Below are 105,348 nucleotides of genomic sequence, written 5' to 3' on the forward strand. Positions count from 1 at the left end.
GGCTCACCATAACCCTGTCGGCGGGTGCCCCATGGACGACAACGGAAGCTCCCCTCAGCTCCACCACTCCTTCCAACATATTGATCTGCATCAGAATTCGGCGACAGTTGCACCAGACTGTCGCACAACGGTGTCGCACATCGGCACGGACAAAGCGCGCGTAAGCGGTTGTAAAACCGTCGAAAACAGCCGCGCCGACTGTCGCGCAAATCTGCTGCACAATGGTGTCGCACATCGTCGAAAACAGCGTCCGACCGGAATATGGCTGCGGGGCGCGGTCTGGCAGTTTCGGATGAGAGTTCCGTCTAAGGTCGTGGCGAAGGTCGGGCGAGAGTGGCGTGTGGCGGGGTTAGGGTGGACTATTCGCGGATGTTTTGGGCGTAACTGGGCGAGGGGGGGCACAAAAAAATGACCAGCACGTAAGAACGCTTGTTGCCTTCCAATCGAGCGTCTGCAAGAGTGCATTCGGAAGCCACGAATGCACGGATCTGGCCGCAATGAGCGCAAAGGACAAAAATCTTATCCCCGCTGAAGAGCGTCAGCTCCTCTATATTGAGTATGGGGGATATGACGGCGTTGAAAACATATTGCGCGAATTATGTGAGCGGCTGTCGGACTACCTGTCGGCGATTGCGCAGCCGGAAGTTGTAAATCAGGCGCTTATCAGAATTCTGGCCCCTGATCACGACCGAAAAGGAACAGAAATCCTGCCGTCTGTAGATTGGAGAAAGGTCTTAGACGATACTTCTGGACTGTGGTTTACAGAGTTACCGATTGGAGGTGTCCTATTTCAGCTCGGAGCGTATGCGAACTATGGTATAGTGATGAGCAATACGGAGGGCCGCGTCGATGACGCGCATAAAAAACTCGAAGAGCTTATCGAGAGAGCTGAGACATTTTATAAGCTTTCGCCTTTGGATTTATGGGGAATCGAGCCAAACAATGACCTCCAGAAGCTTGTTCAGATAGCTTCCAATCGGTGGGCGCTCGATAACGGTCGTCCGGTCGAGCCAGTCGCTCTCGCCATTTTCGGCGGCGTCAGCGAAGGACGGATGCGCAACATGACGTCCGGTCAGAACAAGACGTTCTCGCTGGTGGACGGACGTATCCCGGCGCAGGAAGCTCTAGCGTGGCTCAGCACCAGAGACGAGTTCTGGAATTCGATCTGGCGTGAGGACGCCCAACCGCAATATGGCATGAGCCGCGAAGCGCCGATCAAGGAAGCAATTTTTCTTCCCGTCGCGCGCGATGGCAGCGTGTTTCACCCCGGCCTGTATCGCGGTTCCGGCTACACTATTGGACCCAAAGGCTCGGAAGATACGGTAGAGCATTTCGAAAATGCCCTGAAAACATTGCAAGAAATGCCCACCCCTTACTGGCGTCGCCCGAACGAGAAGGGAAACTGGGGCATTGTCGTGGGAATCGAGTGGGCACGGTTCGACGCATCCGAATTGGACGCAATCGCGCGGACGCCCGGCTATCGCGTTTCGGATCGTCGGAACGCCTGATCCCGTTGAGATCGCAGCTTCACGGTCGTTTTCGCGTCATCGTCTTTTCAGATGGAAGCAAGCTAATGTCCAACGAACTATTTTCCGAATTCAAGAACGCCGTTTCCGAGCTGGCCGAAGCGGAACTTCTCGCCGAAGTCGCTCGTCCGCAGAGGCTTTTGATCGCCAGTGACCACGTGGGTGCTCGCACACTCGACGTCGCCTACGCGCCCTTTGATCATGTTAACCTCGGCGCCGATATCGTGATTGTCGGGATCACGCCCGGTCGCCATCAGATGCAAAATGCCCTGCTTGAGGCGCGTAGATGCCTGAAGGCGGGCTTGAGTGATGAAGCGGCGAAGAGCGCCGCCAAAGTCTTCGCAAGCTTCTCGGGTCCGATGCGGACGAATCTTGTCTCGATGCTCGATAGCGTGGGCGTTAACCAAGCCCTTGGGCTGTCGTCTACCGCGACGCTTTGGGGTGCCGACGCCGCGCGCGTGCATTTCACCTCCGCCTTGCGATACCCGGTATTCATTGACAACGAGAATTACTCAGGCGCGCCTTCGATGCTCGCTACGCCTCTACTCAAAAAGCAACTGATGCAGTGGTTCGCGACCGAAATGGAGGCATTGCCGAACGCTGTGTTCGTTCCGCTCGGCCCCAAGGTTACTGAAGCGGTCGAGGTCGTCGCTTCCAAGCTCGGGATCGGTTCCGCGCGCATCCTTTCGGGCTTGCCCCATCCAAGTGGCGCGAACGCTGAGCGCATCGCCTTTTTTCTTGGGAGAAAAAAGCGCGCTGACGTTTCTGCCAAGGTGGATGCTGACCGTTTGTTGGCGTGCCGTGCCGAGTTGGAAACGAAAATCGGTTCTTGGCGGTAACCGCGAAACCAAACTCGCCGTCCGCGAGACGGAAAGGAATGCATCGATGGAAGTTCTTGAAAAAACAAAAACTCGGCCCGGCATGTCTCACGCCGACACCCTAATGGCACGCTACCTCACGAAACGAATAGACGAGTTGTCTAAAGTTAAGACCCAGCGCCAGATCGCGGCGGAAATCGGCTACGACAAGCCGAACATGATTTCCATGTTCAAGCGGGGCGAGTCAAAGGTTCCACTGGACAAGATTCCGGCTCTCGCCATGGCTCTGAATGTCGATCCTGCTCATTTGTTCCGGCTGGCTATGGAGCAGCAGTGGCCCGGCATGAAATCTACCGTGCACGAAATCTTCAAGAATATCGCCTCCGAAAACGAAGCGGAAATTTTGCTCAAGCCTTGGCGCGAATGGACGAAGGATCGCGACCCGTCTCCGACCGCGCGCGCGGCTGAAATCCTCGAACGTGCGTTCAAGGAAATCATGGGTGTCGCGCCTGAGGCGACAGGGCGCTGAAATAGGCGACGTCGTTTAGGCGCTGTAGGCGGTCGCGAAAATCCTCTCGTGTTGAGCGCACGAAGCTTGATCAAATAACACCTACCTCTGGCGGGCGCTTTTGCTCGGCACCTGAGCCAGATCGGACCGGGGATGCTGGTGACGGCGGGAGAGACCGCTTCTTCGTTGTGCAAACTTGCCCGGTGCCGCAAGGTGCCGGGCCTTTTCACGACGGGTCCAGCGACAGATGCCTGAAACTGCATCCTTGATAATCGACCTTCGCAATCGCCTCCCGGAGAATGTTCACGCTGAAACCGCGTCCGTAATTTTCGGCGGTGTCATCGCAGTCGCTATTCTCGTTCGCCCACCCCCCGAGAGCGTAGGCGATATCCTTTCGCACTTTGGCTTCGCGCAGAGCATCGCGAAAATTGTGCCGGAAGCTATGAAATGAGGTTCTTGGCGCCTTGGCCCCGGCCTTTTCAAGAAAATTCGCGAACCATTTGGAAAAATTGTCGCTGTAATAACCGGTCGAGGCGACCGAGAGATCAGAGAAAAGCTTCCCGCGACCTGACGCGCGGCGGCTGTTTACATATTGAAGTATGCCGATTTCAATCAAGGTTGGGTGGACTGGAACAAAACGTTCTGCGTTCTCGGTCTTCAGCTTCTTGTCAATTGCCCCAGACCCCGTCTCGCGGGTGATCACAAAGCATTCTACTTCATCGATCTTCTTGACGTCCGCGATCTCCAACTGACAGATTTCATTCAAGCGCATCCCGCTAAAGAGGCCGATCAACGGAACCCAAAACCGGCCTCGGCGGGGCTTGCATTTCCCCGGATGAGCATATCCCGCTTCGTCATCCACGCACCCTTTATAAAGCGGCGCGTTGAATATCCGGGTCAATTGCTCGTTGGTGAACGGCTGACGCTTGTCCTTCTTCCTGACCGGATCAACGACTCGCAAGCCGCGCGCCGGGTTTTTAAAGATATACCCTTCGTTTTCGGCCCAATTGAATAGGGCTGACAATTTGTTGAGGTAGCCGTTCACCGTCGTCGCGCTCATCGGGCGCCGACCCTCCGCTTTTGCGCGCTCCGCTGCTTCTCTGGCGCTTAGCTTTCCATACCGTTTAGTGGCGTTCGACGGCATAAACCGCAGCGTGTCGAGCACGTCACGGCAAACATCACGTGTGATCGATTCAATGGGGGTGTCTTCGCCAACGAGTTCGGCGAGGCGATTGAAGGTCGAGTTGTAGGCCAGCATCGTCTTGGCCGAGCGTTCGGCGGCGGGGTCGCCAATGTAACGTTCATACACCAACTTCAGGGTCAGCTTTGGCTTTAATGGCGCGGCAACCGTCTGGTGCTGCCTTTGCAGTTCGACCTGATGAATCGAAGTTGAAGGCGCTGGCACATGAACTGAAAAATGGTGCCCACTCCACTCGTTGTCGGCACGGATGGCATCGAACGATTGCTGAAACTCGCTCGCGACGATCCGCGCCTGTCGAATCGCTTCCCGATAATCGGACGTTCGAAGCGACCGATTCACGAACTCTCGCCCGACCTTCGCCACGACCTTAGACGGAACTCTCATCCGAAACTGCCAGACCGCGCCCCGCAGCCATATTCCGGTCGGACGCTGTTTTCGACGATGTGCGACACCATTGTGCAGCAGATTTGCGCGACAGTCGGCGCGGCTGTTTTCGACGGTTTTACAACCGCTTACGCGCGCTTTGTCCGTGCCGATGTGCGACACCGTTGTGCGACAGTCTGGTGCAACTGTCGCCGAATTCTGTTGTAGATCATTATGTTGGAAGGAGTGGTGGAGCTGAGGGGATTCGAACCCCTGACCTCTGCAGTGCGATTGCAGCGCTCTCCCATCTGAGCTACAGCCCCGCTCCGAGGCGGGTGTTTAGGGCCAGCGCGGCCTTCTGTCAATCGGCCTGTGAAAAAATCACGCGCTTGTTTGCCGAAGCTCCAGGCCTTAAATCAAAAACACGCATTTCTCCGGGGAGACCCCATGGCCGCCGCATTCATCATTCCGGTTTTCAAGGTCATCAATATGGCCCTCGACCTCTATTGGTGGGTCATCATCATCATGGCGGTCATGTCCTGGCTGCTGGCGTTCGACGTCATCAACATGCGCAACGATCTCGTCCGTTCGCTGTGGAACATGTCCAACGCCCTCACCGAGCCGGTTCTGCGGCCGATTCGCCGCTTCCTGCCGCCGCTCGGCGGCATGGACATTTCGCCCATCGTCCTGCTGCTGCTGCTGTCCTTCGTCCAAATGGAGCTGGGCGAACTGGCCGCCGCCCTGATGCGCGCCTCCTATTCATGACGCCTCCCTGGCGGGCGCGTTCCGATGGCCTCGAACTTTTCGTTCGCCTGACGCCCAAGAGCGCGCGCGACCGGCTTGAGGGCGTCGAAACGCTCGCCGACGGCCAGAACGTGCTGAAATGCCGTGTCCGCGCGGTTCCCGAGGACGGCAAGGCCAACGCCGCCCTGATCGCCCTGGTCGCCAAACAGCTGAAAACGCCGGCCTCGCGCATTCGCCTCGCCGCCGGCGCCACGTCCCGCGTCAAGACCCTGCATCTGACCGGGGAGGCTGGCTTGCTGGCCGAACGGCTGGAAAAGCTCGTCGCGGAAGCCTCCCCCTCATAGTCGCATTGCCAAACGCCCTGGTTTCGGGCAGATGCCCGTCAAAAGCGGAGGCGTTTATGAGCAAGACCAATTCAGGTAATTTTTTTGAGGATTTCAGGATCGGTCAGGTGATCGCCCATGCGACGCCGCGCACGGTCACAACGGGCGACATCGCGCTCTACACCGCGCTTTACGGCTCGCGTTTCGCCGTTCAGTCGTCCGACGCCTTCGCGCACCAGATCGGTTATTCGAAAAGCCCTGTCGACGATCTGCTGGTGTTCCATATCGTGTTCGGCAAGACGGTGCCCGACATTTCCCTCAATGCGGTGGCGAACCTCGGCTATGCCGATTGCCGTTTTCTCGCCCCGGTCTTTCCGGGCGACACCCTGTCGGCGACCTCTGAAGTCATCGGGCTCAAGGAAAATTCCAACGGCCAGACCGGCGTGGTCTATGTGCGCTCGCGCGGCTTCAATCAAAAAGGCGCGGTGGTTCTTGACTATGTGCGCTGGGTGATGGTGCGCAAGCGCGATCCGAAAAGCCCCGCGCCGGCGGAGGTTGTGCCGCAATTGCCGCGCGCTTTGGCGCCCGACCAACTCGGCGACGCGCTGCCGGTGATCGACGTGCGCAAGTACAATTTCGATCTGGCCGGCTCGAAGCACCGCTGGGGCGATTATCTGCCGGGCGAGCGCATCGACCATGTCGATGGCATGACGGTCGAGGAGGCCGAACACCAGCTCGCCACCCGACTCTACCAGAACACCGCCAAGGTGCATTTCAACCAGTTTTCCGAAGGGCACGGCCGGTTCGGCCGCCGCCTGATCTATGGCGGCCATGTCATCTCGCTCGCCCGCGCGCTCAGCTTCAACGGCCTGGGCAACGCCTTCCACATCGCGGCGATCAATGGCGGGCGCCATGTCAGCCCGCTGTTCGCGGGCCTGACCGTGTTCGCCTGGACGGAAGTGTTGGAGCGCGCCGAAATCGCCGGGCGCGAGGATGTCGGCGCGCTGCGCCTGCGCACCATCGCGACCAAGGACCAGCCTTGCGCGGCCTATCCGTTGAAGGAGGGCGACGCCTATCACCCCAGCGTCATCCTCGATCTCGACTATTGGGCGCTTATTCCGCGCTGACCTTCTCGGGCGTCGGGCAGGGCGTCCCGTCCGGCCGCGAGCAGGCGACGGTCGCGGACGGCTCCTTGTCGGGGCCGAGCAGCGCCTGAACCAGCGGCCGGTCGAACCCCGAACATTTGTGTCCGTCGGCCTCGATCAGGGGCCGGCGGATCAACAGCGGCGCCGCCGTCATCGTCTCCAGCGCGAGATCGGCGTCGAAGGCGCGGGGATTGATCGCGCCGGATTTCACTTGGGGCGCGTTGGGGTTGAACCAGGTGTCCACCGCCGTGTCGCCGAAGAAGCTGCGCAGCCGGTCCGCCGTCCAACTTTCCGCGAGCAGGTCGCGCGCGACGACCTTATGTCCGGCCTCCGCCAACAGCGCCTTCTGCTTGCGGTTGGTGGCGCAGCCCGGTTTTTCGTAAAAGACAATCTCGGTCATTTCTCACCTTCATGTAATGGAGAGCTGGATCAGCGGCGCGGCGCCGCCGCGTCCCAGCACGACATCCACTTTCTTGCGAACATTTTCGATGGTGAGCGGCTTGACCAGCGCGCCGGCGGCGCCCTTGCGCATCGCCTCGACCGCGAGGCCCTCGTCGGCCTTGTCGCAGACTGTCAGGATTCGCACACCCGGAAATTTTCCGACAATTTCCGTCACCAGATCAAGGCCGCGCGCTTTCAGGAACGAGGCGCCGAGCAGGATGAGGGCGGGCGTCAGCCACGCGTCTTTCTCATAGGCCTCTTCGGGACTGGCCAGTTCGTGCGTCTCGATTTCGTCGTGCAGCATGAATTGCAGCGCGGCGCGGGTGATCTCGTCTTCGTCTATGACAAAGACGCGGCGCTGGTCGGTGGCCTTTGAGGATTCGACGCCAATCTGCATGCGCGAGACTCCAGTTGAGGAAATTGCCTGAAGTTTTAGCAATTTCCGTTCCGAGACCGCCGCCGACACGACGGGCGCGCAAAAATCGCGACAATCATGTCTTGTTTGATCCAGCCGCGACTTGACTGTCGTTATGCCGCCCGTCCGACAACACGGAAGCGTGAACATAAAAACAATTTAAAAACAGCATCTTAAGAAGAAAGATCGGTCTGGCACACCGGTTGCAACATCCTCTGCGGAACGGCGAGTGAGGGCTGAACGCACGCAGACGCTAGACGAGCGATGCGTTCCTTCCCGTCAAAGCGGGTCCGTTTCTACGGAACAGGAACAGTCTCGCGCAGTCGCGCGAAGTTGAGAAGCCACACACGAGACTTTAACAAGGAGCAAAGCATGGCTAGCTTGAGACAGATCGCTTTCTACGGCAAGGGCGGCATCGGCAAGTCGACCACGTCGCAGAACACCCTGGCCGGTCTCACGGAAATGGGTCAGAAGATCCTGATCGTGGGCTGCGATCCCAAGGCCGACTCCACCCGTCTGATCCTGCACGCCAAGGCGCAGGACACCATCCTGTCGCTGGCCGCTGAAGCCGGTTCGGTGGAAGACCTCGAACTCGAAGACGTGCTGAAGGTCGGCTTCGGCGACATCAAGTGCGTTGAGTCCGGCGGTCCGGAGCCGGGCGTGGGCTGCGCCGGCCGCGGCGTCATCACCGCCATCAACTTCCTCGAAGAAAACGGCGCCTATGACGACGTGGACTATGTGTCCTACGACGTGCTCGGCGACGTGGTCTGCGGCGGCTTCGCCATGCCGATCCGCGAGAACAAGGCCCAGGAAATCTACATCGTCATGTCCGGCGAGATGATGGCCATGTATGCGGCCAACAACATCTCCAAGGGCATTCTGAAATACGCCAATTCCGGCGGCGTGCGCCTGGGTGGGCTGGTCTGCAACGAGCGCAAGACCGACAAGGAATATGATCTGGCCGAGTCCCTCGCCGGCAAGCTGGGCACCAAGCTGATCCATTTCGTGCCGCGTGACAATATCGTGCAGCACGCCGAACTGCGCCGCATGACGGTGGTGGAATACGCCCCCGAATCCAAGCAGGCCGGCGAATATCGCACCCTGGCCCACAAGGTGCACAACAACGCCGGCAACGGCACCATCCCGACCCCGATCACCATGGACGAGCTGGAAGACCTGCTGATGGAACACGGCATCATGCCGACCATCGACGAGACCCAGGTCGGCAAGAAGGCCGTGGAAGCCTGACACTGAAGGTCCGGCCGCTCATCGAGCGGCCGGACATCCAGGCAAACAGAGGGCATGCGCCGCTTTCCCTAGGCGCGCGATTTTAGAGGTGGCGACATGAGCGTTGCGAACGAAGAAACTGTTGACGTCAAGGCGCGCAACAAGGACCTGATCAAGGAAGTCCTTGCCGTCTATCCCGAAAAGACGGCCAAGCGCCGCGCCAAGCATCTGAACGTCCACGAGCAGGGCAAGTCCGACTGCGGCGTGAAGTCCAACATCAAGTCCATCCCCGGCGTGATGACCATCCGCGGTTGCGCCTACGCCGGCTCCAAGGGCGTGGTGTGGGGCCCGATCAAGGACATGGTCCATATCTCCCACGGCCCCGTCGGCTGCGGTCAGTATTCCTGGTCCTCGCGCCGCAACTATTTCATCGGCGTCACCGGCGTCGACTCGTTCGGCACGATGCAGTTCACCTCCGACTTCCAGGAGAAGGACATCGTGTTCGGCGGCGACAAGAAGCTCGCCAAGCTGATGGACGAAATCCAGGAGCTGTTCCCGCTCAACAAGGGCATCACGGTTCAGTCGGAATGCCCGATCGGCCTGATCGGCGACGACATCGAGGCAGTCTCCAAGGTCAAGTCGAAGGAATACGGCGGCAAGACCATCGTTCCCGTCCGCTGCGAAGGTTTCCGCGGCGTGTCCCAGTCGCTGGGCCACCACATCGCCAATGACGCGGTGCGCGACTACATCTTCGACAAGACCGACCCGTCCAAGCTCGCCGAGTTCGAGTCGACCCCTTACGACGTCGCGATCATCGGCGACTACAACATCGGCGGCGACGCCTGGGCCTCGCGCATCCTGCTCGAAGAGATGGGCCTGCGCGTGATCGCCCAGTGGTCGGGCGACGGCACCCTCGCGGAACTCGAAGCAACGCCGAAGGCGAAGCTGAACGTGCTGCACTGCTACCGTTCGATGAATTACATCTCCCGCCACATGGAAGAAAAGTTCGGCATTCCGTGGTGCGAATACAACTTCTTCGGCCCGACCAAGATCGTCGACAGCTTGCGCAAGATCGCCAGCTATTTCGACGACAAGATCAAGGAAGGCGCCGAGCGCGTCATCGCCAAGTACCAGCCTCTGATGGACGCGGTCATCGCCAAGTACCGCCCGCGCCTCGAAGGCAAGAAGGTGATGCTCTACGTCGGCGGCCTGCGTCCGCGCCACGTCATTGGCGCGTATGAAGATCTCGGCATGGAAGTGGTCGGCACCGGCTACGAATTCGCGCACAACGACGACTATCAGCGCACCGCCCAGCACTATGTGAAGGACGGCACCCTGATCTACGACGACGTCAACGGCTACGAATTCGAGAAGTTCGTCGAGAAGGTCCAGCCGGATCTCGTCGGTTCCGGCATCAAGGAAAAGTACGTGTTCCAGAAGATGGGCGTGCCGTTCCGCCAGATGCACAGCTGGGATTATTCCGGCCCGTATCACGGCTATGACGGCTTCGCCATCTTCGCCCGCGACATGGACATGGCGATCAACGCGCCGGTCTGGAAAATGGCCAAGGCCCCCTGGAAGACGGACGCCGCCGCCACCGCCGTCGCGGCTGAGTAATACGACGGCCGGCTCCGCTTCCCACCGGCGGAGCCGGCCCCTCCCACACACCGACAGCAGAGGGCATCCCCATGGCGCAGAACGCCGACAACGTACTTGACCACTTCGACCTGTTCCGTGGTCCCGAATACCAGGAAATGTTGGCCAACAAGAAGGCCAAGTTCGAGCATGGCCATGATCCGGCCGAAGTCGAGCGCGTCCGCGAATGGCTGAAGACCGAAGAGTACCAGGAAAAGAATTTCGCCCGCGAAGCCCTGACCGTCAATCCGGCCAAGGCCTGCCAGCCGCTCGGCGCGGTGTTCGTCGCGGTCGGCTTTAACGGCGCCATTCCCTTCGTCCACGGTTCGCAGGGCTGCGTCGCTTACTATCGCTCGCACTTCTCGCGTCACTTCAAGGAGCCGACCTCCTGCGTCTCCTCCTCGATGACCGAAGATGCGGCGGTGTTCGGCGGCCTCAACAACATGATTGACGGCCTGGCCAACACGTACAGCATGTACAAGCCGAAGATGATCGTCGTCTCCACCACCTGCATGGCGGAAGTCATCGGCGACGATTTGAACGCCTTCATCAAGACCGCGAAGGAAAAGGGCTCGGTCCCGGCTGACTTCGACGTTCCCTTCTCCCACACCCCGGCCTTCGTCGGCAGCCACATCACCGGCTACGACAACGCCATGAAGGGCGTGCTGGAGCATTTCTGGGACGGCAAGGCCGGCACGGCCGAGAAGTCCACGCCCGTCAAGAACGGCTCGATCAACTTCCTCGGCGGCTTCGACGGCTACACCGTCGGCAACCTGCGCGAAATCAAGCGTATCTTCAACGAGATGGGCGTGAAGTACACCATCGTCGGCGACAATTCGGACGTGTGGGACACCCCCACCGACGGCGAATTCCGCATGTATGACGGCGGCACCACGATCGAGGAAGTGACCAATGCGGTCCACGCTTCCGCGACCATTTCGATGCAGGAATATTGCACCGAAAAAACGCTGCCCTTCATCGCCGATCACGGCCAGGAAGTCGCCGCCTTCAATCACCCGATCTCGGTGAAGGCGACCGACAAGTTCCTGATGACTGTCGCCAAGCTCGCCGGCGTGGAAATCCCGGCTTCGCTCGAGAAGGAGCGCGGCCGCCTCGTGGACGCCATCGCCGACTCCAGCGCCCACATTCACGGCAAGAAGTTCGCCATCTACGGCGATCCCGACCTGTGCTACGGCCTTGCGGAATTCCTGCTTGAGCTGGGCGCCGAGCCGACCACCGTTCTCGCCACCAACGGCAACAAGCGTTGGGAAGAGAAGATGAAGGCCCTGTTCGCCTCCTCGCCGTTCGGCAAGGACTGCCAGGTCTATTCGCAGAAGGATCTGTGGCACCTTCGGTCGCTGCTGTTCACCCGCCCGGTGGACTTCCTGATCGGCAACACCTACGGCAAGTATCTGGAGCGCGACACCAACACCCCGTTGATCCGCATCGGCTTCCCGATCTTCGACCGTCACCACAAGCACCGCTATCCCGTGTGGGGCTACCAGGGCGGCCTGAACGTCCTCGTGACGATCCTCGACAAGATCTTCGACACGATCGACGCCAACACGATGATCGCCGGCAAGACCGACTACTCGTTCGACATCATCCGCTGATTTGTCGCGAAAGCGACATTGCAGCGAAACGCAGCCCGGGAGACGCAAGTCTCCCGGGTTTTTGCTTTTTCAAGCAAAAGAGTAGGGGCCGCCCTTCTCCAGCGCGCGTCGATAGGCGGGACGCCCGTGAATCGTTTGCAGCCATCCCTTGAGCTTTAAGCGGTCGCCGAGCCCCACGCGCTGGGCCGCCGCCTCCACCGGAAAACTCATCATCACGTCGGCGCCGGAAATTTCCGACCCGGCGAACCAGCCGCCGCGCGCGAGTTCGCTTTCCATCAGGTCGAGCTGGCGTTGAATTTGCGGCTCGAGATAGCTGGTCCGCACCGTGTTCGCGATGGCGCGGGCGATGGGCCGCACAAGCACTGGCGCGCGCTTGACGGTTTCGCCGAACAGCAGCGTCATGACCAGCGGCGGCATGGCGCTGCCTTCAGCGAAATGAAGCCAATAGGTGTAGCGCAGCCGGTCGATGGCGTCCGAGGGCGCAAGCCGGCCCTCGCCGTAGCGCGCCAGACTATATTCGACGATGGCGCCGGTCTCGGCCACGGTCACGCCGTCGTCGGTGATGACCGGCGATTTGCCGAGCGGATGGACGGCGAGCAGTTCGGGCGGCGCCAGCATGGTCCTGGCGTCGCGCTGGTAATGCTTGATCTCATAGGGAACGCCCAGCTCTTCGAGCAGCCACAGCACGCGCTGGGAGCGGGAATTGTTCAAGTGATGAACTGTCAGCATTGACGTTTTCCGGAAGGGTTGGCCGAAACCCGTCATACCACGCTTTTGGACTGCGCGGCGGGGCGGCACGGCGCTTGCTGCCTCTCTCACCAAAGCGCCTCAGGCGCGGCGGAAACCCGACAATTTTCGCGCGCCGAACACGACAGGAGGGCAGATGTCCGTTTCCTCGAAAATCCAGGACGTGTTCAACGAGCCCGGTTGCAGCAAGAACGCCAACAAATCCGCCAAGGACAAGAAGAAGGGCTGCACCAAGGCTTTGCAGCCCGGCGGCGCCGCCGGCGGCTGCGCCTTCGACGGCGCCAAGATTGCGCTGCAACCCTTCGCCGACGTCGCCCATCTCGTCCACGGCCCCATCGCCTGCGAGGGCAATAGCTGGGATAACCGGGGATCGGCCAGCTCCGGCCCGACGCTGTGGCGCACCTCCTTCACCACCGATATGACCGAACAGGACGTGGTGTTCGGCGGCGAGAAAAAACTGTTCAAAGCGTGCAAGGAGATCATCGAGAAATACGATCCCCCGGCGATCTTTGTGTATCAGACCTGCGTGCCCGCCATGATCGGCGACGACATTGGCGCGGTCTGCAAGGCGGCCTCGCAAAAGTTCGGCAAGCCGGTGATCCCGGTCAACGTGCCCGGCTTCGTCGGCCCGAAAAACCTCGGCAACAAGCTCGCGGGCGAAGCCTTGCTCGATTACGTGATCGGCACGGTCGAGCCGGAATACACCACGCCCTACGACATCAACATTATCGGCGAGTTCAATCTTGCGGGCGAGTTCTGGCAGGTCAAGCCGCTGCTCGACGAACTGGGCATCCGCATCCTCTCCTGCATTTCCGGCGACGGCCGCTACAATGAAGTGGCTTCCTCGCATCGCGCCCGCGCCACCATGATGGTCTGCTCCAAGGCCATGATCAATGTCGCGCGCAAAATGGAGGAGCGTTACGGCATCCCGTTCTTCGAAGGCTCGTTCTACGGGATCGAGGACACGTCGGATTCGCTCAAGGAACTCGCCCGCCTGTTGATCGAGCGCGGCGCCGATCCCGAACTGATGGACCGCGTCAACGCTCTGTGCGAGCGCGAGGAGAAGCGCGCCTACGCCGCCATCGCCAAGCTGAAACCCCGTGTGCAAGGCAAGAAGGTGCTGCTCATCACCGGCGGCGTCAAAAGCTGGTCGGTCGTCGCCGCCCTGATGGAGGCCGGCTTTGAAATGGTCGGCACGTCGGTGAAGAAATCGACGCGCGAGGACAAGGAGCGCATCAAGGAGCTGATGGGCCAGGACGCGCACTTGATCGAGGATATGAAGCCGCGCGACATGTACAAGATGCTTCGGGATGCCCGCGCCGACATCATGCTGTCGGGCGGCCGTTCGCAGTTCGTCGCGCTGAAGGCGACCATGCCCTGGCTCGACATCAACCAGGAGCGCCACCAGTGTTATATGGGCTATGTCGGCATGGTGAACCTGGTCAAGGAGATCGACCGCACCCTGTCGAACCCGGTGTGGAAGAAGGTGCGCAAGCCCGCGCCCTGGGCCAAGGTTGGCGACAGCTGGCAGGAAAGAGCCCTCGCCCAGATCGCGCAGGAGCAAGCGGAACTTGCCGCCGACCCCGCCAAGGCTGAGGAAGTTCGTCGCGCGAAAGCGGTGTGCATGTGCAAGGGCGTGACGCTCGGCGCCATCGAGGACGCCATTCGCGGCGGGGCCGCTACAACCGAGGCGGTGAAGGAGAAAACCGCGGCGTCTGGCGGCTGCGGCGCCTGCGCCGTCCGCATCCAGGAAATCCTTGATCAGGGCGCGATTGTCGGACAGCCGACACAACAGATCAATGTCGCGGCGGAGTAAGACAATGGCGATCGTCACCCATTCCCGAAAGAGCGCCGCCGTCAATCCGCTGAAGATGAGCCAGCCGATCGGCGCGGCGCTGGCGTTCATGGGCCTGCGCGGCTGCATGCCGCTGCTGCATGGCTCGCAGGGCTGCACCTCGTTCGGGCTGGTGCTGTTCGTCCGGCATTTCAAAGAAGCCATTCCGATGCAGACCACGGCCATGTCGGAAGTGGCGACCGTGCTCGGCGGCTTCGAGAATGTCGAACAGGCGGTGCTCAACATCGTCAATCGCACCAAGCCGGAAATCATCGGCATCGCTTCGACCGGCGTCACCGAGACCAAGGGCGACGATGTCGAGGGGTTTATTCGCCTGATCCGCCAGCGCCATCCCGAACTCAAGGATTTCCCGCTGGTCTATGTCTCCACCCCCGATTTCACCGGCGCCTTCCAGGACGGCTGGGAAAAGGCGGTGACCAATCTCGTTCGTGAACTCGTGCGCAAGCCCGAGAACGCCGCGCGAAAGGACATGAAGGCGGTGAACGTGCTGCCCGGCAGCCATCTCACCCCCGGCGACATCGAGGAGTTGCGCACCATCATCGAGGACTTCGGACTGGAGCCGACCTTTTTGCCCGACATCGGCCAATCGCTCGATGGTCACATTCCCGACGATTTCACCCCCACCACCATCGGCGGCGTCGGCGTGGAAGAAGTCGCCGCCATGGGCAATGCGGGCTGGACGATTGCGGTCGGCGCGCAAATGCGCGCGGCGGCCGAGGCGATGCAGGAGAAGACCGGCGTTCCCTATCGCCTGTTCGAGAAATTGTGCGGCCTCGAAGCCGGCGACGAGCTGATCGCCTTCCTGACCGAAATTTCGGGCCGTCCGGCGCCGACCAAATACCGCCGCCAGCGCGGCCAATTGATCGACGCCATGCTCGACGGCCATTTCCATATTGGCGGGCGCAAACTGGCCATCGGCGCCGAACCGGACATGCTCTACGACATTGGCTCGTTGCTGCACGACATGGGCGCGCAGATCGAGGCGGCGGTCACCACCACGCAATCGCCGGTGCTGGAAAAGCTCGAGACGCAAGAGGTCGTGATCGGCGATCTCGAAGATTTGGAGACGCTGGCGAAGGAACGGGCGTGCGACCTGCTGGTGACGCACGCGCACGGCCGGCAGGCGGCGGAGCGGTTGAAAATTCCGTTCCATCGCATGGGCATCCCCACCTTCGACCGCATTGGCGCGGCGCATGAGGTTTCCGTCGGCTATCGCGGCGCGCGCGACCTGATCTTCAAAATCGCCAACCTCATCATCGCCCACCGCGAGGCCAACGCCCACGTCACCCCGGACACCTGGCGCTATCCCTGGGGGGAACTTGCGGGCGCCGAAGAAAATGGCGCCGCGATTGCAACGCCTGTCACGCACTGAGATCGATCGAGAGGGCGAGTCATGAAAGTCGCTTTTGCTACACAAGACCTGAAAAGGGTGGACGCCCATTTCGGCTGGGCCAAGCAGATTTCCGTCTATGATCTGGACGAGAAAGGCTACAGCTTCGTCCAGACTTTCACTTTTGACGGCGATCTCCAGGAAGATGGCAACGAGGACAAGCTCGCCCCGAAGATCGAGGCGGTGAAGGACTGCGCCATTCTCTATGTTGCGGCCATCGGCGGTTCCGGCGCGGCGCGCGTCGTCGCCAACAACATTCATCCCATCAAGGTGCCGGAGCCCGAGGACATCGAGGCGCTGCTGAAGAAGCTGCAGGCCATGCTCAACGGCAATCCGCCGCCCTTCATCCGCAAGGCCTTGGCCAAGGGCAAGGAACGCGTTTTCGATTTCGAGGAGTGAGCATGACTGAAGCCGCTGTGATCGACGACGACGCCCTCGTCGCCTCCAACCCGTTCCTGAAAACGCTGGTCCAGGTCTGGCGCGCGCAGGACGCGCATGGGACCTGGGAGCGCAAGAGCGACGCCAAGCTGCTGTCCGAATATATCGTCACCAAGGAAGAGCGGAAGAAGATTCCGATCATCGCCGATCCCGATCCGGACACGATCTGGCGGCTGGAGCTGTTCTACAACGCCATCGGCCTGTCGATCGAAGCCGAGAGCAAGGTGATGATCTCGCCCATGCTGAAGATGAGCCACGAAGGTTTTGGGCGCATGGTGTTGATCGGCGGCCGCCTGATCGTCGTCAACAAGCAGTTGCGCGACATTCATCGCTTCGGCTTCGAGACTTTCGCCAAGCTCGCCGAGGAAGGCGAAAAGATGGTGAAGGCCGGCGTCGAGATGATCGAGAAATTCCCGGACGCCGCCCGGTATTGACGACAGTTTTCGCGCCCGAAAAAAGAGGCGATGCACGAGGAAAACATGAGCGACGTTGAAGCCCTGAAGGCGGAGATCAAAAAGCTCTCCGCCCGCGCCATGAACGCGAAAATGAACCTGCACGATCTCTCGGAGGAGCTTCCGATTGGCTGGGAGACCATCCTGGATATCGCGCAGAAAGCCCATGACGCCTTCGCCATTCTGGAGGCGAAGCGCGCCGAACTGAAAGCGGCGGAGGCCGCAGCCTGACAGGCGAGCCTGAGAGGCTAGCCTTAACGGGCCGAAATCTGGAGAGAGAGTAATGGCGCAGACACGTGACGGCCGCGATTGGAAGCCGGAATATCTCGTTGCGATCGACCCCGCCAAATGCATCGGCTGCGGCCGCTGCTACAAGGTGTGCGGCCGCGACGTCATGACGCTCAAGGGCATCAATGACGAAGGCGAATATATCGACGACGATGACGAGGACGCCGACGAAATCGAGAAGAAGGTGATGGTGATGGCGGATTCCGGCGCCTGCGTCGGCTGCGGCGCCTGCGCCCGCGTCTGCCCGTCGAGCTGTCAGAAGCACGAGGCGGCCGCCGCATGAGCCCCGACCGGACCTATCGCTGGTTGATCGAGGCCTCCGCGCCAAACGCCGGCGACGGGTTCGACGCGCATGTCTGCGCCTCCATGCTCGCGCTTGCCATCGCGCAGGCGCGGGAGGAGAACACGACTCTCGCCGCCACCAGCGGCCTCGACGCCGCCGCGCTGTCCGCGCTGGCGGCGCGGCTGTTCCCTGGCGCGGCCCGCCCGCTCGCCGCCATGGCCGGCGCCGCCGCGCCCGCGCCTTCGGCTGAAGAAGAATCGGCCCGCGATTTGTTGCTGATGTATGGCAATGGCGATTACGCCTTGCTGCGTCCGCTCGCCGTGATGATCGCGCGGCGCTGCCAGGAGCCGCATCATCTCTGGCAGGATCTCGGCCTGCGCAATCGCGGCGAATTGTCGGAGCTGATGACCCGCCATTTCACCCGGCTGAAGCAGAAAAACTCCGCCGACATGAAGTGGAAGAAATTCATCTCGCGCATGGTCTGCGCCTCCGAGGGGTTTTCCCTCTGCCCGGCGCCGGTGTGCAGCGATTGCGACGATTTCGCCTCCTGCTTCGGTTCGGAGGAGGGGATTTCGCGGCTCGCTCATATTTACGAGCAGCGGGCGTAATTTCGCTTCAGCACCGGTCAGGCCCCCAGCGCCACGTTTGCGTCACGCCCCAAGGGAACAGCGGCTTGGTCGTGTGTTCCCCGCACGGCCCGACCTCCGTTTCGACCTTGGCGAGAAACGACCAGATCACCAAAGCCAACGCCAAGCCCGCCAGCGGGAAATAGAGAATGTTGCGGATGAACACCCAGCTCATCCGCGCCTTTTCGCGGTCGCGCGGCGAGGTCATGGCGTGATCGTCCGGCTGACCTCGACAATATCCTGGGCCAGCGCCTCGACCTGCGCGGGATCGGCGTCCCACGCGAACATGAAGCGGGCGGCGGCGCCGATGAACGTATAGAAGAGCCAGCCTTTTTCGCGCAAGGCGTCGAGCATCGCCGGCGGCGCGCTGAGGAAGACGGCGTTGGCCTCGACCGGGAAGGTCAGCGACACGCCGGGCGACGCCTCGACCGCATCGGCCAGTTTGCGTGCGCAAAAATTGGCGTGGCGGGCGTTGCGCAGCCAGGCGCCGCTTTCGAGCAGGCCGAGCCAGGGCGCCGACAGAAAACGCATTTTCGACGCCAGTTGTCCCGCCTGCTTGCAGCGATATTCGAAATCCGCCGCCAGCGCCCGGTCGAAAAAGATCACGGCTTCGCCGAGGCCGAGGCCGTTCTTGGCGCCGCCGAAACACAGCACGTCGACGCCGGCCCGCCACGACAGATCGGCCGGCGCGCAATCGAGGCGGGCGCAGGCGTTGGCGAAACGCGCTCCATCCATGTGCAGTTTCAAGCCGAGATTGCGCGCGGCGAAGGAGATCGCGCGCACTTCGTCGATGGAATAGACCCGCCCGGTCTCCGTGGCCTGGGTGATCGAAACGACGCTGGGCTTGGGAAAATGAATGTCGCTGCGGCTGGTCGCCAGCGCGCGCAAAATTTCGGGGGTGAGCCGGCCGTCGGGACTCGCCGCGGTCAGCAGCTTGGCGCCGTTGGAGAAAAATTCCGGTGCGCCGCATTCGTCGGTTTCGACATGGGCGGCGGTCGAACAGATCACGGAATGAAAGCTTTGGCACAGAGCCGACAAAGCCAGCGCATTGGCCGCCGTGCCGTTGAAGACGAAGAAAATTTCGCAATCCGTCTCGAACAGGTCGCGGAAGGCGTCGCAGGCGCGTTTCGTCCAGACATCCTCGCCATAGGCGCTGGCCGAGCCGTCATTGGCGCGCGCCATCGCTTCGAAAGCTTCGGGACAGATGCCGGCGTAATTGTCGCTGGCGAATTGCTGCGGTCTGTGCGTCATGGCGAGCCGGCGAATCCATTCCTGAAAACCGATCTCGCCAGTAGAGTTCTATCGGGCGCGTCAGTCAAATCGGGCGAAGGCGACGACCAGTCCGCCGGCCACGATCAACGCGCCGCCGGTGAGCGTCGCGGCGTCGGGCCGCGCGCCAAAGACGAAGAAATTGACGATTTGCGCCACCACGAAGAACAGGCTGACGTAAACGCCGAGCAGTTTGCCGAAATCCCACGCCGGGGCGTTGACCGTCAGTCCGTAAGCGAACAGCACGGTCGCGCCGGCGAGGAAAAAGCCGATCCGCGCGCCAACGCCGCCGGCGATCAGGCCGTGGCGCACCAGAGCGTCGCCGCTGGCTTCGAGCGCGGCGGCGACCAGCAGCGCCAGATAGCCGGCGGCCGCGCCCATCAGTCCAGGCCGGGATCGCGCTGCCGCTTCCACGCGAGACGGCGGAACCTCTCCTCGATCAGCCGGGGATCGGTGAGATGGCGCGCCTCCGCCTCCTCCAGCGCCTTCAGCGCGATTTCGGCCTCAGTGGCGTTGAGCGGCACGCGTCCCGCCATATAGATCGCGTCGGGCGCGACTTCGAGGATTTTGGCGCGATTGGGGTGTTCGGCGACCGCGACGAGTTCGCGCGCCTCCAGCACGCCGCCGAGGGTGAGGCCCTGATCGAACACTTCCAGCTTGCGGCCGTCCAGCGTCGTTTTCACGAGAACCGACATGATTTCTCCTGTGCGACAATCAGAGGTGAAATTTCAAAACTCGTGCCAGCATTGCGCGCTTCTTGCTACAATCGTGAAGGATCAGATGGAGTTGCGCATGTCGGAAGAAGCCTATGTCATTTGCGCGCTGAGCGATATTCCCAGCCAGAAGGCCAGGGGATTTCATCTCGGAATCGTCAACGAGAAGGGCGAGCCGGAATCCTTTCCTCTCGTCGTCGTGCGCTGGGGCAAGAACGTTTTCGGCTATCGCAACAAATGCCCGCATCACGGCGTGCATCTCGACTGGGAGTCCGGCAGTTTCCTCGACGATTCCGGCCAAAGGCTCTTGTGCGGCAAGCACGGCTCGCTGTTCGAGATCGGCACGGGGCGCTGTTCCTCCGGCCCGTGCAAGGGCGAGCATCTGGAGAAGGTGCGGCTGGAAGTGATCGACGGCGACATTTGCGTGCTCGGGCTGACGCTGATCGAGGACGAGAACGCCTGAAACGAAAAACCCTTTCGCGGTCGCCCGCGAAAGGGTCAAGGCGCGACGATGACCTTGGCGTGTTGCGCATGTTTCGTTCCGAACCTCCGCGCATGATCCTGGCGATATGCGCGGAAAATTTCGGGACCATGCGCGAAAAAATCAGACCGGACGGTTCTCGTTGCGGTTGCGCACCGGCAGGGCCTTGGTCAGGAAGTCCTCGAAGCTGATCTTCTCATAGGTGTCCTTGGACTCGGCGGCCTTGTCGAGCATGAGCTGCACCTTGCCGCCGCCGTCGAGCTTCTTGAAATCGTTCTTGTCGAGGCCGGACAGGTCGGACAATTCCTTCCACACGGTGGATTCTTCCAGCGGGAACACGGTCAGGGTCGCGTCGCCGAAGGAGACGGTGTATTTGGCCAGGAAGTCGATATTGCCGGCGAAGATGATGTAGTTGCCGGTCGACGACAGCAGCGAGCCCATCACTTCCTTGAAAGTTTTGAGATTGTTGATGTCGTGGATGTAGCCGGCCAGCGCGTCAATGCTGGTTCCGCCGTCCTTGACGATGGCGAGGCCCTGTTCCAGGCAATATTCCGGCGGGCGCTTCTCGTCGGCCTTGGTTTCCTGGAATTTCAGGGCGAAGTCGCCGCGAAACGCCAGATAGCCGCTCTTGTCGCTGGGGCCCTTGTAGACGGCGTTGATCAGGCGGCCCGCGGTTTCAAGGCCGGCGAGGGCGGTCGTTTCAAAAGTCATTTTCTTCTCCGCTTCAGAAATCGTCGCGCGTCGTCGCGCCGCTGAAGCTCATGCAAATGGTTTGCCGAAATTTTCGCCACAAAATGTCTGGCCTGGTCCCTGCTTGTCGCAAAACCGGATTGAAACGGTGAACGGAAGGCGACATGAGCGTCAAGATTCACATCGGCAGGCCCTTCGTGGAGGCGCTGGCCCAGGATTTTCCCGAACTCGAATCCCTGAAGCAGCAATTGCTGTTCGGCGACAAGGTCGAGGTCTCCTTCCTCGACCTCTCCGCGCCCCAGGTCGATCGCCTGCATGCGCTCTATGACGAGGCGGGGCCGGCGCTGCAAAACCAGCAGGCGCAGATCGCCACCTTGCGCCGCGCCTTTTCCGGCGCCGGCGAGCGTTTCGCCGCCGACGATCTGGAGGCGGTGGTGCCCGCGCTGGGCCGCTTTCTGATCGAGGACGCCCAGCGCGGCTGGTTGTTCACCCTGAGCGCAAAGCGACGTCCGCTGCCCTGGGTGGTCGCGCGCATCGACTACACGCCGGCCAATAATGACGAGACCGGCCGCATCCTTCTTGAGTTGAAGGCCAATTCCAAAGGCGAGTTGGCCACGGCGCAATTGCGCATTTCCGCCGGCGATGTCGAGGGCAAGACGATCGCGGAAATCCTGGCGTCAAAAGGGTTTTTGCATGAGACGCCGGAACTGGTCGCCGCCTATGACGCCAATGCCGACAAATACTTCGAATGGCGCGCGCATTACGGCGCCCAGTTTTCCGGCGTCGGCCTCGGCTATTTCGCGGAGGATCCGGCCTCGACCCATCGCAACACCGATTGGGCGCGCAAGGACAGCGTCATCCTGTCGTCGGGCGGCGCCCCCGCGCGTCTCGTCAACGACGAAAGCCTGCTGGCCAATCGCGCGTTGACGCTCGAACTCACCGGCGATCTGCTCGGCGCCTATCTGCGCAAGGCCGCCAAGAGCAACAATTTCGCCGAGGAGGACGAGGTCGCCGCCGTCAACGAAACCAAGGGCCGCGATCTGTTTCGCAAGATCCCGGTGCATCCGTTCATCCTGATGTTCCACCTCGACCTGCACCATTATGTCTGGGCGCATGTCGAGGATCTCACGCCCTACGCCTACCAGCCCGATCTCAAGCAGAAACTGGTGCTGCCGGAGGAGCAGACCGACCTGATCGACATCCTCACCGCCGAAATGGACGTGCTGATGGACGACATTGTCGCGGGCAAGTCCGGCGGCACCACGGTTTTGTGCGCGGGACCGCCCGGCGTGGGAAAGACTTTGACCGCCGAAGTCTATTCGGAGATCGTGAAGCGCCCGCTCTACCGCGTCCATTCCGGCCAGCTCGGTCTCAATGTCGCGGCCATGGAGACCTCTTTGAAAGAGGCTCTGTTGCGCGCGCAACGCTGGGGCGCGGTGATGCTGATCGACGAGGCTGACGTCTATATCAAGCGCCGCCAGGACGACATGACCATGAACGCGGTCGTCGGCGTGTTCCTGCGCGTGCTCGAATATTTCAACGGCCTGCTGTTCCTCACCACCAACCGTATCGACGATATCGACGAGGCCATCGTCTCGCGCTGCATCGCGCTGATCCGCTTCCATGCGCCCGATGAGGACGCGCGGCGGCGCATCTGGGGCGTGATGGCCGAACAATTCGGCCTGAACCTGAGCGACGATCTGATCGGCCAACTGGTCACGCTTTATCCGCAGACCAGCGGGCGCGACATCAAGGGGCTGGCGAAACTGGTCGCGAAATATTGTCGCCATCGCGACACGCCCGCCGATCTCGACGTGTTCAAGCGTTGCGCCCTGTTCCGCGGCCTCGATCAAGGCGCCGCAGCGTAAGCGAGCGACCTGTCGCTTTGCCGACAGTCGCAACGCCGACACAATAAAAAATCAAGCGATAACAATGAGAAAACAAGGGTCGCGCCTTTGGCGCGGCTCTTGCTTCTTTGTTGGGCAAAAGCTTCTCTTGATTGGAGGACGGAATGATCCATCTCACCGACAGCGCGCTCGACGCCGTGCGCAACGCGATCAGCTCGGCGCCGGAGCCGGTGCAGGGCCTGCGGCTCAAGGTCGAGACCGGAGGCTGCGCCGGCAACAAATATCTGATGGGCCTGGTCCGCACGGCGGAAGAGGACGACGAGGTGGTCGAGCGCGACGGCGTCAAGGTGTTCCTCGAACATGACAGCCTGCCGCTGCTTTACGGCACGACCATCGATTTCGTCGTCGCCATCGAGGGCGCCGGCTTCACCTTCGACAATCCCAACGCCACGCACTCCTGCTCCTGCGGCAAGAGCTTCGGCTGATCTCATTTACCAGAGGGGTTCATCATGACCATGCACACCGGAGCCGTCGTCGCCGATACGCCCGTCGCCGTCGAGGATCGCCGCGAGCAGCTCGTGCGCGAGGCGATCGAGGAAATCCGCCCGGCTCTCAAGCGGGACGGCGGCGATTGCGAATTGCTGTCGATTGAAGGCAAGATCGTCAATGTCAAGCTGACGGGCGCCTGCATCTTCTGCAGCCTGGCCAGCGCCACGCTCGAAGGCATCCAGAGCCGCATCGTCGAAAAGCTCGGCGAACTCGTCCGCGTCGTTCCGGCCCCCACCGGCCTTCGGCGTTCGGGGCACTGAGACGGCCGTGACCGAGGGCGCGACCATGCCCGCCGCGCATGCGGAAAGGGAGCGCCCCGCAGGCCTCCTGCGCCTATGGCGCGACGACATCGCCTGCGTCAAGGCGCGCGATCCCGCCGCCCGCAACGCGTTTGAAATCCTGCTGACCTATCCCGGCGTCCACGCCATCATCTGGCACCGGCTGGCGCATCGGCTGTGGCGCAACGGCTTCAAATTCCCGGCGCGTTTCCTGTCCTGGGTCGCGCGTCTGCTCACCAATGTCGACATCCATCCCGGCGCCACCATCGGCCAGAAATTCTTCATCGACCATGGCGCCGGCGTGGTGATCGGCGAGACCGCCGAGGTTGGCGACGGCGTCACCCTCTATCACGGCGTGACGCTGGGCGGCGTGAGCTGGACTCCCGGCAAGCGCCATCCCACCCTCGAGGACGGCGTGCTGGTCGGCGCCGGCGCCAAAATTCTCGGGCCGATCAAGGTCGGCGCCGGCGCGCGCATCGGCGCCAATTCGGTGGTGGTGGAGGAGGTGCCTCCGGGCGTGACCGCAGTGGGCATCCCCGCCCGCATCGTTCGCGCGCTGAACAATCGCGGCGCCGTCGGATCGGGCCGGGTCAACCTCGACCATCACCTCATTCCCGATCCCGTCGGCGAGGTGCTGTCGATGCTGCTCGACCGCGTCGAATTTCTGGAGACCCGGCTCAACCACATGCAGGGCCGCGTCCGAAACCAACAAGACACCCAACAGGAACAAGAAAGGTTTGACGATGAGCGCGCTGGATGACCTGGGCCGTCTGTCTTCGGCGGAAGATTTCTTTTCCTATCTCGGCGTCGCGTTCGATCCGGCGGTGGTGCGGGTGTCGCGCCTGCACATCATGCGCCGCATGGGCCAATATCTGAAGGGGCTTGAACTCGACGGCGCCTTCGCGGGCAAGAGCGACGACGAGGTCAGGGCGCTGTGCGCCGAACATCTGGCGCTGGCCTATCAGGATTTCGTCGAGAGCTCGCCGATTCAGGAGCGCCTGTTCAAGGTGCACAAGGACGCGGTCGCGCCCAAGACTGAGGAGCCGAAGCCGAACAACGCCTTCGTGCCGCTGTCGTCGCTGACCGTGGTTTGACGCTGTCGGTTTCGCAACGCCGACGTTGCGAAACGCGCAAATTTCGCCGCCGGGGGCGCGCAAGATCAGGTGAAACCGCTGGCACAGGCCTTGCTCAACTCCAATGCGTTCAATGCTCGGCCCGGACAGGCCGATTGAGGAGAGAAGACCATGGCCTACAAAATCATCGCTTCGCAGTGCACGGGATGCTCGGCCTGCGAGTTCGAGTGCCCCAATGCGGCGATTTCGATGAAGGGCGACAGCTTTGTCATCGACCCCAAGAAGTGCACGGAGTGCGAAGGCCACTTCGACACCGCCAAATGCGACGAAGTCTGCCCGGTGCCGAATACCTGCGTGAAGGCCTGACTATATTCTGCGCCGGCGTTTCTCGCCGGCGCTTCTCCCCCGCCTTGAGGTTTCCATGAAAATCATGATCCGCAAGTCCGACGATTTCGGGCTCTCCATCTATGTGCCCAAGAAGGATCTGGAAGAGCCGATCGTCGAAAAGGAGCATGAGACGCTTTGGGGCGGGTGGATCAAGATCGCCAACGGCTGGACTCTCGACCTGCCGGACATGCCCGCCGACACCCGCCTGCCGATCACGGTCGAGGCCAAAAAGCGCGCGGAGGATTGATCATGGCGACAGCAGCCCTGCTTGCCGACGCGCTCGCTGACGAGGCGATTCTTTCTGGAGACGAAGCCGAAAAGGTTTTGGGCGAAGTGGCGGCGCGGCTGCGCGCCGGCGAAGTGGTTCCCTATCTCGGCGCGGCCGTGGTGGGCATGTCCCAACCCGACATCCCGCTCGGGCCAGAAGGCCTCGCCGAATTCTTCGGCAAGAAGGTGGCGCTGCCGCGTCGTGCGCGCGGAAACGCCTGGGCCTCCGCGCAATATATCGAAGGCTACAAGCTGCGCCCGACCGTGGTCGCCTTCATGACGGAAGCGTTTTCGGCGCCGATCAAGCCCGCGCCGCTGCAAAGCTGGCTGGCCTCGCTTGGCCTGCCGCTGATCGTCGACACCTGGTACGATGGCGCGATGCGCAAGGCTTTGTCCGACCAGGGCGACTGGGGCGAGGTTCAGGGCATTTCCCGCGCCGGCATCGGCGAGAACCGCTGGTTCCGCTTCTACGATTCCACGGGCGGCGAAGCCAAGGCCGCCGATGCGGCAGGCTGGAAAACGCTGCTTTACAAGCCGCACGGCGCGGCGGCGCCGGCGAAGAACTATCTCATCTCCGACGCGGATTATGTCGAGGTTTTGACCGAGATCGACATCCAGACGCCGATCCCCGACGCGGTGAAGGACCGTCGTGGCGGCCGCGCCTTTCTCTATCTCGGCTGCCGTTTCCACGACCAGATGCTGCGCACCTACGCCCGGCAGGTGTCCAAGCGCTCGGCGCCGCCGCATTATGCGGTGATCGAGCCGGACCAGGAATTGTCGCTGAACGAGAAGCGTTTCTACGCGGCGGAAAACATTGTTCCGCTGGCGATCCCGCTGGCGCGGGCCTGCGACATTCTCATGGGGTGAATCGCCGTTTTCGGTCAGCTTGCGGCGAGACTGGGGAGCCTTCGGGCTCCCCATTTTTTTGCGCCGGCGCGGGGAGCAGGGCTGCTCTTTTGTCAGCTTTGCAACAGGTCGAGAATCGCACTCGGCTCCCTGTTCCCTCTGCGACAATCGCGTCGATAAAAATCAACCATGCAATTGATCTTAAACAAGAAAGACCTGGCGTGGCCCGTGGCGCGACTCTTGCTGCCTATGCCGCAGGTTTGAATTGCTGAGAGGCACGGTCAATGGAATCTTTGACGAATCAAGAGTCGGCCACGCCCGAGGGCGCGGACATGGACGCCATCATGCAGCAGGTCGCCGAGCACAAGGGCTGTGGAACGTCCGGCGGCTCCGGCAAGTCGAGCTGCGGCTCCTCCGCCGGCTCCGGCGATCTTCCCCCCGATATCTGGGAGAAGGTGAAGAACCATCCCTGCTATTCCGAAGAGGCGCATCACCATTTCGCCCGCATGCATGTCGCCGTGGCGCCCGCGTGCAACATTCAGTGCAATTACTGCAACCGCAAATATGACTGCGCCAATGAGAGCCGCCCCGGCGTGGTGTCCGAGCGCCTGACGCCGGAACAGGCCGCCAAGAAAGTGGTGGCGGTGGCCTCGACCATCCCGCAAATGACCGTGCTCGGCATCGCCGGCCCCGGCGATCCGCTCGCCAATCCGGCCAAGACGTTCAAGACCTTCGAGCTGATCTCGAAAACGGCGCCGGACATCAAGCTCTGTCTGTCCACCAACGGCCTTGCGCTGCCGGAGCATATCGACACGATCGCCAAATATAACGTCGATCACGTCACCATCACCATCAACATGGTGGACCCGGAAGTCGGCGCGAAAATCTATCCGTGGATTTTCTACAACCACAAGCGCATCGAGGGCGTCGAGGCGGCGCGCATCCTGTCCGAGCACCAGCTGCGCGGCCTGGAAATGCTCACCGAGCGCGGCATCCTGTGCAAGGTCAATTCGGTGATGATCCCCGGGATCAACGACCAGCATCTGGTCGAGGTCAACAAGGCGGTGAAGTCGCGCGGCGCCTTCCTGCACAACATCATGCCGCTGATCTCCGCGCCCGAGCACGGCACGGTGTTCGGCCTCAACGGCCAGCGCGGCCCCTCCGCGCAGGAGCTGAAGGCGCTGCAGGACGCCTGCGAAGGCGAGATGAACATGATGCGGCATTGCCGCCAGTGCCGCGCCGACGCCGTCGGTCTGCTGGGCGAGGATCGCTCGGCGGAATTCACCACCGACAAGATCATGGACATGGAGGTGAACTACGACATCGAGGCGCGCCAGGCCTATCAGGCCGTGGTCGAGCAGGAGCGCCAGGCCAAGGTCGAGGCCAAGAAGGAGGAGTTGGCGTCGCTGGCTGAAGCGCAAAGCGACATCAAGGTGCTGGTCGCCGTCGCCACCAAGGGCTCGGGCCTGATCAACGAGCATTTCGGCCACGCCAAGGAGTTCCAGATCTACGAACTCTCCACCTCCGGCTCGAAATTCGTCGGTCATCGCCGCGTCGATCTGTACTGCCAGGGCGGCTTTGGCGACGAGGATTCGCTGGAGACGGTGATCCGCGCCATCAACGACTGTCATGCGGTGTTCGTCGCCAAGATCGGCGCCTGCCCGAAGGGCGATCTGATCAAGGCCGGCATCCAGCCGGTCGACGAATTCGCCCATGAGTTCATCGAGAAGTCGGCGATCTCCTGGTTCAAGGCCTATCTGGAGAAGGTGAGCTCCGGCGAGATCGAGCATGCCGCGCGCGGCGACGCCGAAATCCGCCAGGGCGCGTTGATCGCCGCCGAACCCGCGGAATAATCCGGCCGATGTGATGGACCGCGCCGGTCGCCGCAGGGCGCCCGGCGCCGCCTGAAGAAGGAAGTTTGACGATGGCTTACAAGATCGTCGGTTCGCAATGCACCAATTGCTCGGCCTGCGAAGCGGAATGTCCGAACCTCGCCATTTCGGAAAAGGGCGGAACCTTTGTCATCGACCCCGCCAAATGCACGGAGTGCATCGGGCATTTCGACACCGCGCAATGCGTAGCGGTTTGCCCGGTCGACAATACGTGCGTGATTGACACGAGCTACCCGCGCTACCAGCCGGCGTGACGGGATCGTCCCCTCTCCCCGTTCACGGGGAGAGGGTTAGGGTGAGGGGCCGGGGCGTTGGCCTCGACGTCATCAGGAAAGCCCCCTCCAAACTGCTTCCCTGACAGCTTTGTAGACAGCGCCCCGCCCCTCATCCGTCTCGCCGCCCGCCGGCGGCGATCCACCTTCTCCCGCAAGGGGAGAAGGAAGTCCCGGCCCCTTCCCGCAAATTGAAGGACTCCTCCATGACCGCTTTCACCGTCACCCCAAAAGCCCACCGCTTCATGCGCATGATGGTCATGAGCGACGGCGGCCCCGGCGCGGGCTTCCGCCTCGCCGTGACGCCGGGCGGATGCTCCGGCCTGTCCGCCGACATCGCCGTGCTCGCCGAGCCGCTGCCGGGCGACGCCACGGTCGTGCATGAAGGCGTCAAACTGTTCCTGCCAGCCGAAAGCCGGATGCTGTTGCAGGGCGTCACCATCGACTTCGCGGACACCCCGACCTCCAGCGGCCTCGTGTTCCACGACCCCAAGCAACAGGCTTGCTGCAGCTCGCATTGACATGATCGAGACCGCGTCGCGTCAGACCGAGGTTTTGATCGCCGAAGAGGGGGTGTTGTCGCACCCGCTCTTCGGCGGCGGTCTTTCAGGGGAAGCCGAACGCGCGCTGGCGCAGGCGGGGTCAAACTACGCGGACGCGCCGACCGCCGAAGCTTTTTTGCGCGAGGCCGAAGCGGCGGCGCCCGACCATTTCGCGGTGCTGATCGGCTGGTATCGCTATTATTTCTACAAGGGCCGGCTTGAGGAAGCCCTCGCCGTGGGCCAGCGCTGCCTGATCAAGGTCGCGCGCGAAAAGAATTTTGCGACGGACTGGCGCGAGGTGCGCGCCGACGACGCTGCCTTCGGCTCCTACGACGACGTAATGGCGCGGTTTTTCATGTTCTGTCTCAAGGGCTACGCCTATCTGCACATGCGCCTGGGCGATCTGGCGGAAGGCCGCGCCGCCGCCGAAAAACTCCTGACCCTCGATCCCACCGACCGCATCAACGCCCGGCTGCTGCTGGACGTGCTCCAGCGCGCGGAGAGCGACGATGAATGACGACATTGACGAAACCATCGACTGGCGCGGCCAACAGGTCGATTGTCGCGCGTGTCGGCATCAGGACATGCTCGCCGAGGGCAAATGTCGGCTTTCCCACGCCTGCGTCAACGACCGTTACGCCCGGCGCATCGACCGCTTCTTCAACTGGAATCCGCAGCTCGCCAACGACTATCTCCAGCACGAGCATTTCGAGGTGCGCGCCATCGCCACGAAGCACGCGGCGGTGTTCCTGCTGGTTCCGCTGCTCGACGATCCCGAGGAGACCGTGCGCTGGAACGCCGCGCGGCGCCTGCCGAAAAAGCACATTTTGAAGCTGCGTCACGACCCGCATCGCGAGGTGCGCATCCGCATCGTTTCGCTGCTGGAGGACGGCGATCTGGTCCCGATGTTGCAGGATGAAGATTACTATGTCCGTCAGGTGATTGCGCGGAAACTGGCGCCAAACCTGCTGGAGTGGCTTGTCGGCGATCCCGAGCCGGAAGTGCGCCGGGTGGTCGCGCAGCGCGCGGAGGAAAAACTGCTGCTGCGCATGATGATCGACCCGGAGGCGCGGGTGCGGATCGAGGTTTCCAAACGTCTGGCGCCGGAGTTTCTGGCGCGGATGCGGGGGGACGAGGACTGGCGCGTGCGCCACGAGGCGGCGAACCGGATCGATGTAAAACTGCTGGCGGAGCTGGCGGAGGACGAGGACGAAATGGTGCGCGAGACGGCGCGGGCGCGCCTCGCGCAGGACGGAACAAGGGAGCGCGCAAGTGAGCAACATCGTTCGTGACAGCGACGTCAATGAACTCGTTGGGTCGCCCTATTTCAATTACGGCGCGAAGGTGCGCGCCCGCCGCCTCGTCCGCAACGACGGCACTTACGCCGGCAAGGAAATCGGCGAGCTGCTCGTGAAAAAAGGCGAGGTCGGCTATGTCGTGAGCATCGGCACCTTCCTGCAGCAATTTTATATCTACGGCGTCGAATTTCTCGAAAGCGGCAACCGCGTCGGGATGAAGCGCCGCGAACTCGAACTGGCCGACGCGCTCGGCGACGACGAAGACCTTCCCCTGCCGCAGGAGCTGGACGCATGATTGATCCGCGTGAACCGAAATACCAGTGGGGCATGCGCGTGCGCTGCCTGATCGATCTGGTCAACGACGGCTCCTTCCCGGACGCCGAGGAGGACGCGGTGCTGGCGCCCGAAGGGACGCTGGGCGAGATCGTCCAGGTCGGCTCGCATGTCGAGAGCAGCACGCCGGTCTATATGGTCGAGTTCGAACAGAAATATGTGGTCGGCTGCCTCGAGGAAGAGATCGAGCCGGTTTGACGGGAGTTTTGTGATGGGCATTGACGAAGCCGTCCTGCAGGACGTTGAGGCGACCGTCGCGGCGGCGCAATCGCCGGCGGTGCTGGCCGAATTGCGGCAAAAATATCCGCGCATGGCCTGGCTGCGCTGCGACGCCCTCGACGTCGACGAGGCGCCGTGGAAGACGGTTGGGCTGTTCGACCTGCATCTGGTTGGCGGCGATCATTGCCCCGGAGTCGTGAAAAATCCGGCGCAGGCGACCGGCTTCATCCTGGCGCGGCGGGCCTGACCATGACCGAATACGATTACAGCGACGAAGGCGAAGGCCAGTATATCGAGATCCCCGACGAGCCGATCCCGATGTCGGATCCCGATCTGACGGCGGAGGAGTTGAAGGCGGTCGAGGCGGTGCTGCGTTCGCCCTTCCTCGGCGCCGGGCCGGTGGTCGATGAATTTGAAAAGGCGTTCGCCGCTTATCTGGGCCGCCGCTACGCCATAGCTGTCCCGAGCGGCGCGCTCGGCCTCGCGCTGATCCTGCTGGCGCAGGGCGTCGGCCCTGGCGACGAGGTGATCGCGCCGTCCTATTCGTTCCGCGAATGTGCGCAGGCCATCGCCGCCATCGGCGCGACGCCGGTTTTCGCCGACATCGACTATTGGTCGGGCTGCGTCACCGCGAAAAAGGTCGAAGCCAAGCTCACCGACAAGACCAAGGCCATCGTTGTCCTCAACGCCAACGGCCACCCCGCCGACTGGACTGTTCTGCGCGACCTCGCCGCCGCCAAAAGCCTGCCGCTGATCGAGGATTGCACGGAATCGCTCGGCTCCCGCTACAAGGGCGAACTGGTCGGCACGTTCGGCGACGCCAGCTTCTTCGACTTTTCGCAGCCGTGTCCGCTCACCTGCGGCGAGGGCGGCATGATCGTCACCGACAATGTCGATCTGGCCATGGCGGTCCGCCGCCGCCGTTCTCACGCTTTGGAGGAGCGCGGCTCCGTCGCCGTGACCAGCGCGCCGGCTTTGCAGGCCAAAATGAGCGACATCACCGCCGCGCTCGGCCTGGTGCAATTGTCGCGTCTCGGCGAAATCCTGGAGAAGCGCCGCGAGACCGAGGAAACCTACGCCAAATTCGTCCAGGCGTTCGAGGGCATCAAGCCGCCCTATGTCGGGCCTGACGTCACCGAACTGCACTGGTTCGTCTATGTCGTGCATCTCGGCACGCGCTACGACCGCAAGAGCCGGGACTCCATCGTCGAGGATTTGGCCACCGAACAGGTTGAGGCCGCGCCCTATAGCGCGCCGCTGCATTTGCAGCGTCATTATTTCGAGCGCGGCTGGCGTCGCGGCGATCTGCTCGTCACCGAAAAGGTGGCCGATCGCGCCGTCGCCCTGCCGTTTCACTGTCACCTCAGCGCGGAGCAGATCGAGTTCATCGTCGCGACCATGAAGGATTCCGTGGCGAATGTGGGCGCCGGCGCCGCCATCTATTGAGGCCGGGGCCGGAGCAAAAGGCGACCGCAAAAAGCGGCGTCAAAAAATAATGGAGTTGGGAAGAATGGCATCTGTGACTTTGGCGCCTTCCGGCCAGGTGGTCGAGGCGAATGAGGGCGAGTCCCTTCTGTCGGTGATCCTTAAGGCGATCCCCGGTTTCTCGCATAAATGCGACGGCAAGGCCCAATGCGGCTCCTGCCACATTTTCGTGCTCGAAGGCCGCAAGGGCCTGTCCAAAACCACGCGGGAAGAAAATTCCAAGCTCGACACGATCGTCGGCGTCAGCGCCAAGTCGCGGCTGGCCTGCCAGAGCAGCGTGCTCGGCACGGAAAACGTCAAGGTCGAAATTCTGAGCTTCGTCTGATCGTCTTTTCAAGGTCAGACGCAGAAACCTGCGCGGCGGGCGGCCGCGCGGGAAGGGAGTCGGCTTGCCTTTTTCGACAAGCCGGCGACGCGCGCGGAGGGACCGTCCCCGGCCTCCGCCTGTGCGCGAACGCCCAGGCCTTCTCCGGGATTCGGGCGAAGCGGGAGAAGGTTTGGGATCGGGGGCTTATTGTCAGGGAGTTCTCAAATGACGACGCAAGTTATCGTCCACGCCTGCTACTATCCCGACGGCACGATCAAGGAGATCGGCGAGCGTCCCGCCAGCATGACGGGTCAGCAATGGTTCAACTTCCTCTGCCAGAAGGTTCCGCACGCCGGCGCGGCGCTGTCGGGCGGCCGTCACATTTTCCGTCTGACGGCGGGCGACCTCGACGCGCTCAAGGCGGAGGCCGGCGCGTAAATCGGTTCAATCGGGCAAGCAAAACCCGCCGGAGGCGTCTCCGGCGGGTCTTTTTATCGGTGGAAATTTCAGGCGGCGGCGAGGGCGGCGGCGGCGTCGCGCTTGATGCGCTCGACCATGGAGCGCAGACCGTTGGAGCGCTGCGGCGTCAAATGCTGCTCGAAGCCGAGGCGCTTGAACAAGGCGGGGGCGTCGGCCGCGATGATTTCTTTCGCGGTATGGCCGGAGAAGAAGGCGAGCGTCAGCGCCACCAGCCCGCGCACGATATGGGCGTCGCTGTCGCCCAGAAAATTCAGAACGGGGACGCCGTCGGCGTTGCGCGCGATGCTGGTTTGCAGCCAGACCTGGCTGGCGCAGCCGCGCACCTTGTTTTCTTCGGTATGGGCCGCCTCGGGCAACGGGTCGAGGCTGCGGCCGAGTTCGATCAGATAGCGGTAGCGGTCGTCCCAATCGTCGAGGAACTCGAAGCTTTCGATGATTTCGTCCAGCGTCATGTCAAACCTTCTCGCTTGCGCGTGTCGCGCCGCCGATGCAAGAAACGCGCGACTCCTATTTCGCGCGTTGTCGCCTGTCAGACAAGCCCTCAGGCGCCTTTCGCCAGGGTTTCCGGCCTGTACCCTTCCTCGCGCAGCACCTGATTGACCGCCGGGCGCGCCAGCATGGCCCGGTAATGCCGCAAAAGATTGGCCGGCAGTTTCATCCCGACCTTGTCGGCCCAGAACGTCACATAGAACAGCACGGGATCGGCGGCGGAAAATTTGTCCGCGATCCAGTCGCGGCCTTCCAACTGCTTATCGACCAGAGCGAGGGCCTTTTGCGCCATCGCCAGGCCCTGCGCCTTGACGCTCTCATGCAGCGAAGAATCCGGGCAAAAATTGCCCGGCGCGAAATAGCGGGCGAAAGCCTGGCCGTGAATCGCCGAAGTGACGAAAATCATGGTTTCCAACGCCCGCGTCTCTTCCTCGGGGTCGGCGGGCCACAACTTGCCCTTGCGGCGGGTTTTGGCCAGCCAGAAGGCGATGGCCGCGACCTCCGTCAGCGCGGAGCCGTCCGGGCGCACCAAAGCGGGAATGTTGGCCTTGGGGTTGATGGCTAGAAATTCGGGTTTGAACTGGTCGCCGGCCGGCAGGTTGACGATATGGGCCTCGAAAACCTCCTCCAACTCCTCCAGCAGAATGTGGATGGCGGTCGAGCAGGACCCCGGCGTCATATAGAGTTTCATGGGCATTGGCGGATCTCCGACACTGGCGCGTTTCTTGCAATTTTTATGCGTTTCCAATTGCAGAGAGACCGCCATGAGCGTCAGCGCGGACAAGCCCCGCCCGGTGGAATATTTCGCCATTTGTGAAGTGGAGGAGATTCCGCGCGGCGGCGCTCGCGCCTTCGATCTCGCCGAACCGGACGGCGAGGGGCAGAAGCCATTTCGGATCGTCATCGCCCGCAACGCCCGCGGCGATCATTTCGCCTATCGCAACGCCTGTCCGCACCAGGGCGTGTGGCTGAATGTCGGCTCGGGGACGTTTTTCGACGACAGCGGCGCGTTGCGCTGCGGTCGTCACGGTTCGCGGTTCGATCTGGAAAGCGGAACCTGCGTCTCCGGTCCCTGCGAGGGCGCGCAGCTCGAAAAGATCGGCGTGGCCGTCGTCACCGGCGACGTGTGCATTCACGGCGTCAAACTGGTGGAGGAGCCGCGCAACTGGGACGACGACGAGACCATGGACATCACCATACCCCAAGGCTGAATGTGACCACCCGCTATTTCCTCGCCACCAATGGCGTCAAGCTGCCGCTCAAACTCGTCAACGAGATCGAACCGGAGGCGCTGACCAATCGCAACACGTTCATCCGCGCCGATTACGACGACGCCGGCCAATTGCTGCGGTTCGACAAGCTCGTCTATGGCGACGTCGAGCTGACCCATGTTTACGATTATCACGCCAGTGGCGCGCTGCGCCGGGCGGAGATCGTCATGCTCGACGAAGACCCGACCGTGCTGGACTTTCCCGCGTGAGCGAGGGCGTTTACCAGCGCATCGGCGGCGCCGCGACCATCGACCGGGTGGTCGAAAGCTTTTACGCCGCCATGGAGACCTTGCCGCAGGCGAAAACCATCCGCGCCATGCACGCCGACAATCTCGACGGCGTGAAAAAGGTGTTGAAGAAATATTTGAGCGAATGGACCGGCGGCCCCGCGCTCTATTCGCCGGAACGCGGCGCGCCGCGCATGCGCCAGCGCCATATGGGCTTTTCCATCGACAACGCCGCCCGCGACGCCTGGATGGCGTGCATGGACGCGGCGCTGGACGCGCATATCGCCGATCTCCAGGCGCGCGCCGAGTTGCGCGCCGCCATGAAGAAACTGGCGGATTGGATGCGCAACGCCGAATGAGGCGCCGTTCGCCTGTTGCAGTGCGCAAAGATCGTTTATGATGACATCGAATTGACGCAAGGCGCCGACTATGAGTTGGGCGGCGCATGGCGTCGAAAGGATTTGGCCGGGCGAGAGCCTGGCCGTAATGGAGTGTGGATGAAATGAACGACACGGCGGCTGGCAGCATGTATGAGCGCATCGGCGGCGCCGCGACGATCGAGCGGGTGGTCGAGAGTTTCTATCGCAATATGAACCTGATGCCGCAGGCGCAGACCATCCGCGCCATGCACGGCGACGGTCTCACCGGCATGAAGATCGCGCTGAAGAAATATTTGACCGAATGGACCGGCGGCCCCGGCGTTTATTCGTCGGAAAAGGGCCATCCGCCGCACATGCGCGAACGGCACGCGACCTTTCCCATCGACAATTACGCCCGCGACATCTGGATGGACTGCATGGACCAGGCGCTGGAGGAGCACATCACGGACGAAGGCGTCCGCGCGCAACTGCGTGAAAATGTGAAGACGCTCGCGGATCAGATGCGCAACACCAAATAAGCTTTTTCCGCATTCTGCGGATATTCCGCCGCCGTCAGCCCCCGCGCCGACGGCGGCTTTTCATTGCGCTTATGTCACGCCAGCGGCGTGCCGAAAAAATCCTCGTCCTCGCCACCGGCGATTCCATGCAGGCCGCGTGCGTTCTCCCACACGGCGCGCTCGGCCTCGTCCGCCTCGCGGTGGGCCAGCTTTCCTTCCGGCGCATCAGCCAGCAGCCAGGGTTTTCCGGTGCGCAGGAAGCGTTGCAAATGTTTGAGGTCATTGGGGCGGACCACGCATTTCGGCTTGTCGTCGACAAGAATGGTCATGGGAACCAACGCCGCCCTCCTAATAACCTTCCTTGGGACTGCCCCAGGATTTCGAGCCGGGAACCAGCGTCGCCGTGATCCTGGCTTTGTCCAGATCGGCCTGGTTGCGATAAAGCGTCGCCTCGTGAATGGTGACGCCGATCTTGTTCTTCACCGCGACATAGCGCACGGGCAGGTCGATTTCGCAACTATAGCCGCCGCCGGGATCGTCGGTCGAACGCAGGTCGCCGTTCCAGTCGACAAAAAAGCCGCTCATGGCTGCAGCCTCATTTCCGGCTGAACCCGCGCATTGGCGCCGGCCTCCTCGCCCTGCCGGCGGGCGATTTCCTCGCGGGCGACGCGGCGCACGCGGGCGTCCGGCACCAGCGTCTTGGTCATTTTGGCGATGGCTTTCACGCGCGACAAAACTGCCGCGGCGGTGGGGTGGTCGAGGTCGAGGCCGATCGCCGCGCAGACCGAGCGCACCGCCGCGAGACCGGAATGTTTGCCGATGACCACTTTGTGGCTGCGGCCGAGCAGCGCGGGGTCGAGGCCCTGATAAGTGCGCACGTCGGTCAGCAGACCGGCGACATGGATGCCGGATTCGTGGGTGAAAATATCGGCGCCGACAATGGGTTTGGCGCGGGGAATCGAATCGCGCGAAGCATGGGCGACCAATTCGCACAGGCGCATCAAACGCGTCGGATCGACGCCGCTGCGCGCGTCGGCGGTGCGGGGCAGGGCGACGGCGATTTCCTCCAGCGGCGCATTGCCGGCGCGCTCGCCCAGGCCGAGCACGGTGACGCTGGCGTGACTGGCGCCGGCGCGAATCGCGGCGAGCGTGTTGGCGGTGGCGAGGCCGAGATCGTTGTGGCCGTGGAACTCGACCGGCAAATCGGTCTCGTCGCGCAGCCGCTTGATATATTCATAGGTCGAGAACGGATCGAGCAGCCCAAGCGTGTCGGCGAAGCGGAAGCGGAACACGCCGAGCTTAGCCGCCGCGCCGGCGATCAGCCCGATGTCGCGCAAATCGGCGCGCGACGAATCCTCGCCGCCGAGGGCGACTTCCAGGCCCTTGTCGCGGGCGTAGCCGATCACCCGAGTCACGCGCGACGCCACCTCGTCGGGCTCGGCCTTCAACTTCACGCGCATCTGCAACCGCGACATCGGCGCGGAAATGTTGACGTGCTTGACCCCGGCCCGCAGCGCGGCGTCGACATCGGCCTCGTTGAGCCGGCACCAAGCGGTGACGCGGGGGCGGAGGTTCTGCCCGACAATGGCGGCGATGCCCTCGACTTCCTCATCCCCCATGGCCGGCGTGCCGGCTTCGATCTCATCGACGCCGGTCTCGGCCAGTTCGCGGGCGATGGCGACCTTTTCGGCGAGTGTGAAGACAACGCCCGGCGCCTGTTCGCCGTCGCGTAGGGTGGTGTCGTTGATCTGGATACGGTGGGAGGCTTCCATGGCGGTCACGCAGTCTTTTTCAGCATTTCAGCCCAGAGCGGCGATTTCTCGCGCACTGAGGCGACGATAGCGGGGAGTTTTTCGAGCACGAGGTCGATTTCGGCGTCGCTGGTTTCGCGCGACAGCGAGAAGCGCAGCGCGCCCTGCAGATAGAGCGGCGGAACTTTCATGGCGCGCAGCACGTGGCTCGGCTCCATGGTTCCCGAAGCGCAGGCCGAGCCGGAGGAGGCGGCGATTCCCGCCTGGTCGAGCTTGTGCAGCACCGCCTCGCTGTCGGCGCAGGCGAAGGCGATGTTCAAGGTGTTCGGCGCGCGTGCGCCAGAGCCATTGACGCGGGCGTCGGGAATCGCGGCGAGCAGGCCGGCTTGCAGGCGGTCGCGCAAAGCGGCGATACGGGCGCGATCGGCCTCCAGCGCCAGTTTCGCGGCCACGCCCAGCCCGACGACGCCCGGCGCGTTTTCGGTGCCGGCGCGGCGGCCGCGCTCCTGCTTGCCGCCGCGAAACAGCGGCGAGAATTTCACGCCCTTCTTCAGATAAAGCGCGCCAATGCCCTTGGGCCCGTGGATTTTATGGCCCGACAGCGACAGCATGTCGACGCCGGCGTCGCGCACGTTCAGCGCGATCTTGCCCGCCGCCTGAACGGCGTCGCTGTGGAACAGGGCGCCGCAGCCCCTGGCCAGCGCCGCCAGTTCCGCGATCGGGAAAATCTTGCCGGTTTCGTTGTTGGCCCACATGATCGAGACGACCGCCGTCTTGTCGGACAACGCGGCTTGGTAGGCGTCGAGGTCCAGATCGCCGGCTTCGTCCACCGCGATGACATGAACTTTGGCGCGGCCGGTCCTTTCAAGATGCTGGCAGAGATTGAGTACGGCGGGATGCTCGACCGCGCTCGTGACGATCTCGTTGCGCCCGGCCTGCGTCTCCAGCGCCGACAGGATCGCGGTCGCGTCCGATTCGGTGCCGCCGCTGGTGAAGATGACTTCGTGGTCGAATTCCGCGCCGATCAGCGCCTGAACCGCCTGCCGCGCCGCCTTCAGCGCCGGGGCGACCGCCGCGCCATAATCGTGCGTGGACGAGGCGTTGCCGAAACTCTCGGTGAACAACGGCAGCAGCGCCGCCACCACCTGCGGATCGACCCGCGTGGTGGCGTTATTGTCGAGATAGGCCGGGGCCATCAGGCGAAACTCTTGCCGCAGCCGCAAGAGGCGGTGGCGTTGGGATTCTGGAACACGAAGCCGGAATGTTCGAGCGAGCTGGCGTAATCGACCACCATGCCGGCCACCATCGGCTGCGACAGGTCGTCGATGAAGATCTGCACGCCATCGGCCTCGACCACGGCGTCGCCGTCGCGCTGTTCGGGCGCCAGCTCCAGCTTGTACATGAAGCCCGAGCAGCCGCCGGCCTCGACCAGGATGCGCAGGCCGCGCGCGGGTTCTTTCGCCGTGGCGACAATGGTTTTGGCGGCGGAAACGGCGCTGGGCGTCAATTGGATCATGGCAGGACTCCGCTGTTCGGCAGGAGTCGAGCAAGTCCGGCGCCAGCCTCCGTGTCGGAGACGCGACAGAGATCAAAGCGTGACGCTTAAGGAGGGATTATCAAGCCTTCTCTGAAGCGCGGCCTTGCCGCGAATCGGTTTTTCAAGAGGGCGAATTGATGAAAATTTCAGCGCGCAACGTCTTCCCGGGCAAGATCATCGAGATCAAGAAGGGCGCCACGACGGCCCATGTTCAGCTTAACGTCAACGGCCTGATCGTCACCGCCGCGATCACCAATGAGGCGGTTGAGGAACTCGGCCTCAAGGTTGGCGGCGAGGCTTCGGCGGTGGTGAAGTCCTCGGATGTGATGGTGATGGTCGGCTGACGCCGCACCCTTCGCATTGTCTTGTTTGCGACAGCAAAGCAAAAGCCCCGCAGGCGCGCCTGCGGGGCTTTTTGAGGTGGGATCGGTTCAGCCGGCGGTCAGCAGCAGGCAGACCACGATCATGGAGAACGCTTCGATAATCGCGATCATGCCGACGCCGGCCATGCCGACCGTCAAGGCGGCCGCGACCATTGCGCCGACCAGGGCGAAAGCGAACACGAAGAAAATGATGGCGTCGCGCCGCTCGGTATTGGCGGGGACGGCGGAGGACTCGGCGGGGACGGCTTCGACGGTTTCGTACGTGCCGGCGACAGTGGCGTTCAGCGTCATGGTAACCTCGGACTGGGAGTCAGCCGGACGGATTGGCGAGGGGGTGGACATTCCTCGCCAATCCGTTGAATCGAAGGCCTGGGCATCCGAGTCGCGCGGCGTTCTTTGATTTAGATCAAAGCCTGCTCATGATCTAGATCAAAGCCGTTGCGGACGCAAGCGATTTTCTTCGCCTGCCTCTGCGACAGCCGTACGGTTTGGTTACGAGAGCTTGAAACCCCGCCGGGGTCAGGCGCCGTTGCGCTGCAGGAATTCCCAGACGGCGTGATTGGCGTCGAAATCTTCCGGCGCGCCTTCGCCGTTGTCCGGCGCGCGGCCCGGCAGGCGATGGCTGGCGGAGTCGATTCGGATCAGTTCCGTCGGCGCCTTGCATCCGCTGAAGCCCAGCACCGCGCTATGCGCCGAGCCCTTGCGCTCGGGCAGGCGCTTGTCGTCGCGCCGGGCGCCGCAGCCGTTGATCTTCGCGAAGGCCTGCAGGCTCTGCTCGGCGCCAGCGGCGTCGAACTGAACGTCGCCGGCGGTGGCCGTTCCGCCGGCATAGGGAATCTTCGGGTCTTGCGAGGCGTTGACGGCGATATAGGCCAGCGGGGCGGCGGGCGCGCAGGCGTTGAGGTCTTTCGGCATGGCTGAGATGAGGGCCGCGAGTCCGGCGATGGGGCGTCCGATTCCGGCGCAGGCGGCGCGATAGGCGAGCGGGCCGCCGGAGCCGATTCCCACCACGAAAATACGGCGCGGATCCGCGCGCCCTTGATCGACCAGGTGATCCGTCAGACGGTGCAGGAAGTGCAGCTCATGGTCGGTTTCGGGGCCGGGCGTCAACGGCCAGCGTCCGCCGAGCGCCTCGGGATAGACGAAAATGGGTTTCGCGCCGGCGATATGTTCAAGGCCGTGATGGCGGCGGCCGCGCACGCCGAGCCCGCCCGACCGCTGCAGCACGATGATCAGCGGGCGCCGCCGCAATTTGAGGCGGTCGCGCTGGACGATCACGGCGGCGCGGGAAAGTCCGTCGGAGGAAATGGACAGACGCGCTCCGGCTTCGGCGGGCGCGGCGCCGAACAGGAGGAGAGCGGCGAGCCCAGGCGCCAAGGCGGCCCGCGCCGCCCGGAACAGATTATTCACATGCAAGAGACAATCTCCGAAACCGTGCGGAGCTTGCATCGCGCCCAAGGCGAAAACAAGGCGGGCCGACGAAATTGCGCCGCAATTGTCTGTGCGTTCCTCAGCGGCGCCAGGGCGTCATAATTCTAAGGGTTGACGCCGGCCGCATTGCGCCGACGGCGGCTTTCCATTATCGAGACCGTCAACCTGAAGGCGGCGCCGCGCTCAATCGTCGCAGACGCGCCAGCGGACCAACAGAAAGGCATCTCATGGCCGAGGCCAATTCCAGCCCGCTGCCGATCGAGCAGCGCCGTCCTCTTTCGCCGCACGTCCAGATCTACCGCTGGTCTGCCACCATGGCGATGTCGATCCTTCATCGCGTGACCGGCGTGGCCCTCTACGCCGGCACCCTGCTGCTCACCGTCTATCTGGTGACGGCGGCCGGCGGCGGCGTCGCTTTCGCGCAAGTCTCCCGCTTCTTCGGCTCGGCCCTCGGCCAGGTCATCCTGTTCGGCTACACGTTCGCGCTGATGCTGCATGTGTGCGGCGGTCTGCGCCACGCGGTCTGGGAGGCCGCGCGCGGGTTCGATCCGGTCAGCCGCAATCTGTTGGCCTGGAGCTCGCTGATCGGGGCCGTCGTCCTCACCGCGCTGGTCTGGGCCGGCGCCGCCATGCTCTGAGGAGGCGTATATGCCCAAACACGATTCCATTCTCCAGACCCCTCGCGCCCGCGTCAAACATCTCGGGACGGCCAGAGCCGGCACCCGGGATCTCTGGGAGATTCGTCTGACCTCGTTCGCCCTGCTGCCGTTGACGGTGGGCTTCGTGGCGATCGTGGCCATGCTCGCCAAGTCCGATCTCGCCGAGGCGCGCGCGCTGCTCGGCGCGCCGATCCCCGCCATGATCATGGTTCTGTTCGTGCTCGCCAGCATCTGGCACATGGCGGTCGGCCTGCGCTCGGTGATCGTGGATTACATCCGCCACCAGCACATGCGCGAATTGGCGCTGATGGCGAATCTCTGCTTCGCCATCGGCGTGGGGCTGGTCTGCACCTATTCGGTGATGCGCCTCAGTTTCATTCAGTAATGCGCGAGATCTCTCGCGCTGTCGTTCCAGATTTCAAGGGCATGAACCATGGCTTCTTCTGACGCGCCGGCGAACCCGGCCCTTGGCGGCAAGGCCTATCCGATCGTCGACCACACGTTCGACGTGGTGGTGGTCGGCGCCGGCGGCGCGGGCTTGCGCGCCACTGTCGGCTGCTCGCAGGCCGGTCTGCGCACCGCCTGCATTTCCAAGGTGTTTCCGACCCGGTCCCACACGGTCGCGGCGCAGGGCGGCGTCGCCGCCTCGCTGGCGAACATGGGGCCGGACAATTGGAAATGGCACATGTACGACACCGTCAAGGGCTCCGACTGGCTCGGAGACCAGGACGCGATCGAATATCTCTGCCGCAACGCCCCTGACGCCGTTTACGAGCTGGAGCATTGGGGCGTGCCCTTCTCCCGCACGGCCGAGGGAAAAATCTACCAGCGCCCGTTCGGCGGCATGACCACCGACTTCGGCAAGGGCCCGCCGGCCCAGCGCACCTGCGCCGCCGCCGACCGCACCGGCCATGCGATGCTTCACACGCTTTACGGTCAGGCGCTGAAGAATTCGACCGAGTTCTTCATCGAATATTTCGCCATCGACCTGATCATGGACGCGGAAGGCAAGTGCCGCGGCGTGGTCTGCCTGAAGCTGGACGACGGCACCATCCACCGGTTCCGCTCGCAACTGGTCATTCTGGCCACCGGCGGCTACGGCCGCGCCTATTTCTCCGCCACTTCGGCCCATACCTGCACTGGCGACGGCGGCGGCATGATTCTCCGCGCCGGCCTGCCGATTCAGGATCTGGAATTCGTGCAATTCCACCCGACCGGCATTTATGGCGCAGGCTGCCTGATCACCGAGGGCGCGCGCGGCGAAGGCGGCTATCTCACCAACGCCAAGGGCGAGCGCTTCATGGAGCGTTACGCGCCGTCGGTGAAGGATCTGGCGCCGCGCGACATGGTCTCGCGCGCCATGACCATGGAAATCCGCGAGGGACGCGGCGTCGGCAAGAATGCGGACCATATCTATCTGCATCTCGACCACCTCGACCCGGCGATCCTGCACGAGCGTCTGCCCGGCATTTCGGAAAGCGCCAAGATTTTCGCCGGCGTCGACGTGACCCGCGAGCCGATCCCGGTGCTGCCGACCGTCCACTACAATATGGGCGGCATCCAGACCAACTATCACGGCGAAGTGCTGACCAAGAAGGGCGACAATCCCGACGTGGTGGTGCCCGGCCTGATGGCGCTCGGCGAAGCGGCCTGCGTGTCGGTCCATGGCGCCAATCGTCTCGGCTCCAACTCGCTGATCGACCTGGTGGTGTTCGGCCGCGCCGCCGGCCTGCAGGCCGCCGAGATCGTCAAGCCCGGCGCCAAGCAGCCGGAACTGCCGGCCAATTCGGCGGAACTGGCGCTGTCGCGCCTCGACCGCTACCGCCACGCCAATGGCGCCACGCCGACGGCCGACCTGCGCCTGCGGATGCAGAAGGTGATGCAGAACAATTGCGCGGTGTACCGCACCGGCGAAGTGCTGCAGGAGGGATGCCGGCTGATCCACGACGTCTGGTCGGGCCGCGACGACATCAAGGTCACCGACCGCTCGCTGATTTGGAACTCCGATCTGATCGAGACGCTGGAGTTCGACAATCTCATCGTTCAGGCGGTGGTCACCATGGTTGGCGCGGAAAACCGCAAGGAATCGCGCGGCGCCCACGCCCGCGAGGATTTCGCGCAACGCGACGACGCCAACTGGATGAAGCACACGCTGGCGACCATTGACGATGACGCCAAGAAGGTGTCGATCGATTATCGCCCGGTCCACAGCTACACCATGACCGACGAGGTTTCGTATATCGAGCCCAAGGCTCGCGTGTACTGATCGAGGATTTAAAATGGTCGAACTCGCCCTACCTAAAAACTCGGTCTATGGACCCGGCAAGATCTGGCCCAAGCCGGCCCATGCGACGAAGCTCACCGAATTCCGCATCTATCGCTGGAATCCGGACGACGGGCGCAACCCCCAGATCGACACCTTTTTTGTCGATCGCGAGGATTGCGGCCCGATGGTGCTCGACGCGCTGCTCTACATCAAGAACAAGATCGATCCGACCTTGACGCTGCGCCGCTCCTGCCGCGAAGGCATTTGCGGCTCCTGCGCCATGAACATCGACGGTCAGAACACCCTGGCCTGCACCAAGGCCATCGACGACGTGAACGCGCCGGTGAAAATCTTCCCGCTGCCGCACATGCCGGTGGTGAAGGATCTGGTGCCGGATCTGACCCATTTCTACGCCCAGCACGCCTCGATCGAGCCCTGGCTCAAGACGGAGACGCCGGCGCCGGAAAAGGAATGGCTGCAATCGCCGGTCGATCGCGCCAAGCTCGACGGCCTCTACGAGTGCATCCTTTGCGCCTGCTGCTCGACGTCGTGTCCGTCCTACTGGTGGAACGGCGACCGCTATCTCGGTCCGTCCGCTCTGCTGCAGGCCTATCGCTGGCTGATCGATTCGCGCGACGAAGGCACTGGCGAGCGCCTCGACGATCTGGAAGATCCGTTCCGGCTCTACCGCTGCCACACCATCATGAACTGCGCCCGCGCCTGCCCCAAGGGTCTGAACCCCGCCAAGGCCATCGCGGAAATCAAGAATCTGATGGTGGCGCGTCAGGCGTAATCCGCCGCCCCCGTTTACAACAAGGGCGCGTCCCCGCGGGGGACGCGCCCTTTTGTTTGGCCGGTCAGGCGGCGTCGGTTTCGACCGGCTTGAGCTTGCCCGACGGACGCTTTCGCGCGTCAATCGCAGGGCAGGGCGCCCTCGCCGCCATTGCGGGAGCCTGGCGACGCGCAAAAAAGCGCGCCCCGAAGGACGCGCTCTTTTATCGTTCGATGGTGCGGGCGCCTCAGGCGACCCGGCGCTGCTGCAGCGAGAAAACCCGAGTTTGCAGATCCAGCATGGCCGTGGCGAAGCTGGTGGCGTTGTCGGCGAATTCGCCCCACACCGTGGCGGCGTCGGGGGCGCGAGCCACCAACTTGCCGGTGCTGTCGTCGGTCTCGAAATGCAGGTCGGCGGAGAATTTCCGCGCCAGCGCTTGCATCGCCACATTGCTGGCGAGGCAGGTCATGTAGAGGGCGTCGGCGCGGCGGTTGCGCGCCGCCCGCACGATGCGCGACATCAGTTCGGTGCCCACCCCGCGCCGGCGCCATTCCTTCTCAACGGAAAACGCCGCCTCGACGGAGCCGCCGATGATGTTGTTGCCGACCGAGCGCAGTTCGCCCGCGCCGCGCAGCACGCCATCCACGTAATAGCCATAGATCACGTCGTCGATGCCGAAGCAGCGCTCCGCGTAGCGGGTGAGAAAATCGTCGTTGACCGCCATTGCGTAGCGGTCGTAACGGCTTTGCGCGTCCAGACGGAGAAGGTGGTCCCGGAACGCCGGCAGGTCGGCCGGCCACAGTCTGCGAACTACGCCGCCATGGATCATCGCCTGTTCCATGTGGTCTTCCTATTCCTCTGCGCGGCGGTACAGCCGCTGTTGAAGCTCACCCCCCTCGGCGAACGTTTCCTCGATTATTATTATTATGGTGCACTGCAGCAATTAGTTCAAGGGCAGTTCGCCTGCAAATGACATTTATCAGGTGATAAAATGACTTTTGTCATCTTATCACAAAAAGCGCACAACTTTCAGCAAGCACGACGTGAAATCGTTCCATCACAATATATTGCAGTGCAACATGTTTGGGCGACGCTTCCGCCGAAGCGCGCTACTTTTTACGCGGTCAAGCCAGCAATTCAACCAAGGCGGGAATCAATGGCTCATCCGCTGGCGGCATCGAATAGTCCCGCAGCTTGGTCGCCGCAACCCATTTCAGCGTTTGACCTTCGCGTGCGGCAATATGTCCTTCCCACCGACGGCACACATACAATGGCATCAAAAGATGAAAATCCGGATAACCATGACTGGCGAAGGTCAAAGGGGCGAGACAGGCCGCCTTTACGGAGATCCCCAGTTCTTCTTGCAACTCGCGGATCAAGGCTTGTTCGGGGCGTTCGCCGGCGTCGATCTTCCCGCCGGGAAATTCCCACAGGCCGGCGAGCGACTTGCCTTCCGGCCTCTGCGCGATCAGCACGCGATTGTCGGCGTCCACCAGCGCAGCCGCGACGACGAGCAGCAGCTTCATGTCGGCTCCTTGCGGCGAGCGTCGTCGAGGACGCGCCGTTTCCGTTTCGATGATCGAGAGAGGGCGTCCGGAGACGCCCAGGATTTATGACCGGTAATCGCCGTTGATGGCGACATATTCCTTGGTCAGGTCGCAGGTCCAGACGGTCGCCGCGCCATCGCCGATGTCGAGGTCGGCGCGGATCACGATCGTGTCCTTTTTCATTTCGGTCGTCACCGCCGCCTCGTCATAATCGGGGTCGCGCAACCCGTTATGCGCCACGCGGATGCCGTTGAACCAGATCGACAGGCGGTCGCGGTCGGCCTTTTCGCCGGCCTTGCCGACGGCCATGACCACGCGGCCCCAATTGGCGTCCTCGCCGGCCACCGCCGTCTTCACCAGCGGGGAATTGGCGATGGAGAAGGCGATGCGCTTCGCCGCCTTGTCGCTGTCGGCGCCGGTCACCTGCACTTCAATGAAATGCCGGGCGCCCTCGCCGTCGCGCGCCACCTGCTGCGCCAGATCGACCAGCAGGGCGTCGAGTTTTTCGGCGAAATCCTCGAGATCCTCGTCGCGGGCCTTCTTGACCTTCCTCTGGCCGCGCGCTTCCGCCGCGCCGGTGGCGAACAGCATCAGCGTGTCGGAGGTGGAGGTGTCGCTGTCCACCGTCAGCGAATTGAACGAATCCTTCACGCCCCTGGACAGCAGTTTTTGCAGCGCTTCGGAGGAAATGGCGGCGTCGGTGAAGACATAGGCCAGCATGGTCGCCATATCCGGCGCGATCATGCCGGCGCCTTTGGCGATGCCGTTGATCGTGACCTCGACGCCGTCGATCATGGCTTTAGCCGTGGCGACTTTCGGGAACGTGTCGGTCGTCATGATGGCGCGGGCGGCGTCGATCCAGGCGTCGGCGCGGGCGTCGGCGGCGAGGCGCTCAAGCACGCCTTCAAATTTCCGGGCGTCGAGCGGTTCGCCGATCACGCCGGTCGAGGCGAGGAAAATCTCGCTTTCGTCGGCGCCGACGGCCTTTGCCGCCAGTTTCGCCGTCAGTTCGGTCGCCTCGCGGCCGACCTTGCCGGTGAAGGCGTTGGCGTTGCCGGAATTGACCACCAGCGCGCGGGCCGTGCCGCCTTCGAGATTGTCGCGGCACCAGTCCACCGGCGCGGACGGGCACCGGGAGGTGGTGAAGACGCCGGCCACGGCGGCCGGCTTGTCGAACACGGCGAGAACCACGTCGGTGCGGCCCTGGTAGCGAATGCCCGCTGCGCCGGCGGCGAGGCGCACGCCGTCGATCGGCGGCAGTTCGGCGTAGAATTTGGGCGCAAGGGGGGAGAGCGGGGCGGGCGCGGCCATCGGATAAGTCCTCGTGCTTTTTGGAAGCCGTCTTCGTTTGCGTCGCCGAAGCGTCGCCGTCAAGGCGCAATCCTGGCGGAAAGCGGGCGCGCCGCCGTCCGTCACGACTGAAATGGCAAGAAAAAGCCCCGCAGAAGCGGGGCTTTGAAGCTCTGCCTTATTTCTTGGCGGGCTCGTCCGCGCGGGTGATCTTGGCGGCGTCGCGCAGCTTCATGATGGCTTCGCTCTGCACCTTCTGCTGCACGAAATGCTCGACCTGGTCCTTGACCTGATCGAAGGGCGGGAAGGCCTTCTGGCGCTTTTCCAGCACCTTGATCACATGCCAGCCGAACTGCGTCTTGACCGGGTCGGACACCTTGCCCGCTTCGGTCTTGAACGCGACGTCGGCGAATTCCGGCACCATGCGGTCCTTGGTGAACCAGCCGAGATCGCCGCCCTTGGACCCCGGGTCCTTGGAGAGTTCGTCGGCCAGCTTGCCGAAATCCTCGCCTTTCTTCAGGCGCTCCTCGACCTTCTTGGCCTCGTCCTCGGTGGGGACGAGAATATGCAGCGCGTGAATCTCGTCTTCCGGCTTCTGCGCCTTGGCGGCCTCGTCATAGACCTGCTTTTCGGCGGCGGGCGTGACGCCTTCCTTGGTGACCTTGCCGAGATAGGTCTCCATGAGCAGCTTCTGGCGGAAATAGGCGAGTTTCTTGGCGAAATCCTGGCTCTGGTCGAGCTTGTCGGCCGTGGCCTTCTGGTTCACCAGCGTGATGTCGATGAGATAGTCGAGCAGGGCCTTCTGGCGGGCCGACTCGTCCATCTGCTTGGGCAGGGCGTTGCCGACGTCGGCGCTCGCCGCCTCGACGTCCGCGTCAGTGATCTCCGCGCCATTGACGGTGGCCAGCACCTTGGCGGCGGCGGGGTACGAAGCGAGGGCCAGCGCGCCGGCGCAAAGGGGAAGGGCGAGAGCGGCGCGGCGCAAGGCCGCGAGGGCGGGAGAAAATGCCATTGGGGGTGCAAGCTCCAAGAGTGAAACGGCGGGCGGTGACCTTTTGCCCGAAATCATGCGTCATCACAAGTTCTCGCCGCGATTGCGCCGGGCCGTGTCATGGTCTAGACCGGAGAAGAGGAGCGCGATTTCGCGAATAACGATATGGCCGAGAAGAAGATCATCTGGACCAACGCCGGAACCTTGATCGCGCTGGCGATCCTCGTCGGCACCGAACTGGTCGGCGCCTCCTGGGCGGCGGGCTGGGCCCTCAGCGGCCTGTTCCAGCTGGGATCGACCATCGGCCGGGCGATGGAGCTGGTTTTCATCGCGATCGGCTTCGTCGGTCTCTATTACTTCATGCGCAAGGCTGTCGCGCACGAGCCTTTCCGCCACTGACCCCCCAGGCCTTTCCATGACATCAACCTTTGATCGCAGGGCTTTCTGCAAGAGCTTCGCCCTCTCCGCAGCCGCCGGACTCGCCGGCGCGGGCGGCGGCGCCGCGCTCGCCGCCACGCCGGGCCTGAAGCTCGGACCCGAGAAACCGTTCACCTTCGAGGCGCTGCAGGCGCAGGCCAAGAAAATGTCGGGCGAGTCCTATGTCGGCCCAGGCGCGCCCGCGCCCGACATCCTCGACAAGATCGACTATGACGCCTGGGGCAAGATTCGCTTCAACAACGATTTCGCGCTCAACGCCACCGGGCCGAACCGGTTCCCGGTGACCTTTTTCCACCTCGGCCGCTTCTTCAAGAAGGCGGTGGCGATCCATGTCGTCGAGAACGGCAAGGCGCGCGAGATCATCTACGACCAGTCCTATTTCGACATGCCCGCGGATTCGCCGGCCAAGGCCCTGCCGAAGGGCGTGGGTTTCGCCGGTTTCCGCTTCCAGGAGCCGAAGGACGGGACGAAATACGACTGGCATGGGAATGATTGGGTCGCGTTCCTCGGCGCCTCCTATTTCCGCGCCATCGGCTCGCTGCACCAATACGGCCTTTCGGCGCGAGGGGTCGCGCTGGACACGGCGGTGGCGGATCGCAACGAGGAATTCCCGGATTTCACCAAAATCTACATCGGGCCGCAGGAGGGCGATTCCGTCACCATCTTCGCGCTGCTGGAAGGTCCGAAAATCGTCGGCGCCGTCAAGTTCGTGATGGCGCGCGGCGAGGGCGTGGTGATGGACATCGACCAGGCCTTCTACCTGCGCGGCAATGTCGCGCGGTTCGGCGTGGCGCCGCTCACCTCGATGTACTGGTTCTCGGAGACCGCCAAGCCGACCATGATCGACTGGCGCCCGGAAGTGCATGATTCCGACGGTCTGGCGATGTGGACCGGCTGGGGCGGCCGGCTCTGGCGCCCGCTCAACGATCCGCCGCATATCATGGCCTCGGCTTTTTCCGACATCAACCCCAAGGGGTTCGGCCTGCTGCAACGCGACCGCGTGTTCGACCACTATATCGACGGCGTGAATTACGAGAAGCGCCCCAGCCTGTGGGTCGAGCCGAAGGGCGAGTGGGGCAAGGGCGCCATCCATCTGGTGGAGTTGACGACCGACGACGAGATTCACGACAATATCGTGGCCATGTGGGTGCCCGACGCGCCCGCCGTGGCCGGTTCGGAATTCCATTTCTCCTATCGGCTGCACTGGCAGGCCGACGAGCCGTTCTTTCCCGCCAATCTCGCGCGTGTGGTCGCCACCCGCCTGGGTCGGGGCGGGCAGCCGGGCCAGCCGCGCCCGCCGGGCGTGCGCAAGTTCCTGATCGAGTTTTTGGGCGGCCCGCTGGCCGATCTGCCCAAGGGCGTGATGCCGGAGCTGGACGTCTCGGCCTCGCGCGGCACGTTCGGCGCGTACCGGCTGATGGAGGCCGTGCCCGATGACGTGCCGGGCCATTGGCGGGTGCAGTTCGACCTCGCCAATATCGAAGGCAACGATCCCGTGGAGTTGCGCGCCTTCCTGAAACTCGGCGACCGCGCCCTGTCGGAGACCTGGATGTTCCAGTATCATCCGATGCAGCCGGGAACCTAGGGAGACATCGCGTCTCCCTTTCTTCTCCCGCCTGCCGGGGGATGAGCAGGAAGAAGGCGGCGGCATGGCCTCGGACACACGCTTGCATCGTCACGGTCACACGCATGCGCCCGCGCCGCGGCGCGAGGCGGGCTTCTCGCTTTTGCGCCTGTCCGCCGCGCGCCGCATCGGCCTGGCGCTGATTGTCGTGGCGCTGTTGTGGGGAGGGGTGCTTTGGGCGCTGTCCTGACGCCGCCGACCATCCGGCTGCGCGATCTCACGCTCGGCTACGACCGCCATCCCGCCGTTCATCATCTCGACGGCGCCATCGCGCCCGGCGCTCTGCTGGCGATTTGCGGCCCCAACGGCGCCGGCAAATCGACGCTGATCAAATCCATTGTCGGGATCGTCAAGCCGATGGGCGGCGCCGTCGATTTCGGCGGCGCGCGGGCGCGCGAAACCATCGCTTATCTGCCGCAGGCGGCGCAGATCGACCTGAGCTTTCCCATCAACGTGTTCGACATGGCCGCGATGGGCCTGTGGCGCGACATCGGGCCGTTCGGGGGCGTGTGCGCGGCGGGCGCGCGCAAGGCGCATGAGGCGCTGGCCGCGGTCGGACTCACCGGCTTTGAGCGCCGCCAGATCGGCGCGCTGTCCGGCGGGCAGACGCAACGCCTGCTGTTCGCGCGGCTTATGTTGCAAGACGCGCCCGTCATCCTGCTCGACGAGCCGTTTTCCGGCATCGACGAGCGCACCGTCGGCGATCTTCTGGCCCTGATGGCGCGCTGGCGCGGCGAAGGCCGCACCATCGTCGCCGTGCTGCACGATTTCGACATGGTGCGGCGGCGTTTTCCCGAAACGCTGCTGCTGGCGCGCGAGAAAATCTATTGGGGGCCGACCGAGGCGGCGCTGTCGCCCGACAATCTGGCGCGCGCGCGCCAGATGATCGAGGCGTTCGACGATCAGGCCCAGGCGTGCGCGCGCGCGCTTTGACCGGGGGCGCGCCCGCCGGGCGCTTTGGTTAACGATAAGCTTTCCATCGGTTTTTGCGAGGCCTATACTCGCGACGCTTTGATGAGGGAGTTTTGTCATGAATGTCTGGCGTCGTGTTTTGGGTGCGCTGATCGTTGCGGTCGGCGTCGGCGCTGCCTCCACCGCTTTCGCCGACAGCGGCTCCATTCGTCTCACGGTGGTCAAGGGCGGCTGGTTCCTCGGCGCCAACGGCGGCTCGGGCGTGCTGGTTTATCACGGCAAGCGCTACCCGCTCTCGGTCGGCGGCATCGACGCGGGGCTGGTGTTCGGCGTCTCCAAGACCGAGTTTCACGGTCGGGTCAGCCGCATCAACCGCCCCTCGGACGTCGCCGGCGTTTATGGCGCGGGTGGGGCGGGCGCCGCTTTGGGCATGGGCGCCCGCGTGATCGCGCTGACCAACGAAAAAGGCGCCGTTTTGGAGCTGCAGGGCCGGCAAATCGGGCTGATCGCCAATCTCGACCTCAGCGGACTGGTCATTTCGCTGCGCTAGCGCGCGGCGCCATACCTTGCTTGTGGCTTGCGTTGGGCGAAATTGCAGCAACTTTAAGTTGTAAAATGTTTGGCCGGGACTCGCGGATTTGTTAACTATTGATTCATAAATATCGTTACTGATTCGCTGCGAGGGGCGCAAAATGCCGGCCAACTCATCAAACGCCGCCGAGGCGGTCTTGATCGATCTGTCATTCGCCTTGGCCGAAATCGCCCTGTCCGACCTCAAGACCGAGCACGCCATTCGCGCCGCCGCACGGATCAGGAGCGCCATGACCGAGATCCGGCTGCTCGCGCCCGCGCAGCCCTATGAGCCGGAGCCGGACGAGATCGCCGCGGCATAGCGGCGGGGTCTTTGTCTTTCGACAGGCTTCGGCCATAATCGGCGGCATGGACCCACGTCAGACCGCGCCCGCCGTCGCGCGCAACCGCGACGCTCTTCTCGTCTTGCTGCGCTACGTGTTGCCGCGCGAGGGGCGCGTGCTGGAAATCGCCAGCGGCACGGGCGAGCATGTCGTCCATTTCGCCCGCAACCTGCCGGGTGTGAGCTTCCAGCCCTCCGATCCCGATGCGGCGGCCCGCGCCAGCATCGCGGCCTGGACCGCTGCGGAGCGTCTCGCCAATGTGGCGGCACCGCTGGCGCTGGATGCCGCCGCGCCGGATTGGCCGATCGCGCGCGCCGACGCGGCGCTCTGCATCAATATGGTCCATATCTCGCCGTGGCGGGCGACCCTCGGCCTGTTCGCCGGCGCGCGAAAAATCCTCTCCGTCGGGGCGCCGCTGTTTCTCTATGGCGCCTACAAGCGCGGCGGCGCCCATACCGCGCCGAGCAATGTCGCCTTCGACGAATGGTTGCGCGCGAAAAACCCGGAATTCGGCGTGCGCGATCTCGAGTCGGTGGTCGCGGCGGCGGCGGCGAACGGGTTTGGGCCGCCTGAGATTTTTGAAATGCCGGCGAACAATCTGAGCCTGGTTTTCAGAGCGTCCTCGCCAGTCCCCACAACAGCAGCATCACCAGCGGGGCGCTGAACAGCAGCTGCGTGAAGCAGAAGCCGACGATGTCCTTGGCTTTCAAGCCGAGCACCCCGAGCAGCGGCAGCATCCAGAACGGATTGATCAGGTTGGGCAGAGCCTCGGCGGCGTTATAGACCTCGACCGCCCAGCCCATATGCGCGTGAAGATCCTTGGCCGCCTGCATCACATAAGGCGCCTCGATGATCCATTTGCCGCCGCCCGAAGGCACGAGAAAGCCGAGGAAGGCCGAATAGACGCCGATCACGATCGGGAATGTGTCTGCTGTGGCGATGGAGACGAACAGGTTGGAGATGTAGTGCGAGATGGAATGGCCGCTCGCCCCGTTCACATGGGTCAGCAGGCCGGCGATGGCGCCGTAGAAGGGAAACTGGATCAGAACGCCGGCGCAGGCCGGCACGGCTTTCGTCACCGCGCGCAGGAAACTGCGGATGGTCCGGTGCAGCAGCAGGCCGATCATCAGAAAAATGAAATTGTAGGTGTTGAGGTTGGAAATGGCGTTGAGCGGCCCCTTGCTGGAAAATTCGCTGAAGATGAAGCCGGCCGCCAGCAGCGCGATCAGGATGGGCAGGACCGGGCTGAATTCGAACCAGTCGCCCGGCCGGGTCTGGGTCTCGGCCATTTGCACATCCGCCGAGATGTCGCAGCCGAGGTCGGCGGCGGTTCGGACCCTGTCGCCGCGCGGCGCGGAGAAATAGGAGATCAGCACGGCGCAGACGAGCAGGATCGCCGCCATCAGCATGGATTGCGGCAGGAAGATCGTCTGGCTGAGCGGGATGACGCCGGTAATGTCGGCGATGGCTTTGGGCATGGAGGCGGCGTTGGCCTGCAGCATGGCCGACGAGGAGGAGAGGCCCAGCGCCCAGGTGGCGCCGAGGCCGAGATAGGCGGCGGCGCCGGCGGCGCGATAGTCGAGGTTCAAATCGGCCCGGCGCGCCAGCGCGCGCGTCAGCAGCCCGCCCAGCACAAGGCTTAGCGCCCAGTTGAAAAAGGACGACGCCATCGAGATGAAGGCCACCCAGGCCACGGCCTGCGCGCCATTTCGGGGAACGAGGGCGAGGCGGCCGATCAGCCGGGCGCAGGGCGGGGAGGCCGCGACGACATAGCCGGCGATCACCACCATGGCCATCTGCATGGTGAAGGGGATCAACGACCAGAAGCCGGCGCCGAATTCATTGGCGATGGCGAGCGGGGCGGCTCCCATGGCGAGATCGGCGGCGACCACCGCCAGCAGCGTCAGCACGACGAAGACGAAGGCGTCGGGAAACCATTTTTCCGCCCAGGCCGTGAAGCCATAAGCGAGGCGCTCCAGGCCGCTCAGCCGCGCCGGCGGGGTCGGATTCGGTCGAGCGGCTTGGGTCATTTCGGCCTCCGGATGGTTTTGGCGCAAGCTGCGCAACGCGGGCGGGAGTTGACAGATTACAAGGACGAAACGGCTCTCGGTCAAGCCAACGGCGCCGCGGATTTCGGACTCGCCCTTGCCAAATCCGGACGGCCGTTTCAAATGGTCTCAGACGACCCCGTCCGCGGAACGATTCATGACGACCTCCCTCACCGAACACGTCACTCTCATCGAGGCGCAAGCCGAAGTGGTCGGCGCCTTTTTCCTCGGCCGCCTGCCGGTTCTCGCCTTGGCCAATGGCGAGGCGATCCTGGCGGAAATCGGCGCGGAAACGCGGCTGAAGGTCCACGAGGACGGCGCCATTCTGACCGCCGCCAGCGACGGCCGCAAGGTCTATACCGGCGGCGACGACGGCAAGGCGTTCGCCCTCGACGCGACCGGCAAGATCGAGGCGCTGGCGCAGGAAAAAGGTTGGATCGACGCGCTCGCCGCGCGCGACGGCGCCGTGGCCTGGTCGTCGGGCAAAACCGTTCGCGCCCGCGACGCCAAAGGCGAAGTGAAGACATTTACGGCCCCGTCCTCGGTGCGCGGGCTCGGCTTCTTCCCCAAGGGCTATCGCCTCGCCGTCGCGCATTACGGCGGCGCGTCGCTGTGGTTTCCCAATGTCCAGGGCGAGCCGGACTCGCTGAACTGGAAGGGCTCGCATCTCGACGTCACCGTCGCGCCCGACGCCCGTTTCGTCGTCACCTCCATGCAGGAAAACGCCCTGCACGGCTGGCGCCTCGCCGACAAGAACGACATGCGCATGACCGGCTATCCCGCCAAGACGCGCAGCTTCGCCTGGTCGCATGACGGAAACTGGCTGGCGACCTCCGGCGCGGAAGGCTGCATCGTCTGGCCCTTCGCTGGCAAGGACGGCCCGATGGGCAAGGCGCCGCGCGAATGCGGCGTGCGGTCGGACGCGCTGGTGACGGCCGTCGCCTTTCATCCCGGCGCCCTGGTCGTGGCCATCGGCTATGACGACGGCTGGGTGCTGCTGGTGCGTATGGTCGATGCGGCGGAAATCCTGGCCCGGCGCACGCCGGCCGGGGAGGCCGACGCGATTTCGGCATTGGCGTTCGACGCCAAGGGGGCGCGCCTCGCTTTCGGCACCCGCGGCGGCGTCGCCGGCGTGCTCGATTTTCCCAAGGGATAAAAATGCTGCGTTTTGCGCCCAAGTTCGGCTAAGATGTGTGCAAGCTCCTTTTTTCGACAGTCGAAAGCGTGACCGATACTCTTCCTGACACGACCGCAGGCGACTCCGCCGATGCGCCAGTCGAACCCGCGCCCGCGGATCCGCGCGAAATCGAACTGAAATTCACCCTCGACGCGGCGGCGTTCGCCGCCGCGTTGGACTCGCCGCTGTTGCGTCGCGACGGGCAGAAGAGCCCGGCCAAAAAGCTGGTGTCGATCTATTTCGATACGCCGGACTGGGATCTGCTGCGCCGTAAGATCGCGTTGCGTGTGCGGCGCTCCGGCCGCAGCCTGCCGTTGATGACGCTGAAATGGCGGCCTGAGGCGGAGAGCCTGTTCTCGCGCGGCGAAATCGAGCACGCGGTGCGCGCGCTTGAGCCGGACCTGTCCCTGTTCGACGGCGAAACTGGCGAAACCCTGCGCGCGCTCGTCGGCGCCAAGCCGCTGGAGCCGAAATACGAGACGCGCGTGCAGCGGACGATCCGACTGATCACGGCGGGGTCGGCGGTGATCGAGGCGGCGTTCGACGCCGGCGAGATTGTCGCGGGCGCGGCCAGTCTTCCCTTGCGCGAACTCGAGCTTGAACTCAAAAGCGGCGCCGAGGCGGATTTTTATGGTTTCGCCGCGCGGCTGGTGCAAGAGCTGCCGTTGCGGCTCGACGCGGTCAGCAAGGCCGAGCGCGCCAGCCATTTGGCGCTGCAAACGTCTCCGACGCCGGTCAAGGCCAAGATCGCCGCGCTGCCCGGCGACCTCAATCTCGACGCCGCCATCGCCCAGGTCATTCTCTCGACCCGCGATCATTTCCTCGCCAATTGGGCGAGCTTGCGCGAAAGCGACGACCCCGAAGCCATCCATCAGATGCGCGTCGCGCTGCGCCGGCTGAGGGCGGCGTTGGGCATGTTCAAACGCGCCATTCCCTGCGCCGAGCTGGAGGCGTTCCGCACGCGCGCCAAGGATCTGGCGAGCGCGTTTGGCCCGGCGCGCGACTGCGACGCGTTGCGCGAGCTGGTCGAAACCGGCCCCTTGCCCCATGCGCGGGCCGGCGATTTCGCCCCGCTGATGCAGGCGCTGGACCAGCGTCGGGGCGAGGCCTATGCACAAGCGCGCGCCCTGCTCGAAAGCGTCGAGCCGACCTTGTTCGCGCTCGACCTCGGCGCGTTCGTCGCCCGGCGCGGCTGGCGCAACGCGCTCACCGCCGAAAATCTCGGCGGCCTGACTGAAAAAGTCGGCCTGTTCGCGGCTGAGGCGCTGGAGCGGCTGCACAATCGCGCGCTCAAGCGGGGCCGCAAGCTGACGAGCCTGCCGGACGAACAGCGCCATCAATGCCGCATCGCGCTGAAAAACCTGCGCTACGCCGCCGAATTCTTCGCCGGCGCCTTTGACGCCGAGGCGGCGTCGGACTTCATCCGCGCCACGGCGCAGCTTCAGGCGCTGCTCGGCGCCCATAACGATGTCGCCACCGCCGAACACTTCCTCAGCCAGACCAACGAGGCGCAGGCGGCGCGGGCGGCCGGCGTGGTGCTGGGATGGTATGCGCGCGAGGCGATCGAGGCCGACAAGCATCTGGCCAAGGCCTGGAAGACTTTTAAGCAGGCCGATCCGTTCTGGGGGTGAGACGACGGCCGATTACGGCCGCGTCGTCAGCGCGACGATATCGTTGATCGAGCGGCGGTTGGCGGCGTCGCAGAATTGCGCGTCGAGTTCTGCCTGAACCGAGGCCGACAGCCACCAGCTCATCGACACCTTGCTCATCGCGGGCTTTTTGCGCGCGAGGCTGGCGCATTGGGCGGCGAATAAGGCGTCGCCCGGCGCGGCGGGGCCGATGGTCGGCGTCTCGTTCATCAGGATTTTGAAAAAGCCCAGCGTTTCCGTCCCGTTGATGCGCGCCAGCGCGCGCACCGCCAGATCCGCAGCCTCCTCGCCATGGCCTTGCCGCGTGGCGATGAGCGTTCCCACCGGCGCGGACAGCGGGCCGGCAACCTCGACGCCGAGGCTTTGGTCCAGCGGCGCGATCTGCGGGGTGGCGGCGGGGCGGGGCGGCGTCTTCTTGGCGGCGCGGTCGATGTTGGGGTCGTTCTGCACCCAGACCAGCGCCGGCTTGAGGCCGAGGCCATGCAGCGCCTCGGCGAGATCGAGCGCCGTGCTGAGGCCGGAGTTCTCGAAATAGCCGCCATCGACCACGCGATCGCCATAGGACGGGTCGGCGTCGTTGCGGATCACGCCGGCCGGCGAAATGATCGGAAAGCGCGCGCTGAGCAGGGCCGCCGTCGACAGCCGCAGGTCGGGCGCGTCGCGCAGGGCCGGCGCGTCGGCGGCCCCCTGGCCGGGCGCCGCGCAGGCGCCGCCATTGTCCTGGCAGGACCGCGACATCATCTCGAACACGTCGTACGCCTGCGACGACAGGGCGATGCGGCCAGGCTTGCCGTCCGGGCTGGCGTAGGTCGAGACCAGATCCGAGGCGATGATGCGGCGTCCGGTCGTAACCGACGTGCCGTTCAGCAGCAGCAGCGGCAGCCAGCCGTCTTTGGCGCCGGCGTAGCCGAACGGCCGGCACAGCCCCTTGCCGGCGCGCGCGCCGCACGGATGCGGCGCCCGGGTGATGTCGGCGATATAATTGTAGTGCCGCTCCCAGCTTTGCTCCAGCAGGGCGGCCCGGTCGAGGATCAGCGATCCCGCGCCGAACGGATTCGCCGGCGCGAGAATGTCGCGGAAGCCGAGGCCGATGAAGCCGCTCGACAGATAGTCGCCCGACACCAGCAATTGCAGGCACGACCGCCAGGACAGCCGATAATCCGGCGCGTCGCGGGACTCCATCCCGAACCATGTACGGTCGCCGCGCACGCAGGGCGGGGCGCTGGCGCCGCGCTCCTCCGCGTCGGCCAGGGCGGCGCGGATCGCCGCCGCGCCGAAGGCGCCGCCGGACACGCCCGAGAGCGCGAAAATCTTGCGGCCGGGCGCGCCGCCGGGACCGGTGCGGTCGATGATCTCGCCCGCCAGCGTCGCAGCCATGAAGGCGGCGCGGCTGGCGCCGCCCTCGGCGGCGAGGATCAGCGCGGCCGGGCATTTGGCGAGGTCGTCCGCGCAGGCGTTGGCGCGGCGCCATTTCTCCACCGCCGCGGCCAGTTCCACCTGGCGGCCGGCGCGCTGCTCCGCCGACGGGGCGGGCAGCAGGCGAATGTCGTTCAAATGCCTGTTCGCGCCGGTGACCACAACGCAGAGCGCGACCAGCGACGCCAGCGCCGGCCAGCCGCTGCGGTGGCCGAGCCGCGCCAGCAGGCTGAAGGTCAGCACCAGCGAGCCGAGCAGAAAGGGAATCAACAGCGCGCGGTCGAACAGCGCGGCCAGTTCGTGGGGCCGCAGATAGGCCGCCACGAACACCAGCCCGGTGCCGATCAGCGAGAGGCGCGCGAACAGGGCCAGGCCGGCGTGAAGCCGCGCCGCGCCGCCGTCCGCGCGCAGGTTGGCGCGATGGCCGAGCCAGCGCAGCAGGTCGCGGCGCCAGATGACGAAGAGCGCGAACAGAACGGCGGCGATCGCATCGCCGACCGCAATGAGAAGGATCTGGTCGTGGGCGCGCTTCACTTCGTCGAGGTCGCGCGCCGCCTCCATAGACGCGTCGCAGAAGGCCAGCCCCACGGCGACGGCGAAGAAGGGCAGGAGGCCGAGGATGCGCGGGGTCCAGCGGATCGCTCCCGCCAGCTCCTGGCGCAATTCGTCTTCCAGCGCGGCGCGCGCCTTGGGCGGCAGGCTGCGGCGGGTGTGAACGGAAACCAGCCAGTCCGGCTCCTCCAGCACGCGGCGCGCGCCATAATGAACGGGAAAGGCCCAGACGAAAAACACCGCCAGCAGGAACAGCAGCCAATGGCCGATCTGGGCGAGGGAATCGGAAAAGGCGAGATCGGCGAACAGGTTTTGCGCCTGCACCACGCCGCCGAGCAGGGCGAGGCCGGCCAGCGCGGACAGGAGGGAGAAGCGGCAGGCGGCGAGGAGGCGGCCAAACAACGCCCATTTGCGCCAGATTTGCGCCAACATCCGCGCCTCCCGCCATTCATGCGACGCAACGATAAGCCTCAGTTTGCGACAAAGCGCCGGGGACGGCAATCGCTTCCATTGAGGCGACTTGCCGCAGGCCGCGCCCGGTTTCGCGCCGGGCGGCGGCCTTGGGGAAAAAAGCGGGGCCGGGCGCGCGGTGTCATGGAGTTTCCGTATTGGGCGGAGTAGAATCGGGAGAAAATTAGAGGCTCGCGAATGCGGCAATTTGTTCTTTTGACCGGCAGCGGCATTTCCGCCGATTCCGGCCTCGATACGTTCAGATCTTCGGGAGGCCAGAGTCTTTGGGCGCGGTACGATCCCGATGTCGTCTGCAATTTCGACGTCTGGGAGGAGAATTTCGAGTTGGTGCACGAATTCTATTCGAAGCGCCGCATGGAATTGGCCGATGTCGAGCCCAACGCCGCGCATAAAATGGCGGCCGAGTGGCAAAAAAAATACGGCGCCGAGCTGATCACGCAGAATGTCGACGATCTGTTCGAGCGCGCCGGCGCCCGTAACGTGCTTCATGTTCACGGCCGGCTGACGGCGCTGCGCTGCCTGGCCTGCGAGACGGAATGGGAATGGGGCTACCAGGCCTTCGAGCCGGCCCGGGATCGCTGCCCGCATTGCGGCGGCCTGCATGAGGTCAAGCCGGATGTGGTGTTCTTCAACGAAAAGGCGCCGCTTTACCAGAAATTATGGGAGCGGCTGGATTCGCTGAGTCATGACGACCTGCTGGTGATCATCGGCACCTCCGGCAATGTGTTGCCGATCGCCGGCATCGCGCGCCACAGCCGGGCGGTCACCATCCTGTCGAATCTCGCCTCCGAGCCGGCCATTCCCGAAGATTTTTTCGACCACGTGCTGCATGGCCGCGCGGCGGAAACCGCGCCGCGTCTCGACGCGCTGGTGGCGCGGATCCTGTCGGAGTCCTAGGCTTTTCCAACCCGGGCGCGCCGCGATTCGATTTCGGCGCCCATGGCGCGGACCAGACAGGCGCGGGCGAAAGCGAGCAATTCGTCCGGGCAGCTCTCAAGATTTTCCAGCACCTGCATCAGCAGGCGGAATTGCGCCGTGGTGAGATCGGAGCCTTCGCCGCCGAGATAGTCGATCAGCCAGCGCGCCTGATCCAGGCTGGGGGCGCGGCTGGCGAAGCCGTCGAGATACCAGGCGCCGACCTTGTCGGCGAAGAATTTGCCCCAATCCGGACAGGCGGGCAGACGCGCGCGCGCCAAGGCGCCGAGCGCCTCCACTTCACTTTCCGTCAGGGCGCTGTCAGGTTTGGGCAAGTGCGACAGGATGCCGACGTCATCGGGCAGAATTTGGCCGCGACGGGCGATGGCTGCGCAGATCTGCGGCGCCAGATCGAGAGAAACGAGCGTGCCGGAGGTCATGGTTCCCCTTCCTGAACGAGGAAGCCGACTTTAGACGCGGCGCGCTGATCAAAGGCTTAACGCGGGTTATGCTTGAGGATGACTTGTCGCCTATGGTTAAACGCCCGTAAAAATGGCGCCGCGCCGGTCTCAGCAGGCGACCAGCTCCGCCGCCTGATCCAGCGTCAGATCGACCATCAGCTCGCTGGCGAGCGCTTCGAGCGACTGGCGGAGATCGTCGATCGCAAGGCCGTCCGGCAGCAGCAGACGGGCGGTGGCCTTGAACATCGCCTCGCCGGAAAAGGCCCCGCTCACCAACTCGCTCTCGAGTTCGGCGATGCTGACATGCTGTGCGGCGAGAACATGGGAAATGTCGCGGATGATGCCGGGCCGGTCGAGGCCGATCAGCTCAAGCCGCGCCGCCCGCCCTCCGATCGGCGCCTGTTCGTCGGTGCGCTGGATCACCAGGCGCAAGCCGTAGGCTTCGAGGTCGCGCAGCGAAGCGGCCAGCGCGTCGGCCTTGTCGGCCGCGACCGCGACCAGAATCATGCCGGCGAACTGGCCGGACAGGCTCGCCATGCGCGTGTCGAGCCAATTGCCGCCGCCGGCGGCGATGGTGTCGGACACCGCGCTCACCAGACCCGGCCGGTCGGGGCCAATCACGGTCAAAACGAGATGAATTTGCATGACGCGCTCCTCATGCGGCCGAACATACGCCAAGCCGGCCGCCGCCGATAGGCGGCTTTCGCGTGCGCAGGAGCGCCGAAATGTCGCCCTCAGGCCGCCCCGCCGGTCCGCGCCGCGCGCCGGGCGATCGCCGCCAGCAGCGCCGCCATCGACAGCGCGCCCAGCGGAATCGGCGCGGCGGAGCCGAGCGGCCGCGCCAGCAGCGGCGCGACGAAGGCCAGCGCCATGATGGATTTCTCATAGGGCAGGGCGCCGCGCTCCATCACGACGGCGGCGAGCAGCGCCAGCGCCGGCGCAATCGCCAGCATGTCGTAATCCATGCAATAGGGCGTCGAGAGCAGCGCGCCGGTCAGCAAGGCGGCGCCGGCCAGCCGGGGGTCGGCCCGCCGCGCGTAAAGCCAGACCACCACCGCGGCGCAGACCAGCGCGGCCGCCGTCTGCCCGGCATAGGCGAGGGGAACCGCGCCGCCCAGCGCCCGGATCGCGGCGAACACGCTCTGCATCTTCGCCCAGCCCGCGCCGCCCTGCTCGATCACCGCCTCGCGCGAGAAAGCCAGCGATCCCAGAAAGGCGCGCCAGACGTCCAGGCCGAACAGCGCCGTCGCGCCGGCGCATTCGACGAGAACGGTCGCGGTCGCCGCCAGCAGCGCGCGCCAGTTCCGCGCGGCGAGCAGCGCCAGCGGGACGAGCAGCCCGAATTGCGGCTTGTAGGCGACAAGGCCGAAGCATACGCCCGCAACGAGGGGGCGCGTCGGCAGCAACAGCGCCCCGGCGCCCATGGCGGCGGCCGTGGCCAAACCATTCTGGCCATGCATGAGATTGATGGCGACGGCCGGAAAGGCGAGCCCCGCCATCAGCACGGGTCCCTGTCCCTGCGGCCAAATGGCGCGAAGCACGGCGAGATAGGCCGCAAGGCCGAGGCCCTGCCACAAAACGAGCGCGCCGAGATATGGCAAAAACGCCAGCAGCGCCGCCACCACCAGGAACAAGGGCGGATAGCCCCAGGGATAAAACGGCGTGGCCGGTCCGAACACGGCTTTTTGATGGGCGGCGTGCGCGGCGTTGTCATAGGCGAGGGCCGGCGCGCCTTCATGAACGGACAGGCCGGCGACATAAACCTGGCTGAAATCGGTCCCGAGCGGCTGGCCGTCGAATCCCACATTTCCATGCGCGGTTGCGAGCAGCGCCAGGATCATGGTGAAGCCGAAAGCGATCAGGATCCACGCATAGGCGCGGCATCGCGCCGGCGTGAGAAAAGCGCCGGAGCGAAGGGCCGCGCGCCAGCTTGTGGGCGTCGAGTCCACGAAAGAGTCTTGCGATGACGGCACGGTTGTTTCCCCAGCGGAACGGGATGATGCCGGGGCGGGGTTAACAATCGCGCAACGCGCCGGGACGTCCGTTTTGCCGATTTGGCGGCCTATCCCACGCGAATCGCGCGCTTCTTCGAACATTTGCGCGCGGAACCATCGAAAATGGCGGGCGTTCTCATCCAAAGCGAGGGCGCGGTGCGCGTCAGCGCAGCCCCCGTATTTCTTGGGAGATACAAGATGCGATTCACATCCGCCGCAGCACTAGCCGGCGCATTGCTGGCCACGACCAGCGCGAGCGTATCGGCGCGCCCGGCCGTGATCACCACCAACGCCAACCTGCGCAGCGGGCCGAGCGTGGCGAGCCCGGTCGTCGGCATCGTTCTCGCCGGCGCCGCCATTGATGTCGGCCGGTGTCGCGGCTCCTGGTGCCGCGTGAGCGCCAATGGCGGAGCTGGATATGTGTCGAGCACGCTGATCGCCTTCGGCGGCGGCGGCGTTTCCGTCGCCACGCTTCCGCCCAGCGGCGTGGTTGGCGTCAGCTCCGGCTATCCTTCCGGCGGCTATTATAACGACTACGCCTATAACGACTATGGCTGGTCGGATTACGGTCCCGGTTACAGCTATTACGGCTCCGGCTGGGGGCCCGGCATTGGCGTGGGCTTCTATAGCGGCGGCTATTATGGCGGCGGTTATTATGGCGGTCGCGGCTGGGACAGGCGCCATGGCCGGGGCTTTGGCGACGGGCGCGGATTCGCCGGAGCGCCCGGTCGCGGCTTCCGTGACGGCGGGGTGACGGCGGGCGCCGGCGCGCCCATCACCACCATCAACTCAGGCCCGGGCGGGCGGTTCGGCGGCCGGGGCGAGGGCGGTTTCGCGGGCGTGGGCGGCGGTTTCCACGGCGCCGGCGGCTTCCGGGGCGGCGGCGTGCAGGCCGCGCCCGTCAACGCAGGGGGCGGCGGCGGATTTGGCGGCCGTGGCGGCGGTGGTTTCGGCGGCGGCCCCGGTGGCGGCGGATTTAGCGGCGGTCCCGGCGGCGGGGGCGGCGCTCCCGGTGGTGGCGGCGCTCCTGGCGGCGGTGGGCCTGGCGGCGGCGGCGGCGGCTTCGCCGGCGTGGGCGGCCATCGCTAGGCGATCCGGCTTTCAACATTTTGCGCAAAGCGGCGCGCGCCCCTCGGGGCGCGCGCCGTTCTCTTCAGACGCCCTTGTTTTCCAGCGCCGCCATGATCTCGTCAATGATGGCGGGATCTTCGATGGTGGCCGGCATGGTCCAAGGGTCGTGGTCGGCGATTTTCTTCATCGTGCCGCGCAGGATCTTGCCCGAACGCGTCTTGGGCAGCCGGTTCACGGTGATGGCGATCTTGAAGGCCGCGACCGGCCCGATCTTGTCGCGCACCAGCTTGACGATTTCCTGCTCGATTTCGAGCGGCGAGCGGGTGACGCCGGATTTCAGCACGATGAAGCCGCAGGGCTGTTCGCCCTTGAGCCGATCCTTCATGCCGATCACCGCGCATTCCGCCACATCGGGATGGGAGGCCAGCACCTCCTCCATGCCGCCGGTCGAGAGGCGGTGTCCCGCGACATTGATGATGTCGTCGGTGCGGCCCATGATGTAGATATAGCCGTCCTCATCGATGAAGCCGGCGTCCGCGGTCTTGTAGAAGCCAGGGAAGTCGGTGAGATAGCTCTCCTTCATCCGCGCGTCCTGGTTCCACAGGGTCGGCAGATTGCCCGGAGGCAGCGGGAGCTTGACCACGATCGACCCCATTTTTCCCGGGGGCACGGGATGGGCGGCCTCATCGACGATCTGGATGTCATAGCCCGGCATGGCGACGGTCGGCGAGCCGTGCTTGACCGGCAGAGCGCCGAGGCCGACCGGATTGCCGGCGATGGCCCAGCCGGTTTCGGTCTGCCACCAATGGTCGATCACCGGCACGCCCAGGATCTTCTCGGCCCAGGCCACCGTCTCGGGGTCGGCGCGCTCGCCGGCCAGGAACAGAGTGCGCATGGACTTCACATTGTACTTCTGCAGCAGTTCGGCGTTCGGGTCTTCCTTGCGCACGGCGCGGAACGCCGTGGGCGCGGTGAACAGAGCCGCAATCTTGTATTCCTCGATCATGCGCCAGAACGCGCCGGCGTCGGGCGTGCCGACCGGCTTGCCCTCATAGACCACGGTGGTCGCGCCATAGAGCAACTGGCCATAGAGAATGTAGGAATGGCCGACCACCCAGCCCACGTCGGATGCGGCCCATAGAACCTCGCCCGGCTCGATGCCGTAGAGGTTCTTCATGGTCCACATCATCGCGACGGCATGGCCGCCGTTGTCGCGCACCACGCCCTTGGGAACGCCGGTCGTCCCGGAGGTGTACAGGATGTAGAGCGGGTCGGTGGCCTTCATCTCCTCAGGCGCGACGGTGCGGCGCTCGGCCAGCGCCGCGGTCACCAGCGTCGACCAGTCGAAATCGCGGCCCGGGATCAGATCTCCCGGCTGCTGCGGCCGCTGCAACTGCAGCACCTTCTCCGGCTTGACGGCGGCGAGGCTGATCGCCTCGTCGAGCAGCGGCTTGTATTTCACCACCCGGTTCGGCTCGATGCCGCAGGACGCGGTGAGAATCACCTTGGGTTCGGAATCGTTGATGCGGGTGGCCAGCTCCTTGGCGGCGAAACCGCCGAACACCACCGAATGAATCGCCCCGATGCGGGCGCAGGCCAGCACGCCGATCACGGCTTCCGGAATCATCGGCATGTAGACCAGCACGCGGTCGCCCTTGGCGACGCCGAAATCCTTGAGAACGGCGGCGACGGCGTTGGCCTCGGCCAGCATTTCCGCGTAAGTGTAGGTGCGCTTGATGCCCGCGACCGGGCTGTCATAGATCAGCGCCGCCTGATCTGCGCGGCCGTTCTTCACATGGCGGTCGAGCGCATTGTAGCAGGTGTTCAGCGTGCCATCGGGGAACCAGCGGCCGTAAACCCCCGCCTCGGGGTCGAACACGGTTTGCGGCGGCTTGATCCAGTCCACCTGTTTGGCGGCCTCCGCCCAAAAATCGAGCGGATTTTCCTTCCAGGATCGGTAGACTTCGCGATACTGGCTCGCCATGGGGTTCTTCTCCTTTTTGGCCGATTTCCGGCGCAATGTGTCGCGCGGAAAGTGCGACGGCGCGCGAGAGAAGTCCAGAATTGGCTGCTCAACCCTTAGGCTAATGGCCATTTGGCGGGCGCGGCTCCGGCGGGGGCGGGCGCGGCCGGGCCGGAGGAACGCCCAAAAGAAAATCCCCGCCGCAAGGACGGGGATTCAAATCGCCAGACGGGTCGGTTCAGCTGACCGCGGCTTCGACCTTGCCGGTCTTCAGTTTGGAGATTTCGTCCTTGAGCAGAAGCTTGCGTCGCTTGAGTTCGTGCAATTTCAGTTCGTCCGATCCGGGGAGAGCCTCTTCCTTCTCGATGTCCCGTTGCAGCGCCTGATGGCGGCGTTCGAGTTCTGCGAGATGGGCTTGCATGGACATGCACAACTCCTATCGAGTTTTTGACGACAGAATAGTGACACGCCCGTCACCGACTGCAAGCGGTAATTCACGGTCACGTTCAAGCGAATAGGCCGAGCTTGAGCGGAGCGCCGAAAGCCGCAATCTTCGCCTTGCTCTTGACGGCGCGTGCGGCCATAATCCGCGCCGCGCGGCGGGCGTGCGGAAATGGGCGGCAGATCGGTCTATGACCAAAGACATGAGCGACGAGGAACGGGCCGAATTTACTGCCGAACTCGAGCGTTTGCGTGAGGAGCACCGCGATCTCGACGCCGCCATCGAGGCGCTGACCGCCGTCGGCGCCTATGACAGGCTGCAGTTGCAGCGTTTGAAAAAACGCAAGCTGGTCTTGCGCGACCGGATCACCTTCCTGGAAGACTCGCTGACCCCGGACATCATCGCCTGAACAGCCCGGGCGCGTCGCGCGGTTCAGGCTGACGCGGCCCTTTGGTTCGGATAGAATAGACGCAGAACCGGCTCCAGGGCCAGATTTTGCTTTTCCTTCTCGACGCGGCGCTATAGGACGACGGCTTCGCTTTTTTCCGGAACCGATTTCAGTGTCGAACCAGAACAGCCCCGTCGCCATCATCATGGGTAGCCAGTCCGACTGGGCCACCATGCGTCATGCCGCGCAAACCCTGGAAGCCCTCGATGTTTCAGCGGACGTGCGGATTGTCTCGGCCCATCGGACGCCGGATCGCCTGGTGAGTTTCGCCAAGGGCGCGCGCGACGCCGGCTTCAAGGTGATCATCGCCGGCGCCGGCGGCGCCGCGCATCTGCCGGGCATGACCGCCGCCATGACGCCGCTGCCCGTTCTCGGGGTTCCCGTCGAATCCAAGGCGCTGTCGGGCCAGGATTCGCTGTTGTCCATCGTGCAGATGCCCGGCGGCGTCCCCGTCGGCACGCTGGCGATCGGCAAGGCCGGGGCGATCAACGCTGGTTTGCTCGCCGCCGCGATCCTCGCGCTGAACGATCCGGCTCTGGCCAAACGGCTCGACGCTTTTCGCGCGCGCCAGACCGAAGACGTGGCGGAGCGGCCGCATGATTGAATGGGCCTTCGACCGCGGAGCCTTGTCATGAGCGACGAACGGGCGCTGGCGCCCGGGGCGCGGATCGGGATTGTCGGCGGAGGCCAGTTGGGCCGGATGCTGGCGCTCGCCGCCGCGCGGCTGGGCCTGTCCTGTCATGTCTACACGTCCGGCGAGGGCGAGCCGGCCATCGAGGTCGCGGCCAAGGCCACCGTCGCCCCCTATGACGACGAGTCGGCGCTGGCGCGTTTCGCGGCGGGCGTCGACGTCGTGACCTATGAATTCGAGAACATTCCCGCCGCCACCGCGGAGTTCTTAAACAAGATCAAGCCGGTGCGGCCTTCGCCGCGCGTCCTGGCCCTGACTCAGGACCGGCTGGTGGAGAAGGATTTCGTTTCCGGCCTCGGCATTGGGGTCGCGGCTTATGCGCGCGTGGACGATCCGGGCGCGCTCGCCCGCGCCGTGGCCCGCATCGGCCGGCCGTCGATCCTGAAGACGCGGCGGTTCGGTTACGACGGCAAGGGCCAGACCCTGCTGAAGGAAGGGTCCGACCTTGCCGTGAGCTTCCGTTCGCTCGGCGGACAGCTGTCGATTCTCGAGGGTTTCGTGCCGTTCAAGGCGGAAGTGTCCGTGGTGGCGGCGCGCGGCCTTGACGGCGAGTTCCTGGCCTGGGACGTCGGCGAGAACGTCCACGACAACCACATTCTCGACACGACCACCGTCCCCGCCCACATTCCCGAGGATCTCGCGCGCCGCGCCGCCGACATGACGAAGCGGATCGCCGAGGCGCTCGATTATGTCGGCGTGCTCGCGGTGGAGATGTTCGTCGTGGACGGACCGGACGGGCTCGGCCTGCTGGTCAACGAGATCGCGCCGCGCGTCCACAATTCCGGCCACTGGACGCTCGATGGCGCGGTCACCTCGCAGTTCGAGCAGCACATTCGCGCGGTCTGCGGCTTCCCGCTCGGTGCGACCCGCGCCCACGGACCTGTGGTGATGCGCAACCTGATCGGCGACGACATCGACAGCTGGCGCGACCTGCTGCGCCAGCGCGGCGCCTGCCTGCACATCTACGGCAAGAGCGAAGCGCGGCCCGGCCGCAAGATGGGCCACGTCACCTTCCTGAAGACATAGGTTTTTCTGAAAACATCATGGCCAATTCCACTTTCGCCGAGGTCCAGACGTCGATCTTCGAGATCGTGTCGGGCCTCGCGCGCGAAACCAACGCGATCAATCTCGGCCAGGGTTTTCCCGAAGGATTGGAGCCGCCGGAATTGATCGAGGCGGCGGTCCAAGCGTTGCAGGCCGGGCCGCACCAATATCCGCCGATGATGGGCCTGCCGGCCTTGCGGCGCGCCGTCGCCGAAAACGCCCGCCGCTTCTTCGGCCTCGACGCCGATGCGGACAATGTGATGGTCACGTCGGGCGCCACCGAGGCGCTGGCGGATTGCTTTTTCGGACTGCTCAACCCCGGCGACGAAGTCATCGTGTTCGAGCCGGTTTATGATTCCTACGCGCCGATCATTCGGCGCGCCGGCGCGGTCCCCGTCCCCGTCCAACTGTCGCCGCCGGACTGGCGTCTGCCGTTCGAGCGCGTCGCGGCGGCGATCACGCCGCGCACCCGCGCCCTTGTCGTCAACACGCCGATGAACCCGATCGGCAAGGTATTCGACCAAGACGAACTGCGCTTCCTCGCCGACCTGATGTTGCGACACGATCTCGTCGCCATTTGCGACGAGGTTTATGAGCATCTGGTGTTCGACGGCGCCCGCCATACGAGCCTGTTCGCGCTGCCGGAGGTGCGCGACCGCGTCGCCCGCATCGGCTCGGCCGGCAAGAGCTTTTCGGTCACCGGCTGGAAGGTCGGCTATGTCATGGCCGAGGCTAAACTGCTCGGCCCGATCGCCCGCGCGCACCAGTTCGTCACCTTCACCACGCCGCCGGCGTTGCAAGCGGCGGCCGCCGTCGGACTGGGGTTGCCGGAGAGCTATTTCAGCGGCCTGAAACAGGCGCTGCAACGCCGCCGCGATCTGCTGACGGACGGGCTTAACCGGATCGGCTTCGTCGCGCGCCCGGCGACGGCGACCTATTTCGCCGTGGCCGATGTCGCCGCCTTCGACGGCGCGGACGACGATCTCGCCTTCTGTCGCCGCATGACGCAAGAGGCCGGCGTCGCCGCCATTCCGCTCTCAGCCTTTTACGAAAAACGCGATCTGCGCGGCTACGTCCGCTTTTGCTTCGCCAAGCGGCAGGATACGCTCACGCGGGCCCTCGACCAATTAGATCGCTGGCGTTCGCGCGCGTAAAAGGCGCCGCCCTGCGGCGGCGCCTCGTCCGGCTTTCGCTTGTGTCAGCGATACAGCAGCGCGATCAGAATGATCACGGGGATCGGCACGCCGATCAGCCACAGCAATAGTCCGCGTCCCATGGTCGTCCTCCTCTCTACTTGGTGATGACGGCGCGCAGCATCCAGATGATTTTTTCGTGCCATTCCATGCGACCCACCAGCATGTCATGGGTCACGATGTCCTTCTGGTCTTCGGCGGTCAGCGCGGCCTGGCGCATTGTCCGAACCGTCGCCTCATGGTCGGCGATCAAATCCTGGACGATCTCCTCGGCGACCATTTCGCGCGCGGCGGGCTGCACGGAAATCGACGGAACCGGGGTGGAGAAGCCGAGCGCGCGGATGCGCTCCGCGAACAGGTCCGTCGCCTGGAACAACTCGCCATATTGCTCCTCGAGCATCTCATGCAGCGAGTGGAACAGCGGACCCACCACGTTCCAATGATGAACATGGGTCTTCACCAGCAGGCTGTAGGTGGCGCTGAGGATTTCGCCGAGGCTGTCCGCGATGCGCTCGCGCGCGGCGGGATCGATGCCGGACTGAATCGATTCGACCCGCGGCTTGGCCCCGAGAATTTCAACATTCGCCATTCAAAGCTCCCTTGAACTGGACTCTGCAAAAGTAATCCGCGAACGCCGCATGCGTTCCCGCGCGTCAAATTTTTCGCGCCATTCCGGGAAGAACGGAACCGCCGCGCAGATGCGCGGTTGCCGAATCACCGGCGATTTGCGTCGGTTAAGGAGGCGCGGCGATGCTCTACTGGACGCTTGTATTCCTGGTGGTCGCGGTGATCGCCGGCGCCCTGGGATTCACAGGGCTCGCCTCGGCCGCCGCCGGCGTCGCGCGGATCATCTTCGGGGTTTTCCTGGTGTTCTTCCTCATCTCGCTGGTGATGCAGGTGCTCGGCGCGGCATGAGGCGATTCGCCCGGCCCGGTTCTCGAGGCAGGCGCGGCTTGCGCGCGAACGAGAGCCGCTCGCTAACAAGACCTGCTTGCGATAGATTCGCGCGATCTTTTTTACGAAAGGAGAGAGGATGCCTGACCGCAACCGCGCCGTTTCGATCGTGATGGTCGAGGACGACGAGGGCCATGCGCGATTGATCGAAAAGAACATTCGCCGCGCCGGCGTCTCCAACGAGATTGTCGTCTTCGCCACCGGCGCCGCGGCGCTGGATTACCTGTTCGACGCGCGGCGCGGGTCGCGCGCGCCCTGCCTGATCTTGCTCGATCTCAATCTCCCCGACATGACCGGCGTCGAAATCCTGACCGCACTCAAATTGAACGAGGCCACGCGTCTGTCGCCTGTGATCGTGCTGACGACGACGGACGATAAGCGGGAAATAGAAAAATGTTACGAGCGGGGCGCGAATGTCTATATAACCAAGCCCCTGAATTATGATAATTTCGCTAACGCCATCCGTCAGCTAGGCCTTTTCCTTTCTGTCATCCAGGTTCCGGACCTCGATTAGCATGCCCTTTGGCTCCGAATACCGCTCCGACTTGCGCGTCCTCTTTGTGGATGACGATCCGGCCCTCGCCGCTCTGGTGTGTCGGCGCCTGACGCAACGCGGCCACAAGGCCATGGTCACCGATAGCGGCGACGACGCGATGGCGCGGGTCAAGGCGGGCGGAGTCGACGTCATCGCCCTCGACCATACGCTGGTGGGCGAAACCGGCTTCGACATCATGGCGCGTCTCGGCCCCCGCGACGCCCGGCCGCCGATCGTCTATGTCACCGGCGATTCCGACGCGCGCACGGCGGTCAACGCCTTGAAATCCGGCGCCGACGAATATGTGGTGAAGGACGGCGGCGAGGAGTTTTTCGAACTGTTGATCGCCGCCATCGAGCATGTCTATGAACGCTGGCGGCTGAAGCGCATTCGCGACGAGCAGCAAAGGGCGGTGCGCGAAGCGCGCGACCGCGCGGAAATGCTGCTGCACGAAGTCAACCATCGCATCGCCAACAGCCTTGGCCTGATCGCCGCGCTGGTGCGGATGCAGGCCGCCGCCGTGCGCGATCCCGTCGCCGTTCAGGCGTTGCAGGAGACCCAGGCGCGCATCAACGCCGTCGGCGGCGTGCATCGCCGGCTTTACATGCACAACCGCGTCGGCCTGGTCGCGCTCAAGGACTATCTTGAAGCTTTGGCGGACGATCTCCTCACCACGCTGACCGATCAGGAGCGGCCGCATCGTCTCAAGGTTCAGGTCGAGCCGATCACCGTCACCACGGATAAGGCGGTTTCGCTTGGCGTCATCGTCGGAGAGCTCGTCACCAACGCGTTCAAATACGCTTATCCCGACGGCGCCGGCGAGATTCGCATCGTGGTGAAGCGGGAGGGCGACGACGCAATTCTCTGCGTCGAGGACGATGGCGTCGGCTTCGATCCCGCCGCCAAGGCCAAGGGAACCGGTCTCGGCTCAAAGATTTTGCGCGCGCTCGCGCAGAATGTGCAGGGCGAGATCGTCTTCGACGTCTCGTCATCGGGATGTCGCGTCACCCTTCGTTTCGGGCTGGACGCGCGCGACCGTGGCGAGACCCACGCGTTCAGCGCTCCGCTCGCGTCAGATGGGCCAGGATGAAGCCGATTCCGGCGGCGATCGCCAAAGCGGCGAGCGGATTGGCGACGACCGAATCGGACAGCCTCTGCACGCCGCGGTCGGCGGATGCGCGCGCGTCCGATGCGAGCGCGCCGGCCTGATCGGCGGCGCGGCTTCCCGCTTTCCGCACCGCTTCGGTCGCCTCGGTCTTGCGCGTGGCGGCGGCGTCGGAAAATTCCGCCAGCGCGGCGCGGATGGCGCGCACGGCGTCGTTGAGAGTGGCGGCCAGTTCGTCTTTCTCGCCCCTGATGTCAATGCCCATGCGCGAAACTCCGTTTTGAGAAGCGATCAGCAAACGTGAGAGGCATGGCTTGGTTCCCCGACGCGGCGCCGTCTGTCAGGCCGCTTCGCCGGACGCCGATCCCCCCGAACCGGCGATGGCGAGAAACTCGCCGCCGAATTCCGCGGCGGATTCGATGGCGAGATGCGCCATCAGCTTTTGGCGGGCGCGGTTGACCCGGCTCTTGATCGTGCCGAGCGCGCAGCCGCAGATTTGCGCCGCCTCCTCGTAAGACAAGCCGGACGCGCCGACCAGAAGCACGGCGACGCGCTGGTCTTCCGGCAGTTTCGCCAGGGCGATCTTCAGATCGTCGAGGTCGAGATGGCCGTTCTGTTCGGGATTGGCGAATAGCCGCGCGGCGGAATCGCCATCGCGGTCCTGCACCTCGCGGCGCAATTTCCGATAGTCGGAATAGAACGTGTTGCGCATGATGGTGAACAGCCAGGCCCGCAGCGAACTGCCGGGTGTGAACCGGTGCTGCGCCGCCCAGGCCTTGATCAGGGTCTCCTGCACGAGATCGTCGGCGCGGTCATGATGGCCGGTGAGCGACAGCGCGAAGAAGCGCAGTTGGGAAATTTCCGCGAGCAGGGCGGATTTGAAACCCGGGTCGGGCCGCTGAATTTCCTCCATCAGAGCGCCTCCTGTCTGGGGACGCGCGCCTCCGGACGCGGCGTCTCGCGATCCAGCCGCTCCAGCAAATCGGCGAAGCGGTCCGGAATGGGTTCCGCGGCGGTTTGGTTGAACAGGCGCCGCAGCTGACGCCCGAGATAGGCCTGCAGCTCACGGTCGAGCGCGGCGCTGGCGTCCTTTTCGATGTCTGGCATTTTGTCCATCGCGTCGTGAGAAAAACCTGTCGGGCGAAATCCTCTTCGGCTTCGCCACGCTTGCGTTTTCAACGCCGCAGCCGCGCCGGCGTTCCCGAAAATGTTTTGGAACCCGATCGACGATCCAGGCGTCGATAACCGGATAATATCCTTGGAGCTTTCCAGGAGCCTTCCATGACGCTCGCCGCGACGATCGCCCCGCAGCTGCCGTATCTGCGGCGCTACGCGCGCGCGTTGGCCGGAAACCAGGGCGGCGGCGACGCCTATGTCGTGGCCATGCTCGAGGCGCTGGTTGAAGACCCGCGCCTGTTTGACGGCGATTGCGACTCGCGGATCGCCACCTACCGCGCCTTTTCGCGGGTGTGGAACGCCATGACGACCGCCTACGACGCCGCGCGCGATCTCGAAGCGCCGCACCATCGGCTCGACAAGATCACGCCCCTGCCGCGTCAGGCGTTCCTGCTCACGGCGGTCGAGGGTTTCTCGCCGGACCAGGCGGCGCAGGTGCTGGAATGCGCGCCCGCCGCCTTTTCGAAACTGGTCGAGACGGCAGGCCGCGAAATTGGCGCCCAGGTGCCGGCGGACGCGCTGATCATCGAAGACGAACCGCTGATCGCGATGGATCTCGAACATCTCGTGGCCGGCCTCGGCCACAAGGTGGTGGGCAACCCGCGCACACGGAGCGAGGCGGTGGACATGGCTCATGCCCTCCGCCCCGGCCTGGTGTTGGCCGACATGCATCTCGCCGATGGCAGTTCGGGCCTGGACGCGGTGAACGATATTCTGAAATCCTTCGATATTCCCGTAGTCTTCATCACCGCGCATCCGGAACTTCTCCTGACCGGCCAACGCCCCGAACCGACCTTTCTGATCGCCAAGCCCTTCGACGAGGACATGGTGCGCGCGGTTATCAGCCAGGCGCTTTTTTTCAGGACGGGCGAGCCGGCGCCCGCCGCCTAAATCCTGCCCATCAGCAGCAGGATCACCAGGACGACGACCAGCAGGCCCACGCCGCCGCTGGGTCCGTAGCCCCAGCCCGCGCTGTAGGGCCAGGTCGGCAAGGCGCCGACCAGAAGCAGAATGACGACGATGAGTATGATCGTGCGCACCGACATGACGCCTCCTATTCAATTCAATGCAATTGTTCGATCAATGCGCGCGGGGCGCGTCCTGTTCCCGGCGCCGGCGTCAAAAGCTTCGCGTGTCCGCAGCCAAAAGCGGAACCAAACCAATCCTCAAGCGTCCTTATTCCACGCGGCGCGGCTAACGGGCGCGCCGATACGGCCAACGTTTTGGCCGCCCGACGCCGCAGGGCGTCGCGACCTATCATCCAAACAGGGAGCTCCCCATGTCCTCCACCACTGACAAGATCTCGGGCGTCGCCAATCAGGCCGCCGGCAAGGCCAAACAGGGCGTCGGCAAGGCCGTCGACGACAAGGAACTGGAAGCCAAGGGCGCGGTCCAGGAAGCCAAGGGCTCGGCCCAGAAGGCCGCCGGCCACGCCAAGGACGCCGTCAAGGATGCGATCAAGAAGTGACGCGCGTCTCATGAATGAAGGAAGGCGGCCGCGAGGCCGCCTTTTTCATGTCTGCGCCCTTGGTTTCTCGCGGGGGCGCTGTTTTTCCGGCGCCGACTCGCTGGTCTTCGCCTGCTCGTGGTCGCGGTCGTCCAGTTCCGTCGCATAGGGCTGCTGGTTCTCCCGCTTGCTTTGCGCCTCCAGCGCGTCGCGCCGTTCCTTTTCGCTCGCCTGTCGCATGGCCTGCCTCCTAACGCCTAACGCCCCGAGCCGGGCTCCGCCTCGCGCCGGTGCGCGCGGGCCAATGTCTCCGCCGGCGTGAGCAGCGACAGCGCCGTCTTGAGCTTGTTCGACCAGCCGCTGACCACATCGCCCTCGCCGCGCATCATCGCGTCGAAGCCGATGCGCGCGACGTCGTCGGGGTCATCCTTTTTCGCTTGGGCCAGCTTGGTGTCCTCCAGGCCGGCGCGCTCGAAAAACTCGGTGTCGGTGACGCCCGGCATCAGGCAGGTGACGCTGATCCCCGACCCCTCCAGTTCCGCGCGCAGCGCGAAGGAGAAGGAATCGAGGAACGCCTTGGTTCCGTTATAGACCGCCTGGAAAGCCCCCGGCGTGAAGCCCGCGATCGAGCCGACGATCAGGATGCGCCCGGCGCCCGCCGCGCGCATGTCGCGGCCGACGCGATGCACCAGCCTCAGCGTTCCCGCGATGTTGGTGTCCACCACTTGGAGCGCGCGTGCGATGTCCTGGTCGAGAAATCCGTCGCCGAGGCCGATGCCCGCGTTGGCGCACAGGATTTCGGGGGTGCGGCCGCCCCAGCTTACGGCGTTGCAGAGCAACTCGACGCCGTCCTTGGTTGAGAGATCCGCCTGCACGGTCTCGACGGCGCCGCCGAGCGCCCGCAGAGAAAGGCCCGCCTGCTCGATCTCGGCGTTGTCGGCGGCGATCACCAGATCATGGCCCGCCTGGGCGCAACAACGCGCCAGGCCGAGGCCGATCCCACTCGACGCGCCGGTGACGACGGCGAGGGGCCGGAATGCTTGCGCCATGGGAGGCTCCTGAATGTGAGAAGAAGATGCGTCAGCCCTGGTCGCGGCCGACAAGCGCGTTGGGCGCGGGATCGACGCTGATATGGACGGCATAGGCCTCGCGCATGGCCCGCTGCGCCGCGAGAACGGCCGCCTCGAACGCGGCCTCCTTGGTCATGTAGGCGACGCGCTGGTCCTCATGCTCCAGCCGCCATTCCTCCCCGTCGGGAACGATGCGGAACAAGGCTTTAGCCATCGCGCCCTCCATGATTGCGTCTCGCCCTTCAGCACCGAACGCCCGCTCTCCGCAACGGTTCCATGGGCGGTCGAATCATTCCGGCTCCGCCTGAACCTCGAAGAAAATCAGTTTTATGCGCTCCGACAGCCGCCGCAGCGCGATGTCTCAGGCTGTCGGGTCAAGCGGCCTGCGCGCCGGGAGGATCGCTCGGCCGGAAATCTTTCCAGAACGGACGTGTGCGGCGCAGCGCGGCATGGGCGTCGAGCGCGAGGCGCCGGCAACCGGGCGGCGGCGCCAGTTCGTCGCGCAAGATGCCGGCGGCGAAGATGAAATCGGCTTCCGGATTGCTGTTGACGGCCTGCGCCAGCGCCTGTTCGGCGGCGACGCCGTCATGGATCACGCCCAAGGATTTCTGCGCGCGCCTGAGCGCCTGCGACATCCGCTCGAAGTCTTTCGCCCGCGCCAGCGGCCGGGCGAATTCGATCATGTAGCGCAGCTTCTTCATGGCGATGCGAAGCCGATGACGATGGCGCTCGTCAGAGCCGCCGATGACGTCAGCCGCCTTCCGCCGCCTCACTTTCTTCAGCCGGCGCGCGAACTCCTGCGCGGCGAGCGCGCCGAACGGCGCGTCGGCCGCCTGGCGTTCGAACAGCGCGCCTGGCGCAGCCGCCGCCATCGCCAGATCGAGCAGCAACAGCCGGAACCGTGGCGACCGCACCGCCGCGATCAGCCGCGCATGGGCGTCGTCGCGCCGCCGCGCGAAGTCCTCGCGCAAGGCGTTGACGCCGGCGACGTCGGGATGACGTCGCTGCAGCAGGCGCATCGGCTTGTCGATGAAGACGTCGCGGTCGCGGGCCTCGCCCAGCGCGTCGGACATCCACTTCAATTCGGCGGCGAGCCGGCCGGCTTCCGCGCTCGGCATCGCCGGCTTGAACAGCGACAAGGCCGCGCGGAGCCTGCGCACGGCGACCCGCATTTCATGCACCGCCTCGACATGGGCGGGGTCGGCGTCCAGCAGTTCATGGTTGATCGACTCCTGTTTGAGGCAGGCCGCGACAATAGCCGCGAACGCCTCGGCGGAGGTCGCCTCCGACTCAAAATTCAGGTCGAGCCCGGTTTCGACGCGGCCGTCGCGCCGCGCCCGCAGGCGGCGGCCGCGCGCCCCCTTGCTGACGAAGGAGGGCGAGGCGCCGGACACGTCCAGCGCGTCGCGCGCGATCGCTTGAAAGGCGGCGAGGGGGCCGCTCTTAAGCTCCAGCTCCGCCTCGTTGATCGGCGCCCGCTCGCCCTCCGCGACGATCTCGCCGCAGTCGAGCGCCAGCTCGATCACGGCGCCATCGCGCTGCAAAGTCCAGATCGCCCGTTCGACGTCGACGACGAATAGCGGTTTCAGCTTCGCCTTGCCGCGCAGGGCGGATTTCGCCGGCGTGTCCCTGGCGGCGGCGATGGACGGGCGCTCGTCGTCAAGCCTGGTCTCCCATTCGCCCCGGCTCGCTCCGCCGCCGGACTTCACCGTCTGGACAAATTGCGCCTCCTGATGCGCTTCCTGACGCCTGACGCGCAGTTCGAGGCCATGGCGCGCGAGGCTCCCCTTGCCGTCGTCGAAATAGGTGCTGTGCAATCGCGTCGTCTCGGAGCCGCTCGCGTAACGCGCGGCGAAGGCGGCCATGCGTGACGCCGCGGCGGGATCGACGCGCAATTTGATCTCAAGCTCTGACGGCATCGAGGCTTTTCCGGATTTGCTTGAAGCGTGAGCCGAAAAAACGCGGGGCGCGCCAAATCGTTGCGGACACGGTCCAAACGCGCCGGCGAGAGATGGAAAAACCAATTCCGCCGCCGAAATTGCCGGGGAACCGGGACATGGATTGTTGGTTGCTCTTGCGCAAATGCCTTTAGGAGATTCACATGAGAACAATCGCCATGCTCACCGCTTTCGCCTTGATGGGCGGCGCCGCCTTTGCGCAAAGCGCGGGCGAGAAACTCGGCGTCAATTCCGCGCTCGGCATTGCGCCGACGACACAGGATTTCGTTACACAGGCGGCCCATTCCGGCGAATTCGAAATCCAGTCGAGCCAGCTCGCGCTGGAGCGCGGCGACGCCTCTTCGAAAACTTTCGCGACGCAGATGATCGCCGACCATCAGGCGATGAGCGCCCAGCTGAAGGATCTGGTGAAGGCCAAGAGCATCAACGTCACCATTCCGCAAGGTGTGAGCGCGTCGCAACAATCCATGCTCGACAAGTTGAAGACGCTGCAGGGCGCCGACTTCGACCGGCGTTATCGCGACGACCAGTCTAGCGGGCACAAGGACACCGTGTCGCTGTTCGAGCGCTACGCCAAAGGCGGCGAGAACGCCGATCTGAAGCAATGGGCGGAGCAGGCCACGCCGCAATTGCAGCGCCATCTCAAGCAGGCCGAAGACCTCAGCGCGCGCGCGGAAAAATAGCGCGGGAACAACTGTCGGCCCCGCGCTGTTCTCGTCTGCGCAGCAGACAGGGAGCAACGGGATGCGCGCCAGCCCTCCGCCGGAGACGCCCCAGTCGGATCACGGAGACCGGCCGCCGGTTTACGCGGAGCGGTTCCGGGCTTTCGCGGCCCGCATGGCCGTGTTGAGCGGCCATCCGAACGCCTTTGGCGTCGTCGTGGTCTATATCGCGGCCTGGGCGATCTCCGGCCCCTTGTTCAAGTTCAGCGACACCTGGCAGTTGGTGATCAACACCAGCAGCAGCATCGTGACGTTGATGATGGTGTTTCTGATTCAGACGTCGCAGAATCGCGACACCGCCGCCATCCAACTGAAGCTCGACGCGCTCGTCCGCGCGACCGAGCAGGCCACCGACCGCGCGGTCGCCGCGGAGGAGCTGACCGAAGCGGAACTGGCGGAGCTCAAACTGAAAATCCGCGCCAGCGTCGAGGTGGACCAAGGCGCGGCCACGCCGCCGGCGCGTTGATCGCGCTGGCGAATTTGTCAAATCGCGTCGGAACCGGGGCGTCCGCTTCCGGTTTTTCGGCGGTCAGCGAAAGGGACATTCCATGGCTCAGGAAAAACAGCTTCAGGATCTCTTCACCGAGACGCTCAAGGACATCTACTACGCCGAAAAGCAAATCCTGCGCGCCTTGCCGAAACTGGCCAAGGCCGCGCATTCCGAGGAATTGCGCCAGGCGTTCCAGCACCATCGCGAGCAGACGGAAGGCCAGATCGAGCGCCTCGAACAGGTGTTCGAAATGATCGGCAAGGGCGCGCGCGGCAAGGAATGCCACGCCATCGTCGGCATTCTCGACGAAGCCAAGGAAGTCATCGACGAGTTCACCGGCGCCGATGCGCTGGACGCGGGATTGTTGTCGTCGGCGCAGGCCGTCGAGCATTACGAAATCGCCCGCTATGGCACGTTGAAAAACTGGGCGCAGCAGATCGGCCTCAAGGACGCCGTTCCGCTGTTCGAGGCCACGCTGAAGGAGGAGAAGGAGACCGATGCGCTCCTCACCCGGCTGGCCGACACCAACCTCAACAAGAAGGCGGCCTGAACGGCTGCGGGCGCGAGCTCTCTCGCGCCCGCCTTCTTCGAAATTTCACCATGGGCGAAACCTTAAAAGCTTTTTCTGCGTTTTATTCCAGAGCCTTCGTTTAAGCCTTGAATTCTCGCCCGCGCCAGGAGTTGTCATGCGGATCGCCCAGATTGCGCCTCTCATGGAGAGCGTGCCCCCGAAAGCCTATGGTGGAACCGAACGGATCGTTTCCTACCTCACCGAGGAACTGGTTCGCGCCGGACACGACGTGACGCTGTTCGCCAGCGCGGATTCGCGCACCCGCGCCGATCTGCAACCGATGTGCGACGTCGGCCTGCGTCTTGCGCCTGGCCCCAAGGACCCCATCGCCTATCACATGCTGATGCTGGAGGAGGTGCGCAATCGCGCCGACGAATTCGACATCATTCACGCCCATGTCGATCTGCTGCACTATCCCCTGTTGCGGGAGCATTCCGCCCGCTGCCTCACCACCATGCACGGCCGGCTCGATCTGCCGCTGCTCGCCCGCATGCACGAAATCTTCGACGACTTCCGGCTCGTCTCCATTTCCGAGCACCAGAGGGGGCCGATCCCCGACGCCAATTGGGCGGGCACGGTGCATCACGGCCTGCCGCTCGATTTGCTGCGTTATGCGCCGCGGGACGATGGCTATCTGGCGTTCCTCGGCCGCATCTCGCCGGAGAAACGGCCGGATCGCGCCATCGAGATCGCCGTGCGCGCCGGGGCGCCGCTGAAGATCGCGGCCAAGGTCGATCCCGCCGACGTCGATTATTGGGAGCAGAAAATCCGCCCCCTGGTCGAAGGCGCGCCTCAGGTCGAGTTCGTCGGCGAAATCGACGATCGCCAGAAAGCGGCGTTCCTGGGCGGCGCGCGCGCGCTGCTGTTCCCCATCGACTGGCCCGAGCCGTTCGGCCTGGTGATGATCGAGGCGCTCGCCTGCGGCACGCCGGTGATCGCCTATGACCACGGCTCGGTGCCCGAGGTGATCGAGGACGGCGTCACCGGCTTTCTCGTGAACTCCATCGAGGAGGCGGTGCGCCGCGTCGACGAGGTCGGCGCGCTCGACCGCGCCCGCATCCGTCGCACCTTCGAGCGACGTTTTTCCGCGGCGCGCATGGCCAGCGACTATGTCGCGATTTACCAGGGCATGCGGGCGCAGGCGAAGACGCCACGCATCATCGCGGTCAACGGTCATCAGAATGCAGTCCTCTGAGCGCGTCGATGCGGCGCTCGACTACGTGATCGCCGCGGAAACCTCCCATATCGAAATCACCCCGCGCGCGCTCAAGAACGAGGATTCGTTCGCCGTGTTCGACGCGCATGGCGATGCGACGCCGGGGACCGGCGGCACCCACGGCCTGTTCCATCGCGACACCCGTCACCTGTCGAAGCTGTTCCTCACGCTGTGCGGGGTGCGGCCGTTGCTGCTCAGCTCCACGGTGCGCGAGGACAACGCCACCTTCACCTGCGACATGACCAATCCGCATCTGTCGGGCCGGGATGGCGAGGACCTCGCCCATAGCCTCATTCATCTGCGACGGCAGCGGTTTTTGTTCGGCGCGGCCTGTCACGACAGTCTGACTTTGCACAATTTCGATGTGGTCCCGCGCGACATCGAGATCGCCTTCGATTTCGCCGCCGATTTCGCCGATCTGTTCGAGGTGCGCGGGGCGCGCCGCACGCGCCGCGGCGTATTCCATCAGCCGCGCGTGTGGGAAGATCGCGTTCAGCTCGCCTATACCGGCCTTGACGGGCAGACCCGCCGGACGGTGCTGCGGTTCGAACCGCAACCGACGGAATTGACCGGAGAGCGCGCGCGTTACGCCCTCACCCTGGCGGCGGGGGAGACGCTTGGCCTGTTCATCGAGGTTCGCTTCAACGATGCCGCGGAGTCCGGCCGCTCGGCCCGGCTGGGTTTCCGTTCGGCGCTGCACAGCGCGCGCGCGGCGCTGCGCGAGCGCAATGCGCGCGCCGCTTCGGCGACGTCCTCCAACCAATATTTCAACGACGGCTTGCGACGCGCGTCGAGCGATCTCGCCGTGCTCGTCACCGACACGCCGGAAGGCCCGTATCCCTATGCGGGCGTGCCGTGGTTCAGCACCGCCTTCGGACGCGATGCGCTGATCACCGCCTTCGAAACCCTGTGGATGGACCCGACTCTTGCGCGCGGCGTGCTGCTGTATCTCGCCGCCAATCAGGCCAAGGTTTTCGACGCCGCCGCTGACGCCGAGCCCGGCAAAATCCTGCACGAAGTTCGCTATGGTGAAATGGCCGAACTCGGCGAAGTGCCGTTCCGGCGCTATTACGGCTCGGTGGATTCCACCCCGCTGTTCGTGATGCTGGCGGCGGCGCATTTCGACCGCACCGGCGATTTGCAGACGGCGGAGGCGCTCTGGCCCTCGGTGAAGGCGGCGCTCGACTGGATCGCCGTGCATGGCGACCGCGATGGCGACGGCTTCGTCGAATATCATCGCCAGACCGACGAGGGCCTGTCCAATCAGGGCTGGAAGGACAGTCACGACAGCATCTCGCACGAAGACGGCTCTCTCGCGCGCGGCCCCATCGCGCTGGTCGAGGTGCAGGCCTATGTCTACGCCGCCTGGCTCGGCGCCGCGCGGCTGGCGCGGGCGCTGGGAATGGACCGAGAGGCGGCGGCGCAGGAAGCCCGCGCGGGCGTGTTGCGCGACCGGTTCGACGCCGCGTTTTTTGATGAGGCGTTGGGGACTTACGTGCTGGCGCTCGACGGCGACAAGAAGCCGTGCCGGGTGCGCAGCTCGAACGCGGGCCACGCGCTGTTCACCGGCGTGGCGCGGCCGGAGCGCGCGGCCTCGGTGGTGAGCGCGTTGATGTCGACCGCCTCCTTCTCCGGCTGGGGCGTGCGCACCCTTTCGGAGGAAGCGGTCCGCTACAATCCCATGAGCTATCACAACGGGTCGGTCTGGCCGCATGATAACGCGCTGATCGCCATGGGCTTCGCGCGCTATGGCTTCAAGGCCGAGGCGCTGCGAATATTCGAGGGACTCTTTCGCGCGTCCATCACTTTCGACTTGCGCCGCCTTCCCGAGTTGTTCTGCGGCTTTCCGCGCGCGAGAAACCTCGGGCCGGTGTCCTATCCGGTCGCCTGCGCCCCGCAGGCCTGGGCCTCGGCGGCGCCCTTCGCGCTGCTGCAGGCGGCGCTGGGCCTCGGCTTCGACGTCGGGCGCGGCCGCGTCACCTTCGACCGTCCGGCCTTGCCGGATTTTTTGGACGAACTCGTGCTGAAAGGCGTGGTCATCGCCGGCGGGAAGCTCGATGTGAAAATCCTGCGCGCGGGATCCTCCGCCGCCTTTTCGGTGCTGTCGCGGGTGGGCGACGTCGGCCTGATTGTCGAGAAGCCATGACGCTGTTCGAGCCGGATCCGACCTCGCTCGAAGAACTCAACGCCAAGGGCGCCGAGTTGGGGTCGTTCGTCTCCGGCGGCGTGCGCGCCGTCTTCGGCGAGGGACCGCTCCATGCGCCCATCGCCTTCGTCGGCGAGCAGCCCGGCGACCGCGAGGATTTGGTCGGCCGTCCCTTCGTGGGGCCGGCCGGTCAGTTGCTCGACCGCGCGCTGGCGGAGGCCGGCATCGACCGCTCCGTCTGTTACCTCACCAATGCGGTCAAGCATTTCAAATTCGTCCCGCGCGGCCGGATTCGCCTGCACCAGTCGCCGCTGGCGAGCGAAGTTAAACATTACCGCTGGTGGCTGGAAAGCGAATTGCGGATCGTGGCGCCGGGCCTCGTCGCCGCGCTCGGCGCCACGGCGCTGCTCGCGCTCACCGGTCGGGCCGGCGGCGTCGCCAAACTGCGGGGTCCCCAAACCTTCGATGAGCGGCTGGGCTATGTCACCACGCATCCCTCGGCCATCCTGCGGGCGTCGGAGCAGCGGCGCCAATTGGACTATCAGGCGTTCGTCGCGGATATGCGCGCCATCCGCCAACGCGCCGGCTTATGAAACATGCGCGGCGACATCGGCATCCTCACCTTCCATCGTTGCGTGAACTATGGCTCGTATTGGCAGGCGCGTTGCCTGCTCGAATGGGTCCGACGCCGCGGGCGTAACGCCGTGCTGCTCGATCATGTCTCGTTGCAGGCGCGCCGCGCCGAACTCCGGTGCGCGCTGTCGCCGCATCTGCCGCAGCCGACGCGCGCGGAAGACATTCCCGCCTATGTTCGCAAAGTCAGAGGCTTTCGCCGCGCCGTGGCGCGCCTGCCGCTGTCGCCGCGCTTTCCGCTCGACTCGCCCGCGCAGGCGCAACCCTGCGACGTCGTTCTCGTCGGCAGCGACGAAATCTTCAACCTGCATCATCCCTGGTATGGCGGAACGCCCGCCTTCTTCGGCGAGGGCTTTTCGCAAAGGCGGGTCGCTTATGCCGCGAGCTTCGGCAATCAAACCGTCGCGCTCGATGCGTTCTGGAGCGCCAGGCTGGCCAATTTCGCCGCGCTTTCGGTGCGCGACCGGACCGCGCTGGCTTTGGTCTCGGCGACAGGCTTGCCGCCGCCGGAGCTGGTGCTCGATCCCTGCCTGCTCAATCCGCCCGTGGCGCCGCCCGTCGCGCGGCGCGCGCAGCAGAATTTCGTCGTCGTCTATGGTCACGGCTTCCCGCACTGGTTCGCCGAGGCGGCGCGCTTTTGGGCGGGCGCGAAAAACATGCGCCTTGTCAGCGTCGGCTATCGCAACGATTGGGCGGACGAGCAGCGCATCGACGCGGACCCCGAAACATTTCGCGATCTCATGGCGTCGTGCGCGGCGGTCGCGACCGATTTCTTCCACGGCTGCGTCTTCGCGGTCTTGAACCGCAAACCCTTCGCCTGCGTGGCGACGTCTTACCGCCATAACAAGCTGCGCGATCTCTGCGCCCTGCTGGGCCTCGACGACCGCCTCGCGGCGGAGGCGAGCGCCGTGCCTCGCGGACTGTCCGAGCCGCCGGCGGGCGATGTCCATGATCGCGTCGTCGCGCTGCGGGCCCGGTCCGAATGTTTCCTTGACCTCGCGTTGGCGCCGTGACTCCGCAGGATATGCGCCGCTCCGGGCTGTGCGTCGGTTGCGGCGCCTGCGGCGCCGTGGCGCCGGACAGCTATGGCCAGCTGGCGCCGCTGTCCGAAGCGGATGTCGCCGCGATCTGCCCGTTTTCCCCGCAAGCGCCAGACGAGGATGAACTGTCGGCGCGCCGCTTTCCGCAGGCGCCCCGCCGCGATGCCTCCATCGGCCGTTTCGAGGCGGCCTATGTCGGCCATGTCGCGGAAGACGATTTTCGCAGCAGGGGCAGTTCCGGCGGCCTCGCGAGCTGGTTCGCCGCCGAACTGTTGCGGCTTGGGCTGGTCGATGGCGTAGCCCATGTCGCGCCGCGGCCCACGCCGCCGCTGTTCGGCTATCGCATTTCGCGCACGGTTGAGCAGGTGAAGGCCGGCGCCAAGTCGCGTTATCATCCTGTCGCCCTCGGGCCGGCCTTGCAGGAAATCCGGCAGACGCCCGGCCGCTATGCGCTTGTCGGCGTTCCCTGTTTCATCAAGGCGCTGCACCTGCTGCGCCGCCGCGATCCGCTGTTGCGCGCCCGCGTCGCCTTCACGCTCGGCCTGTTCTGCGGCCATATGAAAAGCGCGCATTTCGGCGAGAGCCTCGCCTGGCAGATTGGCGTTCCCCCTGCGGACCTGACCGCCATCGACTATCGCGCCAAGGACGCCCGCCGTCCGGCCAACTGGTATCGCGTCCGCGCCGAGGACGTCGAGGGGCGGACGCGCGAAGGCGACTGGATGCATCTGGCTGGCGGGGATTGGGGCGCGGGTTCTTTCCAGAATCCGGCCTGCGATTTCTGCGACGACGTGGTGGCGGAAACGGCGGACGTCTCCTTCGGCGACGCCTGGGTCGAGCCCTACGCCAGCGATGGGCGCGGGACCAACGTCGTCGTGATCCGCGCGCCAGGCTTGCACGCGCTTGTGCAGGCGGCTTTGGCGCAGGGGCGGCTGCGGCTCGACGAAGTGGATGCGGATTTTGTGGCCCGCACGCAGGCCGCCGGGCTGCGCCAGCGCCGCGAGGGGCTCGCCTACCGGCTCGCTTTGTACGGGCGGCGGGGTCCGGTCTCGCCGCGCAAACGCGTGTGTCCTTCAACCCGCCTGCCGCTGCGGCGCAAACTGATCTATCGCGCGCGCCGGCGCATCGCACGCGACAGCGCCCGCGTTTACGGACTGGCGCGCAAGCTCGGCGCGCTCAGGATTTACCTGCTGTGGGCGCGCGGATCTTACGCGCTCTACGAGGCGCTGGTTTATGAGAGGGGATGGCTCGGCGCGGTGGTCGCGCGGCTCGCGTCGATCCGGCGCCCCCGCGAATGAAATGCGGCGTTCCATCCATGCTCCAATATCGCGGGCGTGCGGGAACAAGGCGCGCGGGCGAAAAGTTTACCGCCTTGTTGCAGTCGTTTCGGGGTGGTTTATGGGACTTCGGCTGGCCGTCGTTGGCGTCGGAAATTGCGCCTCTTCCTTGATCCAGGGGCTGGCCTATTACCGCGACGCCCAGCCGGGCGCGTCGATCCCCGGCCTGATGTCGCCCGACCTCGGCGGCTATCGCGTCGGCGACATCGAAATCGCCGCCGCCTTCGACGTGAGCGCCGCCAAGGTGGGGCGGGACGTCAGCGAGGCGATCCATGCCGCGCCCAACAATACCCATGTGTTCGCCAAAGTCGCGCCGCTCGGCGTCGCCGTGTCGCGCGGCCCGACCCTCGACGGACTCGGCCGCCATCTCGCCGAGCTGGTGGACGAGTCCGCCACGCCGCCCTGCGATGTCGCGCGCGTGCTGCGCGAAAGCCGCAGCGACGTTCTCGTCTGCTATCTCCCCGTGGGTTCGCAACGCGCGACGGAATTTTACATGCAGCAGGCGCTGATGGCGCGCTGCGGCGTGGTCAACTGCCTGCCGGTTTTCATCGCCTCGCGCCCGGAATGGCGCGCGCAGTTCGAGGCGCGCGGTCTGCCGATCATCGGCGACGACATCAAAAGCCAGGTGGGCGCGACCATCGTCCACCGCGTGCTCGCCAATCTGTTCGCCGAGCGCGGCGTGAAGCTCGATCGCACCTATCAGCTCAATGTCGGCGGCAACGCCGATTTCCGCAACATGCTGGAGCGCGAGCGGCTGGTTTCGAAAAAAATCTCCAAGACGCAATCCGTGCTCAGCCAATGTCCCGAGCCGCTCGCCGAAGGCGACGTCCATGTCGGCCCCAGCGACTACGTGCCTTGGCTCACGGACCGGAAGCTGGCTTTCATTCGCCTCGAAGGCTCCGGCTTCGGCGGAACGCCGCTGTCGGCCGAAGTGAAACTGGAAGTTTGGGACTCGCCCAATTCGGCGGGCGTGGTGATCGACGCCGTGCGCTGCGTCAAACTGGCGATGGACCGCGGCCAGGGCGGGGCGCTGGTGGGGCCGTCGAGCTGTTTTATGAAATCGCCGCCGCAACAGTTCACCGATGCGGAGGCGCGCGAACTGGTCGCGCAATTCGTCGCTGGCCCCGGACGATCCGCCGTGAGGAAAAAGGCGTGAAGATCTTTCTGGTGCGGCATGCGGCCCATGACAATCTCGGCGGCTTCCTGGCGGGACGCACGCCGGGCGTCAGGCTTGGCGCGGCGGGTCGGGCGCAGGCCGAGCGTCTCGCGGAGCGGATGATGGAAGAAAGGCTGGATGCGATCGAAGCCAGCCCGCGCGAACGAACCGTGGAGACGGCGGAGGCGCTCGCCCGCGCCTGCGGTCTCCCCCGGCCGCGCGTCGTCGATGCGCTGGACGAAGTGGATTTCGGCGACTGGACCGGCAAGGATTTTCAAACGCTCGACGCCGATCCGGCCTGGCGCAAATGGAACGCGCAACGGGCGATCGCGCGCACGCCGTCCGGCGAAAGCATGGGCGACGTGCAGGCGCGCGCCCTGGCGCATATCCACGCCTTGGTCAAGGCGGGGGCGCCGCGCGTCGCGCTGGTCACCCATGCCGACGTGATCAAGGCGATTGTGTGCGGCGTGCTCGGCCTTTCGTTCGATTCCTGGTCGCGCTTCGACATCGCCCCGGCTTCGATCACGCGCATCGCGCCGGTTTCGGCGGGTTTGCGGCTCGATGGCTTGAACGAAGTGGTCTGGTGATGGCGGCTCCGCTGACTGTCGAGGAAATCCGGCGCCAGGTGGCGGCGCTCGGTCCCTGGTTTCACAATCTCGATCTCAACGGCGTGATGACCGCGCCGGATCATTTCCTCGGCGATTACCCCTGCGTCAAATGGCGGCGTTTCGCCGAGGCGCTCCCGTGCGACCTGTCGGGCTTAAGCGTGCTCGACATTGGCTGCAACGCCGGCTTCTACAGCCTCGAAATGAAGCGGCGCGGGGCGGCGCGCGTGGTCGGAATCGATTCGGACAAGGCCTATTTGCGGCAGGCGCGTTTCGCCGCCGGCGTCTGCGGCCTCGACATCGATTTCCGCAACCTGTCGGTCTATGACGTCGCGCGGTTGGGTGAGCGTTTCGACATCGTGCTGTTCATGGGCGTGCTCTACCATTTGCGCCATCCGCTGCTCGCGCTCGATCTCATCCGCGAGCATGTGGCCGGCGACCTGCTCGTGTTCCAATGTATGCTGCGCGGGAGCATGGAGGTCGAGCCGGTCGCGGAGGACGCCGATTTCTTCGATGCGACGCCGTTCGAGCGGCCGAGCTATCCCAGGCTGCATTTCATCGAGCAACGCTATGCCGGCGATCCCACCAATTGGTGGACGCCCAATCGCGCCTGCGTGGAGGCGATGCTGCGCTCCTCCGGTTTCGCCATCGCGGGCCATCCCGAGGAGGAAGTCTATCTGTGTCGCTGCGCGGGCGCGCCGGCGGGCGAGGGCGCGGTCTATCCCGCGCGGGGAGGCGAGATATGATCGAAGCGGCGATGATCTGGAACGAGCCCAACAACAAGTCGCATTGGGATCCCGAACTCGACCCGGACTGGCGCCTGTTCGCGGAAATGGCCATGCTCGCGGGGCAGGCGATCCGGGCGGAGAATGCGTCGCTCACCCGCGTGCTCGGCGGCATCTCTCCCATCGACCCGGCGTTCATCGTCAATATGAAGGGACGCGGCGTGCTGGATCACGTCGACGCGGTCGCCGTTCATGGCTTTCCGCTGGACTGGAATCTCTGGCGGATCGACGAATGGCCGCAGAAAATCGAGGAAATCCGGGCGGTGACCGAGCTTCCCATCTGGGTCAGCGAAGTCGGCGTGTCGAGTTTCGGGGCGGAGGAGGTTCAGGCCTGGGGGCTGGAGCGCACGGCGCAGTTGCTGGCGGGGCGCGCGCCGCGCCTGCACTGGTATTCGCTGTTCGACCTGCCGCAGGCCTGGGGCGCCACCACGCGCCACAAGGAAGCGGAGGGCTCGTCCTATTACCGCCATTTCCACATGGGCCTGATTCGCGCCGATGGAACGCCGAAGCAGGCGCTCGACGTATTCGCGCGCCATGCCCACATCTTTGGGCTGATGCAATGGTTCCGCTTCGAGGACCCGCGCCTCGACGACGCCGTGGCCTGGATGAAACGGCTGGGCGTGCGCCGCCTGCGCACGGGTCTGTCGTGGGCGGATTCGTTTCGTCCCGGCGCGGATCTGTTTTTCGACCGTATGATGCAGGCGCTGGCGGATTTCGAAGTGACCGTCACCTTCGCGTTCACGCCGGAGCATCGCGGCCTCGCGCCGCATCACACCAGCCCGCCGGTCGCGCCGGAGGAATTCGCGGAATTCTGCGCGCGCATGGTGCGGCGCTACGCCGGCTCAGTGCGGCTCACGCCGGAGGTTTCTCCGCCCGCGCCCGCGCGCGTTTCTTGAGCGGGATCATCGCCGCCTCGCGCGCCACGCCGGAGAAATGCGCGATCGTGCGCTTGAGCCCGGCGTCGAGCGCCACGCGCGGACGCCAGTCGAGCACGCGTTCGGCGATGGAGATATCGGGACGGCGGCGGCGCGGATCGTCGATCGGCAACGGGCGATAGGTGACGCCGGAGCGCGCGCCGGTGAGGCGCAGCACGCGCGCGGCGAGATCCTTCACCATCAGCTCGTCGGGATTGCCGAGATTGATCGCGCCGCGATAGTCGCTGTCGTGCAGCATCAGCCGCATCAGGCCGTCCACCATGTCGTCCACATAGCAGAACGACCGCGTCTGCTCGCCGGCGCCATAGATGGTGATGTCGTCGCCCGACAGGGCCTGCGTGATGGCGTTGGATACGACGCGGCCGTCGTCGGCGCGCATGCGCGGGCCATAGGTGTTGAAAATGCGCGCGACCCGCACGTCCCCGCGTCGCGCGCGCAAAAAATCGAAGGCGAGGGTTTCCGCCGCGCGTTTGCCCTCGTCATAGCAGGCGCGCGGCCCCGTCGGATTGACATGGCCCCAATAGCTCTCGCGCTGCGGATGGGTTTCGGGATCGCCATAGACTTCGCTGGTGGAGGCGAGCAGGAAGCGCGCCTCGTGCGCCTGCGCCAGCGCCAGCAAATGCCGCGTGCCCAGCACATTGGTCAGCAGCGTATGCTCGGGATCGGCCTGATAATGCGGCGGCGAGGCCGCGCAGGCCAGATTGAAAATATACGCCAGTCGGCGTCCCGAGCGCGTCAGCCGCGCCGGCAGCGGATCGGTGACGTCGGCGTCGAGAATGTCGAAGCGCGGCTCGCGTTCGAGATGGCGCAAATTGTCGTAGCGGCCGGTGAGGAAATTGTCGAGGCACAGCACGCGCCAGCCCCGCGCCAGCAGGGCGTCGCTGAGATGGGAGCCGATGAATCCGGCGCCGCCCGCGACCAGGGCGACGGTCTCGCGCTGTTGGCCCATTGCAAGTCCTTCCTCAAGCCGGTTGGGCGGCTTTTTGCGCCGCCGCGATATGGCCGGCCAGCTCTTCGGCGCGATGCGCGGCGGTGTGGGCGTCGAGCACGCGGGCGCGCGCGCCGCGCGCGAGGGCGCGCCGCTGCGCTTCCGTCATATTGCGCAGAGCGTGCAACACGTCGTCGGCGTCAGCGGCGACGACGATGTCCGCGCCGGGCGCGAACAGCGACTCGAGCCCGCGCCACGCGTCGGAAATGATCGGCGTTTCGCAGGCGGCGGCTTCGAACAGCCGCACGCTGGGGCTGTAGCCGGCGCGGACCATGTCGCGGCGCGTGGCGTTGAGCGTGAAGCGGCAGGCGCCGTAAAAGGCGGCGTGGTCCTGCGGCCCGACATGGTCGATGCGCGCGACATTGGCTGGCCAGTCGATCGTATCGCGATATTGCGGGCCGGCGACGACGAAGCGCAGCTCGGGCGCGCGTCGCGCCGGTTCGATCAACAGGCGTTCGATCACGGGCTGGCGATCGGGCGCGTAGGTGCCGAGATAGCCGAGATCGTAACGCGTCGCCAAGTCGAGCGGGCGGTAAAGCTCGGGGTCCACCGCGCAATAGAGGGCGCGCGCCGCCTTGGCCTGGAAGTCGCGGGCGAGGCGCGCGAGCGTGGGGCCGCCCGTGAAGGACAGATAGAGATCGAAGCCGGGGATCATCTCGGCGGAGAGATAGGGACAGGCGTTGCGTTCCAGCGCGGCGAGAGTCACCGGCGTGTCGATGTCGTAGAAGGCGGTCACGCCGCGCGCATGATGCTGGACGAAGCCGCAGATTGCGGCGCCGTCGGGCGTGTAGGAGCCGACGACGACAGCGCCCGCTCGTGCGATCTCGCCGCGAAAATGGGAGAGATCGTCAAGGCCTTGATAAAATTCCAGCGTGCAGAAATCGGGATTTTCGAGGTCGCGGTGGTCGGCGTACCAGGGCTGGTCCCGTTCGAGAAATAGAACCCGGCGCCCCCCGGCCGCATAGGCTTTCAGCAAGGCGCGATAGGTGGTGGCGTGGCCGTTTCCCCAGGACGAAGACAGGCTGAGGCCGAGAACGACGAGATCGAACCCGTTCATGCCGAAAGCCTTTCCCGCCTAGCGTCGAACGCCTGACGCAGCAGCGCGTCAACCTGCGCCGCGCGTCTCGCGTAAGTGTGCTCGGCGCGGATGCGCGCGCCCGCCGCCTCGCCGATTCTTCGCGCGCCCGCGGGGGTGAGATGGGCGAGAATCGTCGCGACGTCGGCGCCGTCGCGCGCCACCAGAATTTCCTCGCCGGGGGTGAGGAAAAGCTCGACGCCGTCCCAGGCGTCGGTGATCAGGCAGGCGTCCGCGCCGGCCGCCTCGAACACGCGGGTCGCTGGCGAGAATCCATTGCTGGCCATGCTGTCGCGGGCGATGTTGAGCACGGCGAGCGCGCTGGAGTTGAGCGCATTGTGATCGCGCGTAAAAACATGGCCGAGCTTGCGCACATTGGCGGGCGCGGCGCGGTCGTCCCATCCGGCGCCGCCGAGCAGGAAGGATTTTTCGCGCAGGCGCGCGGCGGGGGCGAAGAAGAAGCGCGCCACCCGCTCCTCGCGGTCCGGCAGACGGTTGCCGAGAAAGGCGAGATCGCAGGCGAAGCGCGGGTCGGGCGCGACGCGAAAATGGGTTTCGGGGTCGAGCGCATTATAGACCGGCGCGCAGGCGCGCGCGCCAAAACCGTGGTAGCCGCGCGTCACGGGATCGCCGCCGCCATAGGTAAGCACGAGGTCGAAGGCGGGGAGCGCGCGCCGCAGCGGATGGTCCGACGCGCCGCGCATGTCCGCGAGCGTGGCGGGCGCGTCGACGTCCCAGTAGATCCGCAAGGGCCGAACCGCCGAGGCGACGCCGGCCAGAAGCTCGTCGTCGAACACGCCGACGCCGCTGGCCTTCACCGCGACATCCGCCGCATCGGCCTCGGCGAGGACGCGCCGCACGCCCTCCGGCGTCGCCGGATAGACCACCACCCGCGCCCAGTCGGGCGGGTCGATATCGCGATGGCTCTGGCGGTCGTAGGCGTCTGGTTCAAAGAAGGTGATGGCGTGGCCGAGGGCGGCGAGGTTCTTCAGCAGGCCGCGATAATAGGTGGCCGCGCCGTTCCAGTAAGAGGACAACAGGCTCGACCCGTAAAAGGCGATCTTCATGCGGCGCTCTCCCTTGGCGCCGAAAGGCGCGAGACAATCGCCAGCAGCTCCGCCGCGCGATGGGCGCAGCTATGGCGCGCGCGAATGGTTTCGAGCCCGTTGGCGACGAGGTCGGCGCGCAGATCGGGATCGTCCCGCAGGCGCGCGAGATGGCTGGCGCATTCGGACGCGTCGCGCGCGAACACGAAATCCTGGCTGGGGCGGAACAGGTTTTCGCTGTCGCGCCACGGCGCGCTGACCAGTGGAATGCCGCAAGCCAGCGCCTCGAACACCCGAATGGTCGGGATGCCCGGCAGGACCGTGGCGTAAGCGCGGCGCGGCACATGCACGGTGGCGAGGGCGCCCGCGAAAATTTCCGGCGCGCTGGCGTTGGCGAGCCAGCCGCGCCAGCGCGCGCCGTAGCGGCGCAGGGTCGCGCGCGCGGATTCGGGATAGCGCACGCCGTAAATGTCCAGCGGCAGCCCGACCGCCGCCGCCGGCTTGAGCAGGAATTCCTCGATCTCGGCGCTGCGCTCGTCGTCGCCCCAATTGCCGATCCACACCAGGCCCTCGCGCGGACCCTCAGTCTCCGGCGGACGGAAATGGCGGATATCGGCGGCTTCATGCCAGACAAAGGCGCGCGCGCCCCAGCCGGCGCGGGCGTAAACGTCCGCCAGCGCCGCGCCGAACGCCAGCACGCCGTCATAGCCGGATAGATCCAGCGCGCGGATTGCGTCGGGGTCGCTGACAGCGCGATGATGGGTGTCGTGGAACAGCAGGGTGAAGCCGGCGCCTTGCGCGCGCAGCCGTCCGAGCGCGGCGACCAGTTCGGGCGGGCTCCATTCGTGGACCAGCACGAGATCGGCGCCGTCCACAGCCGCCGTCGCCTGATCCAGATGCGACCAGCGCGCCGGCTTCAGGCCGGGATAAGCGGTGCGAAACGGATGCAAGCCCGCTTCGCCATGGTCCGCGAGCAGGTTGGCGAGGCTCCACGACGAGGCCGGCTCCATCGAGCGCACATCGTGGCCGGAGAGGGCCAGTTCGCGCAACAGGCCGCGCAGGAAATGCGCGTTGCCATGGTTCCAGCACGACAGCAGCGAATGGGTGAAATAGACGATCTTCATGCCACCGCTCCCGTGGAGCGTCGCGCAAGCGCGGAGCGATAGATCGCCGCCGTGGCTTCGGCCATCGCGGTCGCGCTGTAATCCGCCGCGCGGGCCGTCGCGGCCTCGCCCATGCGCGTGCGCAGGGCGGGATCGTCGGCGATTTGATTGACCGCGTCGGCGAAGCCGCGCGGCAAGCGCGGCGGAACGAACAGGGCCGCGCCGTGCCAGAGTTCGCGGAAGGTCTCGATGTCGCTCAGCACGAGCGGACAGCCGGCCTGCGCCGCCTCCAGCGCCGACAGGCCGAAAGGCTCGTAGATCGCGGCGGACACGAAGATCGGCCGCTCCGCCAGCATCTGGCGCAGCACTGCGGAATCCAGCGGGCCGAGCAGGCGCGCGTGGCGGGCGGAGAAGCGCTCCCCGCAGCCGTCGGGGCCACCGCAGGGGCCGGCGAGCCGCAGCGGAACGCGCATGGCGGCGGCCGCCGAATCGAGCGTCGCGGCGTTCTTGCCACGGTCCCACAGGCGGCCTGCCGAAAGAGCATAGGCGGCGGGACCTCCTCCGTAGCGCGGCGGCGGCGCGGCGCGGCCGTTATGCACGACGAACGGGGCGATGCGGTAAAGGTCGCTCAACACCGCCGCATAGGCGCGGGTGGGGCACAGGACCGCGTCGGCCCGCGACAGCGCGTCGCGCAACATCCGCGTGCGCCAAAGGAAATCGCCCGCAAGCGGCGCGTCCTCAACCGCCAACAGCCAGCTGGCGACGCAGGAGTGGACGGCGCAGACCACCGGCGCGGAAAAATCGGCCAGCGCATAAGTGGGGGAATTGAGATGAACCAGATCGGCGCGGCTGGCGCGCGCCAGCGCGGCGACGCGACCGGCGGCGGCGGACGTCTCTTCCGGCGAGCGCGTCAGCCAGTCGAGCGGCAGCCCGGTTTCGCGCAGCTCCACGCCCTCGATCGCCTGGGCGGCGGCGAATTGCGCCTCGCTCAAGCCGGGGCCGAGCACGGCGAGCGTGGTTCGCACGCCCATCGGCGCGAGGGCCCGGGCGAGGTCGAGCGCATAGGTGAACACGCCCCCGACCGCATCGGTCGTCATGAACAGGTTCAGCGGCAATGCGCGCATGAGGCCTCCAACACCGGCAGGGGGAGGGGGCTGTCCTCCTGGATGTCGCTGAAGCGCGTGAACTGCCGCAGGTAATAGGCATGGGCGCGCTCCCAGGCCTCGCCGTCCGGCTCCCCCCACAGACGGCGATAGTCGGGCGAGGACGGATAGGGATAGAGCGGCACGGGATCGTTGGCCCAGACGCCGGCCCTGCGCAGTTTGTCGCGCCAGCTCTCGACCAGCGCGACGTCGTCGCCGGGCGATTCGATCAGATTGGCCTGCACGAAAGGCACGCGCCGCCGCGCATGGATCAGCCGCTCCGCCAGCGCGTCGGTGGACAGCCGGCAGTTTTTGTCGAGCGTGGCGCGTCCCTCGGGCGTCAGGCTTTCCACCCCCGCTTCGATCGAGACGCAGCGCGCTTCGCCCAGCAGATCGAGCATGGAGGGCTTCCACAAGTCGATGCGGGTCTGGATGCCGAACGGAATGCGCCGCGCCACCAAAGCTTCGAGCAGAGGCTTCTGCGGCAGGAAGATTTCGTCGATGAAATAGAGATAGGTCGCGCCCTGCGCCATCAGGCGGTCGATTTCATGCAGCAGGGGCGAGAGGTCGCGGCGGCGATAGGCGTCGCGAAAGTCGATCTTGGCGCAGAAACTGCAATGATAGGGGCAGCCGCGCGACGCCTCCACTTCGGCGCCGGGGCCGTCGGGCAGCGCGTCGAAGCGGTGGTGATGGTGGCGATGCGCCGCGATCATCGCGTCGGGCCATGTCAGCGCGGGAAGATCGGTGAAAACGGTGGCGCGCGGCTCCCCGGTCGTGCGCACCGCTTCGCCGTCCCGGAACGCCAGCCCCGCAATGGAGCCCAGCGGCGAGCCATTGGCGATCTCGAGCAGCGCCTCCTCGCATTCGCCGCGCACGACAATGTCGGCGCCAAGCTTGGCCAGTGTGGTTTCGGGCGTCACCGAGCCATGCGGTCCGACAATGACGGTGCGGCCGCCGTCGTCGCCCAGCGCGAGCAGGAACGCCCGCGGCGTGCGCAATTCCGGCGGGGCGCAGCGCCAGAACAGATAGCTCGGCGCCGTGGGGACGACGGTGAAATCGGCGCCGAACGCCTTGACCTCCCGGGCGATCTCGTCGTCGTCGCGCTCCATCAGCCCGCCGTCGCACAACAGGGTTTCATGGCCGGCGCGCTCCAGCAGCGCCTTGGCGCAGCCCAGCTCCAGCGGCAGATGCGGCGCGCGGCAGCCGAAATAGATCGAGCGGTCGAAGCGCCAGCGCGGGTTGACGAGAGCGACGCGCATGGTCACGCCTCCGCCCAGATTTTGACGCGCGGTTCAGATTCGGCGAGCCAGCCGGCGAGGCGCGTCACGCCCTCCCGCCAGGGCAGCGGCTCGGCGAGCGCGAGGGCGGCCCGGACGCGGCGGGCGTCGGACACGTACCAGCGCTGGTCGCCGGCGCGCCATGGCAGGAAGAAGACGCGCGCGCGCCGGTTGAACAGGGCTTCGCCCTGGGCGATCACGTCGAGCAGGGTCACCGCATTGGCCGGTCCGCCGCCGAGGTTGAACGCCTGGCCCGCGATGGCGCCGATCTGCTTCCAGGCGGCGACATAGGCCGCCACGGCGTCCTCGACGAACAGCACGTCGCGCACCTGGCGTCCGTCGCCATAAATGGAGATCGGTTCGCCCGCGTGAACGCGCCGCAACAGATGCGCCACCCAGCCTTGATCCTCCGTGCCCATCTGGCGGGGACCATAGACGCAGCTCATGCGCATCACCGCGGTCGAAAGGCCGAAGGAGCGCGCGTAATCCAGCACATATTGGTCGGCCGCGCCCTTCGAGCAGCCATAGGGCGTGTGGAAGTCGAGCGGTTGTTTCTCGTTGACGCCCTGCAGCGCCAGCGACAGATCGACCGGCCTGTACGCCTCGCGCTGCAGGTGCAGCGGCACGGCGGCGAGGTCGCCATAAACCTTGTTGGTGCTGGCGAAGATCAGCGGCGTGCGCGGGGCGCGCAGGCGCAGGATTTCCAGCAGGCCGAGCACGCCCCGCACATTGATCGAGAAATCTTCCAGCGGCTGTTCGAGGCTGGTCGTCACCGCCACCTGGGCCGCGAAATGGAACACGGCGGCGGCGCCCGCCACCGCGTCGGCGCAGCTCTGGATGTCACGGATGTCGGCGCGGTGGAAGGCGACGCGGTCATGATGGCGGCGCTTGAGCCAGGCCACATTGCGCTCGACGCCGGGCCGCGACAGATTGTCGAGAATCAGAACGTGTTCGCCATCGGTGGCGAGGCGGTCCGCCAGATTGGCGCCGATGAAGCCGGCCCCGCCGGTGATCAGGACGGGCGCGCTCATGCCACCAGCCCCCGCGCTTGCAACTCGCGCCGCGCCTGCTCCGCGCCGTCCTCCGCGCTCTGTTCGCGCAGCCATGCCGCGAGTTCGGCGACGCCCGCCGCAAAGGCCGTTTTCGGCGCAAAGCCGAGTTCGGCGCGCGCCTTGGAAATGTCGGCGAAGCAATGGCGGATGTCGCCGGCGCGTCGTTGCCCGGTCAGCTCCGGCGCGATGTCCAGGCGGTCCACGGCTTGGGCCAGAGCACCCGCCACATCGAGGATGTCGCGCGATTCGCCGCTGCCGATATTGTAGACTTGGCCGGCGGCGCCCGGCGCGTCGAGCGCGGCGAGAAAGGCCGCGGCCACATCGGAGACATGAATGAAATCGCGCCGCTGCCGGCCGTCCTCGAACACCAGCGGCGCCCGTCCGTTGAGGAGCCGCGCCGCGAAAATGGCCAGCACGCCGGTATAGGGATTGGAAAGGGCCTGGCCGGGGCCATAGACGTTGAACAGGCGCAACGCCACGCCCTCCATGCCATAGGCGCCGCACACGTTCAGCGTCAGCCGCTCCTGCGCATATTTGGTGAGGGCGTAGACCGAGGCGAGCGAGGGGCGCTTGTCCTCGGGCGTGGGAACCGGCGCGAGGGGACGCCCCGATTCGTCCAGCGGATCCCAGCGGCCCGGGCGCGTCGCCTCGACGATGCGGCCGTCGGCGTCGCGGTACAGCCCCTCGCCGTAAATGCTCATGGAGGAAGCGACCACCACCCGCCGCACCGGCCTGGCGATCAGCGCCTGCATCAGCACGGCGGTTCCGAGATCGTTGGCCGCGACATAGCGTTCGATCTCATACATGCTCTGGCCCACGCCGACTTCGGCGGCGAGGTGGACCACTTGATCGACGCCGTCGAGCGCCGCCGCCACGCGCGCGGGGTCGCGCATATCGCCGACCACCAGTTCGGCGCCGGCGGGAATGGAATTGGCGCGCGCGCCGTGAACTTGCGCGATCAGCGCATCGAACAGGCGCACGCTGTCGCCGCGCGCGACAAGGGCGCGGGCGACGTGACGGCCGATGAAGCCGGCCCCGCCGGTGATGAGGATGTTGGCCATGGGCGGCGCCGTTCAGTGATGGCGCCGGATGAGTTTGATGAAGCGGCTCTCTTCTTCGTCCTGATAAAGAAACGCCAGTTTGCTGCGCTCAAAGGTTTCGAAGAACTGGTCCCAGCTGATCGGCTCCAGCCGGTCTTCCTGCGGACCGAAATCGACGCGCAGCAAGCCGGCGTCGCGCGCATTGCCCGTGCCCTTCACGCGCGCCGGCCGGCCGCCGCGCGCCTCGACCCAGCGGCGGATGGTGGCATGGTCAGTGGTGGTTTTGCCTTCGGACATGGGGGCAACTCCATTGTTCCGCCAGTAAGATGTCAAATATGGCGGGACAACGGACTGTCGCACGGAAGGTTCCAGCGCGCGGCGGGATTCTCAATGCAAGTCTTGAGCCGGCGTCGTCAGATCAATGCGGAGCCGGTCGCAATAGTTCCGGTAAAGGCCGGAAATAATATCCTTGTTGCGGCCGTCCGGGGTTTGTCTGAGCGAAAACCACCAGAGGCCGACTTGTTGCGCGAGATAGCACGGGCGCAAGAAAGCCAGCAGCGCGGGGTCGATCGCGCAGTCGCGGCATGCGAGGTCTTGCAGCAGCGCTTCGGTTTCGTTTGGCGCAAGCGTGAATTCCGTGATGGCGCCGGCGACGTCCCATGCGAGATCCTGGCAGCCGACCAGCGTATGGTCGGCGCAATGATCGACGGCGTCGGTCTTGATGAAGCGCCCGTCCGCCGCGATCAGCCATTCCCAGGCGTGCAGGCGGTTGTCGGTGGCCACGGGCCGCACCTTGCCCCCGAGCGCCTGCGCCCGGTCCGACCACGCGCGCGCGGGCGGATCCAGCTTCAGCGCGAGCGACGCATTGCGACACAGCATGTCCGCCAGGCCCTGCAGCGAAGCGCCGGCGTAAGGAGCCGGCGGAAGGCGCGCGGCGCGGAAGGCGAGATAATCCGCCAGATGCGCCAAAAAGGCTTTTCGCGCGGCGCCTGAAGGTTGAAGCGGGCGTCCCGGCAGCCATGGCTCGATGGTGAAGCCGTCGCGCAGGCCGAGCATTTCGGGCGAGAAACCGCCCGCCGCAAGTTTTTTCGCGCGCTCGAAACTGGCGGCGCCGTAGGGGCCGAGGCCGGCGAACCGCAACAGAAAAACTCCGCGTTCGCCTTCCACCAGAAATTTGCGGCGCTCCCAGATCGCGCCCGCCGGCGCCTGTTCGAGACCGGGCCGCGCCTGGCGCCAACCGCCGCCCGTCACATCGCGCGGCGGCCCGCGCAACGGGCCGGTCACATCAGGCCAATGGGTCCATGGCGCCGGCTCGGTCTCGGCGACGCGATGCTCCAGCCGGCGCCAAAGCGGCAGCAGCGCCGGATCGGCGCCGGGGCCGGGGGGATTGCCGTGCGAGGGAAACAGGACAATGCGATGCAGCGGCGCGCCCAGCTCCAGCAGGGCGCGGACGACGGCCAGGAACGAGCTGCCGGAAAAACCGGGGCCTTCGTCGACGACGGCGATCAAGCCTGTCGCGCCTTTCAGCCGGGCGGCGACCTCGGGCGAAAACCGCGCCTCGCGCCGCAGCGGCGGCCCGGTCGGGCGCAAGCTGGTGACGAAGGCGGCGGCCGAAGCGGCGGCGACCATCGCCGCAAGGCCCATTCCAATGCTGCGGACGCCGATGACCGCCTCGACGCCCGGCGTCCGCCGCGCCGAGGCCGCATAGGCCTCCGGCGACACGCCGTAGAAGGCGAAGCCCTCCTGCCGGCGGCAGAGGATGCGCTCGGGCAGGGCGGTCGCCGCCAGCGCGTCGAGCGCGCCTCGCGTTGCATGAAAAGACGCTTCGGTCGGGCGCAGCAGCAGATCGGCGAGCGCCCGAAGCGCGGCGATCGGCGCGGTCTCGAGCGCCGCTTCGGCGTCGGCGAGCCCCTGCGCCAGTTCGCTCGCCAGAACGAAGGCGCAGACAATCGGCTCGCGCCGTCGCTCCGGCGCGGCGGCCGCCGCGTCGTCCATGGCGGCGCGGATGCGGGCGATCTCCGCATGGGGCGCGGCGCTGCGATCCGCGTCCCCGAACACCAGCATCAGGGCGTCTGGTTATGGTCGCCGCCCGGCCGGCAGATGCCCACCAGCGCGCCGCCGGCCGCCGCGTCGGTCGAGGCCACCGCGAGGTCGCCGAGCGAGACGATGCCGACCAGCCGCCGGCCGCGGTCGAGCACCGGCAAGCGGCGGACCCGAAGATCGGCCATGGCGCGGGCGACGGCTTCAAGCTCCTGATCCTCGAAGCAGAATTTCACGTCGCGCGACATCACGTCCCTCACCCGGGTGTCCGGGCCCTTGCCGGCGGCCACCGCCCGCACGGCTATGTCGCGATCGGTGATCATGCCGACGAGCTTGCCGTCTTCGCCGACGGGCGCCACGCCGGTGTCATGCAGCACCATGAGCTCCGCCGCACGCGCGATCGTGTCTTCGGGGCTCGCCACTTTCACCTCTCGGGTCATTGTGTCGCTCACACGCATCTGTCGCCTCCATCTGTCGCCTTTTGGGGGACGAAGGACATTGCCGCCGTCGCATCCCGCGCATTCCGGCGGGCGGGGCGATCGGCGCCGGCATTTGGCGCCGAAGACGCCCGCAACTCCCGGGCTGTCCGCCTAAGGTTTTCAGACCAAGGCTTCCAACCCAAACACGGCGAAGCGGTCGCCGCGGTCGCGCCAGGCGCGTGCGAGCCGCCATCCCGCCTCATCCGCCATCGCCTCGAACATGGCCAGCTCGTATTTGCGCGAGCTTTCCGTATGGATGGAATCTCCGGCCTTGAAGGGGAACAATCGGCCGGCGACCGCGACCTCGCGCGAGTCGAGGCTGACCAGGTGCATTTCGACGGCCGAATCCGCCTCGTTCCAGCGCGCCTCATGCGCGAACCTGCTCAACGGGAAGCCGCCGTCCAGCTCGCGATTGATCCGCGCCAGCAGGTTGAGGTTGAACGCGGCGGTGACGCCCTCGCCGTCGTCATAGGCGTCGAGCAATATCCTCCGGTCCTTTTTCAAATCGACGCCGATCACCGCTTTGCCGTTCTGGACATGACGCCGCATGCGCGAAAGGAAGGCGATGGCTTCGCGGCGGTTGAGATTGCCGATGGTGGAGCCGGGGAAAAACGCCGCGCGCGGCCCTTGCGGCAATTCGGGCGCGTCGAAGTCGCGCGTGAAGTCGGCGAGGATCGGCTGGACGTCGAGTCCCGGAAACCGCCCGCCGATGCGCCGCGCCGTCCGGCCGAGCACGCCCGCCTCGATGTCGATCGGCGCATAGACCCGCGGCGCGCGCAGGGCTTCGATCAGGATTTCCGCCTTGACCCCGGCGCCGGCGCCATATTCGAGCAGCACCGCGCCTTCGCCGCAGAAATCGGCGATGTCCCGCGCATGACGCCACAAAATCTCCGCTTCGGCGCGGGTGGGATAGTAATCGTGGAGGCGGGTGATGGCCTCGAACAGCTCGCTGCCGCGTTCGTCGTAGAGCCAGCAGCAGGGAATGGATTTTTGCGGCCGCGACAGGCCGGACACCACGGCGGAACAAAAGGCTTCGTCCCAGCGCGTTCGCACCTCGCCGTCAGTCATTGTCGTCCTCCGTCACGTCTTGCGCCAGCCGCACGCCGGAAAACTGCCAGCGGGCGTCGGGTGGAAAAAAATTGCGATAGGTCGCGCGAATATGGCTTTTCGGGCTGACGCAGGAACCGCCGCGCAGCACGAACTGTCCGCACATGAATTTGCCGTTGTACTCGCCGGCGGCGCCGGCGGCGGGACGGAAGCGGGGGTAGGGCGAGAACGCGCTCGACGTCCATTGCCAGAGGTCGCCGAACATCTGGCGCAAGCCGCCATCCCCGGGCGGCGCGGCCGCCGGAGCCGGACACAGCCGGCCGCTCTCCAGGAAATGGCCTTCGACCGGGAGACCGGCGGCCGCCAGCTCCCATTCGGCCTCGGTCGGCAGGCGCCGGCCCGCCCAGCGGGCGAAGGCGTCGGCCTCGAAATAGCTCACATGCGACGCTGGCGCGCCCGGATCGACCGGCGTCATGCCGGACAGCGTCATCGTCCAGAACGCGCCGTCGCGCTGTTCCCAATAGAGCGGCGCCGTCCAGCCCTCGGCCCGACATTTGGCCCAGCCTTCCGATATCCACAGCAGCGGGCGCCGGTAGCCGCCGTCGGCGATGAAAGCCTGCCATTCCCCATTGGTGACGAGGCGATCCGCAAGCGTGTAGGGCGGAACGATGACGGGGTGGCGCGGCCGCTCGCAATCGAAGGCGAAGCCATCGCCGCCGGCGCCGATCTCGGCGACGCCGCCAGGGAAGCGCCGCATGGTCAATTGCGACGTCTCGGCCGGTTCCCCATCGAGCGCGCGCTGCTTGTAGGCGGGACGCAGCGGGTTTTGGGCGAACAGGTGCAGAATGTCCGTCAGCAGCAGTTCCTGGTGCTGGCGTTCGTGATGGCAGCCGAGTTCGATCAAGGCGGCGACGGCCTGGTGGATGTCGTCGCCAAGGCGCTCGACGCCGCGGTCGACATGGTCGCGGTAGGCGAGAATGGCCTCCAGCGTGGGGCGGGTCAGCATGCCGCGCCGGGGGCGGGGATGACGGGCGCCAAGCGTCTCGTAATAGGAGTTGAACAGGAAGGCGAAGTCGCGGTCGAAACACGCATAATCGGGCGCGAAGCGTTGCAGCGCCATAGCCTCGAAGAACCAGCTGGTATGCGCGAGATGCCATTTCGCGGGACTGGCGTCGGGCATGGATTGCACGGTCGCGTCGGCGTCTGACAGCGGCGCCGCGAGCCGACGGCTCATCGCCCGCGTCTCGCGATATTGCGTCAGGATTTTGGATCGTATTGATGACAAAAGTCGGCCCGCCTCCGCGCCAGCAGTCCGGTTAATCGTCGCGCGGGGCAGAAGTTCCGCCTCCGCCGGCCGAAAGGGGTCAGGCCAAGCTTGCTTCAGGCGCAATCGCGACCATCTGACAGGAGAGCCTTTTTCATCAGGGAGAGTGAGATGGCCACAGCACGAAAGAGCTCCAGCGCCGCCGAGCGTCACGAGGCGGAGTCCGAACACGCGACGGCGGAGCGGCGGTCCACGGGCCAGCAGGCGCAAAAGGAGGATCCGCACAAGAAGGATCCGCACAAGAAAGAGGCGGCCGAGACCGAGGCCGGCAAGCCTGAAAACTGGGACGACGTGGCCGAGGCCTCCTGGGAGTCGTTCCCGGCCAGCGACCCGCCGGCCTATACGATGCGGCGTCCGAAGGACGCCGACTAGTCGCGCGAGGCGGCGGTCACGACGCGGTCATCGGAGGCATGTTCGCGTCGAGACCGGCCATGATCCACAGCGATCCCGCGATCACCAGGAAGACGATCAGCAGCCCGAACGCCAGCGCCAGAATGTTGTTGATCTGGCGTGGCGCGGTGGAGAGCTGGAAGAAGAAAACCAGATGCACGCCCATCTGCGCCACCGCCAGCACGAACAGGGCCGCGTAGTGACCGGGGCCCCAGATGAAGCTGGCAGAGGGAATGGCGAAGGCCGCGCCGGTCAAGACCAGCGCGAAGGCGAAGCCGGTGGTGGCGATGGCGATCTCGTTGCCGGGACGCTCCTGCTGGGGACCGAGCGTGGTGCGATGGTCGCGTTCGTCGGTCACGGCAGAACCCCCATCAGATAAACCACGGTGAAAATCCCGATCCACACCAGATCGAGCGCGTGCCAGTACAGCGCGAAACAGAAGAAGCGCGAGCCATAGCGCGCCCCCGAACCCTGAAGGACGAACAGGGCGGCGAGTCCGGCCAGCCAGATCAGCCCAGCCGAAATATGCGCGCCATGCAGCCCGACCAGCGCGAAAAAAGCGCTGAGGAACGCGCTCGATTGCGGCGTGGCGCCGCGGGCGAGGAAATCCGCGAATTCGCGAATCTCCAGGGTCAGAAAAAGCGCGCCGAGCGCGAAGGTCGCGGCGAGGCCAATCAGGAATGCGGCCGCCGCGCGCCGGGCCAATGCGACATGGGCGAGGGCGCAGGCATAGCTCGACAGCAGCAGGCACAGCGTTTCCAGCGCGACATTGCCCAAACTGAACAGGGCGCGGCTGTCGGCCCCGCCCGCCGTGGAATTGCGCAGCACGGCGTAGGCGGCGAAGAACGAGGCGAAGATGACGATGTCGCTGAGCAGAAACACCCAGAAGCCGAAGCCCACCACCTCCTCGCGCGGCGCGGCGCCTTCGTCCGAGTGGACCTCGAAGCCGGTTCCGGCGAGCTGGTCGCTGTCGTCGAGCGGAACGGTCGCGGTCACGCCGGCGCCTTTTCGTTGGGCGCGACGGCGACTTCAAGGTTCCGGCGGGCGGCGAAGCCGATGACGGCCGTCAATGCGGCGAGGGCGGCGGCGATCGCCAGCCAATCGATGCGCCAGACCATGGCGAAGCCGAAGAAGGTGGCGGCCGCCGCGAGCGCGACGCCGATGGCGCTGTTGCGCGGCATGTGAAACGGCTTGTCGTCGAGCCACAGCGGCGTTTCCTTCCGCGCCCCGGTCTTGCGCGCCCACAGTTCGTCGAGGCAGGCGACCACGGGCAGGCGGTCGAAATTC

At 65.2% G+C, this 105,348-nt stretch carries 132 protein-coding genes and 1 tRNA gene (1 of these 133 only partly in view); 78 read left to right on the forward strand and 55 right to left on the reverse strand.

Annotated elements, in window-relative coordinates:
* The first annotated feature begins 497 nt into the window (after positions 1-497).
* The 3 genes from CFB24_RS23075 (at position 498) to CFB24_RS12830 (ending at position 2,873) form a co-directional block, all read left to right on the forward strand.
* Complete coding sequence (locus tag CFB24_RS23075) at positions 498-1,508, forward strand: hypothetical protein (RefSeq protein WP_176440441.1); 1,011 nt, start codon at positions 498-500, stop codon at positions 1,506-1,508.
* 65 nt (positions 1,509-1,573) lie between these two features.
* Complete coding sequence (locus CFB24_RS12825) at positions 1,574-2,365, forward strand: uracil-DNA glycosylase family protein (protein WP_088521029.1); 792 nt, start codon at positions 1,574-1,576, stop codon at positions 2,363-2,365.
* A 46-nt stretch (positions 2,366-2,411) separates the two neighbouring features.
* Complete coding sequence (locus CFB24_RS12830; RefSeq protein WP_141098438.1) at positions 2,412-2,873, forward strand: helix-turn-helix domain-containing protein; 462 nt, start codon at positions 2,412-2,414, stop codon at positions 2,871-2,873.
* Positions 2,874-3,078: 205 nt separating this feature from the next.
* On the opposite strand, the gene CFB24_RS12835 is transcribed toward CFB24_RS12830, so the two are convergent.
* Both CFB24_RS12835 and CFB24_RS12840 read right to left on the reverse strand, forming a co-directional pair.
* Positions 3,079-4,599 (reverse strand): site-specific integrase, encoded by a 1,521-nt coding sequence (locus tag CFB24_RS12835; protein ID WP_141098439.1) that lies wholly within the window; start codon positions 4,597-4,599, stop codon positions 3,079-3,081.
* A gap of 64 nt (positions 4,600-4,663) precedes the next feature.
* Positions 4,664-4,739 (reverse strand) — tRNA-Ala (locus tag CFB24_RS12840).
* A gap of 124 nt (positions 4,740-4,863) precedes the next feature.
* On the opposite strand from CFB24_RS12840, the gene CFB24_RS12845 reads away from it, so the two are divergent.
* From CFB24_RS12845 to CFB24_RS12855, 3 genes are read left to right on the forward strand one after another with little or no spacing between them, the layout of a single operon-like run.
* Positions 4,864-5,181, forward strand: a complete 318-nt coding sequence (locus CFB24_RS12845) for a YggT family protein (protein WP_088521032.1) — start codon at positions 4,864-4,866, stop codon at positions 5,179-5,181.
* Positions 5,178-5,504: a DUF167 family protein gene (locus CFB24_RS12850; protein ID WP_088521033.1), complete on the forward strand. Its 327-nt coding sequence runs from the start codon at positions 5,178-5,180 to the stop codon at positions 5,502-5,504. Before CFB24_RS12845 ends, CFB24_RS12850 begins: the two co-directional genes overlap by 4 nt.
* A 56-nt stretch (positions 5,505-5,560) precedes the next feature.
* Positions 5,561-6,610: a MaoC family dehydratase gene (locus CFB24_RS12855; protein WP_088521034.1), complete on the forward strand. Its 1,050-nt coding sequence runs from the start codon at positions 5,561-5,563 to the stop codon at positions 6,608-6,610.
* Here the strand turns inward: CFB24_RS12855 and CFB24_RS12860 are convergent.
* Positions 6,597-7,028: an ArsC/Spx/MgsR family protein gene (locus CFB24_RS12860; RefSeq protein ID WP_088521035.1), complete on the reverse strand. Its 432-nt coding sequence runs from the start codon at positions 7,026-7,028 to the stop codon at positions 6,597-6,599. The two genes, CFB24_RS12855 and CFB24_RS12860, sit on opposite strands and share 14 nt — an antisense overlap.
* A 9-nt stretch (positions 7,029-7,037) precedes the next feature.
* Entirely contained in the window at positions 7,038-7,466 is a 429-nt protein-coding gene (locus CFB24_RS12865; RefSeq protein WP_088521036.1) for a response regulator, read from the reverse strand.
* Between the two features lie 390 nt (positions 7,467-7,856).
* Between CFB24_RS12865 and nifH the strand changes: the two genes are divergently transcribed.
* The 3 genes from nifH to nifK all read left to right on the forward strand — a co-directional run bounded on the left by nifH (position 7,857) and on the right by nifK (position 11,959).
* Positions 7,857-8,732 carry a nitrogenase iron protein gene (nifH, locus tag CFB24_RS12870; protein ID WP_088521037.1) on the forward strand — a complete coding sequence of 292 codons (876 nt, stop codon included), beginning with the start codon at positions 7,857-7,859 and terminating at the stop codon, positions 8,730-8,732.
* Positions 8,733-8,828: 96 nt separating this feature from the next.
* The gene (gene nifD / locus CFB24_RS12875; protein WP_088521038.1) at positions 8,829-10,328 is read left to right on the forward strand and encodes a nitrogenase molybdenum-iron protein alpha chain; all 1,500 of its coding nucleotides are present in this window, start codon (positions 8,829-8,831) and stop codon (positions 10,326-10,328) included.
* A 71-nt stretch (positions 10,329-10,399) separates the two neighbouring features.
* Positions 10,400-11,959: a nitrogenase molybdenum-iron protein subunit beta gene (nifK, locus tag CFB24_RS12880; RefSeq protein ID WP_088521039.1), complete on the forward strand. Its 1,560-nt coding sequence runs from the start codon at positions 10,400-10,402 to the stop codon at positions 11,957-11,959.
* A 69-nt stretch (positions 11,960-12,028) separates the two neighbouring features.
* On the opposite strand, the gene CFB24_RS12885 is transcribed toward nifK, so the two are convergent.
* The gene (locus tag CFB24_RS12885; RefSeq protein ID WP_088521040.1) at positions 12,029-12,688 is read right to left on the reverse strand and encodes a glutathione S-transferase family protein; all 660 of its coding nucleotides are present in this window, start codon (positions 12,686-12,688) and stop codon (positions 12,029-12,031) included.
* Positions 12,689-12,842: 154 nt separating this feature from the next.
* Here CFB24_RS12885 and nifE point away from each other — a divergent pair, with 154 nt between their 5' ends.
* From nifE to CFB24_RS12920, 7 genes are read left to right on the forward strand one after another with little or no spacing between them, the layout of a single operon-like run.
* Positions 12,843-14,522 carry a nitrogenase iron-molybdenum cofactor biosynthesis protein NifE gene (nifE, locus tag CFB24_RS12890; RefSeq protein ID WP_088521041.1) on the forward strand — a complete coding sequence of 560 codons (1,680 nt, stop codon included), beginning with the start codon at positions 12,843-12,845 and terminating at the stop codon, positions 14,520-14,522.
* Positions 14,523-14,526: 4 nt separating this feature from the next.
* Complete coding sequence (nifN, locus tag CFB24_RS12895) at positions 14,527-15,933, forward strand: nitrogenase iron-molybdenum cofactor biosynthesis protein NifN (RefSeq protein WP_088521042.1); 1,407 nt, start codon at positions 14,527-14,529, stop codon at positions 15,931-15,933.
* 21 nt (positions 15,934-15,954) lie between these two features.
* Positions 15,955-16,350 (forward strand): nitrogen fixation protein NifX, encoded by a 396-nt coding sequence (gene nifX / locus CFB24_RS12900; protein WP_088521043.1) that lies wholly within the window; start codon positions 15,955-15,957, stop codon positions 16,348-16,350.
* 2 nt (positions 16,351-16,352) lie between these two features.
* A complete protein-coding gene (locus CFB24_RS12905; protein WP_088521044.1) occupies positions 16,353-16,823 on the forward strand; it encodes a NifX-associated nitrogen fixation protein in 471 nt (156 codons plus the stop codon).
* 45 nt (positions 16,824-16,868) lie between these two features.
* Positions 16,869-17,072 (forward strand): CCE_0567 family metalloprotein, encoded by a 204-nt coding sequence (locus CFB24_RS12910; RefSeq protein ID WP_088521223.1) that lies wholly within the window; start codon positions 16,869-16,871, stop codon positions 17,070-17,072.
* 52 nt (positions 17,073-17,124) lie between these two features.
* On the forward strand, positions 17,125-17,412 hold the full coding sequence (gene fdxB / locus CFB24_RS12915) for a ferredoxin III, nif-specific (RefSeq protein WP_088521045.1): 288 nt from the start codon (positions 17,125-17,127) through the stop codon (positions 17,410-17,412).
* Complete coding sequence (locus tag CFB24_RS12920; protein WP_088521046.1) at positions 17,409-18,020, forward strand: nitrogen fixation protein NifQ; 612 nt, start codon at positions 17,409-17,411, stop codon at positions 18,018-18,020. The genes fdxB and CFB24_RS12920 overlap by 4 nt, the downstream gene beginning before the upstream one ends.
* Before the next feature lie 7 nt (positions 18,021-18,027).
* On the opposite strand, the gene CFB24_RS12925 is transcribed toward CFB24_RS12920, so the two are convergent.
* The 4 genes from CFB24_RS12925 to CFB24_RS12940 are packed head-to-tail and all read right to left on the reverse strand — an operon-like array spanning position 18,028 to position 20,002.
* Positions 18,028-18,246 (reverse strand): hypothetical protein, encoded by a 219-nt coding sequence (locus CFB24_RS12925; RefSeq protein WP_088521047.1) that lies wholly within the window; start codon positions 18,244-18,246, stop codon positions 18,028-18,030.
* On the reverse strand, positions 18,243-19,289 hold the full coding sequence (locus tag CFB24_RS12930; protein WP_088521048.1) for a threonine aldolase family protein: 1,047 nt from the start codon (positions 19,287-19,289) through the stop codon (positions 18,243-18,245). The genes CFB24_RS12925 and CFB24_RS12930 overlap by 4 nt, the downstream gene beginning before the upstream one ends.
* Before the next feature lie 60 nt (positions 19,290-19,349).
* A complete protein-coding gene (locus CFB24_RS12935) occupies positions 19,350-19,688 on the reverse strand; it encodes a hypothetical protein (RefSeq protein ID WP_088521049.1) in 339 nt (112 codons plus the stop codon).
* Positions 19,688-20,002, reverse strand: a complete 315-nt coding sequence (locus CFB24_RS12940; protein WP_088521050.1) for a hypothetical protein — start codon at positions 20,000-20,002, stop codon at positions 19,688-19,690. Before CFB24_RS12940 ends, CFB24_RS12935 begins: the two co-directional genes overlap by 1 nt.
* A 97-nt stretch (positions 20,003-20,099) precedes the next feature.
* Here CFB24_RS12940 and CFB24_RS12945 point away from each other — a divergent pair, with 97 nt between their 5' ends.
* Positions 20,100-20,483, forward strand: a complete 384-nt coding sequence (locus CFB24_RS12945) for a Rieske (2Fe-2S) protein (RefSeq protein WP_088521224.1) — start codon at positions 20,100-20,102, stop codon at positions 20,481-20,483.
* 141 nt (positions 20,484-20,624) lie between these two features.
* On the opposite strand, the gene CFB24_RS12950 is transcribed toward CFB24_RS12945, so the two are convergent.
* On the reverse strand, positions 20,625-21,212 hold the full coding sequence (locus tag CFB24_RS12950) for a hypothetical protein (protein ID WP_176440442.1): 588 nt from the start codon (positions 21,210-21,212) through the stop codon (positions 20,625-20,627).
* 143 nt (positions 21,213-21,355) lie between these two features.
* Between CFB24_RS12950 and CFB24_RS12955 the strand changes: the two genes are divergently transcribed.
* From CFB24_RS12955 to CFB24_RS13045, 19 genes are all read left to right on the forward strand, one after another.
* Positions 21,356-23,059: an ATP-binding protein gene (locus CFB24_RS12955; protein ID WP_088521052.1), complete on the forward strand. Its 1,704-nt coding sequence runs from the start codon at positions 21,356-21,358 to the stop codon at positions 23,057-23,059.
* A 143-nt stretch (positions 23,060-23,202) separates the two neighbouring features.
* Positions 23,203-23,523 (forward strand): HesB/IscA family protein, encoded by a 321-nt coding sequence (locus CFB24_RS12960; RefSeq protein ID WP_088521053.1) that lies wholly within the window; start codon positions 23,203-23,205, stop codon positions 23,521-23,523.
* A gap of 24 nt (positions 23,524-23,547) precedes the next feature.
* Positions 23,548-23,847 carry a NifU family protein gene (locus tag CFB24_RS12965; protein ID WP_088521054.1) on the forward strand — a complete coding sequence of 100 codons (300 nt, stop codon included), beginning with the start codon at positions 23,548-23,550 and terminating at the stop codon, positions 23,845-23,847.
* Between the two features lie 25 nt (positions 23,848-23,872).
* Complete coding sequence (gene cysE / locus CFB24_RS12970; RefSeq protein WP_088521225.1) at positions 23,873-24,625, forward strand: serine O-acetyltransferase; 753 nt, start codon at positions 23,873-23,875, stop codon at positions 24,623-24,625.
* Positions 24,609-24,959 carry a nitrogenase stabilizing/protective protein NifW gene (gene nifW, locus CFB24_RS12975; RefSeq protein WP_088521055.1) on the forward strand — a complete coding sequence of 117 codons (351 nt, stop codon included), beginning with the start codon at positions 24,609-24,611 and terminating at the stop codon, positions 24,957-24,959. The genes cysE and nifW overlap by 17 nt, the downstream gene beginning before the upstream one ends.
* A gap of 150 nt (positions 24,960-25,109) precedes the next feature.
* Positions 25,110-25,304, forward strand: coding sequence for a 4Fe-4S binding protein (locus CFB24_RS12980; protein WP_088521056.1), 195 nt, complete (start codon positions 25,110-25,112; stop codon positions 25,302-25,304).
* A gap of 55 nt (positions 25,305-25,359) precedes the next feature.
* On the forward strand, positions 25,360-25,572 hold the full coding sequence (nifT, locus tag CFB24_RS12985) for a putative nitrogen fixation protein NifT (protein ID WP_088521057.1): 213 nt from the start codon (positions 25,360-25,362) through the stop codon (positions 25,570-25,572).
* Positions 25,573-25,574: 2 nt separating this feature from the next.
* Entirely contained in the window at positions 25,575-26,459 is an 885-nt protein-coding gene (locus CFB24_RS12990; protein WP_088521058.1) for an SIR2 family NAD-dependent protein deacylase, read from the forward strand.
* 263 nt (positions 26,460-26,722) lie between these two features.
* Positions 26,723-28,291 (forward strand): nitrogenase cofactor biosynthesis protein NifB, encoded by a 1,569-nt coding sequence (gene nifB / locus CFB24_RS12995; protein WP_088521059.1) that lies wholly within the window; start codon positions 26,723-26,725, stop codon positions 28,289-28,291.
* Between the two features lie 71 nt (positions 28,292-28,362).
* Positions 28,363-28,584 (forward strand): 4Fe-4S binding protein, encoded by a 222-nt coding sequence (locus CFB24_RS13000; RefSeq protein WP_088521060.1) that lies wholly within the window; start codon positions 28,363-28,365, stop codon positions 28,582-28,584.
* A gap of 224 nt (positions 28,585-28,808) precedes the next feature.
* Positions 28,809-29,123, forward strand: a complete 315-nt coding sequence (locus CFB24_RS13005; RefSeq protein ID WP_088521061.1) for a HesB/IscA family protein — start codon at positions 28,809-28,811, stop codon at positions 29,121-29,123.
* 1 nt (position 29,124) lies between these two features.
* Positions 29,125-29,661 (forward strand): tetratricopeptide repeat protein, encoded by a 537-nt coding sequence (locus CFB24_RS13010; RefSeq protein ID WP_088521062.1) that lies wholly within the window; start codon positions 29,125-29,127, stop codon positions 29,659-29,661.
* The gene (locus CFB24_RS13015) at positions 29,654-30,436 is read left to right on the forward strand and encodes a 4Fe4S-binding leucine-rich repeat protein (protein WP_088521063.1); all 783 of its coding nucleotides are present in this window, start codon (positions 29,654-29,656) and stop codon (positions 30,434-30,436) included. The genes CFB24_RS13010 and CFB24_RS13015 overlap by 8 nt, the downstream gene beginning before the upstream one ends.
* The gene (locus tag CFB24_RS13020; protein ID WP_088521064.1) at positions 30,417-30,737 is read left to right on the forward strand and encodes a nitrogen fixation protein NifZ; all 321 of its coding nucleotides are present in this window, start codon (positions 30,417-30,419) and stop codon (positions 30,735-30,737) included. The genes CFB24_RS13015 and CFB24_RS13020 overlap by 20 nt, the downstream gene beginning before the upstream one ends.
* Complete coding sequence (locus CFB24_RS13025; protein ID WP_088521065.1) at positions 30,734-30,973, forward strand: nitrogen fixation protein NifZ; 240 nt, start codon at positions 30,734-30,736, stop codon at positions 30,971-30,973. Before CFB24_RS13020 ends, CFB24_RS13025 begins: the two co-directional genes overlap by 4 nt.
* Before the next feature lie 13 nt (positions 30,974-30,986).
* Positions 30,987-31,241 (forward strand): hypothetical protein, encoded by a 255-nt coding sequence (locus CFB24_RS13030; protein ID WP_088521066.1) that lies wholly within the window; start codon positions 30,987-30,989, stop codon positions 31,239-31,241.
* A 71-nt stretch (positions 31,242-31,312) separates the two neighbouring features.
* Complete coding sequence (locus CFB24_RS13035; RefSeq protein WP_176440444.1) at positions 31,313-32,440, forward strand: DegT/DnrJ/EryC1/StrS family aminotransferase; 1,128 nt, start codon at positions 31,313-31,315, stop codon at positions 32,438-32,440.
* 64 nt (positions 32,441-32,504) lie between these two features.
* Positions 32,505-32,804, forward strand: a complete 300-nt coding sequence (locus CFB24_RS13040) for a 2Fe-2S iron-sulfur cluster-binding protein (RefSeq protein ID WP_088521068.1) — start codon at positions 32,505-32,507, stop codon at positions 32,802-32,804.
* Between the two features lie 207 nt (positions 32,805-33,011).
* On the forward strand, positions 33,012-33,224 hold the full coding sequence (locus tag CFB24_RS13045) for a hypothetical protein (protein WP_088521069.1): 213 nt from the start codon (positions 33,012-33,014) through the stop codon (positions 33,222-33,224).
* Positions 33,225-33,292: 68 nt separating this feature from the next.
* Here CFB24_RS13045 and CFB24_RS13050 read toward each other — a convergent pair whose 3' ends face one another.
* Together CFB24_RS13050 and CFB24_RS13055 are read right to left on the reverse strand one after the other, a co-directional pair.
* On the reverse strand, positions 33,293-33,718 hold the full coding sequence (locus CFB24_RS13050) for a SufE family protein (RefSeq protein WP_088521070.1): 426 nt from the start codon (positions 33,716-33,718) through the stop codon (positions 33,293-33,295).
* 89 nt (positions 33,719-33,807) lie between these two features.
* Complete coding sequence (locus CFB24_RS13055) at positions 33,808-34,446, reverse strand: glutathione S-transferase family protein (protein WP_088521226.1); 639 nt, start codon at positions 34,444-34,446, stop codon at positions 33,808-33,810.
* Between the two features lie 73 nt (positions 34,447-34,519).
* Here CFB24_RS13055 and CFB24_RS13060 point away from each other — a divergent pair, with 73 nt between their 5' ends.
* The 4 genes from CFB24_RS13060 to CFB24_RS13075 all read left to right on the forward strand — a co-directional run bounded on the left by CFB24_RS13060 (position 34,520) and on the right by CFB24_RS13075 (position 36,151).
* The gene (locus CFB24_RS13060; RefSeq protein WP_088521071.1) at positions 34,520-34,966 is read left to right on the forward strand and encodes a Rieske (2Fe-2S) protein; all 447 of its coding nucleotides are present in this window, start codon (positions 34,520-34,522) and stop codon (positions 34,964-34,966) included.
* Between the two features lie 2 nt (positions 34,967-34,968).
* A complete protein-coding gene (locus CFB24_RS13065) occupies positions 34,969-35,235 on the forward strand; it encodes a DUF6156 family protein (protein WP_338064192.1) in 267 nt (88 codons plus the stop codon).
* Positions 35,232-35,612 carry a group II truncated hemoglobin gene (locus CFB24_RS13070; protein ID WP_088521072.1) on the forward strand — a complete coding sequence of 127 codons (381 nt, stop codon included), beginning with the start codon at positions 35,232-35,234 and terminating at the stop codon, positions 35,610-35,612. The genes CFB24_RS13065 and CFB24_RS13070 overlap by 4 nt, the downstream gene beginning before the upstream one ends.
* 143 nt (positions 35,613-35,755) lie before the next feature.
* The gene (locus CFB24_RS13075; protein WP_088521228.1) at positions 35,756-36,151 is read left to right on the forward strand and encodes a group II truncated hemoglobin; all 396 of its coding nucleotides are present in this window, start codon (positions 35,756-35,758) and stop codon (positions 36,149-36,151) included.
* A gap of 74 nt (positions 36,152-36,225) precedes the next feature.
* Here the strand turns inward: CFB24_RS13075 and CFB24_RS13080 are convergent, their stop codons facing one another.
* Genes CFB24_RS13080 through CFB24_RS13100 form a run of 5 tightly spaced genes read right to left on the reverse strand, consistent with a single transcriptional unit; the run spans position 36,226 to position 39,397 of the window.
* Positions 36,226-36,468: a hypothetical protein gene (locus tag CFB24_RS13080; RefSeq protein ID WP_088521073.1), complete on the reverse strand. Its 243-nt coding sequence runs from the start codon at positions 36,466-36,468 to the stop codon at positions 36,226-36,228.
* 10 nt (positions 36,469-36,478) lie between these two features.
* Positions 36,479-36,715: a hypothetical protein gene (locus CFB24_RS13085; RefSeq protein ID WP_088521074.1), complete on the reverse strand. Its 237-nt coding sequence runs from the start codon at positions 36,713-36,715 to the stop codon at positions 36,479-36,481.
* Complete coding sequence (nifV, locus tag CFB24_RS13090; RefSeq protein ID WP_088521229.1) at positions 36,712-37,902, reverse strand: homocitrate synthase; 1,191 nt, start codon at positions 37,900-37,902, stop codon at positions 36,712-36,714. Before nifV ends, CFB24_RS13085 begins: the two co-directional genes overlap by 4 nt.
* A 5-nt stretch (positions 37,903-37,907) precedes the next feature.
* Positions 37,908-39,077 carry a cysteine desulfurase NifS gene (gene nifS / locus CFB24_RS13095; RefSeq protein WP_088521075.1) on the reverse strand — a complete coding sequence of 390 codons (1,170 nt, stop codon included), beginning with the start codon at positions 39,075-39,077 and terminating at the stop codon, positions 37,908-37,910.
* A complete protein-coding gene (locus CFB24_RS13100; protein WP_088521076.1) occupies positions 39,077-39,397 on the reverse strand; it encodes a HesB/IscA family protein in 321 nt (106 codons plus the stop codon). The genes nifS and CFB24_RS13100 overlap by 1 nt, the downstream gene beginning before the upstream one ends.
* A gap of 158 nt (positions 39,398-39,555) precedes the next feature.
* Between CFB24_RS13100 and CFB24_RS13105 the strand changes: the two genes are divergently transcribed.
* Positions 39,556-39,762, forward strand: coding sequence for a TOBE domain-containing protein (locus CFB24_RS13105; RefSeq protein ID WP_088521077.1), 207 nt, complete (start codon positions 39,556-39,558; stop codon positions 39,760-39,762).
* 87 nt (positions 39,763-39,849) lie between these two features.
* On the opposite strand, the gene CFB24_RS13110 is transcribed toward CFB24_RS13105, so the two are convergent.
* Positions 39,850-40,092 (reverse strand): hypothetical protein, encoded by a 243-nt coding sequence (locus CFB24_RS13110; RefSeq protein WP_088521078.1) that lies wholly within the window; start codon positions 40,090-40,092, stop codon positions 39,850-39,852.
* Positions 40,093-40,320: 228 nt separating this feature from the next.
* Positions 40,321-41,217, reverse strand: a complete 897-nt coding sequence (locus CFB24_RS13115) for a CE1 family esterase (RefSeq protein WP_088521079.1) — start codon at positions 41,215-41,217, stop codon at positions 40,321-40,323.
* 242 nt (positions 41,218-41,459) lie between these two features.
* On the opposite strand from CFB24_RS13115, the gene sdhC reads away from it, so the two are divergent.
* The 4 genes from sdhC to CFB24_RS13135 are packed head-to-tail and all read left to right on the forward strand — an operon-like array spanning position 41,460 to position 44,950.
* Entirely contained in the window at positions 41,460-41,870 is a 411-nt protein-coding gene (gene sdhC / locus CFB24_RS13120) for a succinate dehydrogenase, cytochrome b556 subunit (RefSeq protein WP_088521080.1), read from the forward strand.
* Positions 41,871-41,880: 10 nt separating this feature from the next.
* A complete protein-coding gene (gene sdhD, locus CFB24_RS13125; RefSeq protein ID WP_088521081.1) occupies positions 41,881-42,276 on the forward strand; it encodes a succinate dehydrogenase, hydrophobic membrane anchor protein in 396 nt (131 codons plus the stop codon).
* Positions 42,277-42,324: 48 nt separating this feature from the next.
* Positions 42,325-44,157 (forward strand): succinate dehydrogenase flavoprotein subunit, encoded by a 1,833-nt coding sequence (sdhA, locus tag CFB24_RS13130; protein ID WP_088521082.1) that lies wholly within the window; start codon positions 42,325-42,327, stop codon positions 44,155-44,157.
* A gap of 13 nt (positions 44,158-44,170) precedes the next feature.
* Positions 44,171-44,950 (forward strand): succinate dehydrogenase iron-sulfur subunit, encoded by a 780-nt coding sequence (locus CFB24_RS13135; protein ID WP_088521083.1) that lies wholly within the window; start codon positions 44,171-44,173, stop codon positions 44,948-44,950.
* Between the two features lie 226 nt (positions 44,951-45,176).
* On the opposite strand, the gene CFB24_RS13140 is transcribed toward CFB24_RS13135, so the two are convergent.
* The 4 genes from CFB24_RS13140 to CFB24_RS13155 form a co-directional block, all read right to left on the reverse strand.
* Positions 45,177-45,770, reverse strand: a complete 594-nt coding sequence (locus CFB24_RS13140; protein ID WP_088521084.1) for a GNAT family N-acetyltransferase — start codon at positions 45,768-45,770, stop codon at positions 45,177-45,179.
* Between the two features lie 283 nt (positions 45,771-46,053).
* On the reverse strand, positions 46,054-46,455 hold the full coding sequence (mutT, locus tag CFB24_RS13145) for an 8-oxo-dGTP diphosphatase MutT (protein WP_088521085.1): 402 nt from the start codon (positions 46,453-46,455) through the stop codon (positions 46,054-46,056).
* 84 nt (positions 46,456-46,539) lie between these two features.
* Positions 46,540-47,787, reverse strand: a complete 1,248-nt coding sequence (gene argJ, locus CFB24_RS13150; RefSeq protein ID WP_088521086.1) for a bifunctional glutamate N-acetyltransferase/amino-acid acetyltransferase ArgJ — start codon at positions 47,785-47,787, stop codon at positions 46,540-46,542.
* 157 nt (positions 47,788-47,944) lie between these two features.
* Positions 47,945-48,778 (reverse strand): peptidylprolyl isomerase, encoded by an 834-nt coding sequence (locus tag CFB24_RS13155; protein ID WP_088521087.1) that lies wholly within the window; start codon positions 48,776-48,778, stop codon positions 47,945-47,947.
* Between the two features lie 144 nt (positions 48,779-48,922).
* Here CFB24_RS13155 and CFB24_RS13160 point away from each other — a divergent pair, with 144 nt between their 5' ends.
* The 7 genes from CFB24_RS13160 to CFB24_RS13185 all read left to right on the forward strand — a co-directional run bounded on the left by CFB24_RS13160 (position 48,923) and on the right by CFB24_RS13185 (position 53,309).
* Positions 48,923-49,156, forward strand: coding sequence for a hypothetical protein (locus CFB24_RS13160; RefSeq protein ID WP_088521088.1), 234 nt, complete (start codon positions 48,923-48,925; stop codon positions 49,154-49,156).
* A 16-nt stretch (positions 49,157-49,172) separates the two neighbouring features.
* Positions 49,173-50,780, forward strand: a complete 1,608-nt coding sequence (locus CFB24_RS13165) for an OpgD/OpgG family glucan biosynthesis protein (RefSeq protein WP_088521089.1) — start codon at positions 49,173-49,175, stop codon at positions 50,778-50,780.
* Between the two features lie 64 nt (positions 50,781-50,844).
* The gene (locus CFB24_RS23080; RefSeq protein WP_158255297.1) at positions 50,845-51,009 is read left to right on the forward strand and encodes a hypothetical protein; all 165 of its coding nucleotides are present in this window, start codon (positions 50,845-50,847) and stop codon (positions 51,007-51,009) included.
* Positions 50,994-51,752 carry a metal ABC transporter ATP-binding protein gene (locus CFB24_RS13170; RefSeq protein WP_088521090.1) on the forward strand — a complete coding sequence of 253 codons (759 nt, stop codon included), beginning with the start codon at positions 50,994-50,996 and terminating at the stop codon, positions 51,750-51,752. The genes CFB24_RS23080 and CFB24_RS13170 overlap by 16 nt, the downstream gene beginning before the upstream one ends.
* Before the next feature lie 97 nt (positions 51,753-51,849).
* Entirely contained in the window at positions 51,850-52,281 is a 432-nt protein-coding gene (locus CFB24_RS13175; RefSeq protein WP_088521091.1) for a hypothetical protein, read from the forward strand.
* 178 nt (positions 52,282-52,459) lie between these two features.
* Positions 52,460-52,624, forward strand: a complete 165-nt coding sequence (locus CFB24_RS23085) for a hypothetical protein (protein WP_158255298.1) — start codon at positions 52,460-52,462, stop codon at positions 52,622-52,624.
* A 46-nt stretch (positions 52,625-52,670) separates the two neighbouring features.
* Positions 52,671-53,309, forward strand: coding sequence for a DUF938 domain-containing protein (locus CFB24_RS13185; RefSeq protein ID WP_088521093.1), 639 nt, complete (start codon positions 52,671-52,673; stop codon positions 53,307-53,309).
* Here CFB24_RS13185 and CFB24_RS13190 read toward each other — a convergent pair.
* Positions 53,257-54,675 (reverse strand): short-chain fatty acid transporter, encoded by a 1,419-nt coding sequence (locus tag CFB24_RS13190; protein WP_088521230.1) that lies wholly within the window; start codon positions 54,673-54,675, stop codon positions 53,257-53,259. The genes CFB24_RS13185 and CFB24_RS13190 overlap by 53 nt on opposite strands.
* Before the next feature lie 175 nt (positions 54,676-54,850).
* Here CFB24_RS13190 and CFB24_RS13195 point away from each other — a divergent pair, with 175 nt between their 5' ends.
* Both CFB24_RS13195 and CFB24_RS13200 read left to right on the forward strand, forming a co-directional pair.
* Positions 54,851-55,849 carry a WD40 repeat domain-containing protein gene (locus CFB24_RS13195; RefSeq protein ID WP_088521094.1) on the forward strand — a complete coding sequence of 333 codons (999 nt, stop codon included), beginning with the start codon at positions 54,851-54,853 and terminating at the stop codon, positions 55,847-55,849.
* A 68-nt stretch (positions 55,850-55,917) separates the two neighbouring features.
* Positions 55,918-57,501: a CYTH and CHAD domain-containing protein gene (locus tag CFB24_RS13200; RefSeq protein ID WP_158255299.1), complete on the forward strand. Its 1,584-nt coding sequence runs from the start codon at positions 55,918-55,920 to the stop codon at positions 57,499-57,501.
* A gap of 12 nt (positions 57,502-57,513) precedes the next feature.
* Here CFB24_RS13200 and CFB24_RS13205 read toward each other — a convergent pair whose 3' ends face one another.
* Positions 57,514-59,919 (reverse strand): hypothetical protein, encoded by a 2,406-nt coding sequence (locus CFB24_RS13205; protein ID WP_088521096.1) that lies wholly within the window; start codon positions 59,917-59,919, stop codon positions 57,514-57,516.
* A 216-nt stretch (positions 59,920-60,135) separates the two neighbouring features.
* Here CFB24_RS13205 and CFB24_RS13210 point away from each other — a divergent pair, with 216 nt between their 5' ends.
* Complete coding sequence (locus tag CFB24_RS13210; RefSeq protein ID WP_088521097.1) at positions 60,136-60,855, forward strand: SIR2 family NAD-dependent protein deacylase; 720 nt, start codon at positions 60,136-60,138, stop codon at positions 60,853-60,855.
* Here the strand turns inward: CFB24_RS13210 and CFB24_RS13215 are convergent.
* The 3 genes from CFB24_RS13215 to CFB24_RS13225 all read right to left on the reverse strand — a co-directional run bounded on the left by CFB24_RS13215 (position 60,852) and on the right by CFB24_RS13225 (position 63,307).
* Positions 60,852-61,313: a hypothetical protein gene (locus tag CFB24_RS13215; protein ID WP_088521098.1), complete on the reverse strand. Its 462-nt coding sequence runs from the start codon at positions 61,311-61,313 to the stop codon at positions 60,852-60,854. The genes CFB24_RS13210 and CFB24_RS13215 overlap by 4 nt on opposite strands.
* A gap of 129 nt (positions 61,314-61,442) precedes the next feature.
* Positions 61,443-61,979, reverse strand: coding sequence for a glycine cleavage system transcriptional repressor (locus CFB24_RS13220; RefSeq protein ID WP_088521099.1), 537 nt, complete (start codon positions 61,977-61,979; stop codon positions 61,443-61,445).
* Between the two features lie 89 nt (positions 61,980-62,068).
* Positions 62,069-63,307 (reverse strand): glycosyltransferase family 87 protein, encoded by a 1,239-nt coding sequence (locus tag CFB24_RS13225; RefSeq protein WP_158255300.1) that lies wholly within the window; start codon positions 63,305-63,307, stop codon positions 62,069-62,071.
* Positions 63,308-63,526: 219 nt separating this feature from the next.
* Between CFB24_RS13225 and CFB24_RS13230 the strand changes: the two genes are divergently transcribed.
* The gene (locus CFB24_RS13230; RefSeq protein ID WP_176440443.1) at positions 63,527-64,417 is read left to right on the forward strand and encodes an SH3 domain-containing protein; all 891 of its coding nucleotides are present in this window, start codon (positions 63,527-63,529) and stop codon (positions 64,415-64,417) included.
* 64 nt (positions 64,418-64,481) lie between these two features.
* Here the strand turns inward: CFB24_RS13230 and CFB24_RS13235 are convergent, their stop codons facing one another.
* Positions 64,482-66,383, reverse strand: coding sequence for a propionyl-CoA synthetase (locus tag CFB24_RS13235; RefSeq protein ID WP_088521231.1), 1,902 nt, complete (start codon positions 66,381-66,383; stop codon positions 64,482-64,484).
* Between the two features lie 217 nt (positions 66,384-66,600).
* Positions 66,601-66,789, reverse strand: a complete 189-nt coding sequence (locus CFB24_RS13240; protein ID WP_088521102.1) for a YdcH family protein — start codon at positions 66,787-66,789, stop codon at positions 66,601-66,603.
* A 205-nt stretch (positions 66,790-66,994) separates the two neighbouring features.
* Here CFB24_RS13240 and CFB24_RS13245 point away from each other — a divergent pair, with 205 nt between their 5' ends.
* The 4 genes from CFB24_RS13245 (at position 66,995) to CFB24_RS13260 (ending at position 70,141) form a co-directional block, all read left to right on the forward strand.
* Positions 66,995-67,213, forward strand: a complete 219-nt coding sequence (locus CFB24_RS13245; protein ID WP_088521103.1) for a YdcH family protein — start codon at positions 66,995-66,997, stop codon at positions 67,211-67,213.
* A 184-nt stretch (positions 67,214-67,397) separates the two neighbouring features.
* Complete coding sequence (purE, locus tag CFB24_RS13250; protein ID WP_088521232.1) at positions 67,398-67,856, forward strand: 5-(carboxyamino)imidazole ribonucleotide mutase; 459 nt, start codon at positions 67,398-67,400, stop codon at positions 67,854-67,856.
* Between the two features lie 27 nt (positions 67,857-67,883).
* Entirely contained in the window at positions 67,884-68,969 is a 1,086-nt protein-coding gene (locus CFB24_RS13255; protein WP_088521104.1) for a 5-(carboxyamino)imidazole ribonucleotide synthase, read from the forward strand.
* Between the two features lie 17 nt (positions 68,970-68,986).
* Positions 68,987-70,141, forward strand: a complete 1,155-nt coding sequence (locus tag CFB24_RS13260) for an aminotransferase (RefSeq protein ID WP_088521105.1) — start codon at positions 68,987-68,989, stop codon at positions 70,139-70,141.
* Between the two features lie 136 nt (positions 70,142-70,277).
* Here CFB24_RS13260 and CFB24_RS13265 read toward each other — a convergent pair whose 3' ends face one another.
* Positions 70,278-70,769: a Dps family protein gene (locus tag CFB24_RS13265; RefSeq protein WP_088521106.1), complete on the reverse strand. Its 492-nt coding sequence runs from the start codon at positions 70,767-70,769 to the stop codon at positions 70,278-70,280.
* A gap of 161 nt (positions 70,770-70,930) precedes the next feature.
* Here CFB24_RS13265 and CFB24_RS13270 point away from each other — a divergent pair, with 161 nt between their 5' ends.
* The 3 genes from CFB24_RS13270 to CFB24_RS13280 all read left to right on the forward strand — a co-directional run bounded on the left by CFB24_RS13270 (position 70,931) and on the right by CFB24_RS13280 (position 72,759).
* Positions 70,931-71,095, forward strand: a complete 165-nt coding sequence (locus tag CFB24_RS13270; RefSeq protein ID WP_088521107.1) for a DUF1328 domain-containing protein — start codon at positions 70,931-70,933, stop codon at positions 71,093-71,095.
* A gap of 118 nt (positions 71,096-71,213) precedes the next feature.
* Complete coding sequence (locus tag CFB24_RS13275; RefSeq protein ID WP_088521108.1) at positions 71,214-71,648, forward strand: response regulator; 435 nt, start codon at positions 71,214-71,216, stop codon at positions 71,646-71,648.
* Position 71,649: 1 nt separating this feature from the next.
* Entirely contained in the window at positions 71,650-72,759 is a 1,110-nt protein-coding gene (locus CFB24_RS13280) for a sensor histidine kinase (RefSeq protein WP_088521109.1), read from the forward strand.
* Here CFB24_RS13280 and CFB24_RS13285 read toward each other — a convergent pair.
* The 3 genes from CFB24_RS13285 to CFB24_RS13295 all read right to left on the reverse strand — a co-directional run bounded on the left by CFB24_RS13285 (position 72,725) and on the right by CFB24_RS13295 (position 73,881).
* Complete coding sequence (locus CFB24_RS13285; protein ID WP_088521110.1) at positions 72,725-73,039, reverse strand: hypothetical protein; 315 nt, start codon at positions 73,037-73,039, stop codon at positions 72,725-72,727. The two genes, CFB24_RS13280 and CFB24_RS13285, sit on opposite strands and share 35 nt — an antisense overlap.
* Before the next feature lie 75 nt (positions 73,040-73,114).
* Positions 73,115-73,687, reverse strand: coding sequence for a sigma-70 family RNA polymerase sigma factor (locus tag CFB24_RS13290; protein WP_088521111.1), 573 nt, complete (start codon positions 73,685-73,687; stop codon positions 73,115-73,117).
* Positions 73,687-73,881 (reverse strand): NepR family anti-sigma factor, encoded by a 195-nt coding sequence (locus CFB24_RS13295; RefSeq protein WP_141098440.1) that lies wholly within the window; start codon positions 73,879-73,881, stop codon positions 73,687-73,689. The genes CFB24_RS13290 and CFB24_RS13295 overlap by 1 nt, the downstream gene beginning before the upstream one ends.
* Positions 73,882-74,055: 174 nt before the next feature.
* Between CFB24_RS13295 and CFB24_RS13300 the strand changes: the two genes are divergently transcribed.
* The gene (locus tag CFB24_RS13300; RefSeq protein WP_088521113.1) at positions 74,056-74,841 is read left to right on the forward strand and encodes a response regulator; all 786 of its coding nucleotides are present in this window, start codon (positions 74,056-74,058) and stop codon (positions 74,839-74,841) included.
* Here CFB24_RS13300 and CFB24_RS13305 read toward each other — a convergent pair.
* Positions 74,838-74,996 (reverse strand): DUF3309 family protein, encoded by a 159-nt coding sequence (locus tag CFB24_RS13305; protein WP_088521114.1) that lies wholly within the window; start codon positions 74,994-74,996, stop codon positions 74,838-74,840. The genes CFB24_RS13300 and CFB24_RS13305 overlap by 4 nt on opposite strands.
* A gap of 233 nt (positions 74,997-75,229) precedes the next feature.
* Here CFB24_RS13305 and CFB24_RS13310 point away from each other — a divergent pair, with 233 nt between their 5' ends.
* Positions 75,230-75,418, forward strand: coding sequence for a CsbD family protein (locus CFB24_RS13310; protein ID WP_088521115.1), 189 nt, complete (start codon positions 75,230-75,232; stop codon positions 75,416-75,418).
* A gap of 45 nt (positions 75,419-75,463) precedes the next feature.
* On the opposite strand, the gene CFB24_RS23090 is transcribed toward CFB24_RS13310, so the two are convergent.
* The 4 genes from CFB24_RS23090 to CFB24_RS13325 form a co-directional block, all read right to left on the reverse strand.
* A complete protein-coding gene (locus tag CFB24_RS23090) occupies positions 75,464-75,637 on the reverse strand; it encodes a hypothetical protein (protein ID WP_158255217.1) in 174 nt (57 codons plus the stop codon).
* 17 nt (positions 75,638-75,654) lie between these two features.
* Positions 75,655-76,446, reverse strand: a complete 792-nt coding sequence (locus CFB24_RS13315) for an SDR family NAD(P)-dependent oxidoreductase (protein WP_088521116.1) — start codon at positions 76,444-76,446, stop codon at positions 75,655-75,657.
* Positions 76,447-76,477: 31 nt separating this feature from the next.
* Positions 76,478-76,681, reverse strand: a complete 204-nt coding sequence (locus tag CFB24_RS13320) for a hypothetical protein (RefSeq protein WP_088521233.1) — start codon at positions 76,679-76,681, stop codon at positions 76,478-76,480.
* A 160-nt stretch (positions 76,682-76,841) separates the two neighbouring features.
* Entirely contained in the window at positions 76,842-78,386 is a 1,545-nt protein-coding gene (locus CFB24_RS13325) for a CYTH and CHAD domain-containing protein (protein ID WP_088521117.1), read from the reverse strand.
* Between the two features lie 182 nt (positions 78,387-78,568).
* Between CFB24_RS13325 and CFB24_RS13330 the strand changes: the two genes are divergently transcribed.
* The 12 genes from CFB24_RS13330 (at position 78,569) to CFB24_RS13385 (ending at position 90,019) form a co-directional block, all read left to right on the forward strand.
* Entirely contained in the window at positions 78,569-79,108 is a 540-nt protein-coding gene (locus CFB24_RS13330; RefSeq protein WP_088521118.1) for a DUF4142 domain-containing protein, read from the forward strand.
* Positions 79,109-79,169: 61 nt separating this feature from the next.
* Positions 79,170-79,613, forward strand: a complete 444-nt coding sequence (locus CFB24_RS13335) for a low affinity iron permease family protein (protein WP_088521119.1) — start codon at positions 79,170-79,172, stop codon at positions 79,611-79,613.
* Positions 79,614-79,695: 82 nt separating this feature from the next.
* Entirely contained in the window at positions 79,696-80,187 is a 492-nt protein-coding gene (locus CFB24_RS13340) for a YciE/YciF ferroxidase family protein (RefSeq protein WP_088521120.1), read from the forward strand.
* 136 nt (positions 80,188-80,323) lie between these two features.
* On the forward strand, positions 80,324-81,403 hold the full coding sequence (locus CFB24_RS13345; protein WP_088521121.1) for a glycosyltransferase family 4 protein: 1,080 nt from the start codon (positions 80,324-80,326) through the stop codon (positions 81,401-81,403).
* Positions 81,390-83,570: an amylo-alpha-1,6-glucosidase gene (locus tag CFB24_RS13350; RefSeq protein ID WP_088521122.1), complete on the forward strand. Its 2,181-nt coding sequence runs from the start codon at positions 81,390-81,392 to the stop codon at positions 83,568-83,570. The genes CFB24_RS13345 and CFB24_RS13350 overlap by 14 nt, the downstream gene beginning before the upstream one ends.
* A complete protein-coding gene (locus CFB24_RS13355) occupies positions 83,567-84,163 on the forward strand; it encodes a UdgX family uracil-DNA binding protein (protein ID WP_088521123.1) in 597 nt (198 codons plus the stop codon). Before CFB24_RS13350 ends, CFB24_RS13355 begins: the two co-directional genes overlap by 4 nt.
* A 3-nt stretch (positions 84,164-84,166) precedes the next feature.
* Positions 84,167-85,216: a polysaccharide pyruvyl transferase family protein gene (locus CFB24_RS13360; RefSeq protein ID WP_088521124.1), complete on the forward strand. Its 1,050-nt coding sequence runs from the start codon at positions 84,167-84,169 to the stop codon at positions 85,214-85,216.
* A gap of 11 nt (positions 85,217-85,227) precedes the next feature.
* Positions 85,228-86,538 carry a Coenzyme F420 hydrogenase/dehydrogenase, beta subunit C-terminal domain gene (locus CFB24_RS13365; protein WP_088521234.1) on the forward strand — a complete coding sequence of 437 codons (1,311 nt, stop codon included), beginning with the start codon at positions 85,228-85,230 and terminating at the stop codon, positions 86,536-86,538.
* 100 nt (positions 86,539-86,638) lie between these two features.
* Positions 86,639-87,733, forward strand: a complete 1,095-nt coding sequence (locus CFB24_RS13370) for an inositol-3-phosphate synthase (protein WP_088521125.1) — start codon at positions 86,639-86,641, stop codon at positions 87,731-87,733.
* On the forward strand, positions 87,730-88,320 hold the full coding sequence (locus CFB24_RS13375; RefSeq protein ID WP_088521126.1) for a histidine phosphatase family protein: 591 nt from the start codon (positions 87,730-87,732) through the stop codon (positions 88,318-88,320). The genes CFB24_RS13370 and CFB24_RS13375 overlap by 4 nt, the downstream gene beginning before the upstream one ends.
* On the forward strand, positions 88,320-89,084 hold the full coding sequence (locus CFB24_RS13380; protein ID WP_088521127.1) for a TIGR04290 family methyltransferase: 765 nt from the start codon (positions 88,320-88,322) through the stop codon (positions 89,082-89,084). The genes CFB24_RS13375 and CFB24_RS13380 overlap by 1 nt, the downstream gene beginning before the upstream one ends.
* Positions 89,081-90,019 carry a glycoside hydrolase 5 family protein gene (locus CFB24_RS13385; protein WP_088521128.1) on the forward strand — a complete coding sequence of 313 codons (939 nt, stop codon included), beginning with the start codon at positions 89,081-89,083 and terminating at the stop codon, positions 90,017-90,019. The genes CFB24_RS13380 and CFB24_RS13385 overlap by 4 nt, the downstream gene beginning before the upstream one ends.
* On the opposite strand, the gene CFB24_RS13390 is transcribed toward CFB24_RS13385, so the two are convergent.
* From CFB24_RS13390 to egtB, 13 genes are all read right to left on the reverse strand, one after another.
* Positions 89,976-91,007 (reverse strand): UDP-glucuronic acid decarboxylase family protein, encoded by a 1,032-nt coding sequence (locus CFB24_RS13390; RefSeq protein WP_088521129.1) that lies wholly within the window; start codon positions 91,005-91,007, stop codon positions 89,976-89,978. The two genes, CFB24_RS13385 and CFB24_RS13390, sit on opposite strands and share 44 nt — an antisense overlap.
* Before the next feature lie 13 nt (positions 91,008-91,020).
* Complete coding sequence (locus CFB24_RS13395) at positions 91,021-92,103, reverse strand: CgeB family protein (RefSeq protein ID WP_088521130.1); 1,083 nt, start codon at positions 92,101-92,103, stop codon at positions 91,021-91,023.
* Complete coding sequence (locus CFB24_RS13400; protein WP_088521131.1) at positions 92,100-93,188, reverse strand: CgeB family protein; 1,089 nt, start codon at positions 93,186-93,188, stop codon at positions 92,100-92,102. Before CFB24_RS13400 ends, CFB24_RS13395 begins: the two co-directional genes overlap by 4 nt.
* Positions 93,185-94,291: a CgeB family protein gene (locus tag CFB24_RS13405; protein ID WP_088521132.1), complete on the reverse strand. Its 1,107-nt coding sequence runs from the start codon at positions 94,289-94,291 to the stop codon at positions 93,185-93,187. Before CFB24_RS13405 ends, CFB24_RS13400 begins: the two co-directional genes overlap by 4 nt.
* A complete protein-coding gene (locus CFB24_RS13410) occupies positions 94,288-95,394 on the reverse strand; it encodes a glycosyltransferase family 4 protein (protein WP_088521133.1) in 1,107 nt (368 codons plus the stop codon). The genes CFB24_RS13405 and CFB24_RS13410 overlap by 4 nt, the downstream gene beginning before the upstream one ends.
* Positions 95,376-96,671, reverse strand: coding sequence for a TIGR04295 family B12-binding domain-containing radical SAM protein (locus tag CFB24_RS13415; protein WP_088521134.1), 1,296 nt, complete (start codon positions 96,669-96,671; stop codon positions 95,376-95,378). Before CFB24_RS13415 ends, CFB24_RS13410 begins: the two co-directional genes overlap by 19 nt.
* A 2-nt stretch (positions 96,672-96,673) precedes the next feature.
* Entirely contained in the window at positions 96,674-97,720 is a 1,047-nt protein-coding gene (locus CFB24_RS13420; protein ID WP_088521135.1) for an SDR family NAD(P)-dependent oxidoreductase, read from the reverse strand.
* Positions 97,717-98,802, reverse strand: coding sequence for an NAD-dependent epimerase/dehydratase family protein (locus CFB24_RS13425; RefSeq protein ID WP_088521136.1), 1,086 nt, complete (start codon positions 98,800-98,802; stop codon positions 97,717-97,719). Before CFB24_RS13425 ends, CFB24_RS13420 begins: the two co-directional genes overlap by 4 nt.
* A gap of 12 nt (positions 98,803-98,814) precedes the next feature.
* Positions 98,815-99,078, reverse strand: a complete 264-nt coding sequence (locus tag CFB24_RS13430) for a hypothetical protein (protein ID WP_088521137.1) — start codon at positions 99,076-99,078, stop codon at positions 98,815-98,817.
* Positions 99,079-99,168: 90 nt separating this feature from the next.
* A complete protein-coding gene (locus tag CFB24_RS13435) occupies positions 99,169-100,845 on the reverse strand; it encodes a hypothetical protein (RefSeq protein WP_088521138.1) in 1,677 nt (558 codons plus the stop codon).
* Positions 100,845-101,279 (reverse strand): CBS domain-containing protein, encoded by a 435-nt coding sequence (locus CFB24_RS13440; protein ID WP_088521139.1) that lies wholly within the window; start codon positions 101,277-101,279, stop codon positions 100,845-100,847. The genes CFB24_RS13435 and CFB24_RS13440 overlap by 1 nt, the downstream gene beginning before the upstream one ends.
* Before the next feature lie 141 nt (positions 101,280-101,420).
* Entirely contained in the window at positions 101,421-102,368 is a 948-nt protein-coding gene (gene egtD / locus CFB24_RS13445; RefSeq protein WP_088521140.1) for an L-histidine N(alpha)-methyltransferase, read from the reverse strand.
* A complete protein-coding gene (gene egtB, locus CFB24_RS13450; RefSeq protein ID WP_425332106.1) occupies positions 102,361-103,668 on the reverse strand; it encodes an ergothioneine biosynthesis protein EgtB in 1,308 nt (435 codons plus the stop codon). The genes egtD and egtB overlap by 8 nt, the downstream gene beginning before the upstream one ends.
* A gap of 114 nt (positions 103,669-103,782) precedes the next feature.
* On the opposite strand from egtB, the gene CFB24_RS13455 reads away from it, so the two are divergent.
* Positions 103,783-104,043: a hypothetical protein gene (locus CFB24_RS13455; protein ID WP_088521142.1), complete on the forward strand. Its 261-nt coding sequence runs from the start codon at positions 103,783-103,785 to the stop codon at positions 104,041-104,043.
* Between the two features lie 16 nt (positions 104,044-104,059).
* Here CFB24_RS13455 and CFB24_RS22575 read toward each other — a convergent pair whose 3' ends face one another.
* The 3 genes in view from CFB24_RS22575 to CFB24_RS13470 are tightly spaced (each overlapping or abutting the next) and all read right to left on the reverse strand, a layout consistent with a single transcriptional unit that may run on beyond the window.
* Entirely contained in the window at positions 104,060-104,419 is a 360-nt protein-coding gene (locus CFB24_RS22575) for a cytochrome o ubiquinol oxidase subunit IV (protein WP_111390665.1), read from the reverse strand.
* Positions 104,416-105,057, reverse strand: a complete 642-nt coding sequence (locus CFB24_RS13465; RefSeq protein WP_088521143.1) for a cytochrome c oxidase subunit 3 — start codon at positions 105,055-105,057, stop codon at positions 104,416-104,418. Before CFB24_RS13465 ends, CFB24_RS22575 begins: the two co-directional genes overlap by 4 nt.
* On the reverse strand, positions 105,054-105,348 hold the end of the coding sequence (locus CFB24_RS13470) for a cbb3-type cytochrome c oxidase subunit I (protein WP_088521144.1). Its footprint extends 1,646 nt past the window's final position; only the last 295 of its 1,941 coding nucleotides appear in the window; its start codon lies beyond the right edge, outside the window; it ends in the stop codon at positions 105,054-105,056. The genes CFB24_RS13465 and CFB24_RS13470 overlap by 4 nt, the downstream gene beginning before the upstream one ends.

This window comes from Rhodoblastus acidophilus (assembly GCF_900187365.1).
GTDB lineage: Bacteria > Pseudomonadota > Alphaproteobacteria > Rhizobiales > Beijerinckiaceae > Rhodoblastus > Rhodoblastus acidophilus.

Coding starts and splice junctions, on each gene's coding strand:
- CFB24_RS12940 (WP_088521050.1), bottom strand. CDS start 20,002: ATGTCGGTTCTCGTGAAAACGACGCTGGACGGCCGCAAGCTGGAAGTG.
- CFB24_RS13380 (WP_088521127.1), top strand. CDS start 88,320: ATGGCGGCTCCGCTGACTGTCGAGGAAATCCGGCGCCAGGTGGCGGCG.
- CFB24_RS13270 (WP_088521107.1), top strand. CDS start 70,931: ATGCTCTACTGGACGCTTGTATTCCTGGTGGTCGCGGTGATCGCCGGC.
- CFB24_RS13265 (WP_088521106.1), bottom strand. CDS start 70,769: ATGGCGAATGTTGAAATTCTCGGGGCCAAGCCGCGGGTCGAATCGATT.
- CFB24_RS13345 (WP_088521121.1), top strand. CDS start 80,324: ATGCGGATCGCCCAGATTGCGCCTCTCATGGAGAGCGTGCCCCCGAAA.
- CFB24_RS13230 (WP_176440443.1), top strand. CDS start 63,527: ATGCGATTCACATCCGCCGCAGCACTAGCCGGCGCATTGCTGGCCACG.
- CFB24_RS13285 (WP_088521110.1), bottom strand. CDS start 73,039: ATGGGCATTGACATCAGGGGCGAGAAAGACGAACTGGCCGCCACTCTC.
- CFB24_RS13045 (WP_088521069.1), top strand. CDS start 33,012: ATGACGACGCAAGTTATCGTCCACGCCTGCTACTATCCCGACGGCACG.
- CFB24_RS13105 (WP_088521077.1), top strand. CDS start 39,556: ATGAAAATTTCAGCGCGCAACGTCTTCCCGGGCAAGATCATCGAGATC.
- argJ (WP_088521086.1), bottom strand. CDS start 47,787: ATGGCCGCGCCCGCCCCGCTCTCCCCCCTTGCGCCCAAATTCTACGCC.
- CFB24_RS13440 (WP_088521139.1), bottom strand. CDS start 101,279: ATGCGTGTGAGCGACACAATGACCCGAGAGGTGAAAGTGGCGAGCCCC.
- CFB24_RS13310 (WP_088521115.1), top strand. CDS start 75,230: ATGTCCTCCACCACTGACAAGATCTCGGGCGTCGCCAATCAGGCCGCC.
- CFB24_RS13335 (WP_088521119.1), top strand. CDS start 79,170: ATGCGCGCCAGCCCTCCGCCGGAGACGCCCCAGTCGGATCACGGAGAC.
- CFB24_RS13110 (WP_088521078.1), bottom strand. CDS start 40,092: ATGACGCTGAACGCCACTGTCGCCGGCACGTACGAAACCGTCGAAGCC.
- CFB24_RS13055 (WP_088521226.1), bottom strand. CDS start 34,446: ATGAAACTCTATATGACGCCGGGGTCCTGCTCGACCGCCATCCACATT.
- CFB24_RS13215 (WP_088521098.1), bottom strand. CDS start 61,313: ATGACCTCCGGCACGCTCGTTTCTCTCGATCTGGCGCCGCAGATCTGC.
- CFB24_RS13425 (WP_088521136.1), bottom strand. CDS start 98,802: ATGGCCAACATCCTCATCACCGGCGGGGCCGGCTTCATCGGCCGTCAC.
- CFB24_RS13255 (WP_088521104.1), top strand. CDS start 67,884: ATGAGCGACGAACGGGCGCTGGCGCCCGGGGCGCGGATCGGGATTGTC.
- CFB24_RS13415 (WP_088521134.1), bottom strand. CDS start 96,671: ATGCGCGTCGCTCTCGTCAACCCGCGCTGGCGCTTCGACCGCTCGATC.
- CFB24_RS13295 (WP_141098440.1), bottom strand. CDS start 73,881: ATGCCAGACATCGAAAAGGACGCCAGCGCCGCGCTCGACCGTGAGCTG.
- CFB24_RS12845 (WP_088521032.1), top strand. CDS start 4,864: ATGGCCGCCGCATTCATCATTCCGGTTTTCAAGGTCATCAATATGGCC.
- sdhA (WP_088521082.1), top strand. CDS start 42,325: ATGGCTTCTTCTGACGCGCCGGCGAACCCGGCCCTTGGCGGCAAGGCC.
- CFB24_RS12885 (WP_088521040.1), bottom strand. CDS start 12,688: ATGCTGACAGTTCATCACTTGAACAATTCCCGCTCCCAGCGCGTGCTG.
- CFB24_RS13350 (WP_088521122.1), top strand. CDS start 81,390: ATGCAGTCCTCTGAGCGCGTCGATGCGGCGCTCGACTACGTGATCGCC.
- CFB24_RS13165 (WP_088521089.1), top strand. CDS start 49,173: ATGACATCAACCTTTGATCGCAGGGCTTTCTGCAAGAGCTTCGCCCTC.
- fdxB (WP_088521045.1), top strand. CDS start 17,125: ATGGCGCAGACACGTGACGGCCGCGATTGGAAGCCGGAATATCTCGTT.
- CFB24_RS13040 (WP_088521068.1), top strand. CDS start 32,505: ATGGCATCTGTGACTTTGGCGCCTTCCGGCCAGGTGGTCGAGGCGAAT.
- CFB24_RS12910 (WP_088521223.1), top strand. CDS start 16,869: ATGAGCGACGTTGAAGCCCTGAAGGCGGAGATCAAAAAGCTCTCCGCC.
- CFB24_RS13305 (WP_088521114.1), bottom strand. CDS start 74,996: ATGTCGGTGCGCACGATCATACTCATCGTCGTCATTCTGCTTCTGGTC.
- cysE (WP_088521225.1), top strand. CDS start 23,873: ATGCCCGCCGCGCATGCGGAAAGGGAGCGCCCCGCAGGCCTCCTGCGC.
- egtD (WP_088521140.1), bottom strand. CDS start 102,368: ATGACTGACGGCGAGGTGCGAACGCGCTGGGACGAAGCCTTTTGTTCC.
- CFB24_RS13395 (WP_088521130.1), bottom strand. CDS start 92,103: ATGAACGGGTTCGATCTCGTCGTTCTCGGCCTCAGCCTGTCTTCGTCC.
- CFB24_RS13325 (WP_088521117.1), bottom strand. CDS start 78,386: ATGCCGTCAGAGCTTGAGATCAAATTGCGCGTCGATCCCGCCGCGGCG.
- CFB24_RS13300 (WP_088521113.1), top strand. CDS start 74,056: ATGACGCTCGCCGCGACGATCGCCCCGCAGCTGCCGTATCTGCGGCGC.
- CFB24_RS13100 (WP_088521076.1), bottom strand. CDS start 39,397: ATGATCCAATTGACGCCCAGCGCCGTTTCCGCCGCCAAAACCATTGTC.
- CFB24_RS12965 (WP_088521054.1), top strand. CDS start 23,548: ATGACCATGCACACCGGAGCCGTCGTCGCCGATACGCCCGTCGCCGTC.
- CFB24_RS13410 (WP_088521133.1), bottom strand. CDS start 95,394: ATGCGCGCATTGCCGCTGAACCTGTTCATGACGACCGATGCGGTCGGG.
- CFB24_RS13155 (WP_088521087.1), bottom strand. CDS start 48,778: ATGGCATTTTCTCCCGCCCTCGCGGCCTTGCGCCGCGCCGCTCTCGCC.
- CFB24_RS13195 (WP_088521094.1), top strand. CDS start 54,851: ATGACGACCTCCCTCACCGAACACGTCACTCTCATCGAGGCGCAAGCC.
- purE (WP_088521232.1), top strand. CDS start 67,398: ATGGGTAGCCAGTCCGACTGGGCCACCATGCGTCATGCCGCGCAAACC.
- CFB24_RS12830 (WP_141098438.1), top strand. CDS start 2,412: ATGGAAGTTCTTGAAAAAACAAAAACTCGGCCCGGCATGTCTCACGCC.
- CFB24_RS13340 (WP_088521120.1), top strand. CDS start 79,696: ATGGCTCAGGAAAAACAGCTTCAGGATCTCTTCACCGAGACGCTCAAG.
- CFB24_RS12960 (WP_088521053.1), top strand. CDS start 23,203: ATGATCCATCTCACCGACAGCGCGCTCGACGCCGTGCGCAACGCGATC.
- CFB24_RS12860 (WP_088521035.1), bottom strand. CDS start 7,028: ATGACCGAGATTGTCTTTTACGAAAAACCGGGCTGCGCCACCAACCGC.
- CFB24_RS13365 (WP_088521234.1), top strand. CDS start 85,228: ATGCGCCGCTCCGGGCTGTGCGTCGGTTGCGGCGCCTGCGGCGCCGTG.
- CFB24_RS13360 (WP_088521124.1), top strand. CDS start 84,167: ATGCGCGGCGACATCGGCATCCTCACCTTCCATCGTTGCGTGAACTAT.
- CFB24_RS13075 (WP_088521228.1), top strand. CDS start 35,756: ATGAACGACACGGCGGCTGGCAGCATGTATGAGCGCATCGGCGGCGCC.
- CFB24_RS13220 (WP_088521099.1), bottom strand. CDS start 61,979: ATGCAAATTCATCTCGTTTTGACCGTGATTGGCCCCGACCGGCCGGGT.
- CFB24_RS13035 (WP_176440444.1), top strand. CDS start 31,313: ATGTCGGATCCCGATCTGACGGCGGAGGAGTTGAAGGCGGTCGAGGCG.
- CFB24_RS23090 (WP_158255217.1), bottom strand. CDS start 75,637: ATGCGACAGGCGAGCGAAAAGGAACGGCGCGACGCGCTGGAGGCGCAA.
- nifK (WP_088521039.1), top strand. CDS start 10,400: ATGGCGCAGAACGCCGACAACGTACTTGACCACTTCGACCTGTTCCGT.
- CFB24_RS13235 (WP_088521231.1), bottom strand. CDS start 66,383: ATGGCGAGCCAGTATCGCGAAGTCTACCGATCCTGGAAGGAAAATCCG.
- CFB24_RS13240 (WP_088521102.1), bottom strand. CDS start 66,789: ATGTCCATGCAAGCCCATCTCGCAGAACTCGAACGCCGCCATCAGGCG.
- CFB24_RS12935 (WP_088521049.1), bottom strand. CDS start 19,688: ATGGGCGCGGCCGCCGGCTATCTGGCGCTGCTGGTCGCCGCCGCGCTC.
- CFB24_RS13000 (WP_088521060.1), top strand. CDS start 28,363: ATGGCTTACAAGATCGTCGGTTCGCAATGCACCAATTGCTCGGCCTGC.
- nifD (WP_088521038.1), top strand. CDS start 8,829: ATGAGCGTTGCGAACGAAGAAACTGTTGACGTCAAGGCGCGCAACAAG.
- CFB24_RS13005 (WP_088521061.1), top strand. CDS start 28,809: ATGACCGCTTTCACCGTCACCCCAAAAGCCCACCGCTTCATGCGCATG.
- CFB24_RS13435 (WP_088521138.1), bottom strand. CDS start 100,845: ATGCTGGTGTTCGGGGACGCGGATCGCAGCGCCGCGCCCCATGCGGAG.
- CFB24_RS13010 (WP_088521062.1), top strand. CDS start 29,125: ATGATCGAGACCGCGTCGCGTCAGACCGAGGTTTTGATCGCCGAAGAG.
- CFB24_RS13405 (WP_088521132.1), bottom strand. CDS start 94,291: ATGAAGATCGTCTATTTCACCCATTCGCTGCTGTCGTGCTGGAACCAT.
- CFB24_RS13315 (WP_088521116.1), bottom strand. CDS start 76,446: ATGGCGCAAGCATTCCGGCCCCTCGCCGTCGTCACCGGCGCGTCGAGT.
- mutT (WP_088521085.1), bottom strand. CDS start 46,455: ATGAAGCTGCTGCTCGTCGTCGCGGCTGCGCTGGTGGACGCCGACAAT.
- CFB24_RS12865 (WP_088521036.1), bottom strand. CDS start 7,466: ATGCAGATTGGCGTCGAATCCTCAAAGGCCACCGACCAGCGCCGCGTC.
- CFB24_RS13400 (WP_088521131.1), bottom strand. CDS start 93,188: ATGAAGATCGCCTTTTACGGGTCGAGCCTGTTGTCCTCTTACTGGAAC.
- CFB24_RS13050 (WP_088521070.1), bottom strand. CDS start 33,718: ATGACGCTGGACGAAATCATCGAAAGCTTCGAGTTCCTCGACGATTGG.
- CFB24_RS13385 (WP_088521128.1), top strand. CDS start 89,081: ATGATCGAAGCGGCGATGATCTGGAACGAGCCCAACAACAAGTCGCAT.
- CFB24_RS12905 (WP_088521044.1), top strand. CDS start 16,353: ATGACTGAAGCCGCTGTGATCGACGACGACGCCCTCGTCGCCTCCAAC.
- CFB24_RS13280 (WP_088521109.1), top strand. CDS start 71,650: ATGCCCTTTGGCTCCGAATACCGCTCCGACTTGCGCGTCCTCTTTGTG.
- CFB24_RS23075 (WP_176440441.1), top strand. CDS start 498: ATGAGCGCAAAGGACAAAAATCTTATCCCCGCTGAAGAGCGTCAGCTC.
- CFB24_RS12990 (WP_088521058.1), top strand. CDS start 25,575: ATGGCGACAGCAGCCCTGCTTGCCGACGCGCTCGCTGACGAGGCGATT.
- CFB24_RS13030 (WP_088521066.1), top strand. CDS start 30,987: ATGGGCATTGACGAAGCCGTCCTGCAGGACGTTGAGGCGACCGTCGCG.
- CFB24_RS13455 (WP_088521142.1), top strand. CDS start 103,783: ATGGCCACAGCACGAAAGAGCTCCAGCGCCGCCGAGCGTCACGAGGCG.
- CFB24_RS12925 (WP_088521047.1), bottom strand. CDS start 18,246: ATGACCTCGCCGCGCGACCGCGAAAAGGCGCGGATGAGCTGGGTGTTC.
- CFB24_RS13370 (WP_088521125.1), top strand. CDS start 86,639: ATGGGACTTCGGCTGGCCGTCGTTGGCGTCGGAAATTGCGCCTCTTCC.
- nifW (WP_088521055.1), top strand. CDS start 24,609: ATGAGCGCGCTGGATGACCTGGGCCGTCTGTCTTCGGCGGAAGATTTC.
- CFB24_RS13260 (WP_088521105.1), top strand. CDS start 68,987: ATGGCCAATTCCACTTTCGCCGAGGTCCAGACGTCGATCTTCGAGATC.
- CFB24_RS13355 (WP_088521123.1), top strand. CDS start 83,567: ATGACGCTGTTCGAGCCGGATCCGACCTCGCTCGAAGAACTCAACGCC.
- CFB24_RS13245 (WP_088521103.1), top strand. CDS start 66,995: ATGACCAAAGACATGAGCGACGAGGAACGGGCCGAATTTACTGCCGAA.
- CFB24_RS13175 (WP_088521091.1), top strand. CDS start 51,850: ATGAATGTCTGGCGTCGTGTTTTGGGTGCGCTGATCGTTGCGGTCGGC.
- CFB24_RS13390 (WP_088521129.1), bottom strand. CDS start 91,007: ATGGGCCAACAGCGCGAGACCGTCGCCCTGGTCGCGGGCGGCGCCGGA.
- CFB24_RS12920 (WP_088521046.1), top strand. CDS start 17,409: ATGAGCCCCGACCGGACCTATCGCTGGTTGATCGAGGCCTCCGCGCCA.
- CFB24_RS13015 (WP_088521063.1), top strand. CDS start 29,654: ATGAATGACGACATTGACGAAACCATCGACTGGCGCGGCCAACAGGTC.
- CFB24_RS12945 (WP_088521224.1), top strand. CDS start 20,100: ATGTCGGAAGAAGCCTATGTCATTTGCGCGCTGAGCGATATTCCCAGC.
- nifH (WP_088521037.1), top strand. CDS start 7,857: ATGGCTAGCTTGAGACAGATCGCTTTCTACGGCAAGGGCGGCATCGGC.
- CFB24_RS12855 (WP_088521034.1), top strand. CDS start 5,561: ATGAGCAAGACCAATTCAGGTAATTTTTTTGAGGATTTCAGGATCGGT.
- CFB24_RS13210 (WP_088521097.1), top strand. CDS start 60,136: ATGCGGCAATTTGTTCTTTTGACCGGCAGCGGCATTTCCGCCGATTCC.
- CFB24_RS13060 (WP_088521071.1), top strand. CDS start 34,520: ATGAGCGTCAGCGCGGACAAGCCCCGCCCGGTGGAATATTTCGCCATT.
- CFB24_RS13025 (WP_088521065.1), top strand. CDS start 30,734: ATGATTGATCCGCGTGAACCGAAATACCAGTGGGGCATGCGCGTGCGC.
- CFB24_RS13185 (WP_088521093.1), top strand. CDS start 52,671: ATGGACCCACGTCAGACCGCGCCCGCCGTCGCGCGCAACCGCGACGCT.
- nifB (WP_088521059.1), top strand. CDS start 26,723: ATGGAATCTTTGACGAATCAAGAGTCGGCCACGCCCGAGGGCGCGGAC.
- CFB24_RS12850 (WP_088521033.1), top strand. CDS start 5,178: ATGACGCCTCCCTGGCGGGCGCGTTCCGATGGCCTCGAACTTTTCGTT.
- nifX (WP_088521043.1), top strand. CDS start 15,955: ATGAAAGTCGCTTTTGCTACACAAGACCTGAAAAGGGTGGACGCCCAT.
- CFB24_RS13140 (WP_088521084.1), bottom strand. CDS start 45,770: ATGGAACAGGCGATGATCCATGGCGGCGTAGTTCGCAGACTGTGGCCG.
- CFB24_RS23080 (WP_158255297.1), top strand. CDS start 50,845: ATGGCCTCGGACACACGCTTGCATCGTCACGGTCACACGCATGCGCCC.
- CFB24_RS13085 (WP_088521074.1), bottom strand. CDS start 36,715: ATGAGCGGCTTTTTTGTCGACTGGAACGGCGACCTGCGTTCGACCGAC.
- CFB24_RS13190 (WP_088521230.1), bottom strand. CDS start 54,675: ATGACCCAAGCCGCTCGACCGAATCCGACCCCGCCGGCGCGGCTGAGC.
- CFB24_RS12950 (WP_176440442.1), bottom strand. CDS start 21,212: ATGACTTTTGAAACGACCGCCCTCGCCGGCCTTGAAACCGCGGGCCGC.
- nifE (WP_088521041.1), top strand. CDS start 12,843: ATGTCCGTTTCCTCGAAAATCCAGGACGTGTTCAACGAGCCCGGTTGC.
- nifS (WP_088521075.1), bottom strand. CDS start 39,077: ATGGCCCCGGCCTATCTCGACAATAACGCCACCACGCGGGTCGATCCG.
- CFB24_RS13430 (WP_088521137.1), bottom strand. CDS start 99,078: ATGTCCGAAGGCAAAACCACCACTGACCATGCCACCATCCGCCGCTGG.
- CFB24_RS13160 (WP_088521088.1), top strand. CDS start 48,923: ATGGCCGAGAAGAAGATCATCTGGACCAACGCCGGAACCTTGATCGCG.
- sdhD (WP_088521081.1), top strand. CDS start 41,881: ATGCCCAAACACGATTCCATTCTCCAGACCCCTCGCGCCCGCGTCAAA.
- nifV (WP_088521229.1), bottom strand. CDS start 37,902: ATGGAAGCCTCCCACCGTATCCAGATCAACGACACCACCCTACGCGAC.
- CFB24_RS13330 (WP_088521118.1), top strand. CDS start 78,569: ATGAGAACAATCGCCATGCTCACCGCTTTCGCCTTGATGGGCGGCGCC.
- CFB24_RS12955 (WP_088521052.1), top strand. CDS start 21,356: ATGAGCGTCAAGATTCACATCGGCAGGCCCTTCGTGGAGGCGCTGGCC.
- CFB24_RS12825 (WP_088521029.1), top strand. CDS start 1,574: ATGTCCAACGAACTATTTTCCGAATTCAAGAACGCCGTTTCCGAGCTG.
- sdhC (WP_088521080.1), top strand. CDS start 41,460: ATGGCCGAGGCCAATTCCAGCCCGCTGCCGATCGAGCAGCGCCGTCCT.
- CFB24_RS13320 (WP_088521233.1), bottom strand. CDS start 76,681: ATGGCTAAAGCCTTGTTCCGCATCGTTCCCGACGGGGAGGAATGGCGG.
- CFB24_RS12930 (WP_088521048.1), bottom strand. CDS start 19,289: ATGACGCACAGACCGCAGCAATTCGCCAGCGACAATTACGCCGGCATC.
- CFB24_RS13420 (WP_088521135.1), bottom strand. CDS start 97,720: ATGAGCGCGCCCGTCCTGATCACCGGCGGGGCCGGCTTCATCGGCGCC.
- nifN (WP_088521042.1), top strand. CDS start 14,527: ATGGCGATCGTCACCCATTCCCGAAAGAGCGCCGCCGTCAATCCGCTG.
- nifT (WP_088521057.1), top strand. CDS start 25,360: ATGAAAATCATGATCCGCAAGTCCGACGATTTCGGGCTCTCCATCTAT.
- CFB24_RS13275 (WP_088521108.1), top strand. CDS start 71,214: ATGCCTGACCGCAACCGCGCCGTTTCGATCGTGATGGTCGAGGACGAC.
- CFB24_RS12980 (WP_088521056.1), top strand. CDS start 25,110: ATGGCCTACAAAATCATCGCTTCGCAGTGCACGGGATGCTCGGCCTGC.
- CFB24_RS13290 (WP_088521111.1), bottom strand. CDS start 73,687: ATGGAGGAAATTCAGCGGCCCGACCCGGGTTTCAAATCCGCCCTGCTC.
- CFB24_RS13205 (WP_088521096.1), bottom strand. CDS start 59,919: ATGTTGGCGCAAATCTGGCGCAAATGGGCGTTGTTTGGCCGCCTCCTC.
- CFB24_RS13135 (WP_088521083.1), top strand. CDS start 44,171: ATGGTCGAACTCGCCCTACCTAAAAACTCGGTCTATGGACCCGGCAAG.